This window comes from Glycomyces harbinensis (assembly GCF_900101745.1).
Taxonomy (GTDB): Bacteria; Actinomycetota; Actinomycetes; order Mycobacteriales; family Micromonosporaceae; genus Glycomyces; species Glycomyces harbinensis.
In genome coordinates, this window is record NZ_FNAD01000003.1 from 338960 (window position 1) to 452670 (window position 113711).

The 113711-nt window shown below is 71.1% G+C and carries 105 protein-coding genes, 1 tRNA gene, 1 other RNA gene and 4 pseudogenes (2 of these 111 running past the window's edge); 80 read left to right on the forward strand and 31 right to left on the reverse strand.

Annotated elements, in window-relative coordinates:
• A protein-coding gene (miaA, locus tag BLQ63_RS07660) for a tRNA (adenosine(37)-N6)-dimethylallyltransferase MiaA (RefSeq protein ID WP_091031181.1) crosses the window boundary here: on the forward strand, positions 1-339 show its final stretch. 630 nt of this gene lie to the left of the window's left edge; the window shows 339 of its 969 coding nt (coding positions 631-969); its start codon lies beyond the left edge, outside the window; the stop codon is at positions 337-339.
• Here the strand turns inward: miaA and BLQ63_RS07665 are convergent.
• The 5 genes from BLQ63_RS07665 to nadA form a co-directional block, all read right to left on the reverse strand.
• Positions 296-1291 carry an aldo/keto reductase family protein gene (locus tag BLQ63_RS07665; RefSeq protein WP_091031183.1) on the reverse strand — a complete coding sequence of 332 codons (996 nt, stop codon included), beginning with the start codon at positions 1289-1291 and terminating at the stop codon, positions 296-298. The genes miaA and BLQ63_RS07665 overlap by 44 nt on opposite strands.
• A gap of 98 nt (positions 1292-1389) precedes the next feature.
• Positions 1390-2469, reverse strand: coding sequence for a WG repeat-containing protein (locus BLQ63_RS07670; protein ID WP_091031185.1), 1080 nt, complete (start codon positions 2467-2469; stop codon positions 1390-1392).
• A 131-nt stretch (positions 2470-2600) separates the two neighbouring features.
• Entirely contained in the window at positions 2601-3218 is a 618-nt protein-coding gene (locus tag BLQ63_RS07675) for a DUF3043 domain-containing protein (protein WP_177154825.1), read from the reverse strand.
• A 102-nt stretch (positions 3219-3320) separates the two neighbouring features.
• Entirely contained in the window at positions 3321-4697 is a 1377-nt protein-coding gene (gene murA / locus BLQ63_RS07680) for a UDP-N-acetylglucosamine 1-carboxyvinyltransferase (RefSeq protein WP_091031189.1), read from the reverse strand.
• Between the two features lie 289 nt (positions 4698-4986).
• Positions 4987-6153, reverse strand: coding sequence for a quinolinate synthase NadA (nadA, locus tag BLQ63_RS07685; protein WP_218125122.1), 1167 nt, complete (start codon positions 6151-6153; stop codon positions 4987-4989).
• Between the two features lie 196 nt (positions 6154-6349).
• Here nadA and BLQ63_RS07690 point away from each other — a divergent pair, with 196 nt between their 5' ends.
• From BLQ63_RS07690 to BLQ63_RS07730, 9 genes are all read left to right on the forward strand, one after another.
• Positions 6350-7453, forward strand: a complete 1104-nt coding sequence (locus BLQ63_RS07690) for a glycerate kinase family protein (protein WP_091031192.1) — start codon at positions 6350-6352, stop codon at positions 7451-7453.
• Positions 7454-7656: 203 nt separating this feature from the next.
• Positions 7657-8025 (forward strand): iron-sulfur cluster insertion protein ErpA, encoded by a 369-nt coding sequence (gene erpA, locus BLQ63_RS07695; RefSeq protein WP_091031194.1) that lies wholly within the window; start codon positions 7657-7659, stop codon positions 8023-8025.
• A 245-nt stretch (positions 8026-8270) separates the two neighbouring features.
• Positions 8271-8975 carry a PfkB family carbohydrate kinase gene (locus BLQ63_RS07700; RefSeq protein WP_143014802.1) on the forward strand — a complete coding sequence of 235 codons (705 nt, stop codon included), beginning with the start codon at positions 8271-8273 and terminating at the stop codon, positions 8973-8975.
• Between the two features lie 229 nt (positions 8976-9204).
• A complete protein-coding gene (locus BLQ63_RS07705) occupies positions 9205-10857 on the forward strand; it encodes a peptide ABC transporter substrate-binding protein (protein ID WP_177154826.1) in 1653 nt (550 codons plus the stop codon).
• Between the two features lie 97 nt (positions 10858-10954).
• Positions 10955-11965, forward strand: a complete 1011-nt coding sequence (locus tag BLQ63_RS07710; RefSeq protein WP_091031200.1) for an ABC transporter permease — start codon at positions 10955-10957, stop codon at positions 11963-11965.
• Positions 11958-12878: an ABC transporter permease gene (locus BLQ63_RS07715; RefSeq protein WP_091031202.1), complete on the forward strand. Its 921-nt coding sequence runs from the start codon at positions 11958-11960 to the stop codon at positions 12876-12878. The genes BLQ63_RS07710 and BLQ63_RS07715 overlap by 8 nt, the downstream gene beginning before the upstream one ends.
• 5 nt (positions 12879-12883) lie before the next feature.
• Positions 12884-13921 (forward strand): ABC transporter ATP-binding protein, encoded by a 1038-nt coding sequence (locus tag BLQ63_RS07720; protein ID WP_245680889.1) that lies wholly within the window; start codon positions 12884-12886, stop codon positions 13919-13921.
• Positions 13911-14948 (forward strand): ABC transporter ATP-binding protein, encoded by a 1038-nt coding sequence (locus BLQ63_RS07725; protein WP_091031204.1) that lies wholly within the window; start codon positions 13911-13913, stop codon positions 14946-14948. The genes BLQ63_RS07720 and BLQ63_RS07725 overlap by 11 nt, the downstream gene beginning before the upstream one ends.
• Before the next feature lie 323 nt (positions 14949-15271).
• Positions 15272-16900 carry a hypothetical protein gene (locus BLQ63_RS07730; protein WP_091031206.1) on the forward strand — a complete coding sequence of 543 codons (1629 nt, stop codon included), beginning with the start codon at positions 15272-15274 and terminating at the stop codon, positions 16898-16900.
• Between the two features lie 48 nt (positions 16901-16948).
• Here BLQ63_RS07730 and BLQ63_RS07735 read toward each other — a convergent pair whose 3' ends face one another.
• From BLQ63_RS07735 to BLQ63_RS29790, 3 genes and pseudogenes are all read right to left on the reverse strand, one after another.
• Positions 16949-17374, reverse strand: a complete 426-nt coding sequence (locus BLQ63_RS07735) for a toxin-antitoxin system YwqK family antitoxin (RefSeq protein ID WP_218125123.1) — start codon at positions 17372-17374, stop codon at positions 16949-16951.
• An 85-nt stretch (positions 17375-17459) separates the two neighbouring features.
• Positions 17460-17993 (reverse strand): hypothetical protein, encoded by a 534-nt coding sequence (locus tag BLQ63_RS07740; RefSeq protein ID WP_091031207.1) that lies wholly within the window; start codon positions 17991-17993, stop codon positions 17460-17462.
• 42 nt (positions 17994-18035) lie between these two features.
• Positions 18036-18513: pseudogene (locus tag BLQ63_RS29790) on the reverse strand (GNAT family N-acetyltransferase).
• 82 nt (positions 18514-18595) lie between these two features.
• Between BLQ63_RS29790 and BLQ63_RS07750 the strand changes: the two are divergent.
• From BLQ63_RS07750 to BLQ63_RS07760, 3 genes are all read left to right on the forward strand, one after another.
• On the forward strand, positions 18596-19183 hold the full coding sequence (locus BLQ63_RS07750; RefSeq protein ID WP_091031610.1) for a TetR/AcrR family transcriptional regulator: 588 nt from the start codon (positions 18596-18598) through the stop codon (positions 19181-19183).
• Between the two features lie 89 nt (positions 19184-19272).
• Positions 19273-19860 carry a hypothetical protein gene (locus BLQ63_RS07755; RefSeq protein WP_091031210.1) on the forward strand — a complete coding sequence of 196 codons (588 nt, stop codon included), beginning with the start codon at positions 19273-19275 and terminating at the stop codon, positions 19858-19860.
• Between the two features lie 70 nt (positions 19861-19930).
• Entirely contained in the window at positions 19931-20587 is a 657-nt protein-coding gene (locus tag BLQ63_RS07760) for a CatB-related O-acetyltransferase (RefSeq protein WP_091031212.1), read from the forward strand.
• A 140-nt stretch (positions 20588-20727) separates the two neighbouring features.
• Here the strand turns inward: BLQ63_RS07760 and BLQ63_RS07765 are convergent, their stop codons facing one another.
• Both BLQ63_RS07765 and BLQ63_RS07770 read right to left on the reverse strand, forming a co-directional pair.
• A complete protein-coding gene (locus BLQ63_RS07765; protein WP_091031214.1) occupies positions 20728-21330 on the reverse strand; it encodes a superoxide dismutase in 603 nt (200 codons plus the stop codon).
• Positions 21331-21491: 161 nt separating this feature from the next.
• Positions 21492-22628: a cysteine desulfurase family protein gene (locus BLQ63_RS07770; protein WP_419774932.1), complete on the reverse strand. Its 1137-nt coding sequence runs from the start codon at positions 22626-22628 to the stop codon at positions 21492-21494.
• 132 nt (positions 22629-22760) lie between these two features.
• On the opposite strand from BLQ63_RS07770, the gene ctaC reads away from it, so the two are divergent.
• The 3 genes from ctaC (at position 22761) to BLQ63_RS07785 (ending at position 24816) form a co-directional block, all read left to right on the forward strand.
• Entirely contained in the window at positions 22761-23681 is a 921-nt protein-coding gene (gene ctaC / locus BLQ63_RS07775) for an aa3-type cytochrome oxidase subunit II (protein WP_091031218.1), read from the forward strand.
• A gap of 9 nt (positions 23682-23690) precedes the next feature.
• A complete protein-coding gene (locus BLQ63_RS07780) occupies positions 23691-24137 on the forward strand; it encodes a cytochrome c oxidase subunit 4 (RefSeq protein WP_091031219.1) in 447 nt (148 codons plus the stop codon).
• Between the two features lie 139 nt (positions 24138-24276).
• Complete coding sequence (locus BLQ63_RS07785; protein ID WP_218125128.1) at positions 24277-24816, forward strand: NUDIX hydrolase; 540 nt, start codon at positions 24277-24279, stop codon at positions 24814-24816.
• An 85-nt stretch (positions 24817-24901) separates the two neighbouring features.
• Here the strand turns inward: BLQ63_RS07785 and rnpB are convergent.
• An RNA gene (rnpB, locus tag BLQ63_RS07790) (RNase P RNA component class A) lies at positions 24902-25286 on the reverse strand.
• Positions 25287-25317: 31 nt separating this feature from the next.
• Here rnpB and BLQ63_RS07795 point away from each other — a divergent pair.
• From BLQ63_RS07795 to BLQ63_RS07810, 4 genes are all read left to right on the forward strand, one after another.
• Positions 25318-26076: a sulfite exporter TauE/SafE family protein gene (locus tag BLQ63_RS07795; RefSeq protein WP_091031221.1), complete on the forward strand. Its 759-nt coding sequence runs from the start codon at positions 25318-25320 to the stop codon at positions 26074-26076.
• Between the two features lie 131 nt (positions 26077-26207).
• Complete coding sequence (locus tag BLQ63_RS07800; protein ID WP_091031223.1) at positions 26208-27959, forward strand: NAD+ synthase; 1752 nt, start codon at positions 26208-26210, stop codon at positions 27957-27959.
• 179 nt (positions 27960-28138) lie between these two features.
• Positions 28139-29029 carry a 3-methyl-2-oxobutanoate hydroxymethyltransferase gene (gene panB / locus BLQ63_RS07805; RefSeq protein ID WP_091031225.1) on the forward strand — a complete coding sequence of 297 codons (891 nt, stop codon included), beginning with the start codon at positions 28139-28141 and terminating at the stop codon, positions 29027-29029.
• 76 nt (positions 29030-29105) lie between these two features.
• Positions 29106-29792 (forward strand): HAD family hydrolase, encoded by a 687-nt coding sequence (locus tag BLQ63_RS07810; protein ID WP_091031226.1) that lies wholly within the window; start codon positions 29106-29108, stop codon positions 29790-29792.
• Positions 29793-29893: 101 nt separating this feature from the next.
• On the opposite strand, the gene BLQ63_RS07815 is transcribed toward BLQ63_RS07810, so the two are convergent.
• A complete protein-coding gene (locus tag BLQ63_RS07815) occupies positions 29894-30598 on the reverse strand; it encodes an MOSC domain-containing protein (protein ID WP_091031229.1) in 705 nt (234 codons plus the stop codon).
• 182 nt (positions 30599-30780) lie between these two features.
• Here BLQ63_RS07815 and glnA point away from each other — a divergent pair, with 182 nt between their 5' ends.
• From glnA to BLQ63_RS07840, 5 genes and pseudogenes are all read left to right on the forward strand, one after another.
• A complete protein-coding gene (glnA, locus tag BLQ63_RS07820; protein ID WP_091031230.1) occupies positions 30781-32133 on the forward strand; it encodes a type I glutamate--ammonia ligase in 1353 nt (450 codons plus the stop codon).
• A 17-nt stretch (positions 32134-32150) separates the two neighbouring features.
• Positions 32151-32837 carry a type 1 glutamine amidotransferase gene (locus tag BLQ63_RS07825; protein WP_091031233.1) on the forward strand — a complete coding sequence of 229 codons (687 nt, stop codon included), beginning with the start codon at positions 32151-32153 and terminating at the stop codon, positions 32835-32837.
• Between the two features lie 170 nt (positions 32838-33007).
• Positions 33008-35458, forward strand: a pseudogene (locus tag BLQ63_RS07830) (bifunctional [glutamine synthetase] adenylyltransferase/[glutamine synthetase]-adenylyl-L-tyrosine phosphorylase); the annotation flags it as partial.
• Between the two features lie 279 nt (positions 35459-35737).
• Positions 35738-36805 carry a magnesium and cobalt transport protein CorA gene (locus BLQ63_RS07835; RefSeq protein ID WP_091031240.1) on the forward strand — a complete coding sequence of 356 codons (1068 nt, stop codon included), beginning with the start codon at positions 35738-35740 and terminating at the stop codon, positions 36803-36805.
• A 230-nt stretch (positions 36806-37035) separates the two neighbouring features.
• Positions 37036-38457, forward strand: a complete 1422-nt coding sequence (locus BLQ63_RS07840; protein WP_218125129.1) for a glycosyl hydrolase family 18 protein — start codon at positions 37036-37038, stop codon at positions 38455-38457.
• 86 nt (positions 38458-38543) lie between these two features.
• On the opposite strand, the gene BLQ63_RS07845 is transcribed toward BLQ63_RS07840, so the two are convergent.
• Positions 38544-38891, reverse strand: a complete 348-nt coding sequence (locus BLQ63_RS07845; protein WP_091031248.1) for a DoxX family protein — start codon at positions 38889-38891, stop codon at positions 38544-38546.
• A gap of 98 nt (positions 38892-38989) precedes the next feature.
• On the opposite strand from BLQ63_RS07845, the gene BLQ63_RS07850 reads away from it, so the two are divergent.
• From BLQ63_RS07850 to BLQ63_RS07945, 20 genes are all read left to right on the forward strand, one after another.
• The gene (locus tag BLQ63_RS07850) at positions 38990-39886 is read left to right on the forward strand and encodes a LysR family transcriptional regulator (RefSeq protein WP_091031253.1); all 897 of its coding nucleotides are present in this window, start codon (positions 38990-38992) and stop codon (positions 39884-39886) included.
• A gap of 215 nt (positions 39887-40101) precedes the next feature.
• Complete coding sequence (locus BLQ63_RS07855) at positions 40102-40590, forward strand: pyridoxamine 5'-phosphate oxidase family protein (RefSeq protein ID WP_177154827.1); 489 nt, start codon at positions 40102-40104, stop codon at positions 40588-40590.
• A gap of 359 nt (positions 40591-40949) precedes the next feature.
• Positions 40950-42635 (forward strand): ABC transporter substrate-binding protein, encoded by a 1686-nt coding sequence (locus BLQ63_RS07860; protein WP_091031262.1) that lies wholly within the window; start codon positions 40950-40952, stop codon positions 42633-42635.
• 5 nt (positions 42636-42640) lie between these two features.
• A complete protein-coding gene (locus BLQ63_RS07865; RefSeq protein ID WP_091031265.1) occupies positions 42641-43615 on the forward strand; it encodes an ABC transporter permease in 975 nt (324 codons plus the stop codon).
• A complete protein-coding gene (locus BLQ63_RS07870; protein WP_177154828.1) occupies positions 43612-44610 on the forward strand; it encodes an ABC transporter permease in 999 nt (332 codons plus the stop codon). Before BLQ63_RS07865 ends, BLQ63_RS07870 begins: the two co-directional genes overlap by 4 nt.
• Positions 44607-45473 (forward strand): ABC transporter ATP-binding protein, encoded by an 867-nt coding sequence (locus BLQ63_RS07875; RefSeq protein ID WP_091031270.1) that lies wholly within the window; start codon positions 44607-44609, stop codon positions 45471-45473. The genes BLQ63_RS07870 and BLQ63_RS07875 overlap by 4 nt, the downstream gene beginning before the upstream one ends.
• Entirely contained in the window at positions 45470-46324 is an 855-nt protein-coding gene (locus BLQ63_RS29600; RefSeq protein WP_091031274.1) for an ATP-binding cassette domain-containing protein, read from the forward strand. Before BLQ63_RS07875 ends, BLQ63_RS29600 begins: the two co-directional genes overlap by 4 nt.
• A 2-nt stretch (positions 46325-46326) precedes the next feature.
• Positions 46327-47604, forward strand: coding sequence for an alpha/beta fold hydrolase (locus tag BLQ63_RS07885; protein WP_091031278.1), 1278 nt, complete (start codon positions 46327-46329; stop codon positions 47602-47604).
• Positions 47601-49028, forward strand: coding sequence for an aminopeptidase P family protein (locus BLQ63_RS07890; protein ID WP_091031282.1), 1428 nt, complete (start codon positions 47601-47603; stop codon positions 49026-49028). The genes BLQ63_RS07885 and BLQ63_RS07890 overlap by 4 nt, the downstream gene beginning before the upstream one ends.
• Positions 49025-51844 (forward strand): beta-L-arabinofuranosidase domain-containing protein, encoded by a 2820-nt coding sequence (locus tag BLQ63_RS07895; RefSeq protein WP_091031285.1) that lies wholly within the window; start codon positions 49025-49027, stop codon positions 51842-51844. Before BLQ63_RS07890 ends, BLQ63_RS07895 begins: the two co-directional genes overlap by 4 nt.
• Before the next feature lie 106 nt (positions 51845-51950).
• A complete protein-coding gene (locus tag BLQ63_RS07900) occupies positions 51951-52631 on the forward strand; it encodes a GntR family transcriptional regulator (RefSeq protein ID WP_091031291.1) in 681 nt (226 codons plus the stop codon).
• Between the two features lie 80 nt (positions 52632-52711).
• A complete protein-coding gene (locus tag BLQ63_RS07905; RefSeq protein ID WP_091031294.1) occupies positions 52712-53893 on the forward strand; it encodes an NAD(P)/FAD-dependent oxidoreductase in 1182 nt (393 codons plus the stop codon).
• The gene (locus BLQ63_RS28785; RefSeq protein WP_091031297.1) at positions 53890-54213 is read left to right on the forward strand and encodes a (2Fe-2S)-binding protein; all 324 of its coding nucleotides are present in this window, start codon (positions 53890-53892) and stop codon (positions 54211-54213) included. Before BLQ63_RS07905 ends, BLQ63_RS28785 begins: the two co-directional genes overlap by 4 nt.
• Positions 54210-55610 (forward strand): FAD-dependent oxidoreductase, encoded by a 1401-nt coding sequence (locus BLQ63_RS07915; RefSeq protein WP_091031301.1) that lies wholly within the window; start codon positions 54210-54212, stop codon positions 55608-55610. The genes BLQ63_RS28785 and BLQ63_RS07915 overlap by 4 nt, the downstream gene beginning before the upstream one ends.
• Positions 55611-55622: 12 nt before the next feature.
• The gene (locus tag BLQ63_RS07920; RefSeq protein WP_091031304.1) at positions 55623-56540 is read left to right on the forward strand and encodes a dihydrodipicolinate synthase family protein; all 918 of its coding nucleotides are present in this window, start codon (positions 55623-55625) and stop codon (positions 56538-56540) included.
• A gap of 65 nt (positions 56541-56605) precedes the next feature.
• A complete protein-coding gene (locus tag BLQ63_RS07925) occupies positions 56606-57607 on the forward strand; it encodes a proline racemase family protein (protein ID WP_091031307.1) in 1002 nt (333 codons plus the stop codon).
• A gap of 8 nt (positions 57608-57615) precedes the next feature.
• Entirely contained in the window at positions 57616-59103 is a 1488-nt protein-coding gene (locus tag BLQ63_RS07930; RefSeq protein ID WP_091031310.1) for an aldehyde dehydrogenase family protein, read from the forward strand.
• A 141-nt stretch (positions 59104-59244) separates the two neighbouring features.
• The gene (locus BLQ63_RS07935; RefSeq protein ID WP_091031313.1) at positions 59245-60006 is read left to right on the forward strand and encodes a hypothetical protein; all 762 of its coding nucleotides are present in this window, start codon (positions 59245-59247) and stop codon (positions 60004-60006) included.
• A gap of 81 nt (positions 60007-60087) precedes the next feature.
• Entirely contained in the window at positions 60088-60735 is a 648-nt protein-coding gene (locus BLQ63_RS07940; RefSeq protein ID WP_177154830.1) for a HEAT repeat domain-containing protein, read from the forward strand.
• A gap of 2 nt (positions 60736-60737) precedes the next feature.
• On the forward strand, positions 60738-61748 hold the full coding sequence (locus tag BLQ63_RS07945) for a HEAT repeat domain-containing protein (RefSeq protein WP_091031318.1): 1011 nt from the start codon (positions 60738-60740) through the stop codon (positions 61746-61748).
• Between the two features lie 43 nt (positions 61749-61791).
• Here BLQ63_RS07945 and BLQ63_RS07950 read toward each other — a convergent pair whose 3' ends face one another.
• Positions 61792-62289 carry a helix-turn-helix domain-containing protein gene (locus tag BLQ63_RS07950; protein ID WP_218125130.1) on the reverse strand — a complete coding sequence of 166 codons (498 nt, stop codon included), beginning with the start codon at positions 62287-62289 and terminating at the stop codon, positions 61792-61794.
• A 77-nt stretch (positions 62290-62366) separates the two neighbouring features.
• Here BLQ63_RS07950 and BLQ63_RS07955 point away from each other — a divergent pair, with 77 nt between their 5' ends.
• Entirely contained in the window at positions 62367-63335 is a 969-nt protein-coding gene (locus tag BLQ63_RS07955) for a S41 family peptidase (RefSeq protein ID WP_091031321.1), read from the forward strand.
• Between the two features lie 10 nt (positions 63336-63345).
• Here BLQ63_RS07955 and BLQ63_RS07960 read toward each other — a convergent pair whose 3' ends face one another.
• Positions 63346-64233, reverse strand: a complete 888-nt coding sequence (locus tag BLQ63_RS07960) for an aminoglycoside phosphotransferase family protein (RefSeq protein ID WP_218125131.1) — start codon at positions 64231-64233, stop codon at positions 63346-63348.
• A 441-nt stretch (positions 64234-64674) separates the two neighbouring features.
• Between BLQ63_RS07960 and BLQ63_RS07965 the strand changes: the two genes are divergently transcribed.
• Positions 64675-65355: an AfsR/SARP family transcriptional regulator gene (locus BLQ63_RS07965; protein ID WP_177154831.1), complete on the forward strand. Its 681-nt coding sequence runs from the start codon at positions 64675-64677 to the stop codon at positions 65353-65355.
• An 88-nt stretch (positions 65356-65443) separates the two neighbouring features.
• Here the strand turns inward: BLQ63_RS07965 and BLQ63_RS07970 are convergent, their stop codons facing one another.
• Positions 65444-65839, reverse strand: coding sequence for an SH3 domain-containing protein (locus BLQ63_RS07970; protein WP_091031332.1), 396 nt, complete (start codon positions 65837-65839; stop codon positions 65444-65446).
• Between the two features lie 292 nt (positions 65840-66131).
• On the opposite strand from BLQ63_RS07970, the gene BLQ63_RS07975 reads away from it, so the two are divergent.
• A complete protein-coding gene (locus BLQ63_RS07975; RefSeq protein WP_091031335.1) occupies positions 66132-67064 on the forward strand; it encodes a phosphotransferase family protein in 933 nt (310 codons plus the stop codon).
• 10 nt (positions 67065-67074) lie between these two features.
• Here BLQ63_RS07975 and BLQ63_RS07980 read toward each other — a convergent pair whose 3' ends face one another.
• Positions 67075-67995, reverse strand: coding sequence for a LysR family transcriptional regulator (locus tag BLQ63_RS07980; RefSeq protein WP_218125132.1), 921 nt, complete (start codon positions 67993-67995; stop codon positions 67075-67077).
• Positions 67996-68134: 139 nt separating this feature from the next.
• Between BLQ63_RS07980 and BLQ63_RS07985 the strand changes: the two genes are divergently transcribed.
• Positions 68135-68995 (forward strand): aldo/keto reductase, encoded by an 861-nt coding sequence (locus tag BLQ63_RS07985; RefSeq protein ID WP_091031338.1) that lies wholly within the window; start codon positions 68135-68137, stop codon positions 68993-68995.
• Between the two features lie 17 nt (positions 68996-69012).
• Positions 69013-69945 (forward strand): aldo/keto reductase, encoded by a 933-nt coding sequence (locus BLQ63_RS07990; RefSeq protein WP_091031341.1) that lies wholly within the window; start codon positions 69013-69015, stop codon positions 69943-69945.
• A 75-nt stretch (positions 69946-70020) separates the two neighbouring features.
• On the opposite strand, the gene BLQ63_RS07995 is transcribed toward BLQ63_RS07990, so the two are convergent.
• The gene (locus BLQ63_RS07995) at positions 70021-70686 is read right to left on the reverse strand and encodes a DUF4386 family protein (protein WP_091031344.1); all 666 of its coding nucleotides are present in this window, start codon (positions 70684-70686) and stop codon (positions 70021-70023) included.
• A 35-nt stretch (positions 70687-70721) separates the two neighbouring features.
• On the opposite strand from BLQ63_RS07995, the pseudogene BLQ63_RS29795 reads away from it, so the two are divergent.
• A pseudogene (locus tag BLQ63_RS29795) lies at positions 70722-70925 on the forward strand (helix-turn-helix domain-containing protein); the annotation flags it as partial.
• A gap of 288 nt (positions 70926-71213) precedes the next feature.
• Here the strand turns inward: BLQ63_RS29795 and BLQ63_RS08005 are convergent.
• On the reverse strand, positions 71214-72167 hold the full coding sequence (locus BLQ63_RS08005; protein ID WP_091031348.1) for a helix-turn-helix domain-containing protein: 954 nt from the start codon (positions 72165-72167) through the stop codon (positions 71214-71216).
• A 138-nt stretch (positions 72168-72305) separates the two neighbouring features.
• Here BLQ63_RS08005 and BLQ63_RS08010 point away from each other — a divergent pair, with 138 nt between their 5' ends.
• The gene (locus BLQ63_RS08010) at positions 72306-72992 is read left to right on the forward strand and encodes an SDR family NAD(P)-dependent oxidoreductase (RefSeq protein ID WP_091031352.1); all 687 of its coding nucleotides are present in this window, start codon (positions 72306-72308) and stop codon (positions 72990-72992) included.
• A 271-nt stretch (positions 72993-73263) separates the two neighbouring features.
• Positions 73264-73340, forward strand: a tRNA-Pro gene (locus BLQ63_RS08015).
• Between the two features lie 477 nt (positions 73341-73817).
• Here BLQ63_RS08015 and BLQ63_RS08020 read toward each other — a convergent pair.
• On the reverse strand, positions 73818-74417 hold the full coding sequence (locus BLQ63_RS08020) for a GOLPH3/VPS74 family protein (protein WP_091031355.1): 600 nt from the start codon (positions 74415-74417) through the stop codon (positions 73818-73820).
• A gap of 272 nt (positions 74418-74689) precedes the next feature.
• On the opposite strand from BLQ63_RS08020, the gene BLQ63_RS08025 reads away from it, so the two are divergent.
• From BLQ63_RS08025 to BLQ63_RS08085, 13 genes are all read left to right on the forward strand, one after another.
• A complete protein-coding gene (locus tag BLQ63_RS08025) occupies positions 74690-75220 on the forward strand; it encodes a hypothetical protein (RefSeq protein ID WP_091031359.1) in 531 nt (176 codons plus the stop codon).
• A 602-nt stretch (positions 75221-75822) separates the two neighbouring features.
• Entirely contained in the window at positions 75823-77064 is a 1242-nt protein-coding gene (locus BLQ63_RS08030; protein WP_177154832.1) for an ABC transporter substrate-binding protein, read from the forward strand.
• A 71-nt stretch (positions 77065-77135) separates the two neighbouring features.
• Entirely contained in the window at positions 77136-78098 is a 963-nt protein-coding gene (locus tag BLQ63_RS08035; protein WP_218125133.1) for a carbohydrate ABC transporter permease, read from the forward strand.
• Complete coding sequence (locus tag BLQ63_RS08040) at positions 78095-78928, forward strand: carbohydrate ABC transporter permease (protein ID WP_218125134.1); 834 nt, start codon at positions 78095-78097, stop codon at positions 78926-78928. The genes BLQ63_RS08035 and BLQ63_RS08040 overlap by 4 nt, the downstream gene beginning before the upstream one ends.
• A 4-nt stretch (positions 78929-78932) precedes the next feature.
• Complete coding sequence (locus tag BLQ63_RS08045) at positions 78933-80120, forward strand: ABC transporter ATP-binding protein (RefSeq protein ID WP_091031367.1); 1188 nt, start codon at positions 78933-78935, stop codon at positions 80118-80120.
• Complete coding sequence (locus BLQ63_RS08050) at positions 80117-80995, forward strand: NADP-dependent phosphogluconate dehydrogenase (RefSeq protein ID WP_091031371.1); 879 nt, start codon at positions 80117-80119, stop codon at positions 80993-80995. The genes BLQ63_RS08045 and BLQ63_RS08050 overlap by 4 nt, the downstream gene beginning before the upstream one ends.
• A complete protein-coding gene (locus BLQ63_RS08055; protein ID WP_091031375.1) occupies positions 80992-81540 on the forward strand; it encodes an SIS domain-containing protein in 549 nt (182 codons plus the stop codon). Before BLQ63_RS08050 ends, BLQ63_RS08055 begins: the two co-directional genes overlap by 4 nt.
• Before the next feature lie 118 nt (positions 81541-81658).
• Entirely contained in the window at positions 81659-83077 is a 1419-nt protein-coding gene (locus BLQ63_RS08060) for an aminotransferase-like domain-containing protein (protein WP_177154833.1), read from the forward strand.
• Entirely contained in the window at positions 83074-84105 is a 1032-nt protein-coding gene (locus BLQ63_RS08065) for a zinc-dependent alcohol dehydrogenase family protein (RefSeq protein WP_091031381.1), read from the forward strand. The genes BLQ63_RS08060 and BLQ63_RS08065 overlap by 4 nt, the downstream gene beginning before the upstream one ends.
• On the forward strand, positions 84102-85499 hold the full coding sequence (locus tag BLQ63_RS27715; RefSeq protein ID WP_177154834.1) for an FGGY-family carbohydrate kinase: 1398 nt from the start codon (positions 84102-84104) through the stop codon (positions 85497-85499). Before BLQ63_RS08065 ends, BLQ63_RS27715 begins: the two co-directional genes overlap by 4 nt.
• 331 nt (positions 85500-85830) lie before the next feature.
• Complete coding sequence (locus BLQ63_RS08075) at positions 85831-87141, forward strand: MFS transporter (RefSeq protein ID WP_177154835.1); 1311 nt, start codon at positions 85831-85833, stop codon at positions 87139-87141.
• 348 nt (positions 87142-87489) lie between these two features.
• Positions 87490-87849, forward strand: coding sequence for an RNHCP domain-containing protein (locus BLQ63_RS08080; RefSeq protein WP_091031388.1), 360 nt, complete (start codon positions 87490-87492; stop codon positions 87847-87849).
• Between the two features lie 11 nt (positions 87850-87860).
• The gene (locus BLQ63_RS08085; RefSeq protein ID WP_091031391.1) at positions 87861-88283 is read left to right on the forward strand and encodes an RNHCP domain-containing protein; all 423 of its coding nucleotides are present in this window, start codon (positions 87861-87863) and stop codon (positions 88281-88283) included.
• 40 nt (positions 88284-88323) lie between these two features.
• Here BLQ63_RS08085 and BLQ63_RS08090 read toward each other — a convergent pair whose 3' ends face one another.
• The 3 genes from BLQ63_RS08090 to BLQ63_RS08100 all read right to left on the reverse strand — a co-directional run bounded on the left by BLQ63_RS08090 (position 88324) and on the right by BLQ63_RS08100 (position 90204).
• Complete coding sequence (locus BLQ63_RS08090) at positions 88324-88542, reverse strand: hypothetical protein (protein WP_091031395.1); 219 nt, start codon at positions 88540-88542, stop codon at positions 88324-88326.
• Between the two features lie 8 nt (positions 88543-88550).
• Entirely contained in the window at positions 88551-89372 is an 822-nt protein-coding gene (locus tag BLQ63_RS08095) for a DUF1206 domain-containing protein (RefSeq protein WP_091031399.1), read from the reverse strand.
• A gap of 118 nt (positions 89373-89490) precedes the next feature.
• Complete coding sequence (locus BLQ63_RS08100; RefSeq protein ID WP_091031401.1) at positions 89491-90204, reverse strand: SDR family oxidoreductase; 714 nt, start codon at positions 90202-90204, stop codon at positions 89491-89493.
• 208 nt (positions 90205-90412) lie between these two features.
• Between BLQ63_RS08100 and BLQ63_RS29800 the strand changes: the two genes are divergently transcribed.
• Positions 90413-91012, forward strand: coding sequence for a TetR family transcriptional regulator (locus tag BLQ63_RS29800; protein WP_091031639.1), 600 nt, complete (start codon positions 90413-90415; stop codon positions 91010-91012).
• 498 nt (positions 91013-91510) lie between these two features.
• Here the strand turns inward: BLQ63_RS29800 and BLQ63_RS29805 are convergent.
• The 3 genes and pseudogenes from BLQ63_RS29805 to BLQ63_RS08120 form a co-directional block, all read right to left on the reverse strand.
• Positions 91511-91894, reverse strand: a pseudogene (locus BLQ63_RS29805) (SDR family NAD(P)-dependent oxidoreductase); the annotation flags it as partial.
• A gap of 8 nt (positions 91895-91902) precedes the next feature.
• Positions 91903-92088, reverse strand: coding sequence for a hypothetical protein (locus BLQ63_RS08115; protein ID WP_091031402.1), 186 nt, complete (start codon positions 92086-92088; stop codon positions 91903-91905).
• Positions 92089-92182: 94 nt separating this feature from the next.
• Positions 92183-92626, reverse strand: coding sequence for an Rrf2 family transcriptional regulator (locus BLQ63_RS08120; RefSeq protein ID WP_091031405.1), 444 nt, complete (start codon positions 92624-92626; stop codon positions 92183-92185).
• Between the two features lie 215 nt (positions 92627-92841).
• On the opposite strand from BLQ63_RS08120, the gene BLQ63_RS08125 reads away from it, so the two are divergent.
• A complete protein-coding gene (locus BLQ63_RS08125) occupies positions 92842-94224 on the forward strand; it encodes a serine/threonine-protein kinase (RefSeq protein ID WP_091031407.1) in 1383 nt (460 codons plus the stop codon).
• Between the two features lie 31 nt (positions 94225-94255).
• Here BLQ63_RS08125 and BLQ63_RS08130 read toward each other — a convergent pair whose 3' ends face one another.
• Positions 94256-95047 (reverse strand): RICIN domain-containing protein, encoded by a 792-nt coding sequence (locus BLQ63_RS08130; protein ID WP_177154836.1) that lies wholly within the window; start codon positions 95045-95047, stop codon positions 94256-94258.
• Positions 95048-95206: 159 nt separating this feature from the next.
• On the opposite strand from BLQ63_RS08130, the gene BLQ63_RS08135 reads away from it, so the two are divergent.
• From BLQ63_RS08135 to BLQ63_RS08145, 3 genes are all read left to right on the forward strand, one after another.
• On the forward strand, positions 95207-96046 hold the full coding sequence (locus tag BLQ63_RS08135) for an FHA domain-containing protein (RefSeq protein ID WP_143014806.1): 840 nt from the start codon (positions 95207-95209) through the stop codon (positions 96044-96046).
• A gap of 123 nt (positions 96047-96169) precedes the next feature.
• A complete protein-coding gene (locus BLQ63_RS08140; RefSeq protein ID WP_091031417.1) occupies positions 96170-96571 on the forward strand; it encodes a hypothetical protein in 402 nt (133 codons plus the stop codon).
• A gap of 92 nt (positions 96572-96663) precedes the next feature.
• The gene (locus tag BLQ63_RS08145) at positions 96664-96975 is read left to right on the forward strand and encodes a DUF6766 family protein (RefSeq protein WP_091031421.1); all 312 of its coding nucleotides are present in this window, start codon (positions 96664-96666) and stop codon (positions 96973-96975) included.
• Between the two features lie 48 nt (positions 96976-97023).
• Here the strand turns inward: BLQ63_RS08145 and BLQ63_RS08150 are convergent, their stop codons facing one another.
• Positions 97024-99129 carry a catalase gene (locus tag BLQ63_RS08150; protein ID WP_091031424.1) on the reverse strand — a complete coding sequence of 702 codons (2106 nt, stop codon included), beginning with the start codon at positions 99127-99129 and terminating at the stop codon, positions 97024-97026.
• A gap of 109 nt (positions 99130-99238) precedes the next feature.
• Complete coding sequence (gene ku / locus BLQ63_RS08155) at positions 99239-100189, reverse strand: non-homologous end joining protein Ku (protein ID WP_308204473.1); 951 nt, start codon at positions 100187-100189, stop codon at positions 99239-99241.
• A 156-nt stretch (positions 100190-100345) separates the two neighbouring features.
• Between ku and ligD (BLQ63_RS08160) the strand changes: the two genes are divergently transcribed.
• From ligD (BLQ63_RS08160) to BLQ63_RS08170, 3 genes are all read left to right on the forward strand, one after another.
• On the forward strand, positions 100346-101266 hold the full coding sequence (gene ligD, locus BLQ63_RS08160) for a non-homologous end-joining DNA ligase (protein ID WP_091031427.1): 921 nt from the start codon (positions 100346-100348) through the stop codon (positions 101264-101266).
• Position 101267: 1 nt separating this feature from the next.
• On the forward strand, positions 101268-102176 hold the full coding sequence (ligD, locus tag BLQ63_RS08165) for a non-homologous end-joining DNA ligase (RefSeq protein ID WP_218125138.1): 909 nt from the start codon (positions 101268-101270) through the stop codon (positions 102174-102176).
• A gap of 151 nt (positions 102177-102327) precedes the next feature.
• Positions 102328-103992, forward strand: a complete 1665-nt coding sequence (locus BLQ63_RS08170) for a serine/threonine-protein kinase (protein WP_177154837.1) — start codon at positions 102328-102330, stop codon at positions 103990-103992.
• 54 nt (positions 103993-104046) lie between these two features.
• On the opposite strand, the gene BLQ63_RS08175 is transcribed toward BLQ63_RS08170, so the two are convergent.
• Positions 104047-104679, reverse strand: a complete 633-nt coding sequence (locus tag BLQ63_RS08175) for an FMN-dependent NADH-azoreductase (RefSeq protein WP_091031434.1) — start codon at positions 104677-104679, stop codon at positions 104047-104049.
• A 147-nt stretch (positions 104680-104826) separates the two neighbouring features.
• Here BLQ63_RS08175 and BLQ63_RS08180 point away from each other — a divergent pair, with 147 nt between their 5' ends.
• From BLQ63_RS08180 to BLQ63_RS08200, 5 genes are all read left to right on the forward strand, one after another.
• Complete coding sequence (locus tag BLQ63_RS08180) at positions 104827-105480, forward strand: TetR/AcrR family transcriptional regulator (protein WP_091031437.1); 654 nt, start codon at positions 104827-104829, stop codon at positions 105478-105480.
• Between the two features lie 132 nt (positions 105481-105612).
• Positions 105613-108990, forward strand: coding sequence for a DUF4132 domain-containing protein (locus BLQ63_RS08185; RefSeq protein WP_143014807.1), 3378 nt, complete (start codon positions 105613-105615; stop codon positions 108988-108990).
• 268 nt (positions 108991-109258) lie between these two features.
• Entirely contained in the window at positions 109259-109420 is a 162-nt protein-coding gene (locus tag BLQ63_RS08190; protein WP_091031443.1) for a ribbon-helix-helix protein, CopG family, read from the forward strand.
• The gene (locus BLQ63_RS08195; protein ID WP_091031446.1) at positions 109417-109764 is read left to right on the forward strand and encodes a VOC family protein; all 348 of its coding nucleotides are present in this window, start codon (positions 109417-109419) and stop codon (positions 109762-109764) included. The genes BLQ63_RS08190 and BLQ63_RS08195 overlap by 4 nt, the downstream gene beginning before the upstream one ends.
• A complete protein-coding gene (locus BLQ63_RS08200) occupies positions 109761-111065 on the forward strand; it encodes an MFS transporter (protein WP_091031450.1) in 1305 nt (434 codons plus the stop codon). The genes BLQ63_RS08195 and BLQ63_RS08200 overlap by 4 nt, the downstream gene beginning before the upstream one ends.
• Before the next feature lie 289 nt (positions 111066-111354).
• On the opposite strand, the gene BLQ63_RS08205 is transcribed toward BLQ63_RS08200, so the two are convergent.
• Positions 111355-112350, reverse strand: coding sequence for a LacI family DNA-binding transcriptional regulator (locus BLQ63_RS08205; RefSeq protein ID WP_091031453.1), 996 nt, complete (start codon positions 112348-112350; stop codon positions 111355-111357).
• Between the two features lie 150 nt (positions 112351-112500).
• Between BLQ63_RS08205 and BLQ63_RS08210 the strand changes: the two genes are divergently transcribed.
• Positions 112501-113711 carry the 5' portion of a sugar ABC transporter substrate-binding protein gene (locus BLQ63_RS08210; RefSeq protein WP_218125139.1) on the forward strand. It continues 46 nt past the right edge of the window, so only the first 1211 of its 1257 coding nucleotides appear in the window; the start codon lies at positions 112501-112503; the stop codon falls past the right edge of the window.

Consider the following 113711-nt stretch of genomic DNA (forward strand, 5'->3'; position numbering starts at 1 on the left):
GCGGTCCTGGACGAGCGCATCGAGCGGCGCGTGCGGGCCATGTGGGACGCCGGGCTCCTCGACGAGGTCCGCGCCCTCGAGGCCCGCGGCCTGCGCGAGGGCCGCACCGCCTCCCGCGCCCTCGGCTACAAGCAGGTCCTCGACCACTTCGCGGGGGAATACGACGAGGACGAGGCCTTCCGGCTCACCGTCCAGGGCACCCGCCGCTTCGTGCGACGCCAGCGCTCCTGGTTCAAAAGGGACGGCCGCATCGAATGGTTCGATGCGGCCGATCCGGAACTCTTCGCCAAAGCGCTTACGCGCGCGGGTTGGGAGCCGTCGTCTCCTTCGGGTCGGTGACCGCGACCGGCGCGAGCAGGTCGTTCACCTTGCCGTAGACCTCGTCCGAGAGCTTCACGCCCACGGCCTTGACGTTCTCCTCGACCTGCTCGGGACGGGTCGCGCCGATGATCGCGGCGGACACGTTGGAGTTCTGCAGGACCCACGCCAGGCTCAGCTGCGCGATGGTCAGGCCCAGCTCCTCCGCGATCGGGCCGAGCTGCTGGACGCGCTCGAGCACGTCGTCCTTGAGCCAGCTCTCGACGAAGCGGCCGAACTTGGGGTCGGCGCCGCGCGAGCCCGCGGGCGCGCCCTGGCCCGGCTTGTACTTGCCGGAGAGCACGCCGCCCGCCAGCGGGGACCACACGATCTGGCCGATGCCCAGCTCCTCGGAGGCCGGGACGACCTCGGCCTCGATGACCCGCCACAGGGCCGAGTACTGCGGCTGGCTGGAGACCAGCTGGATCTTCAGGTCCTTCGCGAGCTCGGCGCCGGCGCGGATCTGGTCGGCGGTCCACTCCGAGACGCCGATGTACTGGGCCTTGCCGGAGCGGACCACGTCGGCGAACGCCTGCATGGTCTCCTCCAGCGGCGTCTCCACGTCCCAGCGGTGGGCCTGGTACAGCTCCACGCGGTCGGTCTGGAGGCGGCGCAGGGAGTTGTCGATGGACTCCCTGATGTGCTTGGCCGAGAGTCCGCGGTCGTTCTTGCCCGGGCCCATCGGCCAGTAGACCTTGGTGAAGATCTCGATGCCGTCGCGGCGCTGCTCCTTGAGCGCGCGGCCCAGGACCTCTTCAGCGGCGCCCTGCGCGTAGACGTCGGCGGTGTCGAAGGTGGTGATGCCCGCGTCGAGGGCGGCGTTCACGCACGCGACGGCGGCGTCTTCCTCCACCTGCCCGCCGTGGGTGATCCAGTTGCCGTAGACCAGTTCGGAAATGACGAGGCCAGAGCGGCCGAGATGACGAAACTCCATGCCATGAGATTACCTGCCGAGCGGCTAGCGTCAACGAAACCAAGATCACAGGTGTGCACGTGACGACGGCCTTCCGCCGCGGGCGATCGAAGCCTCGACTAGAGCGGCCCGTCGTCGATGGAGACGGCCGCCTCCAGGGTCCGCAGCGCCTCGGCCCGCTCGGCCCGGGCCGGCACCACCTCGTTGCCGTCCAGACCGAGCGCGCCCCACGAGTACCCGTCGGTGACCAGGAATCCGGCCGGGTGGACCTCGACGCGCTGGTAGCGCGGAGGTACGACGACCCGACCGGTCTTGTGCACCACCAGCACCCTCCCGCGCTGGCCGGCGACGGCGACGCCGTTGACGAATCCGGTCACCGTGCGCCCGTCGGTGGTCGGGGTCTCCATGGCGCCGTAGAGCATCGGGACGACGACGGTGCCGTTGCGGTCGATCGCGCCCCAGTCGGCCTGGCACACGGCGGCGACGCCGCCGCGGAAGTCCCCGGCCTGGCTGAACGCGGCCTGCACGACCGGGCGCCCGTCGGCGCCGAGGTACCCGAAGCGCCCGGTCTGCGGGTCCTGGAACCGGTCGGGCGCGGGGTGTCCGGCCCGCTCGGGCCAGCCGCGCGGCGGCGGCCCGAACCCGGCCTTGGCGGCGCGCTCCTCGATGAGCCCCAGGGCGGTCTCGACGATCTGCATGACGAACCCGTGCGGGTTCTGCTCGGAGGCGCGCTGGACGTGGATGAGCGATTCGGTGATGCGTCCCTGGGCGATGCACGAGAGCCCGGCGTAGGCGCGGACGGCGCCGGTCAGGGTGCGGGGGAGCTCGCCGGCCTCGGCGAGGGCGAAGAGCTGGTCGGCCTCCTCGTAGCGGCCGCGCACGCGCAGGACCTGGCCGAGGCGGGCCCGCGCGGGGGCGAGGAGGAGGTCGGCGCCGACGGCCTCGGCGTACTTGACCGCGGCGGCGGCGTCCACTTCGGCCCCGTCGAAGTCGCCGAGGACGCGCAGGATGACCGCGCGCACGCCCAGCAGCCGGGACTGGTCGGCCTCGGCGGCGTGCCGGGCCAGGCGGAGCGTCGCCTCTTCGCGGATCTGCTGGAGGGCGACGGTGTCGGCGATCGCGTGACGCATGGTGGCGCGATCGAGTGGGCCGAGGGCGCGGAACAGCCCCGCCCGCAAGTCCGCCGCGACATCCACCACGTTGACTACTTTCCGGGGTCAGAGAGGATTACGACAATTCGAGGGTAAGCCATTGGTGACCCGGAGGATACGGCAGAACGATCGCGGGCCTGACTCGTGAGAGAGCGGGCGGGGCGGGCGGCCCCGCCCGCCTACTTGACGACCTTGCCGAGGTCGTCTTCCTTCGCCTTGTAGCTCATGCGGGCGCGCGGGTTGCGCATCGAGCGGGGCATGATGCTCCGCTGGATCGCGTACCAGTACAGGCCGCCCTTGCGCTGCTCAGTGCGCGGGAAGCGCGCGAAGACCAGCCGCTTGACGCGCCGCGTGAGGCAGATCGACTCGACGACGATGACCGCGGTGAGGACCAGCAGCGCGATGAACAGGTAGCTCTGGAGCTGGACCGAGCCGGAGGTGGAGAAGATGAGGATCGCGAACGCGCCGAACATGTAGTACTGGCCGATCGACCAGCGGGAGTCCACGATGTCGCGCACGAGCAGTCGCTCGGGCCCGCGGTCGCGCGCGAGGTGGTACTTGTCGAAGAGCGGGTCGCCCTTCCACTGGCCTTCGGCGATCCGGGCGCGCTCGGCGCGGACGTCCTCCTTGGCCTGGCGCTTCTGCTCCTTGGTCAGCGGTCCGGACTTCTTGACCGCTTCCCGCTTCTCCTTGTTCGACAGGGGCGGGTTGACCGGAGGCCTCGCCTTGGACTGGTTGGGCCGCTTGGGAGTGGCCTTCCCCTTCTTGTCGGTCGCGGCGACGGGCTTGGGCTCCACCGTGCCATTCGGTTCTGTGGCAGGGGCTGCCTGGGCGGACTTCTTCGCCACGGACGATCGGCCTTCCTCAACTCGCTACGGTCTGCTGTCCTCCAAGCATACCTACGCGATCTTCGTGCTCGGCCGCTCGATCTTGGCACCGAGCCCGAGGAGCTTCGCCTCGAAGTTCTCGTACCCGCGCGTGATGTACCGGTCGACGCCGTAGACGCGCGAGGTGCCCTCGGCGGCCATGGCGGCGATGAGGTGGCTGAACCCGGCCCGCAGGTCGGGGATCTGGAGGTCGGCGGCGTGCAGCTTCGAGGGCCCGGCGATGACGGCCGAGTGCAGGAAGTTGCGCCGGCCCCAGCGGCACGGCGTGCCCCCGAGGCAGTCCGAGTACAGCTCGATGTTGGCGCCCATGCGGCGCAGCTCGGAGGTGTAGCCGAAGCGGTTCTCGTACACCGTCTCGTGCATGATCGACAGGCCGTCGGCCTGCGTCAGCGCCACCACGAGCGGCTGCTGCCAGTCGGTCATGAGGCCCGGGTGGACGTCGGTCTCGATCGCGACGGGCTTGAGCGCGGTGCCCGGGTGCCAGAAGCGGATGCCGCCCTCGGTCGGGTCGTCGTCGACCTCGTAGGCCCCGCCGATGGAGCGGAACACGTTGAGGAAGGTCATCATGTCGGTCTGCTGGGCGCCGCGCACGAACACGCTGCCCTCGGTCGCCAGCGCCGCCGAGGCCCACGACGCGGCCTCGATGCGGTCGGGCAGCGCCCGGTGCCGGTAGCCCTTGAGCTCGTCCACGCCCACGATCTCGATCACGCGGTTGGTGTGGACCTTGATGATCGCGCCCATCTTCTGCAGGATGCAGATGAGGTCGATGATCTCCGGTTCGATGGCGGCGTTGCGCAGCTCGGTGGTGCCCTTGGCCATGACGGCGGTGAGCAGGACCTGCTCGGTCGCGCCGACCGAGGGGAACTCGAGCTCGTAGCGGATGCCGTGGAGGCCGTTGGGCGCCGAGAGGTGCGTGCCGTCGGCGTCCTTGTCGACGACCGCTCCGAACTTGCGGAGCGCGTCGAGGTGGAAGTCGATGGGGCGGCCGCCGATGTTGCATCCGCCGAGGTCGGGGATGAAGGCGCGGCCGAGGCGGTGCAGCAGCGGGCCGCACAGCAGGATCGGGATGCGGCTGGTCCCGGCGTGGACGTTGATCTCCTCGACGCCGGCGGACTCCACCGAGGTCGGGTCCATGTAGAGGGTGTCCCCGTCGAGCTCGACGTCGACGCCGTGCACGCGCAGGAGGCCGGTGACGACCTCCACGTCGCGGATGGCGGGGACGGAGCGCAGGACCGACGGGGAGGTGCCGAGCAGTGCCGCCACCATCGCCTTGGAGACGAGGTTCTTCGCGCCGCGGACGGTGACCTCGCCTTCGAGGGGGGTGCCGCCGTGGATGATCAGCACGTCGTCAGAGGTGCCGGTTTCGGGGGTGGCGTCGGTGCTGCTCAACAGGTCTCCTCGATGGGTGGAGTTCTGGGACTGAAGCCGGGAACTTCGAGCGGAACGCGCGGTGTCCGGCCGGGGCCGCACAGGGCGTGAATTCGCTCGGCGGACCAACGATAACGGAATAGCCACAAGGAATACGCCCAGGTAGCGACATAACCCACGGTGATCATGCGCACCTGAACAGGTCGCAACGCACCGTGGTGCCAATGCGTGGAGTGCGCCGTCCGCCGGCCGCGGCGCGTCCCACAGGGAACACGCCGCAACCGGCGGTGGCGGTTGCACTACGGCGCCGTCAGGGAAGTGCGAGCATCCGGTCGAGGGCCTCGCGCGCGTACGCGGCGGTCGCCGCGTCCACGGTGATCGTGTTCGGGACCCGCCCGGCCACCAGCTCCTCGAGCGCCCACACCAGGTGCGGCAGGTCGATCCGGTTCATCGTCGAGCAGTAGCAGACCGTCTTGTCCAGGAACGAGATCTTCTTGTCCGGGAAGCGGTTCGCCAGGCGCCGCACCAGGTTCAGCTCGGTGCCCACGGCCCACGAGGAGCCGGCCGGAGCCGCCTCCAGCTGCCTGATGATGTACTCGGTCGAGCCCACGTAGTCGGCCGCGGCGACCACCTCGTGCTTGCACTCGGGGTGGACCATGATGTTGACCTCGGGGTCGACGCGCCGCATCTCCTCGACGCATTCGAGCGTGAAGCGCCCGTGGACCGAGCAGTGGCCCTTCCACAGGATGATCTTCGCGTTCCGCAGCTCCTCGTCGGTGAGGCCGCCGTTCGGCTTGTGCGGGTTGTAGAGCACGCAGTCCTCGAGCGAGTAGCCCAGCTCGCGGACCATGGTGTTGCGGCCCAGGTGCTGGTCGGGCAGGAACAGGACCTTCTCGCCCTGGTCGTAGGCCCACCGCAGCGCCCGCTCGGCGTTCGAGGAGGTGCACACGATGCCGCCCTCGCGCCCGACGAAGCCCTTGATCGCGGCCGTCGAGTTCATGTACGTGACCGGGACCGTCACGTCGGCGATCCCGACGCGCTGGAGGTCCTCCCAGCACTGCTCGACCTGCGAGGCCGTGGCCATGTCGGCCATGGAGCAGCCCGCGGCCAGGTCCGGCAGGATCACCTGCTGGTGGGGGCCGGTGAGGATGTCGGCGCTCTCGGCCATGAAGTGCACGCCGCAGAAGAGGATGTACTCCGCGTCGGGGCGCGCCGCGGCCTGCTGGGCGAGCTTGAACGAGTCGCCGGTGACGTCGGCGAACTGGATCACCTCGTCGCGCTGGTAGTGGTGCCCGAGGATGAACACGTTGCCGCCCAAGGCCTCCTTGGCGGCGCGGGCGCGCTCGACCAGGTCGGGGTCGGAGGGCGCGGGCAGCTCGCCGGGACAGTCGACGCCGCGTTCGGAGCCCGCGTCGGTGCCGCGCCCGAGGAGCAGCAGAGCGGTCTGGGTGCTACCAGGTTCATTGAAGCCCGTCATACGCGCCATCCTAATCCGTTCCGAGCCCTCCTCAGACCCGAGAAATCCGCCATGCGGACACCCGCCGCGCCGTCCCCCGCCCCCGAAACCCGAACCGATCTCGACGTCACACCTGCCAGGCACGCTTGTGAACGGGGGCGACTCCATTCCGGCAAGCGATTACCTCCCTTCTGCGGCCATCCTCTACCCTCTAGGTGTGCGCATCCTCATAGCTCCCGACAAGTTCGCCGGAACCATGAGCGCCGGCGAAGCCGCCGACGCCGTAGCCGCAGGCTGGCTGCGCGCCCGCCCCGGCGACACCATCGCGACGCTCCCGCTCGCCGACGGCGGCCCCGGCTTCGTCGAAGTCCTCGCCCGCGCCAAGCCCGCGGCGCAGCTGCGCACGGTCGACGTCGTCGACCCGCTCGGGCGCCCCGTCAAGGCCGACTACCTCCTCGACGGCGACACCGCCTACATCGAGTCCGCCGCCGCCTGCGGCCTCCACCTCCTCGCCCCCGAGGAGCGCGACCCCGTCCGCACCACCAGCTACGGCGTCGGCCTCCTCATCGGGCACGCCGTTGAGAGCGGCGCCCGCCGCGTCGTCATCGGCCTGGGCGGCTCCTCCACCAACGACGCCGGCGCCGGCATGCTCACCGCCCTCGGCTGCGTCTTCCGCGACATCGCCGGCGAACCCGTCCCCTACGGCGGCGGCGGCCTCACCTCGGTCCACACCGTCGAAGGCCAGCCCCGCACCCGCGGCGTCATCTTCACCGCCGCCACCGACGTCGACTCCCCGCTGCTGGGCCCCCACGGCGCCAGCCACGTCTTCGGCCCCCAGAAGGGCGCCGACCCCCGCACCGTCGAGCACCTCGAACGGGCCGTCGGCCACTTCGCCCGCACCCTCGAAGACGCCCTCGGCCTCCACGGCGCGGCCGACAACCCCGGCGCCGGCGCCGCCGGCGGCCTCGGCTTCGCGCTCTTCCTCCTCGGCGGCCACCGCGAATCCGGCGCCCGCCTCACCTGCGAGGCCGTCGGCCTCGACGCCGAGATCGCCGAAGCCGACCTCGTCATCTCCGGCGAGGGCTCCTTCGACGCCCAGAGCCTGCGCGGCAAGCTCGCCGCCGAGGTCGCCTCCGGCGCCGCGGCCCACGGCAGGCCGTGCATCGTCATGGCCGGCCGCTCCGAGCTCGCCTCCCACCCCGACCTCGCCGGTGTCTACTCCGTCACCGAACTGGTCGGCAGCGCCGAGGCCGCCATGGCCGCGCCCGTCGAAGGTTTGAGCGCGCTGGCGGAGAAGGTGGCGAAGGAGTGGCATGAGTAGCTACCGTCGGACATCGGACCGGATCGTGCGGCACGCCCCCTGGGGCCTGAGCTCGGACCGTGTCCCAGATGACGACCGGACCGTGTTTTAGATCCCGATCGCAAGCGACCGGGAATAGCTACGCACATGATCCGGTTGGGTACTGTTGACGGGTCGAAGAGACCCGGTCGACCTGGATCTCGCATTTATCAGAGGAGTTGCTAGTGAGCGCCACTCAGCAGACCGAGGACGTCAAGGACACCGCCAAAGTCGGCGTCGTGCTCACGGACGCTGCGGCCGTCAAGGTCAAAGCCCTGATCGAGCAGGAAGGCGAGGAAGGCCTCCGCCTGCGCGTCGAGGTCAGCCCCGGCGGCTGCTCCGGCCTGCGGTACGGCCTGTACTTCGACACCGACGTGCGCGACGGCGACGTCGTCCAGGACTACGAGGGCTTCGGCGTCGTGGTCGACAAGATGAGCGTCCCCTACCTCATCGGCGCCAACATCGACTTCGCCGACCGCATCGACGCCCAGGGCTTCACCATCGACAACCCGAACGCCCAGGGCAGCTGCGCCTGCGGCGACTCGTTCCACTAGGTCCGTCCACGCGGGCCCACCGGGTTCGCGAACGACCTGCGCCGACCCGGCCGGGCGGCCCGCCGTGGCTGCCCTGCCGGGTCGAGTCATGCCCGGGAATGTCCGTTCGTGCTAGGGTTACCGCTCGCCCGGCTCCCACCGCCGGGCCGATCCCGACTTCCGCAGCGCATCGCTGCTTCATTGCGGGCCAACGGCGATCGCCGTTCCCGATCCATCACGTCCCCGACTGAACGAGGACCTTTGCTGTGGCACTTGTAGTGCAAGGCATGAAGACCGCCGTCACCGGCACCACCGCCGACCTCGTCGGCCACGGCCTCGGCCGCCTCGGCCAGGCCCCGGTGGTGATCGACGGCGACGAGCTCGACCTCATCGAGATCATGGAGCGCGGCGGCACCCTCGGTCTGATCCACATCGGTCCCGGCGAGGCGAAGGCCATGCACGCCTACGCCGACCAGTGCCGCGACCTCGGCCTCGAGTTCAGTGCCGACCCCGGCGACCTGGAGGGCGAGGAGGCCGTCGAGTTCTTCACCGGGGCGAAGTTCCTCGTCACCAGCCAGGACCGGTACCAGCTGCTCCAGGCCACCACGGGCCTGAGCGACGACGAGATCCTCGAACGGGTCCGCGTCCGCGTGACCACTTTGGACCAGGACGGCGTCGAGATCGCCGGCCACGACATGGACCGCGTCCGGGTGCCCTTCGCGCGCGCCCGTGAGATCATCGACCCCGCCGGCGGCGGCGAGGCCTTCACCGCCGGTCTCCTGGCCGGACTCGGGTGGGGCATGAGCCTGCGCCGCGCCGCCGAGGTCGGCAGCCAGCTGACCGCGTTGGCGCTGGAGACGGTCGGCCCGCAGGGGTACGCGGTCAACCAGGTCGAGTTCGTGCACCGGCTGGAGCAGTCCTACGGCCCCGCCGCGGCGGCCGAGGCCTCCGCGTACCTGCTGCCCGATTGAACCCGCTGACGGGCTTGACCCGTAATGGAAATCCTTGTCCCACATTCTGGTCTTACGACGGCAATACCGCCGAAATATTCGTCCGCGAAGGTCTCCGCTTACCGTCCGACAGGTAACGATTTCACAACGCACTCTTTCTTTTAGCTGTGTTGTGCGACATGGTGTGAGTCATCCCACGACCCACTCACTCACACCCTGGAGCGTCCCAGTGCGACGAATGCGAATGACGGTGGCAGCGCTTGCCGCCGCCGGGATGGTGGTAACCACCGCCGCCTGTTCCGGAGATGAAGGCGATGTCGACGGCGAGGGCGGCGCCGGCGGCGGCACCGTCAACATGCAGATCGGCGAGATTCGCAGTCTGATCCCCGGTGGCTCCGGCGAGTCCGAGGGCTATCGGATCATCAAGAACGTCTACGACGGCCTGGTCTACTACGACCGCGAGACGGGCGAACCCAAGAACCTCGTAGCCGAGGAGATCACCTCCCCGGACAACCAGGTCTGGACGATCAAGATCAAGGACGGGCTCACCTTCCACAACGGCGAGCCGGTGAACGCCGACGCGTTCATCCGCTCCTGGGACCGCACCGCATACGCGTCCAACTCGCTCCCGCTGAACTACTTCTTCGGGACCTTCGAGGGCTACGCCGAGATGAACCCCGAGCCGCTCCCCGAGGACCAGTGGGCCGACCCGGAGGTCCCCGAGTGGGCCCCGATCGACGTCACCCACCTCTCGGGCGTGACCGCGGTCGACGACCTCACCATCGAGGTCAAGCTGTCCGCGCCGTTCATCGGCTTCCCGACCATGCTCGGCTACGAGGCGTTCTACCCGGTCGCCGAGGAATGCCTGGCCGACACCGAGGCCTGCGAGGCGAAGCCGATCGGCAACGGCCCCTTCATGTTCGAAGAGGCCTACGACATCGAGAGCGGCGGCACCGCCGTCCGCTGGGAGGACTACGCGGGCGACATGCCGGCGCAGATCGACGCCGTCAACTGGAAGGTCTACCTCGAGGGCGACGACTGCTGGGCGGACTTCCTGACCGGCGACATCGACGTCTGCCGCCCGACCGCGGCCGACTACACGACGGCCATGAACGACCCCGACCTGGAGTCGCGCCACATCCAGCAGGACGACCCGAGCATCCTGATGCTCGCCTTCCCGCTCTACGACCCGCAGTACCAGGACGTCAACCTGCGCCGCGCCATCTCGATGGCGATCGACCGAGAGGGCGTCGCGAACGTGGTCGGCCCCGAGCGCTTCTACGCGCTCGACCAGTGGGTCCCCGACTCGATCCTCGGCGGCGGCACGCACTCCTGCGGTGAGTACTGCACCTACGACCCCGAAGCGGCGGCGGCACTCCTGGCGGACGCCGGCGGCTGGCCCGAGGGCGAGAAGATGCAGATCTGGGTGAACGACGCGGCCGACAACGTCGACATCTTCCGCGCCATCGGCGACTCCATCAGCCAGAGCCTGGGGATCGAGTACGAACTCGTCACCCTGGACTTCCCCGAGTTCCTCGCCACCCGCGAGGAGCACAACCTCGACGGTCCGTTCCGCTCCGGCTGGGGCCCCGACTACAACCTGAACGAGAACTACCTGGAGCCGATCTACGGCGGCGGCGCCGCGGTCAACGACCAGGGCTGGGAGAACGCCGCTTACGACGCGAAGATCCTCGAGGCGGGCGCCGCGGCGACCCTCGACGAGGCCGTGGCCCTGTACGCGGAGGCCGAGGCCATCCTCGCCGCGGACATGCCCAGCGTCCCGGTGTTCGGCGAGCGGTTCAACTACTTCTACACCGACCGGCTCGAGAACGTCTTCGTCCACCCGATCTACAGCGGCCCGGGCGGCGACTGCGAGCTCCGCGAAGTCACGGTCATCGAGTAGCGCCGACAACTGAAGACCGCCGGGCCGGACCGGCCGCAGCCGCGCGAGCGGACCTGCGGCCGGTCCGACCCGGGGACTCTGGAATTGGAAAGAAACCATGGGACGCTACGTCATCCGCCGGTTGCTGCAAACGCTCCTCACGCTCGGGATCGTGCTCTTCCTGCTCCACTACCTGACCACCCTGTCCGTCCAGATCAGGGGCAACCCGGCCCTGCTGTTCTTCGGCGGTGACCGCACGCCCGACCCGGGCATGCTGGCACAGGTCGAACGGCTCTACGGGCTCGACAACAAGTGCTACGAGCGCACCGGCGACCCGTGCCTGACGCCGTTCGTCGACCGCCTCCAGAACTACCTCCAGGGCGACTTCGGGACCACGCTCAACGGCAACCGCGACGTCGGGCAGCTCCTCGCGATCTACATCCCGAACACCTTGCGGCTGTTCATCTTCGCGACGATCACGCTCGTGGTCGTCTCGATGGTGCTCGGCACCTGGGCCGCCCGCCACCGCGGCAGGTTCATCGACCACACCGTGCGCGGCACCACGATCCTCGCCGACTCGGTCCCGGTCTTCCTCATCCTGCTGTCCTACGTGTACATCGTCGCCGTCCCGCTCACCCGCTGGGCCAGGGACATCTGGGGCACCGAGTCGTTCATGGGCCAGGTGTTCAGACCCAACTACAACCCCGACTATCCATGGACCACGATCATCATCCCGGGCATCATCGTCGGCACGGTCGGACTCGCGACCATGACCCGACTGATCCGGGCGAGCCAGCTGGAGAACATGGGCTCCGACTTCGTGCGCACCGCCAAGGCCAAGGGCCTAAAGCCGATGCGCATCACGATCGTCCACATCATCCGCAACTCGATGATCCCGATCATCACCGGCATCGGCTTCCTGTTCGCGTTCATGCTCTCCGGCGCCGTCCTGACCGAAGGCGTCATGGGCATCCCGGGCATGGGCCGCATGATCTTCCAGGCGGTGCAGCGCCAGGAGGGCAACCTCGTCATCGTCGGCCTCACAGTCTCGGCCTTCGTCGTGGTGTTCGTGTCCCTGGTCGTCGACCTCCTCTACGCCGCACTCGACCCGAGGATCCGCTATGAGTGAGCTGATCGCGCCCTCCCCGTCCGCCGAGCGACAGGCCTCGCTGTGGTCGGACGCGTTCCGCGCCATGCGCAAGCGCCCCGACGTCATCATCGCGACGCTCGTGCTCCTGATCGTCTTCGCGATGGCGGCCTTCCCGCGCCTGTTCACCGACAAGGACCCGACCGTGTGCCTGGGCCGCGAGGCCCGGCTGCGGCCCGACACCTGGTTCACCGGAGACCATCCACTGGGGACCGACGCGTTCGGCTGCGACTTCGCCGCCACGCTCGTCCACGGCACCCGGCCCACGATCACGCTGGCGCTCAGCGTCATCGTCGTCTCGGTCGTGGTCGGCCTCGTCCTGGGCATCTACGCGGGCTACTACGGCCGCTGGGTCGACGGCCTCATCTCGCGGGCGCTGGACGTCTTCATCGTCATCCCGATGCTCATGGGCGCCGTCCTCATCCTGAGCCTGTTCCGCGGGCGCGTCTCCGCCGACAGCCTCATGGAGACGATCGCCGCGCCGGCGATCGCCCTGGCGCTCTTCGGATGGATGGAGTTCTGCCGCTACACCAGGGCCGCGACCCTGGAGACCAAGAACCTCGACTACGTGGTCGCCGCGAAGTGCCTCGGCGCCTCCGACCGGCGGATCATGTTCAAGCACATCCTGCCCAACGCGATCGTCCCGGTCACGGCCGTCATCCCCACCACCATCGGCGGCATCATCGTCACCGAGTCGGCCCTGGCCGTCCTCGGCATCGGCGTGCAGCCGCCGGCGACCAGCTGGGGCGTGCTCCTGTCCAAGGGCACCGAATGGGCCGGCGGCGGGTACGTCTACCTGTTCGCCTGGCCGCTGGCCATGCTCATCCTGACCGTGTTCGCGTTCGCGACCTTCGGCGACGCCCTGCGCGACGCCCTCGACCCGAAACTGAGGTGAACCCGGTGTCAGAGACCATCCGCGTCATCGGCGACACCCTCCCCGGCGCCGACATGAACGCGCCGCTGCTCGAAGTGGACGACCTCCGCATCGACTTCAAGGTGCGAGGCAAGCGGGTCCCGGCCGTTCGGGGCGCGAGCTTCACGCTGGAGCAGGGGCGCACGCTCGCCGTGGTCGGCGAGTCCGGCTCCGGCAAGTCCGTGACCTCCCAGGCGATCATGGGCATCCTCGACACCCCGCCGGGGCACGTCACCGGCGGGGCCGTGCGCCTGCACGGCGTCGACCTCCTCGGACTGGACGAGGAGACCCGCAGGACCATCCGCGGCAACCACATCGCGATCGTGTTCCAGGACGCCCTCTCGGCGCTCAACCCCCTGTGGTCGGTCGGCTTCCAGATCGGCGAGCTCTTCCGCGTCCACCGCGGCACCAGCCGCAAGGCCGCGAAGCTGAAGGCGATCGAACTGCTCGACCTCGTCGGCATCCCGGACGCCGCCAACCGGATCGGGCACTACCCGCACCAGTTCTCCGGCGGCATGCGCCAGCGCGTGATGATCGCGATGGCGCTGGCGCTGGACCCCGAGGTCCTCATTGCCGACGAGCCCACCACCGCGCTGGACGTGACGGTACAGGCCCAGATCATGCGCCTGCTCAAGAAGATCCAGGCCGAGCGGAACATGGGGCTGATCCTCATCACGCACGACCTCGGGGTGGTCGCGGACGTCGCCGACGACGTCGCGGTCATGTACGCCGGGGAGGTGGTCGAGCGCGCGGGCATCCGCGACACGTTCAAGCGCCCGGCACACCCTTACACGAAGGCGCTGCTGCGGGCGATCCCGCGCGTGGACGCCATCGGCCAGGAGCTGGAGGTCATCCGCGGGCTGCCGCCGAACCCGGCCTCGCTGCCGGGCGGGTGCCCGTTCCACCCGCGCTGCTTCGCCGCCGAGGACCGGTGCGCGACGGAGGTGCCGCCGTGGGTGGAGCCGGCCGAGAACCACGGCAGCCGCTGCCACTTCGCCGAGGAGGTCTACACCGATGAACGCTGAACCGGGCCGCGCGAGCGCGGCAGAGCCGGTGCTGGAGGCGAAGAGCCTCGTCAAGCACTTCCCGATCCAGCGCGGCGTCGTCATGAAGCGCACGGTCGGCCACGTGCAGGCGGTCGACGGGGTGGACCTGGAGCTCCACGCGGGCAAGACCTTGGGCGTCGTGGGGGAGTCGGGGTGCGGCAAGTCGACCCTGGCGAAGCTCCTCGTCGGCCTGGAGACCCCCACTTCGGGTTCGATCAAGTTGCAGGGCAAGGAGATCGGGAACCTGTCGCAGCGCCGGATCCGGCCGTTCCGCCGGGACATCCAGCTGGTGTTCCAGGACCCGTACACCTCGCTGAACCCGCGCCTGACCGTCGGCGACATCGTCGGTGAGCCCTTCGAGATCCACTCCGACGTGGTGCCGAAGGCCAAGCGGGCCGACGAGGTCAAGGAGCTGCTCGACATGGTCGGGCTCAGCCCGGACCACGTGAACCGGTATCCGCACCAGTTCTCGGGCGGCCAGCGCCAGCGCATCGGGATCGCCCGGGCCCTGGCGCTGCGGCCGAAGGTGCTGGTGTGCGACGAGCCGGTGAGCGCCCTGGACGTGTCGATCCAGGGGCAGGTGATCAACCTGCTGGAGCGGTTGCAGAACGAGCTGGGGCTGGCGTACGTGTTCATCGCGCACGACCTGTCGGTGGTGCGGCACATCGCGGACGAGGTCGCGGTGATGTACCTGGGGAAGGTCGTGGAGCGGGGCACGGGCCCGGAGATCTACGACCATCCGCGGCACCCGTACACGCAGGCGCTGCTGTCGGCGGTGCCGGTCCCGGACCCGGACCTGCGGGGGCAGCGGGACGAGATCATGCTGCAGGGCGACGTGCCGTCCCCGATCAACCCCCCGTCGGGCTGCAGGTTCAGGACGCGGTGCTGGAAGGCGACCGACCACTGCGCCGAAGAGGTCCCGACCCTCGAGGTGGGGGACGAGGGCACCCACCCGACGGCCTGCTTCTACGCCGAGGAGAGGGACGTCACACACGCGGTGAAGTAGCGAACGACCGAAGTCAAGGGGCGCCCTCTTTGTCCGAAGAGGGCGCTCTTTGTTTCGTTACCCGCGAACGCGCTCTCTCGGCTTGACAAGGTTTCATGATCACCTTAATGTCGAGCATCCCTCGAATAATTGTAGCTTCGACAAATACGAAACGGTAACTTCACCGCGCGTATCGGTCGGCGTCACCGGTTCGAGTTCCCTCCGCTCTGCATTCGAACTCTCCACACAGGAGTGACCTGATGACCATGAACCGCAAGACGACAGACGGGGTCGAGGGCTTCTCGGCGCCGCAGCTGCGAGGCCGGTAGCCGGGCTTCGCCGACATGACCGACCCCAGCGCGGCCCCGCCGCAGTTCAGGCGGGCGGAACCCGACGCCGACCGCTCCAACACCGCCACCTGGCACCTGTGCGCACGTGTCTACATGGACCCGGCCTTCCGGGACCACGTCCTCAACGACTACTACGAGCGAGAGGACCGGGCGCTCGCCCCGGACCCGGGCATCGACCGCGGCCTCGTGGTGCGCCACGCCCTCCATGCGCGCACCGTCAACGCCGGCGCGATGCTCGCGATCTTCGGGCTCGGCCTCGTGCTGATGGCGTCCCAGCCCTGGGCCGACCGGCTCGTGCTGGCCGCGGTCTGCCTCTGCTGGCTGGCGGCGGCCTGCGTCGTGCAGCAGGCCGCCGCGAACTGGCGGCTGCGCATGGAGACCTACTCGGTGGGGGCGCTGTTCTACGGACTCCCGATCCGGTTCGTCGTCGGCGCCGGAGCGGCGCTCCTCGCGATCGGATGGCTGGTCGGCTGGGACCGCCGCCCGTGGCACCTGGCGGCCCAGCTCGGGGGACTGGCGCTCATCAGCGCGCTCGCCGGCCTCTACCGCGGGTACCGCGTCGCGCGGATTCCGAACGGCAGGAACCCTCCCGGAGTGCCGAACCCCTGGCTCGCCAGGATCGAGCGGACCCGCGGCGCGGAGGTCGTCACGCACCGGCCCGAGCTCGCGATCGTCGGCTTCGGCATCCGCGGCGCGGTCGCGCAGGTCGTGCTGCCGCTGCGCACGCCGAACCGGGCGCCCGCACCGGAGCTGGTGGACCTGGAGCTCATCGTCAAGGAGGTGCGCGCGCACATCGAGTCGCTCGCGACCGAGGCGTGCGCCGAGAGCGACCTGCCGCGGCTGGAGCTGTTCGAGCACGTCTTCGTGGCCGACTCCGAGGTTCGCCGGCCGGTGTACTGGGTGAAGGACCTGCACGTCGGCGGACGGACCTTCGAGTCGATCGCCGACATCCGCTCGGCGCCGTTGCCGATGGTCCAGCCGTTCCTGCGCATCCAGGTGTCGCAGTCCGGCGGGGAGCTGGTCACGAACCTGTTCGTGCGCTTCGTGTTGGAGGTCGACACCCTGACGATCGACTTCGCGCCCTACCACCTGCTCCCGACGCAGGCCCGGTTCAGGTTGTTCCGCGACGGCGAGGCGGAGGCCGCGCCGCTCCTGGTGTGCAGTGCGGGCTTCGGGTTCATGGCGGTGCCGCTGATCGTCCTGCAGGCGCCCGTCAGCGCCGCCAAGACGCTCTGGCGGTGGACCGCGCGCGGCACGCGGCCGTTCATTCGCTGGATCGACTGGACGCCTGGGGAATGCGGTGCGGGCAACGGCATCCGTGAGGCCAGCGTCGACGAGAGCGTGAGCCATTCGGCGGCGGCGGAGGCGACCGAGCGGATGGCGGCCCTGCTGGTGCGCCAGTGCAAGGCCGGGCTCCGCCAGCACCTGCGGGACCGGATCGACGTCAGCCGGCTCGAAGTCGACAAGGGCGAGCCGGTCCACCACCACCAGTACAACTTCCACAGCGACGGCGGCGAGATCTCGATCGCTTCGGTCGGCCCGCGGTCGCGTGCGGTCGTGGGGGCGATGGGCCGCCGCAGCCGCGGCGCGGTGAACCGGCTGCTCGACCTGTTCAGGCCGTGAACGGCGGGAGGGCTCCGCAATCGCGGAGCCCTCCCGTTCGCCTGGCGTTCAGGCCCTGCGGTGGCGGTGCTTCGTGGTCTTCTCGACCGAGCCGTCGGGGTTGTACACGGTCCACTCGCCGACCTTCTTGCCGTGGTCGTACTCGCCCCGGTCGATCAGCACGCCCTCGGCGGTCCAGCGTTCCCACAGGCCGTGCTTCTCCTCGCGGTCGAAACCGCCGCTCTGGAGCCGCTCGCCGTTGGCCCGCCACCAGTTCCAGTGCCCGTGGACCGCTCCCGCCTCGAACGGGCCGACCGATCGCAGCCGCCCGTCGTCGGCGAAATGCCTCCAGACGCCTTCGCGAACGCCTTCGACGTACTCGCCGGTCATGAAGCCGCCGTGCGCGTCCCGTTCGGCCCACGGCCCGGTCTTGCGGCCCCGGTCGTCGAGCGCGTTCGGCATCGTCTCAGGGTCGGGCGCGTCCTGCGCGTCCATGCGTCACCTCCGGTCGGGGCCGCTCGGGCGGCCCTTCAGCCGAGCCTAGGCGCGATGCCGGTGCGGCGCAGGCGGTTGACAGAGGTCAGCGGGTCAACGCGTCGGCCAGGGCCAGCAGCGCCGAGACGAGCAGGACCGGGCCGGTCGTCGCGCCGACCACCGCGCTCACCGTCAGCGCCCTCGCTCTCGCGACGAACACCGACGCCACCGCGGCGACGGTGATCAGCGCGGCCGTGACGTGCACGGCGGGGATCTCCAGGATCACCGCGACCGGGAAGAGGTGCACGCCCACCACGAACGCGATCCACGCCGGGATGAGCTCCGTGCGCCTGCGCCACGCCAGGAGGCCCGCGCCGAGTCCGGCCAGGGCGAACTCGATGCCGACCGTGATGCCGAACAGCTCCCCGGTGCGGTCGCCGAAGACCGTGCCGTCGGACCAGTGCCGCCACAGCAGCAGTCCGCCGCCGATCGCGGTGAGGCCGCTGAGGATCGAGCCGATCCGCAAGGGCCACAGCCATGACGCCGGAGGCTTCTCCTGGGCCCAGCCGAACCAGGCCATGGCGAAGAAGCCGAAGACGGCCGCGAGTCCGGCGGCGTCGCGAAGGTGTTCGGGGCTCAAGGCGGGCCTTTGCTTTCGGGGCGGGAGGGCGTGCGCGCCAGCCTATCCGGCCGCGGCGAGCGGCTTCTCGTAGCAGAGCGAGATGGCCGAGCCCGCGTAGTGGCCGAACAGCGGTATCCGCCGGTAGCCCTCGCGCTCGTAGAAGCGGATCGCCTCCGGCTGCGCGTCGCCGGTCTCGAGCCTGACGGTGGTCCAGCCCCGTTCGCGGGCGGCGTCCTCCAGCGCGGCCAGGATCGCGGCGGCCACGCCCGAACCGCGCGACTGCGGGATGACGTACATGCTTGATCTCGGCCGAGGCGGCGTCGAGGGCGCGGAGGGCGCCGCAGCCCAGCGCGCCGCCGTCGGCGTCGAACGCCATGACGAACACGTCGACGTCCTCGGCGGAGGGCGCCGGGCCGGGCTCGTGGTCGTCGCAGCCGTAGACGGCGTCGAGCTCGGCCCGCTGGCTCAGGCGCAGCGCGATCCCCTGCGGGTCTTCCCAGTCGCGCAGTTCGATGGTCCAGGTGGCGGTGGTCGGCATGGCGTGGTCCTGTCGCAGCGAGTGTCGTAACAGATGTTACCGTAACACTTGTTACGAAGAAATCGACCGAGGGGAGCGGGCCATCGCACGCAGGGCGGATCACGGGGCGCAGCAGGAGCGCATCTCCGAGGCGGTGTGGACCCTCCTGGCGGGCAAGGGCATCGAGCACCTCACCATCCGCGCGGTCGCCCAGGCGGCCGGATGCACGACCGGTTTGGTGATGCACCGCTTCCCGGGGCGCCGCGCGCTCCTCGTGCACGCCCGCGACCTGCTCCACGCCCGCACCCGCGTCCGCGTCGAACGGATCGAGGCCGAAGCGCCCACCCCGCGCGCGGCCCTGCGAGCGGTACTCGCGCAGGGCATGGCGCTCACCGAGGACTCCGCCCAGGAAGCCCTGGTCTGGATGGGGTTCCTCGCCGCCTCGGTCGGCGACGAAGAACTGATCGCCTTGCACCGCAAGAACAACCGCGCCTGGAGGGACCGCGTGGCCCGCCTGGTCGCCGCATCCGCCCCGGACTGGCCCGCCGAGCGCGCCGACGCGGCCGTGTTCGCCCTGGTCGCGGCCTCCGAAGGCGCGGCCCAACTCGCGTGCTTCGACCCCGAGGTCTACGACGCCCGCGCACAGGAGTCCATGCTCGACGCGACCCTGGAGGCCCTCGGCCTGTCCTGACTCGACGGTGGGGCCCGGCGGCCGGGAGTGGATTCGCACCGCGGCATCTCGTAGTATTGACGGTTCGCAGCCGATGATCGGAGCCTCTCTTGATCCGACCGACGACCGGACTCCCCGACCCCGCCCCGCGCAGGTCCCTTGCGGCGACCTGGCTGGCGCTCATGGTCGCCGGGGTCTCCCTGGTGTGCGCCGCCGCGGCGTGGGCCGCCGCCTCCCCCGCCCAGGCCGACGCCGCCGCGAGGCTGCTCGACCGCGACGACGAGTTCGCCCGGCACTACCTCCTGCAGCTCGACCAGATCGTGCAGTTCCGGTTCCTCGACCTCGCGATCGCCTACCTCGCCGGCGCCGTGCTCTTCACCGCCCTCGCCGTCGCCGTCCGCATCGGCCCCCGCTGGTCGGTCGTGGCCACCGGATCGCTCAGCGCCGCAGGGGTGCTCATCATCGCGTGGTTCGCCATCGGCCGCGTCCTGGCCGGGCTTCCCCCGGTCGGCGACTGGGGCTACGACGAGATCGCGCCGATGCTCATGGAAGGCGCCCCGGCCTGGTTCGGCACCGCCGAGCAGCTGCCCCTGCTGGCCGCGTTCGCGGGGCTGCCGCTCATCCTCGTGCTCCTGTTCATCGGCCACATCCGGGCCCGGGCCCCGCACGGGGCGGACGGCCCCGAACTCGGCTGGTGAACCGATAAACCCGTGCGCCCCACGGCGCGCACGGGTATCGTGCGTTCCGCCTCCGACGAAAGGAACGCGCATGATCCCCGACCCGGCAGTGCTGCACCCGATGACCGGGCAGCCGCGAGTGGTCTTCCTCAAGCCGCTCGTCGAGTCCGAGAAGATCGACGTCGGCGACTACACGTACTACGACGACCCGGACGACGCGACCGCGTTCGAGGAGAAGAACGTCCTCTACTCCTACGGCCCCGAGAAGCTCGTGATCGGCCGCTACTGCGCGATCGCCACCGGCACCAGGTTCCTCATGGCCGGCGCCGACCACCCCATGCAGGGCGTCTCTACGTTCCCCTTCGCGATCTTCGGCGGCGAGTGGACCGAGAAGACCCTCGACATCGTCATGGCCGGCGGCAGCCGCGGCGACACCGTCGTCGGCAACGACGTCTGGTTCGGCTACCAGGCCCTGATCATGCCCGGCGTGACCATCGGCGACGGCGCGATCATCGCCTCCGGCGCCGTGGTCACCGGCGACGTCGCGCCTTACACGATCGTCGGCGGCAACCCCGCCAAGCCGATCCGCCGCCGCTACGACGACGCCGAGGTCGAGCTGCTGCTGCGCGCCGCCTGGTGGGACTGGCCGGTCGAACTGGTCACCGAGCACGCCCGCACGATCATGTCCGGCACTCCGGCCGACATCGCGGCCATCGCCGCCGCGAACGGACGGGAGCGGGCCCTTTGAGCGCCTCCGACCCCACCGCGGTCCGCGCCTCCGGACCGTACGCGATCACCGCCGGCGGGGCCGCCCCGGAGACCGGCTCGCTCGCGCCGCGCCGAACGCTGAAGAGGGCCGGTCGCGCGACCGGCCCTCTCACCACGCCTTCAGGACGCGGTCGCCGCCGCGTACCGCGCGGCCACGTCCTGCCAGTTCACGACCTCCCACATCGCCTTCACGAAGTCGGGGCGGACGTTCTTGTACTGCAGGTAGTACGCGTGCTCCCACGCGTCGAACGCCAGCAGCGGCACCGAGCTCTGCGCGACGTTCCCGTGGTGGTCGTAGACCTGCTCCACGATGAGCCGCTTCGAGGTCGGCTCGAACGAGAGCACGCCCCAGCCCGAGCCCTGCACCAGCGTGGTCGCCGCCGACAGCTGCCCGTGGAAGCCCTCGAACGAGCCGAAGTACTCGTCGATCGCCTCGGCCAGGTCGCCCTCGGGACGGCCGCCGCCGTCCGGGCTCATGTTCTCCCAGTAGAGGGAGTGCAGGACGTGCCCCGAGACGTTGAACGCGAGGGTCTTCTCCAGGCCCACGATGCCCGAGAAGTCGCCCTTGTCGCGCGCCTCGTCGATGCGCTCGATCATGTCGTTGGCGCCCTTGACGTACGCCGCGTGGTGCTTGTCGTGGTGCAGTTCGAGGATGTGCCCGTTGATGTGCGGCTCCAGCGAGCCGTAGTCGTAGGGCAGGTCGGGAAGCGTGTAGACGGTCATCGTCGCCTCTCTGTTCCGTGGCAGTACGAATGTTGCCGCCACTCTCGCACAGTTGCAAAACTGTTGCAATAGCAACAGGCCTGCATGAAGCGTGATCCCCGTCGTCTTAGGACCTGCGGACGAGGCGCCCGGGATGCCTGGGCGCGCAACGCCATCGCGCCTCAGCGCGACAGCCGCCTGATCCCCTCCACGATCCCCGGCAGCACCTCCAGGAACCGCTCGACCTCCTCCTCGGTCGTCTCCCGGTGCAGCGACACCCGCACGTTCCCGTGGCTGAGCACCCCCATCGCCTGGAGCACGTGCGAGGGCCGCAGCCGCGTCGACGCGCACGCCGACCCCGACGACACCGCGAAGCCCGCCCGGTTCAACTCCGTCAGCAGCACCTCGCCGTCCACCCCCAGGCAGGAGAACGTCACGATGTGCGGCAGCCGGTCCACCGGATCGCCCGGCAGCTCCACCTCCGGGATCGTCTCGGCGATGTGCTCGCGGATCTGCTCGGTCAGCGCCCGCGCCCGCTTCGACAACTCCTCGCGCTCGGACACGACCGCGCGCAGCGACGCCGCCGCGGCCACCGCCGCCGGAACGTCGACCTCCCCGATCGCCTCACGGATCGAGGAGTCCTCGCCAGGGAACGGATTGCGCCACCGCGTGCCCTTGCGCACCACCAGGATCCCCGCCCCGGACAGCCCGCCCCACTTGCGCGCGCTGGCCGCCAGCACCGACCAGCCCTCGGGCACCGGCTCCCACGGCAGGCTCGCCGCCGCGTCGCACACCAGCGGCACGCCGCCGAGGTTCGCCGCGATCGCCGCGATCGGCTGCCGGGTCCCCACCTCGTGGTTCGCACTCTGGATCGCCAGCACCGAGGCGTCCTCGACCCCCGCGAGCGGATCGGCGTCCACCCGCCCGAACCGGTCCACCGGCACGCTCGCCGACCCGCCGCGCGCCGCGCGCCCCCGGCTGTCGAACCACTGTGCCGCGTGCAGCACCGACGAGTGTTCGACCGCGCCGTACACGAGCGGACCCGGCTCGCTCCGACCCGCGATCACGCCCAGTATCCCGGCGTGCACCGCCTGTGTCCCGCTCGATGTGAAAGTGACCTCATCAGGGCTGACGCCCAGGGACGCGGCCGCCGACTGCCGGGCGGCGTCGAGCAGCATCCGCGACCGCCTGCCCAATGTGTACAGTCGGCCCGGGCCCGCCCAGCCCTCCGACAAAGCCGCAGCATAGGCGTCGCGCGCCGCCGGATGGGGCGGCTGCGCGGTCGCGCCGTCGAAGTAGGTCTCGGTCACCCTTCCAATCTAGAAGACTCAGGGCGCCGAACCCAACCCCTTGCACCCGGGGCCCCGGACCAAGCAGTAGGCTCTTGCCGTCAAGATCTGCGCCCTGCCGCCCGCCCGGCGGCGGACGCGGAGCCGAGCGCTGAGAAAGGCATGAGACAGGTGGTCGGAAAACCGTCCCGAGAACGTCGCGGCCGAGCCCGCCGCGCGATAGGTCTCACCGGGATCGCCGCGATGCTCCCAATCGTGCTCGCGGGGTGCAGCCTTGACGACGCCTTTTACCTGGGTTGGCCGCGCACGCGCCCCACGACGCAGTCCGAGCAGATGTTCGACCTGTGGATCGGCTCGACGATCGCGGCCCTCGCGGTCGGCGTCATCGTCTGGGGCCTGACGTTCTGGTGCATCGCCGCCTACAAGAAGAAGGACAGCGACACCGAGCTGCCCCGGCAGACCAAGTACAACCTGCCCGCCGAGCTCACCTTCACGGCGCTGCCGTTCGTGCTCATCGGCATCCTGTTCTACTACACCGTGGTCGTGCAGGACAACGTCACCGAGATGAGCGACGAGCCCTCCTCCTGCACCGAGATCACCGCGTTCAAGTGGAACTGGCAGTTCACCTACACCGATGAGAACTGCGACCCCCTCACCGGCGCCGACGGCCAGCCCGTCGTCGAGACCGGCGACTCGGACTACATCCCGATCATCGTGGTCCCCAACCAGGACGACGTCCGCTTCGAGGCCACCGCCGAGGACGTCATCCACTCGTTCTGGGTCCCCGACATGCTCTTCAAGCGCGACGTGATCCCGGGCGGCGAGGCGCAGACCACCCGCTGGGAGGTCGACTTCAACTCCGAGGGCACCTTCGTCGGCAGGTGCGCCGAACTCTGCGGCGCCTACCACGCCTTCATGAACTTCGAGATGCGCGTGGTCTCCCCGGAGGACTACGAGACCTTCGTGAACGCCCGCATCGAGGGCGCCTCGACGCCCGAGGCGCTGGAGCTGATCGGCCAGGACGCGTACGCCACGACCACGCACCCGTTCGACACCGCCCCGGCCTCGGGCGAAGCGAGCTAGGAGAGCGACATGAAAACCGAGCACCGCCTCTTCGCCATCGTCATGGTCTTCATGTTCCTGTTCGCCGCCGGCTACGGGTACTGGACCTACATCAACGACAACCCGGCCTACGGCAGGCCGAACCACGTCGAATGGGTCGGCACCATCGGCCTGATCTTCTCGGGACTGCTCACCGGCATGGTGTGGCTGGTCTTCTGGGTGATCTCGCGCCGCATCGACCCGCGCCCGGAGGACCGCCCCGACGGCGAGATCTCCGACGTCTCCGGCGAGGTCGGCTTCTTCAGCCCCGGCTCGTACTGGCCGCTGGGCCTGGCCCTGACCGCCGTCATCACCGGCGTGGGCGTCGTCTTCTGGCTGCCGTGGCTCATCACGGCGGGCGGCGTGGCGCTCCTGTTCGCCGTCGGCGGCCTGACGTTCGAGTACTACACGGGCACCCGCAAGCTCGGCCCGCAGTAACGCAGCCGAAAGGCCCGGAGCTCAACCGATTTACGGCTCGCAAGCATCGCCGCGGTTCGCTCCGGGCCTTTCGCCTTGCCCCTTCCGGCGGCCCAGCGCGCCGCAGAAGCCCGTTCGGCCCCTTAGGTAGGGTGTGGCGGTGACTCCCTCTGTGCAGCGCCGCAAGGCGCCGCTGCTGCGGCGCGTGATCGGCACGGTCTTCTACAACCTGCCGCACCCGATGCGCCGGCGGATCGTCCGGATCGTGACGCCCACTTACACGCTCGGCTCCGTCGTCCTCGTCATGGACGAGGACCGCGAGCACCTGCTGATGCTGCGCCAGCCGCCGGGGCGACGCTGGACCCTCCCGGCGGGCCTGCTCAACCGCAACGAGACGCCGCTCCAAGGAGCCCGCAGGGAGCTCAACGAGGAGACCGGCATCGAAGCCGACTTCGACGAACTCGTCCCAGCCGATCCGTGCGCCGTGGTCCACACCCACGGCAGATGGGTCGACAACGTCTTCCGCCTCGTCCGCGACCCGTCCCAGACGCAGGTCATCGTGGACGGCCACGAAGTCTGGGACGCCGCCTGGCAGAGGGCCGACGACCTCCCCGAAATGACCCGGGCGACGGCGAAACTCCTGTCCCACTACGGCCTGGGCCCCCTCGCCGCCGAAGCGGACGACCCGACCACAGCCTGAGGTCCCTCCAGGGTGCCGACGCCGAACGCGAAGAGGCGGCCGCCCGCGACTTCGCAGGCGAACGCCTCCGCCGAAGACGATCGAGGGAACGAGTCGGCCGGTACGCCGGATTCTGTCGTTGAGCGGCCATCCATCTAGGCGCGCCGTCGCCGGCGTGCTCGAGCGGTCTACCCGCGAAGGCACCCCTGCGGGTTCGGGCGGGCCGCCCTCAAGCCTTCGCGCAGAGCCTCGCGGCTCCTCTTGACCTTGCTCCGGGTGGGGTTTACCTAGCCGCCGCCGTCACCGGCGGCGCTGGTGGTCTCTTACACCACCGTTTCACCCTTACCGGCCGAAGCCGGCGGTCTGATTTCTGTGGCACTGTCCCGCGGGTCGCCCCGGGTTGCCGTTAACAACCACCCTGCCCTGTGGAGTCCGGACGTTCCTCGACACTGACGGTCTCCCGTCACTGTCGCGACCGCCTGGCCGACTCGTCCCAGCGGTAAAGCGTACGCTGCCGGAGCCATGAACTTGCTCCAGGTCTCCGCGCTGCTCCTCGCGGGCCTCCTCGGCGGCGGCCTCAACGCCGTGGCCGGCGGCGGCTCCCTCATCACGTACCCGACGCTGATGGCCGTCGGCGTCCCGCCGCTCTATGCCAACGCCACCAACGGCATCGCCGTCGCCCCCGCCTACGCGGCGGCCGCGTTCGGCTCCCGCGAGAACCTCCGCGGCCAGCGCCGCAGGGCCCTCTCGCTGATCCCCACGGCCATGGTCGCCTCGGTCTGCGGCGCCCTGCTGCTGCTCAACACCCCGCACTCGGTCTTCGAGGCGATCGTGCCGTTCCTGGTGCTCGCCGCCACGCTGCTCATGGCCGTCGGCCCCTGGATCAACCGCAAGGTCACCGGCCGCAACGGCGGCCGGGCGCTCCACCCGGCGGCGCTGCACGTCGGCGTCTTCGCGGGCTGCCTCTACGGCTCCTACTTCAACGCGGCGCTCGGCCTCATCCTCATGGCCGTCATCGCCATGAGCGTCAGCGAGAAGCTCGTCCGCATCGGGGCCCTCAAGAACTTCTGCACGATGCTCGTCGGCGTCGTCACCTGCGTCGTCTACGGCATCTGGGCCGAGGTCGACTGGCTCGCCATCGGCGTCCTGGTGCCCGCCACGTTCATCGGCGGCTACCTCGGCGCCCGCGTGTTCCAGAAGATCCCCGAGCGCCCCCTGCGGATCGCGATCGTCGTCTACGGCCTGATCCTGTCGGCGATCCTGCTGGTCCGGTCCTTCTAGAGGGACTTCGCTCCTGGGCTTCCTGTTCGGCTTCGCCCCCGAGCTTTCTGTTCGGCTTCGCCCCCGAGCTTTCTGTTCGGCTTCGCCGAAGTCACATGACGCGGCGCGCCCGGACGCGGAAGAATAGGGCCATGCCGACGCTCCGTATCGCACTCGCCCAGGACAACCCGGTGGTAGGCGACCTCGACCGCAACGCCGACCTCATCAGGCGGGCCGCCACCGCCGCGACCGCCGCGGGGGCCCACCTGCTGGCCACCGGGGAGCAGTCGCTCACCGGCTACCCCGTCGAAGACCTCGCCCTGCGCCACTCCTTCGTGGAGGCCAGCCGCGAGCGCCTCGTCCGCCTCGCCGCCGAACTCGCCGAGGACGGGAACGGCGCCCTCCCGGTGGCCGTGGGCTACCTCGACGCGGACGGGCCCATCCCCGCGAGCATCGGATCGGTGGGCGGGCGCGGCATTCGCAATGCGCTGGCGCTCATTCAGGACGGCAAGATCCTGTTCCGCTACTACAAGCGCCACTTTCCGAACTACGGCGTCTTCGACGAGGAGCGTTATTTCGTTCCCGGGCACGAATTGCACCTCGCCCGCATCGGCGGGGTCGACGTGGCCTTCACCATCTGCGAGGACATCTGGGGCGGCGTCCCGTTCACCGCCGCGGCCGAGGCCGGGGCCGGCCTGGTGGTCAATGTGAACGCCTCGCCGTACGAGCAGGGCAAGCAGGAGCGCCGCCTCGCGGTCGTGCGCGAGCGCGCCGCCGAGGTCGACGCGCCCATCGCGTACCTCAACATCGTCGGCGGCCAGGACGACCTGGTCTTCGACGGCGGCTCGGTCATCGTCGGCGCCGACGGGAAGGTCCTCGCCTCGGCCCGCCGGTTCGCCTCCGAACTCCTGATCACCGACGTGGAGGTCGCCGCCGCGGCCGGCGGCGACGTCGCGAACCACTCCTCGACCACGATGAGCACGTCGCTGCACGTGGTCTCGGAGGGGCCCGCGGCGGTCGAGACGCGCATCGAGCCCTCGTACGCGCCGGAGCTGGACCGCCTGGAGGAGATCTGGGAGGCCCTGCGCCTGGGCCTGGGCGACTATGTGGAGAAGAACGGCTTCGCGTCGGTCATCTTCGGGCTCTCGGGCGGCATCGACTCGGCCCTGACGGCCGTGCTCGCGCGCGACGCGATCGGCGCCGACCGCGTCCACGTGGTCTCGATGCCCAGCCAGTACTCGTCCTCGCACTCGATCGACGACGCCGCCGACCTCGCGCAGCGCTGCGGCCTGCACTACTCGGTGGAGACGATCCAGCCGATCGTGGACTCCTACCTCGCCGAGATCGCGATCTCGGGGCTCGCGGTGGAGAACCTCCAGGCGCGCGTGCGCGGGAGCCTGCTCATGGCCCTGTCGAACCAGCACGGGCACCTGGTGCTCGCGCCGGGCAACAAGAGCGAGTACGCCGTGGGCTACTCGACGATCTACGGCGACGCGGTCGGCGGTTTCGCGCCGATCAAGGACGTGCTGAAGACCCTCGTCTACGAGCTCGCGACCTGGCGCAACGAGAAGGCCCGGAGCCTGGGCGAGACCGAGCCGATCCCGGAGAACACGATCCTCAAGCCCCCGAGCGCCGAGCTGCGACCGGACCAGAAGGACTCCGACTCGCTGCCCGACTACGAGGTGCTGGACGGCATCCTCACCGGTTACGTCGACGGCGACGCGGGGCGCGAGGACCTGGTCGAGCAGGGCTACCCGGCCGACGTGGTGGACCGGATCGCCGGCCTGGTGGACCGCGCCGAGTACAAGCGCCGCCAGTCGGCGCCCGGCACGAAGATCACCGTCAAGTCCTTCGGCCGCGACCGCCGCCTGCCGATCACGAACCACTTCCGAGGGAAGCAGTAGCCGTTTCGCTCCCCCCGGCCCGAGGCCGGGGGGAATATGTCACATCCATGTTGCGGAAGCGTGACATACATATCGATGAGCGTTAGTTTTGTCTTGGCGAAGCTTGCAAGCCGCCAGTGTGCAGAGCGATTACCCGGGGACCGGCGAGCCGGCCACGAGGAGATTCTGGAGCTACGACGATGACGCACTCATCCAACGACACGGCACCGAGCCCGACCGCATCGAACTCCGCGAGCGGCGACGAGATCCCGAGCCTGTACGGGCCGGGCAAGAACGTCAAACGGGTCCGCACCCGCCACCTCATCGAAGCCAAAGAGCGCGGCGAGAAGTGGGCGATGCTGACCTCCTACGACATGTACACCGCCGCCCTGTTCGACGAGGCGGGCATCCCCGCCCTCCTCATCGGCGACTCGGCCGCCAACAACGTCTACGGCTACGAGACCACCCTCCAGGTCTCGGTCGAGGAGCTCGTACCGCTCGTCGCGGCCGTCGCCCGCTCGACCGAGCGGGCGCTCATCGTCGCCGACCTCCCCTTCGGATCCTACGAGGCCGGTCCGACCCAGGCCCTGGAGACCGCCGTCCGCTTCATGAAGGCCGGCGCGCACGCCGTCAAGCTCGAAGGCGGGCGCCGCATGTCCGCGCAGATCCGGGCGCTCACCGACGCGGGCATCCCGGTCATGGGCCACATCGGCTTCACGCCCCAGAGCGAGCACGCCGTCGGCGGCTACCGGGTGCAGGGCCGCGACGCCCAGGCCACCGAGGTCGAGGCCGACGCGCACGCCGTCGCCGAGGCCGGGGCCTTCGCCGTGGTCCTGGAGATGGTGACCGCCTCGGTCGCCGCCGAGATCACCAAGCAGCTCGCCATCCCCACGGTCGGCATCGGCGCGGGACCGGACACGGACGCGCAGGTCCTCGTCTGGCAGGACATGGCCGGCCTGCGCCGGGGCCGACCGCAGCGGTTCGTCAAGCGCTACGCCGAACTCGCCGACGTCCTCCAGGGCGCCGCGAAGGCCTACGCCGACGAGGTGCGCGCGGGGGAGTTCCCGACCAAGGCGCACTCTTTCGAGTAGTCCGAACCGAATTCATCGGTGAGTCTGGTCGCCTTCCCCTATGGGGGAGGCGGCCTTTCGCGTAGCGTCTCACTACGTGAAAGACGCCATCCTGCTTTTCGACTACGACGGCACCGTGCGGCTCGGCTCCGAGCACGCGACCCATTACGCGCGGCTGGTCGCGGGCCGTCTCGACCCCGAGGACGAGCGCGCGTTCCTGAGCGCCCACGCCGCCTTCGTCGCCGGCAAGCCCACCACCGCCTCGACTTTCGACGCCTACGACGCCGACAACGCGGTGCGCCGCCTCGCGGGGGAGTTCGGCGTCCCCGAATCCGACCGCCACGACGCCTACATCGAGACCCGCGAGCTCATGGCCGCGGGCAAGTTCCAGATCTGGGCGCCCAAGGGGTTCCGCGAGTTCATCTGGAGCCTGCCGCGCTCGGTCGAGGTCGCCCTCGTGACCAACGCGCCCGGCGCGTCCCTCGGCCCGGCGCTGGAGCGCCTGGAGCTGGACGGCCTGTTCGACCACGTGATCGGCGACGCGGGCAAGCCCGAAGGCCTGGACGCGATCATCGACGAGCTGCTCGAAGAGCGCCCGCCCGCACAACTGCTGAGCATCGGCGACATCCCCCGCAACGACCTGGCGCCCGCCGTCGAGCGCGGCTGCGCGACCGCGTACATCGACCACTACGGGCGGCCCTGGCCGGACGCGACCGTCACCGGCGCGTCCCTTGAGGAGCTGTACCCGTTCATCCACCGCTGGGTGACCGAGCAGACGGCGTAGCGCCAGGCCCGCGCACGACGTGAACCCAGCTTGTCGCACCTCCGGATTATGCTGAGAGAGCGCCCTGAGCCGACCGATCCCCGGCTCAGGGCGTCCTACGTTCAGCCCGCGACCGGATCGCCGACGGCGACCCGCGCGCTCTCGCCGATGCCCACGTAGACGCCGAAGTGGTTGCCGAGCTCCTTGATGACGTGCTTGTGCAGCTCCATGTCGCGCTCGTTCGACCCGCTCGGGTCCCAGCTCGGCAGGACGCACCGCTCGCACGGCATCAGGAGCGTGAACTCGTGCTCGCCCAGCCGGATCGGCGTGCCCGGCGCGAGCGCGGTCTCCGCGTACGGCTCCAGGTCGGCCTCCACGATCACGTTCGGCCGGAAGCGCGCGGCCGCGATCTCGCGGCCCAGCTCCTCACCGAGGCGGCGCACGCTGGCCTCGAAGATCACCAGCATCCGGTCGCCGGCGCCGGCGGTCCTGCGAATCTCGGCGCCCTTGCCGGCGTCGATGGTCTCGGCCAGGCGCGCGGGCAGGCCCGCCTCGTCGGCCGACCACGCGGCCCCGCCGGGCTCGTACAGCACCGGGGAGCCGGAGACGGCGTCGGCGCAGCCGCACTGCGCGGGCCAGGCGGCCTCCCAGCCCATCATCTTCGGGTGGCTGCCGCCCCACACCGCCTTGCCGGTGCCCGGCTCGAACACGCCGAGCACGCGGTCACCGGCCATCCCGTCGGCGTCGACCGCCGCCGAGCGCAGCGACTCGCCCCGGAGGCCCTTCACGGGGTAGCGCCACAACTGCTTGATCTCACCTGCGAACACGCTCCCAATGTACCGGGCTCACGTTCGCGCAGCCATCCGCCCGATTCGGCCGCAGTGACCGGTTTCCCCCCGCGCGACCAGGCAAGTAGACCCGGCTCACGTTTTGGCTGCGGTTCGACCTGGTTAACGTCGGGGACACAAACAGGTGAGACAATTGCCGCCCCAGGACCAAGGAGGACACCATGGAACGGCAGAAGGAGTTCGTGCTTCGCACGCTCGAAGAACGCGACATCCGGTTCGTCCGGCTGTGGTTCACCGACGTTCTCGGCACCCTCAAGTCCGTGAGCGTCGCGCCCGCCGAACTCGAATCCGCGTTCGAGGAGGGCATCGGCTTCGACGGCTCCGCCATCGAGGGCTTCGCGCGCGTCTACGAGTCCGACATGGTCGCCATGCCCGACCCGACCACGTTCCAGGTCTTCCCCTTCGAAGGACGCGGCATCGGCGAGTCCGCCCGCATGTTCTGCGACATCCTCACCCCCGAGGGCGCCCCCTCCTGGGCCGACCCGCGCCACGTCCTGCGCCGGGCCCTCTCCAAGGCCGCCGACCGCGGCTTCACGTTCTACGTGCACCCCGAGATCGAGTTCTTCCTGCTCTCCGACATCGACCCCGAGGGCCGCACCAAGCCGACCCCCGTCGACGACGGCGGCTACTTCGACCACACCACGCACTCCACGGCCCGCGACTTCCGCCGCCAGGCGATCCTCGCGCTCGAGCGCGTCGGCATCTCCGTCGAGTTCTCCCACCACGAGGTCGCCCCCGGCCAGCAGGAGATCGACCTGCGCTACGCCGACGCCCTCACCACGGCCGACAACATCATGACCTTCCGGCACATCGTCAAGGAGGTCGCGCTGACCAACGGCGTCACCGCGTCCTTCATGCCCAAGCCCTACACCGCGCAGCCGGGCTCGGGCATGCACAGCCACCTGTCGCTCTTCGAAGGCGAGGACAACGCCTTCCACGACCCGGGCGACGAGCAGCGGCTCTCCAAGACCGCCAAGGCCTTCATCGCCGGGCTCCTGCGCCACGCGCCCGAGTTCACCGCGATCACCAACCAGTGGGTCAACTCGTACAAGCGCCTGTTCTCCAGCCCGCAGCCGGGCCAGATCTCCGAGGCGCCCTCGTATGTCTCCTGGGGCAAGGCCAACCGCTCCGCGCTGGTGCGCGTCCCGGTGTACGGCAAGCCGAACTCGGCCCGCGTCGAGATCCGCTCCCTGGACTCCGCCCTCAACCCGTACCTCGCCTACGCCGTGCTCCTGGGCGCCGGGCTCAAGGGCATCGAAGAGGGCTACGAGCTGGCCCCGGGCACCGAGGACGACGTCTCGGCGCTCACCAACGCCGAGCGGGTCGCCGCCGGCTACCAGCCGCTCCCGGCCAACCTCGCCGAAGCCCTGGACGCCATGGAGTCCTCCGAGCTCGTGCCCGAGGTCCTCGGCGAGCACGTCTTCGACTACTTCCTGAAGAACAAGCGCCAGGAGTGGGAGGACTACCGCACTCAGGTGACGGCCTTCGAGCGGAAGCGCTACATCAATCTGTGACCGATTAGCATGGTGGAGTGACCACCGCACTCGTCATCGAGAACGACCCCGCGCAAGGGCTGGGGCGGGCCGCCGCATGGCTCGCCGAAGCCGGCATGGAACTGGACACGGTACGGCCCCACCTCGGTGAGGCCGTACCGATCTCCGCCGGAGGCCACGAGGCCCTCATCGCCCTCGGCGGCGGCCGGGGCAAGGACTGGAGCGACGACCTCTCCGGCCTCATGCAGACCGCCGTCGCCGACACCACGCCGACCTTCGCGATCTGCTCCTCCTCGCGGATGCTCGCCACCGCCTTCGGCGGCGCCGTAGAGGACAGCGACGCGCCCTTCGGCCCCCGGATGCTCGCCAAGCGCGACGCCGCCGGACGCGACCTGGTCTTCGGCCCCGCGCCGATGACCATCGACGTGATCCGCTGGCGCCGCCAGGAACTCGTCGAGCTCCCGCCGGACGCCACGCTGCTGGCGGCCTCTCCCCAAGGGGCCCTTGAGATCTTCCGCATCCGCGACAACGCCTGGGGCATCCAGTCCCACTTCGAGTTCACCCCCGAGCAGCTGGCCGGATTCGGCGGCTTCGACGAGCACGCCCTCGCCAAGGCCGCCCAGGTCGACGAGCACATCGTCGCGACCTGGAAGCCGATCCTCCAGCGGTTCGCGCGCGTCGCCGCGGGCGAGCGCAGGGCCCTGCCCATCATCGACGCCTCCTAGCGCCGATGGCCGACGAAGTCGAGAGCGCCGACGCCGACAGGGCCCGACTCGCCGTCGTCGCGGCCAGCAACGCCCTGGGCGACTTCCTGCGCGCCCACCCCGAGTTCGAGCCCGCGCTCACCGAGGACGAGGACGCCGGGCACGCGCGCGTCCGCGAAGCCTCCCCGTTCGAGCTGAACGCCGCCTGGAAGGCCAACCTGCTGCGCATCGCCGCGGCCGACCTCACCGGCGCGACCGACCTCAAGGACACCTCCGCGGCGCTGTCGCGCCTGGCCGACGCCGTCCTCGTCCGCGGCCTGGAACTCGCCCGCGCCGACTGCCCCGGCGAGACCCGCCTCGCGGTGATCGCCATGGGCAAGACCGGCGCCGAAGAGCTCAACTACGTCTCCGACGTGGACGTCGTGTTCGTCGCCGAAGGCAACCTCGACCTGGCCACCCGCCAGGCCGCCCGCATGATCCAGATCCTCGGGCCCGCCACCTGGCCGGTCGACGCGGGCCTGCGGCCCGAAGGCCGCCACGGCGCCCTGGTGCGCACCATCGAGTCCTACGAGGCCTACCTCAAGGACTGGGCCCGCACCTGGGAGTTCCAGGCGCTCCTCAAGGCCCGGCCCGCCGCCGGGGACCTCCAGCTCGGACTCGACTGGCTCGCTTCGGTGCAGCCGTTCATCTGGGGCGCGGCCGACCGGCCCGGCGTGGTCGCCGACATCCGCGACATGCGCCGCAAGGTCGCCGAATCGGTGCCGGCCGCCGAGCGCCGCTTCGAGATCAAACTCGGGCCCGGCGGCCTGCGGGACATCGAGTTCGCCGTCCAGCTCCTCCAGCTCGTGCACGGCAGGGGCGACGCCGCCCTGCGCGTGCGCTCGACCCTGGAGGCCCTCGACGTGCTCGTCGCGGGCGGCTACCTGGCCCGCCGCGACGGCGAAGACCTCGCCGACACCTACGTCTTCCTGCGCACCGTCGAACACCGCGTCCAACTGCAGCGGCTCCTGCGCACCCACCGCGTCCCCGACGGCGGCGAACCGCTCCACCACCTCGCCCGGACCCTCGGGTACACCACCGACGAGGGCTTCCTCGCGGCCTGGCGCGCCCACGCCACGACCGCGCGGCGCCTCCACGAGAAACTGCTCTACAAGCCGCTCCTCGACGCCGTCACGCGCGTGCCCACGAACGAACTGCGTCTGACCGAGACCGAGGCCGCCTCGCGCCTGGCCGTGCTCGGCTTCGCCGACCCCGCGAGCGCCCTGACGCACATGAAGAAGCTCACCGAAGGCGTCTCGCGGACCGCGACCGTGCAGCGGGCGCTGCTGCCGGTCGTCCTCCACGAACTGGCCGACTCGCCCGAGCCCGACCGCGGCCTGCTCGCCTACCGCCAGGTCTCCGACAAGCTCGGCTCGACCCCCTGGTACCTGCGGCTCCTGCGCGACGGCGGTCCCGCGGCCGTCCGCCTCGCCCGGCTCCTGGGCACCTCCCGGTACTTCACGAGCCTGCTCCTGCACGTGCCCCAGTCGCTGCGGTACCTCTCCGACAACGCCGACCTCAAGCCGCGCCCGCGCGAGACCCTCGCCATGGGGATGCTCCAGGCCGCCGCCCGCCACGGCGAGGCCACCGCGGCGATCGGCGCGGTGCGGGCGATCCGCCGCCGCGAACTCATCCGCATCGCCGCCGCCGACCTGCTCGAACTCCTCGACGACCAGGGCGTCGGCCTCGCCCTCTCCGACCTCACCGACGCCGTGCTCCAAGCGGCCCTCGACATCGCCTCGCGCGGCATCGCCGACGCGCCGCCCATCAGCGTGATCGGCATGGGCCGCTTGGGAGGCCGCGAGACCGGCTTCGGCTCCGACGCCGACGTCGTGTTCCTCCACGCGGGCGAGACCGACGCGGAGCGCACCGCCGCGCGCAAGATCGTCGAAGCCGTGCGGACCCTGCTCGGCGCCCCGACCGCCGACCCGCCCCTCGTGCTCGACCTCGACCTGCGCCCCGAAGGCAAGGGCGGCGCGATCGCCCCGAGCCTCGCGGCGTACCGGCGCTACTACGCCGACCGGGCGCGGCTGTGGGAGCGCCAGGCGCTGCTGCGGGCGCGGCCCGTCGCCGGGGACGCGGCGCTGAGCGAGGCGTGGCGGATGATCGCCGACGAGGTGCGCTACCGGCCCGGCGGGCTGAGCGAGCCCGAGCGGGTCGAGTTCCGCCGGGTGAAGGCCCGCGTGGACTCCGAGCGCCTGCCGCGGGGCGCGGACCCCAACGGCCACACCAAGCTCGGGCGCGGCGGCCTGGTCGACATCGAGTGGGCGGCCCAGCTGCTCCAGCTCGAGCACGGCGAGGACGCTTCGCTGCACACGACGCGGACGGTTCCGGCGCTGGCGGCCGCGACCGCGGCCGGGTACCTGGACCGCGCGGATTTCGAGGCGCTGCGGGACGCGTGGGAGTTCGTGTCGCGGGTGCGCAACGACATGACGCTGGCGCGCGGGGTGCCGCGCGACGACCTGCCGCGGTCGGGGCCGGAGCTGGCCGCGCTGGCGCAGACGCTGGGCTTCGGCGAGGACACCGAGCGGTTCCTCAACCAGTACCGGCGCTTGACGAGGCTCGCTCACGATGCGGCGCATCGGATCGTGTACGGCGACTGACGCGGTCGGATCGTCTGCGGCGATCGAAGCGCGCGGGTTCACCCGATCCGGTGAACTCCCGCGGCGGCGGGCCCGCGGGAGGCGATTCCTGTCGGTGCCTCGCGCGAAGCTGGCCCCAGACTTCGGTCCCCGGGTGGGTGGGGGTTAGGGAAGGTATACGGCCTTCAGCTGTACGGGGAACCCGGGCGACGGGGCGATGGGGACCCGGGCAGCGGTCATTGGGAGACTGCGGCAACGCGCGGCGCATAGACTCTGGTCGAGCGCCGACGGGAGGCCCGGATGTTCGACTACATGGTCGTCGGCCCCGCGGGGGTCGAGCACCGCAGGGGCGAGGGCGCCGACCTGCCCGCGGCGGCGGGCGCCGACTCGTTCGTGTGGGCCGCGTTCGACGAGCCCGGGCTCCCCGACCTGGTCGCCGCCCTCGAAGCCCTCGGCCTGGACCACCTCGGCGTCGACCCCGGCCGCACCGTCCACCGCCGCCCCAAAGTGGAGCTCACCGAGGACGCGGTCATGCTGCTGGTCAAGACCGTCTGGTACCTCGAGGACACCCGCCAGGTCGAGACCGGCGACCTCGCCCTCTACACCGACGGCCGCGCCCTCGTGACCGTCCGGCGCGGCGTCGTGGACCCCGCCGAAGGCGTCCGCAAGCGCCTCGGCGAGGCCGACTTCCGCTCCGAAGGCGTCCCCGGGATCGTCCAGGCGCTGTTCGACGCCGTGGTCGAGGAGTACGACGGCGCGATCGAAGACCTCGCCGACGACGTCTCCGACCTGGAGCAGGCCGTCTTCTCGGGGCTGCGGGTCGACCGCAACGAGGACATCTACTTCCTCATCCGCGAGACCCTGGAGTTCCAGAACGCGGTGCAGCCGCTGGTGCCGCTGGCGCACATGATCAAGGAGCGCCGCACCGGCCAGGCCGCCCTGCAGGGCGGGCGGATGCAGGACGTCGCGGGCCACCTCATCCGCATCGACGGCGCGATCGAGACCTGCATGAGCCTGCTGACCACGGTGCTCACCGCCCACCAGGGACAGATCGGGACCTGGCAGAACGACGACATGAGGAGGATCTCGGCCTGGGCCGCGATCGCGGTGGTGCCCACGGCCGTCGCGGGCATCTACGGCATGAACTTCACGCACATGCCCGAGCTTCATTGGAGGGTCGGCTATCCGGCCGTCATGCTCTTCATCGGCGTCGTCTGCTTCCTTCTCTATCGGGGTTTCAAGCGCAACGGCTGGCTGTTACATATCGATGACGATGAGTCCCAATGGGAAATGCGCGAAAGAAGCGAGGGCCGGAACCGCGATGCGGTTCCGGCCCTCTGGCCCTGCCTGCCTTCCCGAACACCATAGCGTTGCCGCGCAAAGCGAAAGTGTCGAGGCCGCGCTTGCGCTCCGTGTCCGCGTGCGTCGCGCTCCCATAACCGCCTACTGTGCCACAAACCGTGAGCATTGAAATTTTTCGATGCGAATGCTTGACTTCAGAAGGCGCGACCGCAAAAATAAAGACACCTATCAGTTAAGTCTCTTTACTTTTGGGAGGAACGTTGAGGCGACTGAAATCAAGACGGATGATCGCCATCATGTTCACGGCTCTGGCCGTGCTCGCGAGCGGTCTGATCTACACCGTCGCCAACCCCTTCAGTGCTTCGGCCCAGACGGTCTGCTCAGACGCCTGGTCCGCCTCGAAGGTCTACGTCGGCGGCGACAAGGCCAGCCACGAGGGCGTGGAGTACCGCGCCAAGTGGTGGACCACCAACGAGAAGCCCGGCACGACCGGCGAATGGGGCGTGTGGGAGTCCCTCGGCGCGTGCGGCGGCGGCACCGACCCGACCGATCCGCCCACCACCGAGGAGCCCACCGAGGACCCGACCGGCAACCCCGGCCAGGGCGGGGACATCAACGCCGCCTACTTCACCGAGTGGGGCGTCTACGGGCGCAACTACCACGTCAAGAACATCGTCTCCTCCGGCTCCGCCGAGGACCTCACCCACATCAACTACGCATTCGGCAACGTCAAGAACGGCCAGTGCACGATGGACGACTCCTACGCCGCCATCGACAAGGCCTACACCGCCGACCAGTCGGTCGACGGCGTCGCCGACAACTGGGACCAGCCCCTGCGCGGCAACTTCAACCAGCTGCTCAAGCTCAAAGAGGCCTACCCGGACATCAAGATCCTCTGGTCCTTCGGCGGCTGGACCTACTCCGGCGGCTTCGGCCAGGCGGCGCAGAACCCGGCCGCGTTCGCCGAGTCCTGCTACAACCTGCTCCACGACCCCCGCTGGGACGGCCTGTTCGACGGCATCGACATCGACTGGGAGTACCCCAACGCCTGCGGCCTGACCTGCGACACCAGCGGCACCAACGCGTTCCCCAACCTCATGAGCGCCCTGCGCACCAAGTTCGGGGACGACGAGCTGGTCACCGCGGCGATCACCGCGGACGGCACCTCGGGAGGCAAGATCGACCTCGGCGGCTACGGCGCCGCGGCACAGTACGTCGACTACTACCAGGTCATGACGTACGACTACTTCGGCGCCTGGGACGCCGACGGACCGACCGCCCCGCACTCCCCGCTCAACAGCTTCTCGGGCCAGCCGATCGCCGGCTTCGACGGGGCCACGGCCATCGCCAAGCTCAAGTCGCTCGGCGTCCCGTCCTCGAAGCTGCTGCTCGGCTTCGGCTTCTACGGCAGAGGCTGGACCGGCGTCACCCAGTCGGCACCGGGCGGATCCGCGACCGGCGCCGCGCCGGGAACCTATGAGGCCGGGATCGAGGACTACAAGGTCCTCGTGAACGAATGCCCGGCCACCGGCACCGTCGGCGGCACCGCCTACGCCTACTGCAACGGCGAATGGTGGAGCTACGACACGCCCGCGACCATCGCGAGCAAGACGACGTGGCTCGACTCGCAGGGCCTGGGCGGCGCGTTCTCCTGGGAACTCTCGGGCGACACCAGCGGCGGCGCGCTCGTGAACGCCATCGCCAACGGCCTCAACTGATCCGGAAAGGCTGACCCATCCGGTCGGCGGGCTCCACAGCGCTGCTGGAGCCCGCCGGCCTCAGCCCTGCGGGCGGCCCCGTGCGGCTACGCCGCGATCATGAGCCACAGCGTCGCGACGCTCAACGCCAGGAACAGGACCGGCCCGGCGATGTTGCCGAACACGCGGGCCCTGACGTGCGCGACCATCGCCAGCACGAAGAACACCACCAGCCCGACCGCCGCCGCGATACCCAGCGGCCGCCAGAACAGCCCGACCGCGAGGCCCGCGGCCGCCGCGCCCTTGACGAACCCCAGGAACGGCAGCCACGAGTCGGGCACCCCGACCGCCCGCGAGTTGCGCTTGACCCACTCGGCCCCCATGAAGTTGGCGACCGACTCGACCGCATTGCACGCGATGGTGACCGCGGTGACGACGACGAACGCGACGAACACGGCTCCTCCGTTCCCCACGGCGGACCCTCCGCCGCACGGCTCCAGTCTCATCCCGCCCTGTCCCCGCGGTCCAATACCAGTATCGATAACCTCCGGTTATGGATGTTGACACGCGGCTCCTGCGCTCCTTCGCCACCGTCGCCGAGGAAGGCAACCTCACCCGCGCCGCCGAGCGCCTCTTCATCTCACAGCCCGCGCTCACCAAGCAGATCAAGCAGCTGGAGCAGACCCTCGGGGCGCGCCTGTTCGAGCGCTCCAAGTCAGGCATGGCCCTGACCGGGCCCGGTGCGGCGCTGGCGCGGACCGCCGCCGACGTCCTCGGCGCCTGGGACAGGGCCGAGCAGGCCGTGCGGGCCGCCGAATCCGCGGCGTCCAAAGTGCTCCGCATCGGCTTCCTCGCCAGCGCCGCCAACGAGAAGACCCAGGAGATCCTCGCGGCCTTCCGCGAGCGCCGGCCCGACTGGCGGGTCGAACTCCGCCAGGCGAGCTGGGGCGACCCGGCCGGGGCGCTGGCCTCGGGCGAGGTCGAGGCGGCGTTCATGCGCCTGCCGTTCCCCGACCAGGACCGGTACGGGCTGACGGTGCTGCTGACCGAGCCGCGGTGCGTCGCGATGGCGGTGGGCCATCGGCTCGCCGCACGCGATTCGCTGCGTTTCGAGGACCTGCTGGACGAGCCGTTCGTGGCGGCGCCGAACGCGACAGGCGCGTTCCGCGACCACTGGATCGAGGCGGACGCCCGGGGGGACCGGCCGGTGCGCGTCGGCGCGGTGACCGAGCATCCGGACGACTGGTTGAGCGCGATCGCGAACGGCGACGGCATCGCCCTGGCACCGCTGAGTGCGTCACGGTATTACGCGCGTCCCGACGTGGTCTACCGCGAGGTCGCCGGGGTCGGCCCCAGCACGGTGGCCCTGGCCTGGCCGAAGGCCCCGCCGAGCGACGGGACGCTGGCCGACTTCATCAGAGCCGCAATGGAAGCGGCCGATCCGGTCTGAGGTGTGTTCCGCGAACACGGCTTTGAACTGTGATGATGCGTCGCGGAGAAACAATCTTGGGGCGCCGCGATGAATCCGCGGTGCGGGCCTCGTCAGCATTTGCAGGACGGCGTTTCGCCGTGCCTTCCGCAGTGTGTCTGACAGGGAGCGCCCATGGGCCGAGCCGTACCGGGAACCTCGAGAGCGGTCGCGTCCGTGCGACCGGGGAGCGCGCGGTGAACGCCCCGGCCCCGCTGGAGCGCCTGGCCTCCACGGCGCGCGGGATCATCGACGCCAACAAGTACATGACCCTCGCGACGGCCGGCGCCGACGGCGCCCCCTGGGCCTCGCCGGTGTTCTTCACGCCCGACGGCTACCGGGACCTGTACTGGGTCTCGTCGCCGACGGCCAAGCACTCGCGCAACATCTTCGATCACGCGGCGGTCGCGATCGTCGTGTTCGACTCGCAGGCGCCGATCGGGGAGGCGGGGGCGGTCTACATGCGCGCCGAGGCGGGCGAGGTCCCCGCCGACGAGATCGAGGCGAGCGCCCGCCGCTACGCGTCGCGCTTCCCCGAGCTGAAGTACTTCGCGCCCGAGGAACTGCGGGCCCCGGCCCCCTACCGGCTCTTCCGCGCCAGGGTCTCGGAGCACTCGGTGCTGATCCGGGGGAGCGACCCGGACTTCGGGACCGGCGTGGACTCCCGCCTGAAGGTCGACCTCTAGGACGGGCCCCGATCGATCGCCGGGCTGCGCGATTTCATTTTTTCTTCGCCCGGTCGACTTGACGCGTCCTGCCAGAATCAGTAATGTGTGATATGTTACTGCGTTTCGAAAGTGAACGGTAACCTCATCGACCTGGGGATTCGTTCACGTCCGACCCCGCGGGCCTCCGGATGATCCCGGCTCCCGAGCCACTCCGCAGCGGCGCTGCCGCGGAGGAACTTGCGCAACGCAGTGATATATCACATGTCACATACCAGACTCCCGGAGGCGCGGATGGACGACCGACGAAGCGGGACGACCGTTCCCCCCGGATCCCCGACACCGCTGAACTGCGCGAAGAACCGATAAGGAACTCCCTCATGGCCAAACGAACCACCCGGGCGGCGGTAGCCGTCGCGGCGGCGGCACTGCTCCTCACCGCCTGTTCCAACGGCGGCTCCGACTCCGGGGGCAGTGCCGGCGACGAGCCGACCACCGGCGGCACCATCCACATGCTCCAGAACGCCGACTTCTCCTACCTCGACCCCGCGCGGGGCTTCGACGGCGGCGTCAACGCGTTCTACCGCCTGATCTACCGCGGCCTCACCATGCAGGCCGCCGGCGACGCCGAGGACCCGAACGCGATCGTCCCCGACATGGCCGAAAGCCTCGGCACCGCCTCCGAAGACGGCCTCACCTGGACCTACACCCTCAAAGACGGCCTGGCGTTCGACAACGGCGACCCCATCACCTCCGCCGAGGTCGCCTTCGGCATCTCCCGCGCCTGGGACCCCGAGATCGGCATCGGCTCGCCGTGGCTCAAGAACACGATCGAGGCCCCCGCGGACTACCTCGGGCCGTACCAGTCCGGCGAGCACCCCGGCATCGAGACCCCCGACGAGCACACCATCGTCTTCCACCTCACCGAGCCCTTCCCCGAGTTCGACAACGTCCTCGCGCAGCCGAACGCGGTGGCCTTCCCGGTCGGGACCGGCGCCGGCGACGAGTTCATCAACGACGTCATCGCCTCCGGCCCTTACACGGTCGAGACCTACACCCCCGGCAGCCTCATCCGGCTGGAGCGCAACGACCACTGGGACGCCGACACCGACGACGTCCGCAAGGCCTACCCGGACGCGTGGGAGTTCGAGATCGGCCTCGACGGGGCCACGATCGACGAACGGCTCATGGCCGGGCAGGGCGCCGACGCCAACGCCATCTCCGGGCGCATCCAGCCGGCCACCCTGGCCCGCATCCAGGCCCCGGACCTGGCCGACCGGGTCGAGACCGCCGACGCCTACTGCACCACCTACATGGGCATGAACACCACCAAGGCGCCCTTCGACCAGGTCGAGGTCCGCCAGGCGATCAACTACGCCATCGACCGCGCCTCCCTCCAGACGGCCTCGGGCGGCAACCAGCTCGCCGACCCCGCGACCACGATCACGCCTCCGGCGGTCAGCGGCCACAAGGACTTCGACCTCTACCCGAGCGACGACTACACCGGCGACCCCGAGAAGGCCCGGGAGCTCCTGGCCTCGGTCGGCCTCGAGGACGGCTTCTCCTTCACCCTCGACATCCGCTCGCAGCCGATCATGCAGGCGCAGGCCGAGTCCATCCAGCAGGCGCTCGCGGGGATCGACGTCGACGTCGAGCTGAACGTCATCGACACCTCGACGTACTACGAGACGATCGGCACGCCCTCGCAGCAGTCCGACGCGGCCATCACCGGCTGGTGCCCCGACTGGGCCTCCAGCGCGAGCACGATGGTCCCGCCGCTGGTCGACGGCCGGCTCATCACCGACAAGGGCAACAGCAACCTCGCGCAGATCAACGACGAGGGGATCAACGCCCGCATCGACGAGATCAAGGCCATGACCGACCTCGAGGCCGCGAACGTCGAGTGGGGCGAGTTCGACGAGGAGGTCATGGCGCTGGCGCCGATGGCCCCGCTCCTGTGGGAGAAGGGCGTCTTCCTCCCCGGTGGGAACATCGCGAACTACATCCCCAACACCAGCATGACCGACCTGACGATCATCGGGCTCAAGGACCCGTCCGTGGGCTGATACCGATGACCTTCACTCCGACAGAACTCGAAGCTGAAGGTGCGGCGGGCGGTGAGGCGATCGGCGAACCCGCGTCGTCCTCGCCGCCCGCGTCAGGACGGCGACTCGTCCGCACCTTCCTGCGCGACCGCGTCGCGGTCGCCTGCAGCGCCTACATCCTCATCGTCATCCTCATGGCGGTCTTCGCCCCGCTCCTGGTCAAGCTCAGCGGCTACGGCCCCCTGGAGTTCGACCAGAGCGCCGTCGACTCCAACCTCGGCGGGCTCCCGCTCGGGTGGGGCGGCGGGATCGGCGCCGACCACTGGTTCGGCGTCGAACCGGGCAACGGCCGCGACATCTTCGCCCGGATCGTCTACGGCGCCAGGGTGTCGATGACGATCGCGCTCCTGGCGACCGCCCTGACGAGCGTCCTCGGCGTCGTCTTCGGGCTCGTCGCCGGCTACTTCGGCGGGCGCATCGACATGGTCGTCTCGCGCGTCATGGAGTTCCTGATGGCCTTCCCGGCCCTCATCTTCATGATCGCGGTCCTCTCGGCCCTGCCGGCCGAGAACCGCCAGGCGCTGCTGGTCGTCGTGATCTCCTTCTTCGGCTGGCCGTACCTGGCACGGATCGTGCGGGGCCAGACGATGTCGCTCAAGCAGCGCGAGTTCGTCGAGTCCGCGAAGGCCTCGGGCGCCTCCAGCGCCCAGATCATCTTCAAGGAGATCCTCCCGAACCTCTCCTCCACGATCATCGTGATGACGACCCTCGCGGTGCCCGGCTACGTCGGCACCGAGGCGGGCCTGTCGTTCCTGGGCGTCGGCGTCGTACCGCCGACCCCCTCGTGGGGCCAGATGATCGCGAGTTCCGTGCCCTGGTACGCGGTCGACCCCGCCTACTTCCTGTTCCCGGGCGCGTTCCTGTTCCTGCTCGTGCTGTCGTTCACCGTCCTGGGCGACCGCATCAAGAAGATCGCCGAGTCCGGGGAGGCCCGCTCTTGATCCGCTTCCTCGTGAACCGCCTGCTGGGCATGGCCGTCGTGCTGTTCCTGGTGTGCGTGTTCACCTACGTGATCTTCTTCGTCCTCTCGCCCGACCCGGCCGTGCAGATCTGCGGCAAGAACTGCACGCCCGAGGCGATCGACCGGATCCGCGCGAACCTCGGCCTCGACCAGCCGTTCTGGTCGCAGTTCTGGACCTTCCTCACCGGACTGTTCGCCGGGCGCACCTACGGGACCGGCGCGAACCTCATCGACTGCGCCGCACCGTGCCTGGGCTACTCGTTCCAGTCGAGCCAGCCGGTCACCGAGATGATCCTCCAGCGCCTGCCCGTCTCCGCCACGGTCGCCATCGGCGCCGCCGTGCTGTGGCTGCTCGCCGGCGTCTCGGCCGGACTCGTCAGCGCCGTGCGCGAAGGCAGGTTCACCGACCGGTTCATCACCGGGCTCACGCTCACGGGCATGTCCATCCCCAACTACGTCCTCGGGCTCTCGCTCCAGTTCCTGCTGGTGGTCACGCTCGGATGGCTCCCGTTCCCGCACGCGGTCGCGTTCGGCGACGACCCGGTGCAGTGGTTCGCGAACTTCCTCATGCCCTGGATCGTGCTCTCGATCGGCGCCGCCGCCGTCTACACGCGGCTCACCCGCGCCAACGTCATCGAGACACTCCAGGAGAACTACGTGCGCACCGCGCGGGCGAAGGGCCTGCGCCCCGGCCTGGTCTGGCGTCGGCACGCCCTGCGCCCGGCCCTCACCCCGATCGTCACCATCTTCGGGATGGACTTCGCCGGACTGCTCGGCGGCGCCCTCATCACCGAGACCGTGTTCGGCCTCAACGGCGTCGGCAAGCTCGCCGCCGACTCCATCACCAAGAACGACCAGCCGGTCATCATGGGCGTCACCTTGCTTGCGGCCTTCCTGGTCGTCGTCGGCAACATGATCGTCGACCTGCTCTATACGACCATCGACCCGCGGGTGCGGGTGGGGAGCGCGACATGACGTCCACATCGGATGAACGACCGCTGCTGCGCGTGCGCGGCCTCACGGTCGGCTTCCCCACCGCCGCGGGCACCGTGGACGTCGTCAAGTCGCTCGACTTCGACCTCGCCCGCGGCGGCGCCCTCGGCATCGTCGGCGAGTCCGGCTCGGGAAAGTCCATGACCAGCCTCGCGATCATGGGCCTGCTGCCCAAGGGCGCCAAGCGCACCGGCTCCATCGAGTTCGACGGCACCGAGCTCTCCGAACTCCGCGAACGCGAGATGCAGGCCGTCCGCGGCGACCGCATCGCCATGGTCTTCCAGGACCCGCTCTCCTCCCTCAACCCCTACTACACCGTGGGGACGCAGATCAGCGAGGCGTACCTCTCGCACCGCACCGGCGTGACCCGCCGCCAGGCCAGGAAGGTCGCCATCGAGGCGATGGAACGCGTCCACATCCGCAACGCCCCCCGCAGGGTCGACCACTACCCGCACCAGTTCTCCGGCGGGATGCGCCAGCGGGTCATGATCGCGATGACCCTCAGCATGGAGCCCGACCTCATCATCGCCGACGAGCCGACCACCGCCCTCGACGTCACGGTGCAGGCCCAGATCCTCGACCTCCTGGCCGAGATCCGCCGCGACACCGGCGCCGGGCTCATCCTCATCACCCACGACCTCGCCGTGGTCAGCGAGGTCGCCGACCACCTCATCGTCATGCGCGAGGGCGACCTCGTCGAGCAGGGCGCGGCCGAGCGGATCTTCTGCGACCCGCAGGAGGACTACACCCGCATGCTCCTCGACGCGGTGCCGCGCATCGACGACGAGATCGGCCTGCTGCGCACCGCGGCCGTAGAGACCGGCACCGCCGAGGAGGACCGATGAGCACCGAACCCCTGCTGCGGGCGAGGAACCTCGTCAAGGAGTTCACCGTGCACGGCGGCGGCCTGCTCGGCAGGTCCGCGAAATTCCGCGCGGTCGACGACGTCTCGCTCGACGTCCGCTCCGGAGAGACCCTGGCGCTCGTGGGCGAGTCCGGCTCGGGCAAGTCCACGACCGCCCGGCTCATCGCCCGGCTCATCGACACCACCAGCGGCTCCGTCGAGTTCGCCGGCCGCGAGGTCCACGCCCTCACCGGGAAGGCCCTGCACGCGTACCGCGGCGAAGTCCAGGTCGTCTTCCAGGACCCGTACTCCTCCTTGAACCCCAAGCACACCGTGGAGCGGATCGTGACCGCGCCGCTGGTCTACCAGAAGCGGCCCGTCCCCGGCGGCGCGCGGGCGTTCACCAGGGAGCTCATGGAGCGGGTGGGCCTCGACCCCGACCACTCGGCGCGCTTCCCGGCCCAGTTCTCGGGCGGGCAGGCCCAGCGCATCGGCATCGCCCGGGCGCTGGCCGTGTCCCCGAAGCTCATCATCGCCGACGAGGCCGTCTCGGCGCTCGACGTCTCGGTGCAGGCGCAGGTCATCAACCTGCTTCGGCGCCTTCAGGACGAGGAGGGCTTCAGCTACCTGTTCATCGCGCACGACCTGGCCGTGGTGCGCCAGATCGCGACGCGGGTCGCGGTGATGAACGAGGGCCGCATCGTCGAGACCGGCGACCGCGACCAGGTCTTCGGCGCACCGCGCGACCCGTACACGAGGAAGCTCCTGGCCGCCGTCCCGCGCATTCGGCCAGAATGGGACGCCGCGCGGCGCCGCAACGAGGCGGCCCGCCGGAAACGACAGGAGGCCTGAGGATGACGCAGTATTCGATGCCCGGCATGTGGGTGCGCGAGCACGCCGTCGACGTCCCGCTGGACTGGGACGACCACGGCCGGGGCGAGATCGAGGTGTTCGTCCGCGAAATCGTCGACCCCGACCGCCGCGGCGACGACCTCCCGCTCATCACGTACCTCCAGGGCGGCCCCGGCGGCGCGAACCCGCGCCCGCTGGAGCCGAACGGCTGGATCGAGGAGGCGCTCAAGCACTACCGGGTCGTGCTGGTCGACCAGCGCGGCACCGGGCGCAGCACGCCGCTCGACGCGCAGGCCGTCGCCGAACTCGGCGACGCCGGCGCCGACCACCTCGCCCGCTTCCGCGCCGACTCGATCGTGCGCGACCTCGAGCACGTGCGCCACCGCCTCTACAACGGCCGGAAGTGGGCGACGCTCGCGCAGAGCTACGGCGGCTGGCTGACCCTCGCGTACCTCTCGCACGCTCCGGAAGCGATCGCCGCGGCCTACGTGTGCGGCGGCATCCCCGGGAACCCGATGAGCGCCGACGAGGTCTACCGGCGCACGTTCGACCGCGTCGCGGCCAAGACCGCCGAGTACTACCGGCGCTACCCGCAGGACGCCGAGCGGGTCGGGGCGATCGCCGACCGGCTCGCGGCCGAGCCGGTGCACCTGGCCGACGGCGACGTGCTGACCGTGCACCGCTTCCAGACCCTCGGCATCGACTTCGGCATGAAGCCGGGCTTCGAGCGGATGCACTGGCTGGTGGAGAACGCGTTCATCCGGCCGGGGCGCCTCTCCGAGGGCTTCCTCGCCGACGTGCTCGCCCGCACCTCCTCGGCCGCCAACCCGCTGTTCTGGACGCTCCAGGAGTCGATCTACGGCGACGGCGCGAACGGGCCGACCGCCTGGGCGGCGCAGCGCGAGCGCGACCGGCGCCCCGAGTTCTCCGGGGACCTGCGCCCGCTGCCGTTCACCGGCGAGATGGCGTTCCCGTGGATGTTCGAGGAGGTCCGGCTGCTGCGCGGCTTCGCGCCCGCCGTGAACGCCCTCGCCGAGCGCCGCGAATGGAGCCCGATCCTCGATCCCGACCGCTTGGCGGCCAACGAGGTCCCGGTGGCCGCGGCGGTCTACTTCGACGACATGTTCGTCGACTCCGGTCTGCAACTGGACACGCTCAAGGGCCTCGGCGGCGCCCAGGCCTGGGTGACCAACGAGTTCGAACACGACGGGATCGGCTCGGGCCGGGTGCTCACGCGCCTGCGCGAGCTGGTCCGCGACCGAGGAGGAGAACGGCGATGACCGACACGACACGACCCCCGTACGCGGGCACCCGCTACCCGAAGCTGGCCGAGGTCCCGGCGTTCACCGAGTTCATCGCCCGGGGCTGGGGCGCCGAACCGGTCCCGGCGCCCATGGTGGACGGCGCCGCCGAAGCGGCCGCCTCGCACCGGCGCCGCCTCTCCGAGCGCCTGCCCGGCGCCGTCATCGTGGTCGCCGCCGGGACCGCCCGGGTCCGCAACGACGACTGCGACTACCTCTTCCGCGCCGACAGCGACTTCGTGTGGCTCACCGGATGCCAGACCGAGGGCGCCGTCCTCGTGATGACCCCCGTGCCCGGCGGGCACGACGCGCAGCTGTACGCGCCGCCGCCGTTCCGCCCCGGCGACACCGGGTTCTTCGCGAACGCCGCCCACGGGGAACTGTGGGTCGGCGCCTCGCCGGGCCTGCGCGAGTGGGCCGAGGCGCTCCAGATCGGCGTCGAACCCCTTCCGGCGCTGGACGACCGCAAGGACCTCGGCGGCGCCCTCGCCGCCGGCGCCGTGAGCGAAGCGCTCGTCGCCGAGCACGGACTCGAAGTGTCCCCGCAGCTGGGCCGGAACCTCTCCCAGCTGCGGATGGTCAAGGACGCCTGGGAGATCGCCCAGATGCGCCTCGCGATCGACGCCACCGTGGCCGGTTTCGCCGAGACCGTCCGCGAGATCCCGCGCGCCGTCGAGGACGGCCTGGGCGAGCGCTGGCTCCAGGGCACGTTCGACCGCCACGCCCGCACCCACGGCAACGGCCCCGGGTACGCGACGATCGTCGGCTCGGGCGCGCACGCCCCCGTCCTGCACTGGGTCCGGTGCGACGGCCCGATCGTCCCCGACGCCGCGCTGCTGCTCGACATGGGCGTGGAGGCGAACAGCCTCTACACGGCCGACGTGACCCGCACGATCCCCGCGAGCGGTACGTTCAGCCCGCGCCAGCGCGAGGTCCACGACCTCGTGGAGCGGGCCCACCGCGCCGGTCTCGCGCAGATCCGACCCGGCACGGTGTACCTCGACTTCCATTTCGCCGCAATGGAGGTCATCGCGCAGGGCCTGCACGACTGGGGCCTGCTGCCGGTGTCGGTGGACGAGGCGCTGTCCCCGTCGGGCCAGTTCCACCGCCGCTACCTCGCCTGCGGGATCGGCCACCACCTGGGCCTGGACGTGCACGACTGCTCCAAGGCCGAGTACGAGGACTACATGGGCGCCGAACTCGAGGCGGGCGTGGTGATGACCGTGGAACCGGGGCTGTACTTCCACGCGAACGACCTCACCGTGCCGCCGGAGCTGCGCGGCATCGGCGTGCGCCTCGAAGACGACGTGCTCGTCACCGAGACCGGCTCGGAAGTGCTGTCGGCGGGCCTGCCGATCGACGCCGTCGGCGTCGAGGACTGGACGAAGGCGCTGCTGGCATGACCGTGACACCCCTGGTGCGCCCCTTCGCGCTCGACGCGGTGCGGCTGGGCGACGCGAGCGCCTTCGCCCGCGCCCGTTCAGCACTGCTCCACCTCGCCCGCGTGTACCCGGTCGACCGCCTGCTCGCGGTCTTCCGCCGCAACGCCGGGCTCGACGACCGCGGCGCGGTCCCGCCCGGCAACTGGGAGGGCTTCGGCCACCCCAACGAGGACGCCTGGGGCGAGGGCGACTACCCGGGCCGCGAGAGCGCCCAGACGGCGAACCTGCTGCGCGGCCATTACGCCGGGCACTTCCTGTCGATGCTCGCCCTGGCCGCCGCGGGCGAACGCGACGCCGCACTCAAGTCGAAAGTGGACGATTTCGTCGCCGGGCTCGGCGAGGTCCAGGCCGCCCTCGCGGCCACCGGCCGCTACTCCCACCCGGGCTTCCTCGCCGCCTACGGCGAATGGCAGTTCTCCCGGCTGGAGGACTACGCGCCCTACGGCGAGATCTGGGCGCCCTACTACACCTGCCACAAGATCATGGCCGGGCTCCTGGACGCGCACGAACTCACCGGCTCCGCCCGGGCCATCGAGGTCGCCGCGGCGATGGGCCACTGGGTGCAGGGGCGCCTCTCGCGCCTCGAACCCGAACGGCGCCAACGCATGTGGTCGCTCTACATCGCGGGCGAGTTCGGCGGCATGAACGAGACCATGGCCCGCCTGAGCACCGCCGCGAGCGAACCGCTGTTCCTGGAGACGGCGGCCTACTTCGACCAGGAGAAGCTGCTCGACGCGGGCGCCTCGCGCACCGACGTCCTCACCGACATGCACGCCAACCAGCATCTGCCCCAGCTCGTCGGCTACGTCGAGCAGTACGAGCGGACGGGCTCGCGGCACTATCTCGACGCCGCGATCGGCCTGTGGGACCAGATCGTCCCCGGCCGCACCTATGCGCACGGCGGCACCGGCGAGAGCGAGCTGTGGGGCCCGCCCGACACGGTCGCCGGCGACATCGGGCACCGCAACGCCGAGACCTGCGCGAGCTACAACCTGCTCAAGCTCGCCCGCAAGCTCTTCGCGCACACCCTCGACGCGCGCTACATGGACTACTACGAGCGGACCGTGCTCAACCACGTCCTCGGCTCGCGCAAGGCCGCCCGCTCGGACACGAGCCCCGAGGTCACCTACATGTTCCCGGTCCACCCGGGGGCGCTGCGCGAGTACGACAACGTCGGCACCTGCTGCGGCGGCACCGGACTGGAGAACCACCTCAAGTACCAGGACACCGTCTACTTCGGATCCGACGACGGACTCTATGTGAACCTGCCCGTGGACGCCGCACTCGACTGGGCCGACGCCGGGCTGCGCGTGACGCAGCGGTCGGGCTTCCCGCTCGGCGAGTCGACCGCGCTCGTCTTCACCGCACTCGACGGCGGCCGGCCCGACCGCACCGAGCGCACCGTCCGCCTGCGCGTACCGACCTGGGCCGCAGGCGATCTGGAGCTGCGCCTCAACGGTTCCCCCGTCGACGCCGCACTCGTCCCCGGCGAGTACGCGGCGCTGAAGCGCGCCTGGCGCGCCGGCGACGTGATTGCCCTCAGCGCGCCCGTGTCGCTCCGGGCCGAACCCGCGATCGACGACCCCCGCCAGTGCACACTGTTCCTCGGCGCGACGCTCCTGCTGGCGCAGTCGGAGGCCACCACCGGGCTCACCTTCGGCCTCAACGGCCGGCGGGCCTTCGACGGCGGCCTCATCACCGGCCGCACCGGCGCCGAGCTGCTCGCCGAACTCGCCCGCGAGGGCACGGTCGAACTCGACGGCACCAGGTTCGAACCGTGCTGGTCGGGCCAGGACGGCAGGTACCACATGTACGTGCGCTCGGCGGACGACGAGATCGCCTTCGGCGGCAACGGCACCGGCGTGCCGAACCGGGTCCGCTCCGACGGCGGCACGTTCCTCGACGAACTGTGGGCGCCGGGCGCCTTCGCCGACCGGGCGGCCTTCCTCGACCGCGTCGCGCTCGTCGCCGCGCGCGTGCGGTCCGAAGGCCTCCTCGGCCGCGACGAACTCGCGGCCGTCCTCGAAGGCGCCGCGGCCTTCGACGGCGGTGGCACCGGTGCCACCCGTCGCGCGCTGGTGGTCGCACCCGGGACGCCGCTCGCCCCGGCCCTCGCCGCCCAAGGGCTCGCCGCCGACGCGGCGCCCGAGACCGCTCCCGGCAGCGGGCGCGTCGAGTTCGACGCCGCCGCACCGCAGGGCCGGACCGCGGTGACCGTGTGGGTCCTGCCCGCCGACCCCGGCCCCGTGCCTCCCGCCGTCGCCATCGAGATCCTGGAGGACCCGGCGCCCTCGGGCTGGTTCACCACCGCCCCGCGCGTCCGCCTGCGCGGCTTCGACGTCGACAACCCCGGAAGTCGGTCCGGGCTCCGACTGGAGCTGCGCGTCGCGGGCGGCGACTGGCTCCCGTACACCGAACCGGTCGCGATCGAAGCCGAAGGCGTGCAACGCATCGAGGCCCGCGTCACCGACGGCGCCGGGCGCACCGGCGCCACCAGCCGCGAGGTCGGCATCGACACGCGCCCGCCCGTCTCGAGAGCCGTCGTGAAGGATCTCGGGTCGAGCGTCGAGATCACCCTGCACGCCGACGACGAGGTCTCCGGCGTCGAGCGCGTCCAATGGGAGGGCCCCGGCACGTTCTGGGGGACCTTCCAGGAGGCGTTCGTGCGTACCCTCGACACGGAACCGCAGGTGATCGAGTACGCCGCGACCGACCGGGCCGGCAACGTGGAGCCGCGTCGGCGCCTCGTCATCCCCGGAACCGGAGGTGCGCGGTGACACCCCGATCCGAAGGCCGTGCGGACGGTGAGGTGTACGCTGCGATGCGACGGCGTCGGCCATGGCCTTGCCCTCACAACTGCGTTATCGAAGGGCGAGCGGGAGAGTGACGTTGCCATCCATCCAGCGACTGGAACCGGGTCAGAGTCTGCGGGCGCGGGTCGAGCGCACGCTCGCCACCGCGATCATCTCCGGTGAGCTCGCCCCCGGGACGCTGCTGACCGTGCCCACGCTCGCCGAGCGGTTCGCCGTGTCGGCCACGCCCGTGCGCGAGGCGATGCTCGACCTGGAGAAGCGCGGCTTCGTGGAGCCGGTGCGCAACAAGGGCTTCCGCGTCACGGCCGTGAGCGACGACCTGCTCCAGGACATCGTCGAGATCCGGCTGCTGCTCGAACCCGACGCCATGGCGCGCCTCGCACCGGTCTTCCCCGCAGGCCGCCTGGAGGAGTTCCGCGCCCAGGCCGACGCGATCGTCAAGGGCGCCCGCGCGGGGGACCTCACCGCCTACCTGCTCGCCGACCAGAAGTTCCACCTCGACCTGACCGCGCTGCTCGGCAACGCGGTGCTGGTCGAGACGATCGCCGAGCTGCGCGCGCGCACCCGCCTCGTCGGACTCGTCTCACTGCTGGAGACCAGCATGCTCGACGTCTCGGCCGCCGAGCACCACGAGCTCCTCGACTTCCTGGCCGCGGGGGACGCGGCCGCGGCCGAGGACCTCATGCGCCAGCACATCAGGCACGCCGTCGGATGGTGGGCCGGCAAACCCGAAGCGGCCGAGGGGGAGTAACCCGCGACTCAAGCGGGGGCCGCGCCCCCGTCAGCCCTATTAATATGTGACATATTACTGTTCGGGAAAGGAGGGACCACATGCGAGCGGACGTCGTCGTCATCGGCGCAGGGATCATCGGCGCCGCGTGCGCGCGCGCCCTCGCGCGCGAGGGCCGCCGCGTCGTCGTGGTCGACCGCGGGGCCCCGGCCGGCGCGACCACCGCGCGCGGCGAAGGCAACCTCCTGGTCTCCGACAAGGCCCCCGGGCCCGAACTCGACCTCGCGCTGGAGGCCGCCGCGACATGGCCCGGCCTCGCCGCCGAACTCGCCGCCGAACTGGGCGACGCGTTCCCCTCCATCGAGTACGAACGCAAGGGCGGCATCGTCGTCGCCCTCACCGAGGCGGGCGCCGCACCGCTGCGCGCCTTCGCCCGGAGCCAGGCCGCCGTCGGCGTGGAGGCCGCCGACCTCAGCGCCGCCGAGGCGCTGGCGCTGGAGCCCCACCTCAACCCCGACCTCACCGCGGCCGTCCACTACCCGCAGGACGCCCAGGTCCAGCCCGTCGTCGCCGCCGAGGCCCTGCTCGCCTCCGCGAGGCGCGCGGGCGCGCGCGTAGTCCAAGGCGACGCGGTCCTCGGCGCCCTGCGCGACGACGCCGGCCGCATCAGCGGCGTCCGCACCGCCGCGGGCCGGATCACCGCCGACCACGTCGTGGTCGCCGCCGGGCCGTGGTCGGGCTCGGTGGCCGCATCGCTCGGCGCCGACATCCCCGTGCGCCCCAGGCGCGGCACCGTCCTGGTGACCGCCCGCATGCGCCAAAGGGTGTTCCACAAGGTCTACGACGGCGACTACTTCGGCGCGACCCAGTCGGCCGACGCCGCGCTCCAGACCTCCAGCGTCGTGGAGTCGACCCCCGGCGGCACCGTCCTCATCGGATCGAGCCGCCAGCAGATCGGCTTCGACGACCGCCTCGACGTCGCCGTCCTCGCCGAGGTCGCCCGAAAGGCCCTGCGGCTCTTCCCGTTCCTGGAGACCACGCCGGTGATCCGCTCCTACGGCGGCTTCCGGCCCTACATGCCCGACCACCTGCCCGTCATCGGCGAGGACCACCGCCACCCCGGCCTGTGGTACGCCACGGGACACGAAGGCGCCGGGATCGGCCTCGCCGGGGTGACGGGCGCGCTCCTGTGCGCGCAGCTCGCCGGCACCGCCCCGGCGCTCGACCCGGCCCCGTTCCGGCTCTCGCGGCCCAGCCTCGCCCCGCACCTGGAGGCGCCATGAGCGACATCGTCCCCTGGGGCGCCGACCCGATCCGGCCCGCCGAGCCCCGGCCGCTGCGCCTCACCGTCGACGGCGAGACCGTCGAAGGGCTCCAAGGCCAGTCGATCGCGGGCGTCCTCCTCGCACAGGGCCGGACCGCCTGGCGCTCCACCACCGCGGGCCGCCCCCGCGGCGTCTTCTGCGGGATCGGCGTCTGCTTCGACTGCGTCGCCACCGTCAACGGCGAGAGCGATGTGCGCCTGTGCCTCAGGCGGGCCGCCGACGGCGACGCCGTCGAGACCCAGGACGACCACGACTCCGCGGAAGGAGCACGCCCATGACCCGCGTCCTCGTCATCGGCGCCGGGCCCGCCGGGCTCGCCGCCGCCGCGGCCGCCGCCGACGCCGGCGCGCGCGTGACCCTCCTGGACTCCGGCGACGGCCTCGGCGGGCAGTACTGGCGGCACCTGCCGCCGCAGCGCCCGAGCCGCCGCGAAGCCCGACTCCACCACGGCTGGAAGCACTTCCAGCACCTCCAGGCCCGCGTCCGCGACCGCGTCGAAGTGATCACCGAGGCCCAGGTCTGGGCGATCGAGACCGCGGGCGGCACCACCGCGAGAGTCCTCATCGGACCGAGCGACGCCGCGGGCCGCGAGTCCCGCCGCCTGACCGCCGACGCGGTCGTCCTCGCCCCCGGCGCCCACGACCGCACCCTGCCCTTCCCCGGCTGGCACCTCCCCGGCGTCTACTCCGCCGGGGCCGCCCAGGCCCTCGCCAAAGGCGAGCGGATCCGCGTGGGCCGCAAGGTCGTCGTCGCCGGCGCCGGGCCGTTCCTGCTGCCGGTGGCCCAGTCGCTCACCGGCGCGGGCGCCACCGTCCTCGGCGTGTACGAGGCCGCCCGGCTCCCGGCCATCGCCAGAGGCTGGCTGCCCCGACCGCAGCGCCTCCTCAGGACCGCCCACAAGGGACGCGAACTCGCCGGGTACGCCTTCCACCACCTCTCCCGCCGCGTGCCCTACCGCCTCGGCCGCGCCGTGGTCGAAGCGCGCGGCGACGGACGCGTCGAGGAGGCCGTCATCGCCCGCCTCGACGCCGACTGGGCCCCGATCCCGGGCACCGAGCGCACCGTCGCCGCCGACGCCGTCTGCGTCAGCCACGGCTTCACGCCCCGCCTGGAACTGCCCATCGCCGCCGGGTGCGCGATCGGCCCCGACCGGTTCGTCCAGGTCGACGCCGACCAGCGCACCAGCGTCCCGGGCGTCTACGCCGCCGGGGAGATCACCGGCATCGGCGGGGTCGACGCGGCCCTCGTCGAAGGCCGCATCGCCGGGCACCGCGCGGCGGGCGGCGACCCGGCCGCACTCGCCGGGGACCGGCGCCTGCGCCGCGCCACCACCGACCTCGCCCGGCGCATCGAAGCCGCCCACGGCATCCGCCCCGGCTGGACCTCCTGGCTGCGCGACGACACCGTCGTCTGCCGCTGCGAGGAGGTCCCCTACGGGCGGCTGCGCGACACGGCCGCCGCCACCGGGCAGTCCGCGCTGCGCTCGGTGAAACTCACGACCCGTGCGGGCCTGGGCATCTGCCAGGCGCGCATGTGCGGGCGCACCGTCGAGGAGCTCACCGGCGCTTCGACCGGCGACCCCTGCGACACCTCCGACCGGCGGCCACTGGCCGCGCCCATCCGACTCGGCGACCTCGCCGAGCTCGCCACCGCGCCCAACGGCGACAGTGCGTAGAAAGGCACTTCCATGAGTGACAAGAAGTTCGACCTCGGCGGCGTCATCGTCGCGACCACCCTGGCGTTCAAGGAGGACCCGAAGGCGCCGGGCGGACTCGCGGTCGACTACGACAAGTTCGCCGAGCACTGCGACTTCCTCGTCGGCAACGGCTGCCGCGGCGTCGGCCCCAACGGCTCCCTCGGCGAGTACTCCTCCCTCACCGACGAGGAGCGCCGCAAGGTCATCCAGGTCGCCGTCGAAGCGGTCGCGGGCCGCGGGCTCGTCGTCGCCGGCGTCCACGGCGTCGGCTGGCACCAGGCCGTCAAGTGGGCCGAGTACGCGAAGGAGGACGGCGCCGACGGCGTCCTGCTCCTGCCCCCCACGATCTACCGCGCCAACCGCGGCGAAGTGCTCGAGCACTACGCCAAGGTCGACGAGGTCGGCCTGCCGATCATGATGTACAACAACCCGATCGACACCAAGGTCGACCTCACCCCCGACCTGGTCGCCGAACTCTTCGAACTCGAGAACGTCGTCGCGATCAAGGAGTTCTCCACCGACATCCGCCGCGTCACCGAGATCAGGGAGCGGTGCGGCATCGACGTCATCGCCGGCGCCGACGACCTCCTGTTCGAATCGCTCGTCATGGGCGCGACCGGATGGTTCGCCGGCTACCCGAACGCCTTCCCGCGCGAAGCCGTCGAGATCTACGACCTCGTCGTGGCCGGGAAGCTCGAAGCGGCCCGCGAGCTGTACACCGGCCTCGTCCCCGTCTTCCGCTGGGACACGAAGACCGAGTTCGTGCAGGCCATCAAACTCTCGATGGACATCGCCGGCAACAGCTACGGTGGACCGACCCGCCCGCCGCGCGGGCCGCTCACGCCCGAGCACCACGCCCAGGTCGTCCGCGACACCCGCCGCGCGCTCGACTTCGCCGCCGCACGATGAGGCATCGGTCGGGAACACCGCTCCGTGTTCCCGACCGCCTCGCGACCACCACCGATTGGACCGACATGAGAACGACACGGCTCATCAGCGCCGTCGACTCGCACACCGAGGGCATGCCGACCCGGGTCGTCACCGGCGGCGTCGGCACCATCCCCGGCGAGACCATGAACGAGCGCCGCCTCCACGTCATCGAGCACATGGACGACCTGCGGCGGTTCCTCATGAACGAGCCACGCGGCCACGCCGCGATGAGCGGCGCCCTCCTCCAGCCGTCCACGCGCCCCGACTGCGACTGGGGCGTCGTCTATATCGAAGTCTCCGGGTGCCTGCCCATGTGCGGGCACGGCACCATCGGCGTCGCCACGGTGCTCGTGGAGACCGGCATGGTCCCCGTGGTCGAGCCCGTCACCGAGATCCGCCTCGACACGCCCGCCGGGCCCGTCACCGCCCGCGTCGACGTCGTCGACGGGCACGCCGAGTCGGTCACGATCGAGAACGTCCCCAGCTACGTCGACGTCCTCGACACCACGGTCGAAGTCCCCGGCCTGGGCACGGTGCCGTACTCGATGGCCTTCGGCGGCAACTTCTACGCCATGGTCGACCTCGACGCCGTCGGCCTGCCCTTCGACCGCTCGCACCAGCAGGAGATCATCGCCGCCGGCCTCGCGATCATGAACGCGATCAACGAGACCGCGCCGCCCGTGCACCCCGAGATCGCCGGACTCGACCACTGCCACCACGTCGAGTTCATCGCCCCCGGCTCGGACGCGAAGCACTCGCGCCACGCCATGGCGATCTACCCCGGCTGGTTCGACCGCTCCCCTTGCGGCACCGGCACTTCCGCCCGGATGGCCGAACTGTGGGCTCGCGGCGAACTCCCGCTCGACGCCGACTTCGTCAACGAGTCCTTCATCGGCACCCGCTTCATCGGGCGCCTCGTCGCCGAGACGACCGTCGGGGACCGCCCGGCCGTGATCCCCCGGATCACCGGCCGCGCCTGGGTGACCGGCACGGCCCAGTACACGCTCGATCCGACCGACCCGTTCCCGTCGGGATTCCAGTTCTAGGAGAACCAATGACCGACACGCCGACCGAAGCGCTCGACGCGATCGCGCGCACCGCCGACGACGCCGCGCACGCGCTGGCGCTCAGCGCTCCCGCCGCCCGCGCCGCCGCGCTCAACGCCGCCGCGGACGCGCTCACCGCGAACGCCGACGAGCTGGTGGCGCTCGCGATGGACGAGACCGGACTGGCGGAGGCGCGGCTGCGCGGCGAATTGAAGCGCACCGCCGTCCAGCTGCGGCTCTTCGCCGACACGGTCGTCGACGGGACCTACCTCGACGCCCGGATCGACCGGCCCGACCCCGAGTTCGCGCTCGGCCCGCGCCCCGACCTGCGCCGCGTCAACGAACCGGTGGGCCCGGTGCTGAACTTCGCCGCGAGCAACTTCCCGTTCGCGTTCTCCGTCGCGGGCGGCGACACCGCGGCCGCACTCGCCGCGGGCAACCCCGTGATCGTGAAGGCCCACCCCGGCCATCCGCGCCTGTCCGAGCGCACCGCGGCCCTCGTCGCCGCCGCGCTCGAAGGCGCCGGACTGCCGACGGGCACCTTGCAGCTCATCGAGGGCCAGGACGCGGGCACCGCGATGCTGAAGCACCCGCTCGTCAAGGCCGCGGCCTTCACCGGCTCGACCGGTGCGGGCCGCATGCTCGCCGACATCGCGGCCGCGCGTCCGGCGCCGATCCCGTTCTACGGCGAACTCGGCAGCGTCAACCCGGTCTTCGTCACCGCCGGAGCGATCGAGGAGCGCGGCTCGGCGATCGCGGCCGGACTCGTCACGAGCGTCGGCGGGTCCGCCGGGCAGCTGTGCACGAAACCGGGCCTGGTGTTCCTGCCCGAGGGCCACGGCCTCGCCGAGGCGGTCGCCGCCGCCTCCGCCGCCATCGCCGAGCACCGGATGCTCAACCCGCGCATCGCCGCGGGCTACGCGCAGCGGCGCGAAGCAGTCCTGGGCGCCAAGGGCGTTCGCGTCCTCGCCCCCGGCGAGGTCCGCACCGACGAGGACGGCCAGGCCTGGGTGACGCCCACGATCGCGGCCGTCGCGCTCGACGACCTCCGCGCGGGCGGCGACACGCTCCTTCCAGAGTGCTTCGGCCCGCTCGCGATCCTGGTCGACGTCCCGGACGGCGAGCGGTACGCGGACCTCTTGGAGGAGCTCTTCGAAGGCAACCTCACGGTCACCGTGCACCGCGCCGAGGGCGACGACGTCGCGCGGCTCGTGCGCGCCGCCGCGCGCCGGGCCGGCCGGGTCCTGTTCGACGGCTGGCCCACGGGCGTCGCGGTGACCCCCGCGATGCAGCACGGAGGGCCTTGGCCCGCAACGACCTCCGGCGGTACGAGCGTCGGCACGGCGGCCATCGGCCGCTTCGTGCAGGCGGTGGCGTACCAGAACGCACCGGAGGCTCTCCTCCCGCCGCCGCTGCGCGACGACAACCCCTGGGGCGTGCCGCAGCGCATCGCCGAGGCCGGCGAATCCGCCCGCTGGGGCGGTGCGGGGAACTGAACCGGGCGTCGAACGGGCGGTCATCGACTCGGTGGCCGCCCGTCGGCGTGGGGCCTGGCGCCTCCGCTCCGACCCTGCTAAATTAGGGCAGCCTAAATTGATTTAGCATCGGCTAACTCACGGGGCGATCGGAGGACTGCAATGCGCCCATCCGCGGCTGAAGTCGCCCGCACGCTGGCCCGCGGCCGCCTGAAGGGGGCCCTGCGGTTCGCCGACGGCATCCCGGTGACCGGCTTCCACCACGCCACCGACCGCACCGGCAGGCCGCTGCTGCTCGCCGCCCCCGGCGACGAGATCACCGGGCGCCTCCGCGAGAGCGGCGCCGCCCCCGACGTCTCGCTGACCGTCGACGACGTGCCGCCGCTGCGCGGCGCCCCGAGCCTGGGCCGCATCCGCCTCACCGGCACGCTGAGCCGCGTGCCCGAAACCGCGACCCGCGCGGCCGTGCTCGAATACGCGCGGTCCAACCCGATCCCCGAACTCTTCGACGTCGGCGACCGGATCACGATGCACCGCATCGAACTGCGCCGCGTGTCCCTCAACCGGCCCGGCTCGACCGAGGAGATCGACCCCCTCGACTACGCGGCCGCGGAGCCCGATCCGCTCCACGAATGCGAAGGCGACCTCCTCCAGGACCTGGCCCACCACCACTCCGCGCAGCTCGACCACCACCTCCGGCACCTCCTCGAGGCCAAAGGGGCCGCCTACGCCGGCGTGCCGCGCGCGATGCGGCTCGACCGGTACGGCTTCGTCATCGACCTGGGCGACGACACCGCCGGCCCCGCGCACGGCCGGTGGCTGCGCCTGGAGTTCGCGCGCCCGGTGTGCAGCCAGCACGACCTCGCGCACCTGATGCACCCCATCCTGTTCCACCATCACACCGCCGACGGCTGCGAACATTAGGGCCCGTCCCGAACCGTTTTCGCCGAACGCTTGACATTGACACGATGTCAAGGTCTTGACTGGGTGTCGGAGGTGGTTCCGATGAACCCACGGCACACGAAAGCGGCCGACGCCCTGGCCGGCCCCGACTCGTCGACGCGGCTCAAGGCCGCGCTCACGATCGGCACCGACCCCGACCCGGCCTCGGCCGAGGCCCTCATCGCGCGGTGCGCGGTCGAGAGCGACTTCTACGTGCGCGACATGCTCACCTGGGCGCTGACCCGGCTCCCGCCGGACGTCACCGTGCCGAGGCTGCTCGCCGAACTGGACTCGCCGAACACCCAGGCCCGCAGCCAGGCCCTGCACACGCTCTCGAAGATCGGCGACGCCCGCGCCTGGCCCGCGATCACGCGGTCCCACCTGCGCGACCCCGACGACGAGGTCGCCCGCAGCGCCTGGCGCGCCGCCGCCGCCCTCGTCCCCGACGGGGAGGAGCGGCACCTCGCCGAGGAACTGGCCGCGCAGCTCGGTCGCGGCGACCGGGACGTGCAGCTCAGCCTGAGCCGCGCCCTCATCGAACTCGGCGCGGTGGTCGAACCGGTGCTCAAGGCCGCCATGGAAAGCCGCGACCCGGTCGTCTACGCGCACGCGAAGGCCACCGAACGACTCCTGGGCGACCCCGACGCCGCCTTCGAGCTCGCGATCCACGAGGCCAAGCGTGTCGTAGCGCTCGGCGACAAGGAGGCCTGACCGTGCTCATCGGCGAGGTCGCGCGCCGTTCGGGCGTCAGCACCAGGATGCTCAGGCACTACGACGCGCTCGGACTGGTGCGGCCCACCGGCCGCACCACCGGCGGCTACCGCGAATACGCCGACGAGGACATCCGCCGGATCTTCCACGTGGAGAGCCTGCGGACCCTGGGCCTGTCGCTGCGCCAGATCGGGCAGATCCTGGACGACCCCGGGTTCGACCCGTCCGCGCTCATCGGCGACCTCATCCGCGGCACCGAAGCGCGGCTGAGCCGGGAGCAGGAGCTGCTCAAGCGGCTCCGCGCGGTCGACTCCTCGGAGCCCTCCGGCTGGGAGGACGTCCTGCGCCTCGTCCAACTGCTGCACGGGCTCGGGTCGCCGAACGCCGCGCGGCGGCAGCAGGCCGCGCTCGCACCGGAGGCGGAGATGCCCGCCCCGCTGCTGGCCGAGGCGGTCCTGGCCGAATCCGATCCGCACGTCGCCGGGGCGCTGCGGTGGGCGCTCGCCCGGGCCGACCGCGACGTGGTCGCCAGCCTGGCGCCCGGCCTCCGATCGGAGCGGGTCGAGGTGCGGCGCCGCGCGGTGCTCGCGCTCGCCGAGATGCCCGGCGACGAGGCGGCCGCGGTGCTCGCGGAGGCCCTCGACGACGCGGACGCGACGGTCCGCCGGCACGCCGCCCTGGCGCTGGGCGCCCGGGGGGCCGCCGCGGCGGTCCCGGTGCTCGTCGCCATGGTGGTCGACGGCGCGAACGACGTCGAGGCCGCCGAGGTCCTGGGGGATCTCGCATCCGATCCGGAACGGGCGGAACGGATCAGGGACGCCCTGGCCGACGCGCTCGACGCGCCGCCGATGGACGCCGCGGTGCGGATGCGTCTCGTCCAGGCGCTCGCCGAGATGCCCGCCGCCCTCGCGCTGGAGGTGCTGCACGGCCTGGCCGGGGACGACGACCGGACCGTGGCCCGAACCGCGACGGCTTTGGCGGCCGTGATCGAGGGCCGGGCGGGCGGCGCCTGAGGGGCCGGCCGCCCGGCCCGCTCCACAGGACGGGCCCCAGCCCTCACGTCTCCGACCGGGGCCGGTATACGCCCACCAGCACGCCGTGCCGCGCTTCACCGTCCTCATCGGGCAGTTCGTGGACCATGTCCTCCAACGTCTTCCGCAACCGCTGCGCCTGCGCCTCGCTCAATCGGACGTTGCGCAGCAGCACCAGCGGATCGCCCTCGTCGGTGAGGATCTCCTCGGCCACGGCCGCGAGGACCACCTTGGTCGTCTCGCCGGTGTCGTACCGGATCCGCTCGGCGGTCCGCTTGAAGTACTGCTCCGTCCCGCCCCTGACCTGCCGCGTGTGGTCGAGCCGCACCAGGCCGGCCTCCCGCAGGATCTTCAGGTGGTGACTCGCGCTGCCCTTGCTGATCTCCAGGTCGGCGGCGAGACGGCTCAGCGTCGCGGGCTCCTTCCCGAGGGCGAAGAGCATCCGGTGGCGCACCGGATGCCCCAGCGCGCGGTACTGCCGCGTCGTGGCGATCGTCATCGATTCGGGGTCGGCGGCTGTCATGAATCAAGTGTCCAGAATACTGGACGCTTTGTCAAATCGGTGGTTCACTACTAGGGACCCGCCCTCAGGAGGACTCCATGCCGCCATCCGCCGCCACCGTCGTTCCGGACGTCGTCCGGCTGCTCCGCGAGCACTACGTGTTCCCCGACGTCGCCGACGAACTCGGGAAGACCCTCACCGCGCACGCGGCCGACGGCCGCTACACCGACGCCGACCAGGCCCGCCTCGCCGAGCTCGTCACCGCCGACCTGCAATCGGTCAACGGCGACCTCCACCTGCGGCTCAAGCACAGCGCGGCCGAGTTGAGCGACACCCACGACGACGAGGCGACCCAGCTGCGGCAGATGGCCGAGTGGAGCGACCTGACCTGCGGCGGCGTCGCGCACGCGCAGCGCCTGCCCGGCAACGTCGGACTGCTGAAGATCGCGCCGCTGCTGTTCCCGCCCGCCGTCGCAGGGGAGAAGGTCACCGCCGCGATGAACCTCCTCGCCGCCACCGACGCGCTGATCCTCGACCTGCGCGAATGCCTCGGCGGCGACCCGAACACGGTCGCCCTCGCCTACAGTTACCTCACCGACTTCGAGCCCGTGCAGCTCTCGGGCATGGCGAAGCGCGATCCCGCGGACTTCGAGCAGCTGTGGACCTTCCACGTCCCCGGCGCCAAGTTCGGCGGCGCGAAACCCGTCTGGGTCCTCATCAGCGCCACGACCTTCTCCGGCGGCGAGGCGCTGAGCTTCGACCTCCAAGAGCGCGGCCGGGCCGTGGTGATCGGCGAGCGGACCAGGGGCGGCGCGCATCCGCGCCAGGGCTTCCGCGTGGACACCCACCTGGAGGTCACCATCCCGACGGCCCGCTCGGTCAGCCCGATCTCCGGCGGCAACTGGGAAGGCGTCGGCGTCACCCCGGACGTGCCGACCACTGCGGACGACGCCCTGCCCGAGGCCCACCGCCGCGCCCTCGAAGCGGTCCTGGCGCTCGGCGCGGAGGGCTTGCGCGCACCGGTCGCCGACGAAGCGGCCCAAGCACTTCGCGCCCTTGCCGAGTGACGCGAGGGCTTCAGCGGCCGGCGAGGAGCCGATCGATCGTGGCCCTGCCGCCGGCCGTCCAGGTGGGCTTGCCTCCGGTCTGGCCCAGTTCCCCGGCGCGGCCGACCTGCATGAGGCCGAAGGCCCGCATGAGCGCCCAGCCGCGCGCACGGCGCACCGTCGCCGCGTCGGCCAGCGGATGGGCGTCGAGGAACGCCGCGATCGCGTTCTCGGGCAGCAGCATCCAGGCCGCGCAGAGGTCGGCGGCCGGGTCCGCGGCGCACATGTCGCCGAAGTCGATGACGCCGGCGAGCGTCCCTCCGGCGGTGAGCACGTTGGCCGGGTGGAGGTCGGCGTGGATCCAGACCGGCGGCCGGTGCCACGGCTCGGCGGCGACCGCGTCGTCCCAGATCGCCTGCAGCGCAGGGATCTGCTCGGCGGAGAGGAACCCGCCGGAGTGAAGGTCCATATCGGGGTGCTGATGGATCGGCATGCTGCGGTGCGGATTGCGCGGGGCGTCCGCGGGCGCCTCCCGGTGGAGCGCGGTGAGGAACGCCGCGAGGGCCGCCGCCGATCGCGGGCCGTCCTCGACCGGGGCCGAATCGGCCGGACTGCCCGGGACCCAGGAGGTCACCAGCCACGGCTTGGGGAACGCCCCGGTGGGCTCGCCGAGGCGGACCGGGGCGGGCACGGGGAGCGGCAGCCGCGGGGCCAGCACCGGGAGCCAGCGGTGCTCCTGTTCCAGCAGAAGGGGAGCGCGCGGGGTCATAGGGAAGCGGACGGCGAGTTCGTCGCCCAGGCGCCACATCTGGTTGTCCCAGCCGCCCTGGAAGCGCTCGAGCGGCAGGTCGGCCAGGTGGGGGAGCTGCTCCTTGAGGAGCGTGCGGATCATCGCCTCGTCGATCATCGGGTCGCTCAAGCGGGCGCCTCTCTGTTCGCGGATCGCGTCCCAAGGTAGCAATCCGCGATCCGGCGGCGGTGCGCCCGCGTCCGTTCGCATACGCGTGTATCGGCTCCCGAGCGCGCGAATGGACGCGATAGGTCCCGTGACAGGACAATGGAATTGTGATGGCTTTCATATCTCTTGGACATCGATGGCGGTGCCGGAATTCGCATCGGAATACCACTGGAGAACCATGCACATCGCTGAGGAACCGGCCCGCTGAGGGGGTGGTCGAAGCGCGGTTTTCGGAACCACATTGATCACTGGTTTCGTCTAGAATTCGAGTCCAGAGTCAGAAGAGATCCAATCTGAACAACGCTGGGAGCATAGGTGGAGTTTAGGTTGCTAGGCCCGTTCGAGACACGCCATCAGGGAAAACTCATCGAACTCCGCGGTGGGACCTATCCGAAGATACTGGTGTTGCTGCTGCTCGGCGACGGGTCGGCGGTCTCCATCGTCCGCATCGTCGATGCGCTGTGGGACGACGCCCCTCCGTCGACCGCGTGGCGGCAGGTCCGCAACCGCGTGGCCTCGCTCCGCAGGGTGCTGAGGGCCCACGGCCATGATCCCGTTCAGACGGTGCCACAGGGCTATCGGATTCACACGGGCGAGGTCGACTGCGACAGCTCCCATTTCGCCGCGTTCACGGACCGGGCGAGGGCGATCGCGCAGGACGGCCGGCTCCGGGAGGCCGTGCAGATCATGGACGACGCCCTCGCGCTGTGGACCGGACCGGCATTGATGGGCCTGTCGGGAAAGGTCTTCGAGGCCTCTTCGCTGCGGCTCGAGGAATCGCGGCTGAGCGCGATCGAATCGCGCGCGTCATGGCAGCTGCGACTCGGACTCTCCGCCCGGGTGATCGGCGAGTTGTCGGAACTCATCGTCGCCAAACCGTACCGGCAGCAATTGGTGTACCTGTACATGTGCGCATTGCAGCACGACGGGAGGGCCGCCGACGCATTGAAGGCGTACGAGATGTACCGCTCGCGGTTGAACGACGAGCTCGGCATCAATCCGGGCCAGCAGTTGCAGCAGTTGTACGTCTCCATATTGCGCGATGAAATGCCTTATATGGACAATCGGTCGCTGCAGTTCTGACGCCCCGGAACGAGAGCGCCCGGGCCCCTGAGGGTCCGGGCGCTCGATGATGTCGGTTCGCCGGCAAGGCGTGCCGCCGGCGGACCCGCTAGCAGTGGACGCTCGCCCCGTTGCCGATCAGGAGGCTGTCCTTGATCCAGCCCTGCACGCCGGTGTTGACGTCGTAGATGTGCGACCACGTGCCGCCGGTGCCGGAGTCCCAGCAGTCGTACTGGAGCGTGTGCGAGGCCTGGGCCTGGCCCACGATCGTGCAGGCGGGGCTGGAGTTGTGGGGACCGGTGCGGATGTTCACGCCGTTGCCGGTGGTGCCGCCGTAGCTGCCGTCGTAGATGCCCCACGAGTGGTTGCAGTTGGACTGGACGCCGACGTCTCCGGCGGGCCGGACGGTCTCGGCGCCGGCCTGGGCGGCGGAGAAGCCGACGGTCGCGAGGACCAGCATGGTGCCGCCGGCGATGGCGGCGATCTTGCGGGCGAAGGGTTTCACTTCTTGTCTCCTCCTTGATGTCGGACCGTTCGGCGGGAAGTAGAGGCTTCTCGTCGTCCGGCCCTGCCAAGTCGCTGAGCGACGCTCAATCGACATATGAATGGTCGCGTCGTCGCACACAGTCACGGCATCGATGGGGAACAACCCGTGCACATCCGCTGCACAATCCGTAGTGGAGCCGCGCGACTGAGGGCCTTTGCGTCACTCCTGCGCCGCCGGCAGGGATTCCGCGTCGGTGGTGGCGGCCGGTAATGCGGTTGCGCGTGCGGCGGCGGGCGGCTGTACTTCCCCCATGGTCGACTTCCGGCAAGGGCACACCGCCGCCTGGGCCCAGTACTTCGCGCGCCGGGGATTCCCCGTCGCCGAACCGATCGCCGCCGGCGTCGAAGGCGCCGTGTACCGGCTCGAAGCCGGCACGGTCGCCAAGGTGTGGAGCGGACGGCCCCCGGCCGACTTCGCGCTCACGCGCGAGGTGTACGCGGACATCGCGCACCACCGCCCGCCCTTCGCCACGCCGGAGATCCTGAAGACCGAGGAGGTCGACGGGGTCCTCGTCAGCTATGAGCGCGAACTCCCGGGGACGCCGCTCGCCCCCGACTCCGGGGTTCGGGACCCGGGCCGTGCGATACCGCCCGGACAGGCCGACGCCCTCCTCGCCGTCCTGCGCGGCCTGGCCGCCGTCCCCGGCACCGATGCCATGCGGCGCTTGACGGTCCAAGGCGACGACCGCCCGCTCTGGCAGGACCGCGCGCGCTTCCCGGACGCCCTCGCCGACCTCGTCGAACGCGCGGTCGGCCGCCACCGCGACCTGCTCGCCGCCCACGTCCCCGACCTCGCCGTCACCGTCGAGCGGACCGTGCGCGCGCTCAGGGCACTGCCCGATACTCCCGTCACCGTCGTCCACGGGGACCTGGTGCCGCCCAACGTGCACGTCGACGCCACCGGCCTCCCGGTCGCCGTCCTCGACTTCGGGTTCTTCACCACCGCAGGCGATCCCGCGTTCGAGGCCGCCGTCACCGCCGCCGTCTGGGACATGTACGGGCCCTATGCCGAGGAGCACGTCGCGACCCTCACCGGCCGCTTCGCCGCCGAACTGCGCCACCCGCCGCAGACCCTCGCGCTCTACCAGACCGCCTACGCGCTGGCGACGTACGACCTGTTCTCCACCGACGGCACCGACGGCCACTTCCGCTGGTGCGCCGCACTGGTCGACCGCTCGGCTTGACGACCCGGCTTCAGACGGGCAGTCGCACCGGTTCGGCCGGGGACGGCGCGGCGTCGGCGCCGGGGAGCAGTTCGAGGAGATGCGCGGCGGGGGAGTCGGCCTGGTCCCAGGCGGTGGAGACGACCGACACCGTCCACTGAGGCGTGTCCTCTTCGGTCAACGGCAGGACGCGCAGCGCGGCCGCCTGCGGCTTCGCGGCGACGTGCCTGGGGACCACGGCGATCCCCAGGCCCCGGGCGACCAGGTCGAGCAGCGTGTGGACGTCGTTGACGGTGCAGCGCACGCGCCTGCGCAGGCCGCGCGCGGCGAACACCGACTCGTTCAGCGCCCGCACGCCCCAGGCCGCGCCGAAGTCCACGAAGTCCTGGCCGCCGAGGGCGTCCCACTGCACGGAGGAGCGCGCGGCGAGCGGATGGTCGGGCAGCGTCACGACCACCAGCGGCTCGCGGCCGATCTCGCGGTGCGGCAGGGTGCTCAGGCGCTTGTCGGTGGCGACGAACGCGACGTCGAGCTCGCCGGCGCGGACCATGCCGAGCAGGTCGTGCGAGCCGCACTGGGTGAACATCGTCTCGACCAGCGGGTGGCGGCGGTGGAAGCGGTCGAGCAGGGAGTTGACGTCGACCAGGCCGAGGCACTGCTCGGCCCCGATGCTGAGCGAACCGGAGACGGCGCGGCTCGCCTTGACCACGGCGTCGCGGGCGCCCGCGGCCTGCTCGAGCATCATCCGCGCGTACGGCAGCAGCGCGAACCCCGCCTCGGTGGGCTCGACCCGGCGCGTGGTCCGGGTGAACAGGGCGGTGCCCAGCTCGTCCTCGAGGCTGCGGATCGCCGCCGACAGGCCCGACTGGGAGATCCCGATCAGCTCCGCCGCACGTGTGAAGTGCCTCTCATCCGCGAGCGCGACCAGGTACTCCATCTGCCGCAGGTCCATGAATCATTCCCTCGGATTCTCAATTCCAGAAACACCAGTTGTTGGACTTCTAGATTAGCCGTATCTAGCATCAACCTGGTAATCCGCCAGCCGACGGGAGCGCGGCAGCGCCTCCCGCCCAGCCGCAAGGAGTGCACCAATGCAGCAGCGCACCATCGGGGACCGGCAGGTCTCGGCGATCGGACTCGGCGGGATGCCGATGTCGATCGAGGGCCGGCCCGGCGAAGAGCGGTCGATCGCGACCGTCCACGCCGCGCTGGACGCCGGCGTCACGCTCATCGACACCGCGGACGCCTATCACCGCGACGCGAACGAGGTCGGCCACAACGAGTCCCTGATCGCCAAGGCGCTCAAGGAGTACGGCTCGGGCGCCGACGACGTCCTGGTCGCGACCAAGGGTGGCCACCTGCGCCCCGGGGACGGCAGCTGGACCAAGGACGGCCGCCCCGAGTACCTGAAGGAGGCCGCGAAGGCCTCCGCGCAGCGCCTCGGCGTCGAGGCGATCGGCCTCTACCAGTTCCACCGCCCCGACCCGCAGGTCCCGTACGCCGACTCGATCGGCGCGATCCGCGACCTGCTCGACGAGGGCGTCATCCGCCTGGCCGGCATCTCCAACGCGAGCGTCGCCCAGATCGACGAGGCCAACGAGATCCTGGGCGGCCGGCTCGCGTCGGTGCAGAACCAGTTCTCGCCGCGGTTCCGCTCCAGCGAAGGCGAACTCGAGCACTGCGCGAAGATCGGCGTCGCGTTCCTGCCCTGGAGCCCCTTGGGCGGCATCAAGAGCGCCCCCGAACTCGGCAGCCGTCACGAGGTCTTCAACGAGGTCGCGAACGAGCTCGGCGTCAGCGTCTACCAGGTCACCCTGGCGTGGCACCTCGCGCTCGCGCCCGTGGTCGTCCCGATTCCGGGCGCCTCGCGTCCCGAGAGCATCCGCGACTCGGCCGGCGCGGCCGAGCTGAAGCTCACCGGCGACCTGGTCGCCCGCCTGTCCGCAGCCTAGAGAATGAGGATTCACCGATGAAGAGGTTCAAGCTGCCCGGCACGGAGATCGAGGCGCCGAACGTGGTGCTCGGGCTCATGCGCATCCCCGACAAGACCGACGAGGAGGTGCGCACGCTCGTCAAGACCGCCACCGACGCGGGGATCGACTTCCTCGACCTCGCCGACGTCTACGGCCACGAGGTCCACGGCTGCGAGCGCCGCTTCGGGGAGGCCATGCGGCTCAGCGCGTCCGAGCGCGAGCGCCTGGTGATCCAGACCAAGGCCGGGATCGTGGGCCCGGGCCCGTACTTCGACTTCTCCTACGAGCACCTCATCGAGGCCGTGAACGGCTCGCTCGAAGCGCTGAACACCGACTACATCGACATCCTGCTGCTGCACCGGCCCGACGCGCTCGTCGAGCCCGAGGAGGTCGCCCGCGCGTTCGACGAGCTCGCCGCCGCCGGGAAGGTCCGCGCGTTCGGCGTCTCGAACCACACGCCGCGCCAGATCGACCTGCTGCGCAAGCACGTGACGCAGCCGCTGGTCGCGAACCAGGTCCAGCTCTCGATCACGCACTCGCCGCTCGTCGCGCAGGGCATCGCGGCGAACATGCAGGGCCTCGACCAGTCGATCAGCCGCGACGACGGGCTGCTGGACTACTGCCGGCTCAACGACATCACGGTGCAGGCGTGGTCGCCGTTCCAGGCGGGCTTCTTCGACGGGCCGTTCCTGGACTCGCCGAAGTACCCCGAGCTGAACGCCTCGATCGACCGACTCGCCGCCAAGTACGGCGTCCCGCCGATCGCGATCGCGGTCGCCTGGATCACGCGCCACCCGGCGAACATGCAGGTCGTCATCGGCACCACCACGCCCGAGCGCGTGGCCGCCTCGGCACAGGGCTCGGAGGTCCCGCTGACGCGCGCCGAATGGTACGAACTGGTCCGCGGCGCCGGATACACCGTCCCTTAGGGACACCGACTTCAATTCCACTGAGGGGGGCGGCGGCGTCCCGGGTCTGAGGGGACCCGGGACGCCGCCGCCGTGCTACCTCCTGCCGCGGATGAGGAAGGCCCCGTAGAGGACCAGCCACGCCACCCAGATCAGCCAGCCCGTCAGGCCGAGGAGCCCCAGCGCGTTGCCGCCGTCCATCACCTGCGGGGTGAGGACCGCCGAAGCGAACTGGAGCGCGGCCGCGCCGAACCCCATGGCCGCCAACCAGGTCGGGATGACCCCGCCGCGCCGCCCCGCCGTCGACAGGCCGACCAGCGCGAGCGCCAGGAAGGTCCCGTTCAGGCCGAACAGGGCCTCGTGCAGCGCCCACAGCGCGGTCGCGCTCTCCTCGGCCTGCGTGTGCGCCAAGGCGAGCCGGACCGCGCTGACCGTCGTCATGTTCAGGTTCTGCAGCAGGATCCCGGCGAAGCCGACCAGCGCCCAGGCCTCGCCCCGCTCGCGCTCCCCGTCGCGGACGGCCGCGACCGCACCGGCCCCGAACACGGTCGCGACCACCCAGACGAAGGGCAGGAACACGGTCCCCAGGCGCATCGCGCCCGCCTCGGCGCCGAAGAACGCGACCGCGTCCTCGGGCTCCGAACCCGGGGTCGGGAGCCCGGCCGGGACCAGGACGAGGACGTTCAGCAATAGGATCAGGGCCGCGAAGCCGATGCCCGCGATCCCGCCGATCCGGGCGAACGCATTGATTTTATGGTTCATATATTCAATATATGCTGCGAAAGATTCGAGGGGACATGGGGACACCCGCGGGCCGCCGCGCCTACGACTCGCTGCGCCGTACCGACCAGGCGCACCGCACCAAGGCCGAGATCGCGCAGGCCGCCCGGCGGCTGTTCACCGCCAACGGCTGGGCCGCCACGACCATCCGCGAGGTCGCCCGCGAAGCCGGGGTCGCCGTGCCGACCGTCTACGCGGCCTACGGGAACAAGACCGGCCTCGCGCTGGCCCTGTCCGACGCCGCCCACGACGAGTCCGACCTGCCGGCCGAGATCGCCGCCCTCGAAGCGGCCCAAGGCGATCCGGCCGCGCAGCTCGCCGCGATGGCGGGCTTCGACCGGCGCCTGTTCGAACGCTCCGGCGACCTCATCCTCATGCTGCGCGAAGCCGGCCGCGCCGAACCCGAACTCGCCCCGGTCTACCGAGACGGCCGCCGCCGCGCCGACGCCTTTCGCGCCGAGGTGTTCGGCTCCTGGCCCGAAGGCACACTGCAAGCGGGCGTAGCGGAGTCAGTGGACGTCTACGCGGCCCTGTGCAACATCGACGCCTTCCGGACCCTCACCGCGGAGCGGTCCTGGAGCCCCGACCGGATCGAGGCCTGGTGGGCGGGACTGCTGGCGAGGGAACTGCTCGCCCCGGCCCTCGGGTAGGGCCGCGGAGGCCAGGAGCGCCAGCTTGTCCGCGTCGCCGGTCCCGGCGTCGGGGTGGAACACCACGAGGTTCAGGCCCTCGGCCCCGCCCACGGCCAACCGCTCCCGGTTGAGGGTCAGCTCCCCGACCTGCGGGTGGTCGAACCGCAGCGGCGTCCCGCGCTGCCCCCGCACCTCGTGCCGCGCCCAGAGCTTGCGAAACCGCGGACTGGCCAGCGAGAGCTCCCCGGCGAGCTCGATGAAGCGGGGGTCGTCGACGTCGTTGCCCACCGACTGCCGCAGGTTCGCGATGAAGCACTCCGTGACGTTCTCCCACTCCGGGTACAGCGCCTGCTCGGCCGGGTCCAAGAACAGGTTCCGCAGCTGGTTGCCGCCCACGACGAGGCGGGGATCGAGCGCGCGGGCCAGCGCGTTCGACGCCAGGACGTCGAAGTACCGGCCCTCGATGAACGCGGGCTGCACGAGGGCGTCCAGGAGCTTGAGCGCGCCGTCCGGCACGGTCTCCTTTTTCGGCCGGCGCCTGCGCTGGCGGTGCACGTCCGAAGCGAGCGCGAGCAGGTGCGCCACGTGGTCGTCGTCGAGCCGCAGCACCCGGGCGATCGCCTTCAGCACCTGCACCGACGGGTTGCGGTCGCGGCCCCGCTCCAGCCGCAGGTAGTAGTCGAAGCTGATGCCGGCGAGCATGGCGACCTCCTCCCGCCGCAGGCCCGGTACGCGCCGCACCCCGATGTCGGGGATGCCGGCCTGCTCCGGCGTCACCAGCTCGCGCCGCGCTCGCAGGAACGCGCCCAGGGCATTCGATTTCTCGCTCACCCCTCCAGCGTAAGACCGCCCGCCGCGAGCAGAGGGGGTCCTGTGACACCCCCGGCACGACAGGACTCAGGGTCCGCCGTCCGGCCGCGCATAGCGTGGCGAGGGCCCGCTCAGGGCGCACTTTCCAGGAGGAGACCCATGACCGTCACACTGATCACCGGGGCCAACAAGGGCATCGGCTTCGAGACCGCCAGGCAGCTGCTGGCACTGGGACACACCGTCTACATCGGCGCACGCGACCCCGAACGGGGCGGGAAGGCCGCGGCGGCGCTCGGCGCGCGATTCGTGCAACTCGACGTGACCGACGACGATTCGGTGAACGCCGCGCTGGCGACGATCGCCGCCGACGAGGACCGACTCGACGTCCTGGTGCACAACGCGGGCGTTCTCGGGGCCGGGGCCGTCGACGGGCCCACGGCCCTGCGCGTCTTCGACACCAACGCCGTCGGCATCGTGCGCGTCACGGAGGCGGCGCTGCCGCTCCTGCGCAAGTCCGCGAACCCCGCCGTCGTCACCGTTTCGAGCAGCGCGGGCTCGTTCTGGGCGGTGAACAACCCCGAACGCCCCGAGTTCCACCTGCCGACGACGCTCTACTCCGCGTCGAAGGCGGCGGCGACCATGCTGACGGTCCAGTACGCCAAGTCCCAGCCGGGCATCAAGTTCAACGCCCTCGAACCGGGCTTCACCGCCACCGACATGACCGCGGGTTTCGAGGGCGGGAGGTCGCCGGAGGAGAGCGCCCGCACGGTCGTGCGCCTGGCGACCCTGGGCCCGGACGGGCCCACCGGGACCTTCCAGGACGAATCCGGGCCGCTGCCCTGGTAAGCGGCGCAGGCGATGCCGCCTCACGGGCCCCGTGAGGCGGCCGGTGCGGAAGGCCGCTCCGCAAGCCGTCGCCGGCGACGCGCACGCCGAGATCGCCTAGCAGCCCTACCCGCTCCAGGCCGGCGTATGTCGGCCCTCTTCCGGGCGAGGCTCTGACTGCCGGGCCGTTCGCGCAGTTCAGGCAACGGACGCACCCACGGCGCCGGCGAATACCTGGCGGCGTTTTGAGGCGGTGGTGCTGTACCCTGGCTGAGGCCGCTTTCGCGGCCATCGGGACGTGGCGCAGCTTGGTAGCGCACCTCGTTTGGGACGAGGGGGTCGCAGGTTCAAATCCTGTCGTCCCGACCAAAACTCCCAGGTCAGGGACTTGCTCCATGGCTTGGGAGCTTTCCTTTTTTGCGATTGCTCGTCTCTCGCTGGTCTAGACGTTCCAGGATGCCCTGGGATACCCAGGGGCGACAGCCTTCTTTTGGGTTAACTAAGTCCCAGTCTTCGGTGAACTCGAGCCTGGTTGCGTGCCTTAGGGTGTCGCCAGCAAACATCGGAAAGTTCGAGGGCGCCAGGTGAGAGGCGTTCAAGGTGCACATGTCGGGTGACCCGTCAGCATCACACCGCTGATGTGGGGGCACCTGTAGTAGGGCATCGCTGGTGCCTCCAGGTCTGGTCAGTTTCGAGAGACTCCCGGAGAAGGTCGTCTGTGCCCCGGGCCTCGATGAAGGCGATGTTCCTAATGATGATCTGGGTATCCGGGTCGAGGAGCCCGCTACGCGAAATGTGCGGCCGTCTACCGCGCGGTCCTGGTCATGACCGTGCACAGGGCAAGCCCTAGAGTCTGTCGCGGTTGGCGATCGCCCTGCGTATCGCGGTGCCGATCCAGTGGGCCTCCGCGAGCGCCCTGATCTCCTTGCGGGACGGTCGGGTCCGGCGGTCGGGGAAGAGCGAGTTCTCGAGTCGGATGGCGGCGACGAGCGACAGGAGCGCCTGCGTGCGCTCGTCGAACGCGCGGCCGTTCCGGGCGGCGGAGGCGAGGCGGGTGCGGGCGTCGGCCGTCGCGTTTCGATCGCTTGATCGGTATCGGATGTCGGTGAAGATCCCCAGAGACTTCGTGCTTTCGTGGAGCAATGCGCCGGAGGCGACGAGGCCGTCGCGCACGGTCGGCAGGAGGCCCTTCTTGGTCTCTTTGACCAGGGCGTGCGGTGAGCAGGGCTTGTCCGCGGCGATGGCGGCGAGGCGCGAATCGAGGAGGGGATCGCCCGTGGGCGTCGGGTCGAGGACGCGGACCTTCTTGCCGTCTAGGCCGATGCGTCCGGCGAGCACGAGTTCGTAGAGGACCGCGCCGCCGAGGCCCAGGTCGAGGTGCGTGCTGGCCCGGCCGTTCGTGCTTTCGTGCGAGATCAGCGCCAGCTCTTCGAGCAGTGTGGGCATGGCTTCAGCCTAGGGCCTGGAAGATCTGGTCCCAGATGCCGTCCGCAGTCCAGCGGTCTGAGTTGGGCATACTGCCTCCACGACCGCCCGCCCGATTATGAGGATGTCCCGATCGTCGAGAAGGAAGATCTCGGGATACTGAGGCTGCATCCTTCGCTTGCCGAGATGGGGCATTGCGGCGACCGGCGTCCCGCGCACGCGCGTCGGTATGTTGGCGGCGGAGGGCCATACTCGTCGGCGAGGCACGACGAATCGACGACGAGGCAGGGAACATGACACGGCAGCGGCCCCGGACCTACCAGTGGCACCTCGCCGCGGACGGCACCGCGATCAAGGCGTACCCGAAGGCGCTGGACCACTCGAACCCGCAGCAGGAGGCGCCGAAAGGCCTGAAGTACCTCCGCTACGCCACCGTGCGGCGCCTGGCGCTCGCGGACTTGTACGCCGTCGAGGACGCCCTCGACGAGTCCGCCGCGCGCTACGAGCGCGTGGCGCGGGCGGTGACCCTCACGGGCGTGTTCGGGCTGGCCGCAATGATCGTCGGCTGGCTCGTCCTCCCCGCGATCGGCCTCGACGATGCCTGGACGCCGATCCTGCGCGTCGCCTCGATCCCGGTCCTGGCGGTCGGCGTCGCGGGCGTGATGTTCACGCCTCTGTCGATGCGCCGCAGCATCGACCGCATCCGCACCGAAGGGGGCCTCGACGTCTCGGCGCCCAAGGTCCTCAAGGAGGACGAAGCGCTGGCCCTGCTTCACGCCCCGGGGACGGTCTCCGGCCCGGCTATTGAAGCAGGCACCCTCTGAGGGGCCCTCACTCCTGCGGTGGCAGGGTGGGGTGCACGGTCCGGCGTCGCAGCGGTTTTGCCACAGGTGTCAGCGGTCGGCGACCTGGATCGCTCTGGCTGGGCCGCGGTGATGGCGGCGCCGTAGGCGCCGGCCCGCAGACGCGGCTCCGCTCGATCCCCAGCATGCCGGCCCTCCGGGCGACGCCGACCTCGGCGGCACCGGACTCTCCCACGTTGAGGAGATCGTCGACATCGACGGCTACACCGCCGAGGTACTCGACGTAGAACGCCGCGCCATCTCCAGCATCGGCCTCCGCCCCAACCCCTCGACGAGCGAGCAGGACACCGCCCCGCTCGAACAGTCGATCCACCAGTCTCGGCCCGGCACGTCATCGCCGTGCCCCGATCCGTGCCGGCATTCCGAGGCGCCGCGGTTTCGGTGATGGCGACTTCGGTCGTGCAGTGGATTGCCGTGAGGCGGCCGAAACCATGTGAATTGGCCTCGTTTCACCATGGGAGCAGGCCAATTATTCGCGATTGGCACTGGTTCGGGTGCCAATCGGCCCAGAGTATTGGTCTCACGAAGTGCGCGATGGCGCACCCCTCGAGAGGAGATCAATGATGATCAGCTGTAGCGCGCGACGCGCGTCCCTGGCGGTGATGGCCGCCGGCGCGCTCGCCCTCACCGCGTGCTCAGGTGGCGGCGACGACGGCGACGGGACCGGGTCGATCACGTTCGGCAACTGGCAGTGGCTCGAAACGGGCCGCGGCGAGGCCATGTGGGACGCCGCCACCGCGTTCGAGGACGCCGAGCCGGACATCCGGCTGGAGAAGTCCGAGACCCCCTTCGCCCAGTACGCGGACAAGCTCAACACCGAGCTCGGCGCCGGCGCCGGACCCGATGTCTTCGTCGTCCTCGACCGGCAGTTCGCCACCCTCGCGGAGGCGGGCCTGCTCGAACCCCTCGACGACGCGGTCGCCGACGCGGACCTCAACGCCACCAACGACAACCTCAACATCGACGGCGAGCAGCTCGCCGTCACCTGGGAGCAGGTCAGCTACGCCCTACTCGGCAACGCGAACGTCCTCGAAGAGGCCGGGATCGAGCAGATGCCCACCACCGTCGAGGAGCTCATCGCCGCGGGCGAGCAGGCCGAGGCCGCCGGGTTCGACGGCTTCGCCGTGCGCCACCAGATGAACGAGTACAACGGCTGGGCCTACGACTTCCCCAGTTGGACCTACGGCTACGGCGGCTCCTGGTCAGACGGCGAGAACCTGACGGTCGACTCCGCGGAGAACATCGCCGGCGTCAGCGCCTACAAGGAGGTCTTCGACGCCGGGATCGTCCCGGTCGGCGACGACGCCTCGACCTTCCGCTCCAAGTTCAAGGAGAACCAGCTGGCGATGATCATCGACAACAGCGGCACCGCGCTGTCGCTGACCTCGGACAGCCAGCTCACCGGTCAGGACCTCGTCTCGGCGCCGCTGCCGTTCCCCGACCCGGGCGCGCACCAGAAGCTCGTCCTGGCCGTCAACGCCAACAGCGACAACAAGGAGGCCGCGAAGCAGTTCGTCTCGTGGGCGGTCTCCGAAGAGGGCCAGGCCACGCTCCGCCCGTCGCTCGGCGCCAGCGTCCTGGCGACCGACGTCCCGATCGACGCCGAATTCGCCGCGGCCAACCCCTGGGCCGAGACGTTCGTCGAACTCGGCGCGACCAACCGCAGCGGCCTGCCCGCCGGCTTCGAGACCGAGGCCGACCCGATCATGCGGGCCGTACTCGAACAGGTCGAACGCGTCATCACCGAGGACCTGGACCCCGCCGAGGCGATGCGCAACGCCCAAGCCGCCCTGGAAGCGGACTGACCCCGAACGCCGGGCGGGCCCGACCCGCCCGGCACCCGCTCACCGAGACGAACCCACAGACGGAGGCAACGGTGTCCAACGGCACGGTCGACGGCGCTCCCCCCGAGGCGGCGAGCGCGTCCAAGGGCGCCCGCCGCCCCGGCGCCCGAAGGCGGCGGCCCGGCGAACTGCTCGGCTACGTGTTCATCGCGCCCGCAGTGCTCTACCTCGCGGTGTTCCTGCTCGTCCCCCTCGTGCAGGGGATCGCGATGAGCTTCACCGACACGCGGCTCATCAACCCCGCCGGCGGCGAACCGGTCGGCTTCGACAACTACGCCCAGGCGCTCGGCGCCGACCGGTTCTGGAACTCGCTGCTGGCGACGCTGCTCTACACCGCCGCGACCGTCGCCGGGACACTCGCCCTCGGCACGGCCGCCGCCGTCCTGGTCAACCGGGCCTTCCGCGGCAGGGCGCTCGTACGAGGGCTCCTGACCTTCCCCTACGCGATGCCGACCGTGGCCGTGGCACTGGTCTTCGCATGGATGTACAACCAGTCCAACGGGGTCTTCAACCGCGGACTCGGCGTCCTCGGCGTCGGCGAGACCGGCTGGCTCACCGACCCGAACTGGGGCATGGCCTCCGTCGTCGCCGCGACGGTCTGGAAGGTCTTCCCGTTCGTCATGCTCGTCGTCCTCGCCGCGCTCCAGTCGGTGAGCGCGGAACTGTACGAGGCCGCCCGCATCGACGGCGCCGACGCGCTCAGCACCTTCCGGTCGGTCGTGGTGCCGCACCTGGCCCCGACCCTGCGGATCGTCGCGCTGCTCATGACCATCTGGTCCATCAGACGCTTCGAGATCATCTTCCTGCTCACCGGCGGCGGCCCGGTCGAGAAGACGAACACCCTGGTCATCAACGTCTACCGCACGGCCTTCAGCGACCAGGACCTCGGCCTCGCCGCCGCGATCGGGGCCCTCGGACTCATCGTCTCGCTGGCCGTGACCTGTGTCTTCCTCCTGGTCGAACGCCGCGAGAGCCAACGAGAGGAGGCATCGTGAAACTCAAGCGCACCGTCGCGCGCCTGCTCGTGTCCACCGCACTGCTCGCCTTCGTCCTGTTCGCCGGATTCCCGGTCTACTGGATGCTCAACACCGCGCTCACCAGCGACACCGAGCTGTACAAGTCCGGACAGGACTGGTGGCCGCACGCCGAACGGCTGCCCGGCGTCCCCGACGCGCTCGCCGACGTCCCGATCGGCGACTGGCTGCTCAACTCCGGTTTCATCGCCTTCGGCACCACGATGCTGAGCCTGCTGCTGGCCGTCCTCGGCGCCTACGCGCTGAGCCGCTACCGCTTCCACGGCAAGGGCGCGGCCGCGTTCTTGCTGTTCTCGACCCAGATGCTCCCCGAAGCGCTGCTGGTGGTGCCCCTGTTCGCCCTGTTCGGGATGCTCGGGCTCCTCAACGGCCTCGGCGGACTCGTGCTCGCCAACACCGCGTTCGCGATGCCGGTGGCGCTGTTCATCGTCAAAAGCGCGATCGACAAGATCCCCTACGAGATCGAGGAGTCGGCCCGCGTCGACGGCTGTCCGCGCTACGGCCAGCTCACCCAGATCGTGCTGCCGCTGGTGACCCCGAGCATCGCCGCCGCGGCCGTCGTGACGTTCTTCGACGGCTGGAACGAGTTCCTGTTCGCCAACACGTTCCTGACCGACTCCGAGAAGTGGCCCGCCTCGGTCGGGCTCGCGACCTTCGTCGGCCAGTACACGACGCCGCTGAGCAGCGTCATGGCCGCGGCGTTCCTGTTCTCGCTGCCGGCGATCGTGTTCTTCGTCCTCATGCAACGACGCATCGTCAGCGGTCTGACCGCCGGCGCAGTGAAAGGGTGATCCGATGCCGCGCATGGTGTTCGACCACGTGACCAAGTCCTTCGGCTCCGATCCGGTCATCGACGGCTTCTCCGCCGAGATCGCCGACCGCGAGTTCCTGGTGCTGCTGGGGCCCTCGGGCTGCGGCAAGTCCACGATGCTGCGCATGATCGCGGGCCTCGCGGACGTCTCCGGCGGCACGATCAGCTTCGACGGCCGCGTCGTCAACGGCCTGGAGCCGCGCGAGCGCGACATCGCGTTCGTCTTCCAGTCCTACGCGCTCTACCCGCACATGACCGTCGCCCAGAACATCGCGTTCCCGCTCGTGATGGGGCATTTCCGGCCCTGGTACCACCTGCCGGTCCTCTCCTCGGTCATGAAGCGGGCCATCGCGAGGCGGCCCGAGGTCGCCGACAAGGTGGCCGAGGTCGCGCGCGTCCTGGAACTGACCGAGTACCTCGACCGCCGGCCCAAGTCCCTGTCCGGCGGCCAGCGCCAGCGCGTCGCCCTGGCCCGCAGCCTCGTGCGCGACCCGTCGGTGTACCTGCTCGACGAGCCTCTGTCCAATCTAGACGCGAAGTTGCGGACGCAGATGCGCTCGGAGATCACCGGCCTCCACCGCCGGGTCCGCAAGAGCTTCGTGTACGTCACGCACGACCAGGTCGAGGCCATGACCATGGCCACGCGCATCATCGTGCTCGACCGGGGCCGCATCCAGCAGATCGGCACCCCCGAGGAGATCTACACGCGGCCCGCCAACGCGTTCGTCGCCCGGTTCATCGGCTCACCGGGCATGAACCTCGTCCCGGCCACCGCCGCGGGCGGCCTCGTTCACGACCGGCGCAGCGGCCAGGTGCTCGACACCGGCACCGGCCTCGACGACGGCGAGTACCGGTTCGGGCTGCGCCCCGAGGCGATCAGGATCGCCGCCGACGGCGAGGACGGCCTCGCGGCCACCCTCACGACCGTCGAGCACCTCGGCGGGGAGATCGTCGCCGGATTCAGGCTCGGCCACCACGACGCCGACGACGGCGTCACGGTCGACCTGGGCGACACCGTGTTCGCGCGTCTCGCCCCCGACCCGTCGCTGCGAGCCGGCGCCCGGCGTCGCCTCGTGTTCGACCGCGACGCCGTCGGCTACTTCAGCGCCGCGACCGGACTACGGGTGCCCGCCACCCGGGGCACCACCCAACCGCAAGGGAGCAACCGATGAACATCGCACTGGTAGGACTCGGCGCCATGGGCTCGGGCATGGCCGGACGGCTCGTCGACGCGGGCCTGCGCGTCGACGGATTCGACTCCGACGCCGAGGCCCGCGCCCGCGCCCGCGGCCGCGGGGCATCCGTCCACGAGACGCTCGAGCAGACCCTGGCGGCGTCCCCGGGCCCGCGGGTCGTCTGGCTCATGCTCCCGGCCGGCGTGGTCACCCGCTCGGTCACGGCGACCGTGCTCGACGCCGTCGGCCACGGCGACATCGTGGTCGACGGCGGCAACAGCCACTTCGCCGACGCCGCGGGCCACAGCGAGCGGGCTGTCGGACGCGGCGCCGCCTTCGCCGACGTCGGCGTCAGCGGCGGCCAGTGGGGCGCCGAGCACGGCTACGGCCTCATGGTCGGCGCCGACGAGGACACCTACCGCGCGCTCACCCCGGTCCTGGACGCGCTGTCGGCCGACGGCGGCCACCGCCGCGTCGGAGGCCCCGGATCGGGACACCTGGTCAAGGCCCTCCACAACGGCGTCCAGTACGGGATCCTCCAGGCGTACGCCGAGGGCTTCGCCCTGCTGCGCGCCCACCCGGAAGTGGACGCGGCGGCCGCGCTCGGCGCCTGGCAGGCCGGCAGTTCGGTCCGGTCGTGGCTGCTCGAGCAGATCATCGCCGCCGTCGAGGCCGATCCGGGCCTGGACGACGTCGAACCGGTCGTCCCCGACTCCGGTATGGGCCGGTGGACCTCGGAGGAGGCGATCCGGCTCGGCGTCCCCACCCCGGTGATCGCCGCGGCGCTCCACGCCCGGTTCCGCTCCCGGTCGGACGGGAGCGCCGAGCGGATGCTCCGCGCGGCCCGCACCCGGATCGGAGGCCAGCGGTGACCGGTCACGACGGCGCCGGCATCGTCGCCTCGGCGAAGCGGGCCCTCAGCGAGATCGAAGCGGTCCTCGCCGCCGCCGACACGACCGGTCTGGCGCTCCTGGCCGCCGCGGTCGACGGCGCACCGCGCGTGTTCGTCGCGGGCGGCGGGCGCTCGCTGCTGATGATGCGCGCGGTGGCGATGCGGCTGATGCACATCGGACTCGACGTCCACGTCGTCGGCGACACCACCGCCCCGGCGGTCCGCAGCGGCGACCTCGTCGTCGTCGCCAGCGCCCGCGGCGGCCGCAGCGCCCTGGCCGTGGCCGAGGCGGCGCGTGCCTCCGGGGCCAAGGTGGCCGCCGTGACCGCCTCCGACGAGGCGTTCGGCGACGCCGCCGACCTCCTCGTGCGTCTGCCCGCCCGCACGCAGGTGCCCTCGTCGCAGCACGCCGGGAGCCTGTTCGAGCAGTCCCTGCTCGTCGTCGGCGACGCGCTCACCCGCAGCGTCCAGGTCTCCCGCCAGGTGCCCTCCGCCGCCCTCGACGCCCGCCACGCGAACCTGTGAGGCCCCGATGGAAGCGACCGGACGCCCGTGGCCGAACGGCGAGACGCCGCTGATCGGCCGCGAGCACACTACACTCGGGATCATCCGGCGCCCCCCGACCGTCGCGAAGGGGGCAGTGGTGGACGTCGTGTCGACCCTCGGCGACTGGTACGCCGACAGCGGACCGCTCTACCAGCGGCTGGCCGGGGCCGTGCGACGCGCCGTCGCCGACGGCCGGCTTCAACCCGGCACCCTGCTGCCCGCCGAGCGCCGGCTCGCCGAGCGTCTCTCGATCGGGCGCAGCACCGTGATCCGCGCCTACGACCTGCTTCGCGACGAGGCCGTGCTCGAAAGCCGCCGCGGCTCGGGCACGTGGGTCGCCGGGGCCGAACCCGGGGACGGCGGCGTCCGGCACGACGGCCTGCAGCGGGTCGCCCCCAGCATCGGCGACGACGTGGTCGACCTCGCCACGGCCTCGCTCCCGGCACCGGCCGAACTCGCCGCCGCGCTCCGCGCCCTCGGCGACGGCCCGCTGGGCGACGCGCTGCTGCGACCGGGCTACTCGCACGCGGGCGTCGCGGAACTGCGCGAGGCGATCGCCGCCCAGTTCACCGCCGACGGACTGCCCACCGTCCCACGCGAAATCCTCATCACGACCGGCGCGCAGCAGGCGATGGACCTCATCGTCCGCCACTTCACCTCCCGCGGCGACGCCGTCGTCATGGAGGACCCCAGTTCGGCCGGAGCGCTCGACCTGCTCAGCGAGGCCGGATGCGTCGTCCACACCGCCCCCTCGGTGGCCTCGGGCGGCGCCGAACCGATCACCGAGGTGCTGCGCCGCCGCGCCCCGCAGCTCGTCTACCTCCAGGTGCCGCTCGGACCCGAAGGGACCATGGCCCGCGGCGGCGACGTCGTGACGCTCGCCCGGCGCCTCCCCGAGGAGGCGATCGTCGTCGAGGACGCCAGCCTCCGCGACCTCGCCTTCGACCGCGACCCGCCCCCGTACCTGGCCGCCAGGGCCCCCGCCGACCGCGTCCTGACCGTCGGCTCCATGAGCAAGGTGTACTGGGGCGGGCTCAGGGTCGGCTGGATCAGGGGCGCGGAGAAGATCATCGAACGCCTGGCGCGCACCAAGGCGCGCGCCGACCTCGGCACGCCCGTGCTCAGCCAGCACGTGTCCGCCTGGATGCTCAGGCGCCGCGACGGCGTCCTGGCCGCCCGCCTCGACCAGATCCGCACCTCCCGCGACGCGCTCGCGGCGGCCCTGACCGAGCTGCTGCCCGACTTCGCCTGGACGCCGCCCGACGGCGGCCTGACCATCTGGGCGCTCATGCCGCACGGCACCTCCGAGCCGTTCGCCGAGCTCGCCCACGCCCACGGCGTCCTCGTCGCCACCGGCGAATCCCTCTCACCCTCGGGCCGCAACAGCGACCGGCTGCGCCTGTCCTACGCGCCGCCGCCCGAAGTGATCCGTGAAGGCGTCATCCGCCTGGCCCGAGCCTGGGCCGACTTCGACCGGCGCACCCGCACCGCCGCCATGAAAGGACCCGCCCCATGAGAGCCGTCTCCTACCCCGCCCCCGGGCAGTTCACCGTCGCCGACCTCGCCGACCGGCCGCTGGCCGCCGCCGAGGTGCGGATCGCGAACCTCGTCGTCGGCCTGTGCGGCACCGACCTGCACCTGCACCAGGGCCACAACTACCCGGCCTACCCGCTGACGCCCGGCCACGAGATCGTCGCCCGCGTGGTCGAGACCGGTCCCGGCGTCGACACGGTCGCGGTCGGCGAAGTCGTGGCCGTCGACAACGTCGTGTACTGCCGCGACTGCCGCCGGTGCAAGAAGGGCGAGTTCAACTTCTGCGAACGGCGCCGGTCGATGGGCACGAAACTGCCCGGCGGCTTCGCCGAGCACGCCGTCACGCTCGCGGAGAAGTGCTACCCCATCGGCGACCTGCCCCTGGAGGCCGCCGTCCTGACCGAGCCGACCGCATGCGCCCTGCACGGCCTGCAGCTCCTCGACGTCCCGGTCGGAGCCAGCGCCCTGATCACCGGGGCCGGTCCGACCGGCCTGATCCTCGCGCAGCTGCTCCGGCACTCCGGCGCCGCGAAGGTGGTCGTGGCCGCGCCGACGCGCGCGAAGCTCGACCTGGCGCTGCGGCGCGGTGCCGACGCGGTCGTGCAGGTGGACCGGCACGACTTCGCCGCGACGGCCCCGGTCGTGGCCGAGCACGCCCCCGGCGGCTTCGACGTCGTCGTCGACGCCACCGGCGTCCCGGCCGTCATCGAGGGACTCGTCCCGCTGACGGCCTCCGGCGGCACCCTCATGGTCTACGGCATGGCCGGACCCGACGAGCGGATCAGCCTGTCCCCGTTCGAGATCTTCCGCCGGCAGCTGACCGTCGTCGGCTCCTTCGCGCAGACCTTCGACTTCGCTCGCGCGATCGACTTCCTCGCCACCGGGAAGGTCACGGCCGAAGGCATGATCACCCACCGGTTCGGGCTCGACGACTACCGCAGGGCGCTCGACACCCTCGCCGACCCCGCCTGCGTCAAGGCCGTCGTCGAACCGAACGGGCCGGTACTGTGACGCCGACCCGCACCGAGACCCTCGCGATCGACCTCGGTTCGACCGGGGTGCGGGCCGCGCGCTTCGGACCGGACGGGCGGCGCATCGGGCCGGTCGCGGCGCGGCGGCACCGCGGCGGCGGCTCGGCACCCGGCAGGGTCCGCCCGGAATCGCTCCTCGCGGCGGTCCTCGACACCATCGGCAAGGTCGACCTCGCCGGCGTGGGGGCGGTGGCCGTCAGCGCCCTGTGGCATTCGGCCCTCGCGCTCGACGCCGAGTCCGAACCCGTCGGCGAGGCCGTGACGTGGGAGGCGGCGATGCCCGAACGGGTGCGCGCGACCGTCGAAGCGGCCGCCGCGGACTGGTCGCTCGACGTCTCCGGGGCCTACCCGCACTCCAGCTACGCCGTCGCGGCGTTCCCGCTGCTCTACGACGAGCGCGTCGACCGCTTCGCCGACCTCGGATCCTGGATCACCGAGCGGCTCACCGGGCGCCGCCTCGGATGGTCGCCGACGATGGCGGCCGCCTCCGGGCTGTGGCGCCAGGACGACCGGGCTTGGAACCGGCCCCTGTTCGCGGCACTCGGCCTCCCCGAGCACCTGATACCGCCATTGTGGACAGATCCGGTCGAAGGCGACGGGACCGTGCCCGGACTCGCGGGCGCGATCTGGCTCCCGACCGCCGGAGACGGCCTGTGCCACAACATAGGCCACGCCGCCGTCGGCCCCGGGACCATCGCGGTCACCGTCGGCACCTCCGGCAGCGTCCGCGCCCTCCTGCCCGGGGCCGCGCGGGCCGTACCCGGACTGTGGCGATACCGGTGCGCCGACGACCTCGACGCCGTCGGCGGCGCGGTGACCTCTGCCGGCAACGCCCTCGAATGGGTGCGGCGCTTCACCGGAACCGGCGTCGACTGGGGCCGCTACTCGGGCGACCCGGTCCTTCCGCCGGTGCGGGCCGACCCCGCGGTCTACGGCCGCCGAGGCCCGGACTACCCCTGGGACGCCACCGCCTCGATCAGCGGACTCGGCCCCTCCTCGACGCTCGACGACGTGCGGGACGCGTTCGCGATCGACCTGTGGCGCGACTTCCGCGCGCACTTCACGAGCATGCGACCCCTGCTCGACCCCGAACCGGTCGTGCGCGCGGCCGGAGGCGTCATCAACGGTCACCACGCCGGTGCCCAGCTTCTGGCCGACGCGCTCGCGACGCCCGTCGAGCTCGTCGACGTGGACGAGGCCTCTTTGGCGGGCGCGGGTGTGGTCGGCGCGCAGTTCCTGCGCGACGGGCTCCACGACCTGCCCGCCGCCGCCGCCGCTGCCGAGCGCGGCGAACTCGGCGCATGCCGGACCGTGCGACTGCTGGAGCCCCGAGCCGCATGGACCGAGCGGCTGGAGGCCCGCTGGCGGCCCTGAACGGCCGCAACCGAACCCGGGCAATATCCTCTTCGGACACCTCCCTGTGCGCGCGGAGGCATGCCCGATGAGCAGGCGAAACAAGTTCGAATTCTGATACCTGAGGGGTCGGATTCGGACAGCGCTGACAAGATCCGGGGCAAGCCTGCGCCCCGACGGGCGAGGAACAGGACCGGCCGGGTGAGCCGAAGCGCTCTCCTCGCGGCGGGCCCGACCGCGTGCCGTGCCGCTCGGACACGGGCGAAGGGATTCCTCGCCGGACCGCCCCTGATTGTCAAGAATCGATAACGAACCCTACCGATCACTCGGTATGGACGCCATACTTCCCTCAGTGGACTTCACCCCGCCCCTCAGCGAACAGGAGAGCGCCGTGGCGCTAGAGACGAATGGGCGCACCGCCCCTCCGGGCAACGATCCCCGCACCGCTCCCGCCAACGCGCCCAAGGGTTTCATCGTCCGCGCAGCCCTGTCGAACTACGGACTGTGGACCGCGCTGCTCACCCCCGGGATCATCACGCTCGCCATCCGCGTCGAGCAGGTCGCCGGCGCGGACTTCGAGGCCGTCTACGCCGCGGTCCTGTCCGTCGGCGCGACCATCGGCATGTTCGGGAACCCGGTCTGGGGCCGGTTGTCGGACCGCACGCGCTCGCGCTTCGGCAGGCGCCGACCGTGGATCGCGCTCGGCGCCGCCGCAGGCGTTGGCGGCGTCGCGGTGGTCGCGTTCGTCCCGCAGGTGTGGGCGCTGGTCCTCGGCTGGGCAATCGCCCAGGCCGGATTCAACGCAGCGCTCGCCGCGATGATGGCCTCGGTGCCCGATCAAGTCCCGGTGAAGGATCAAGGCCGTGTCTCCGGCGCGTTCGGCGCGGCCGTCACCGGCGGCATCCTCACCGGATCGATGATCGCCGCGATCACCCAGAACACGACCCTGATGTTCATGGTCCCGTGCGCCCTCTGCCTCGCGCTGGCCGCGCAGTTTGCGCTCACGTTCAAGGACCCGCAGGTCGACGCGCGCGGAGAGCGGTTCTCGCTCAAGGAGATCGGCACGACCTTCGTGTTCAACCCGCGACGGCACCCCGACTTCGGCTGGGCCTGGCTCACGAAGTTCCTGCTCGTCTCCGGATCGCTCGCGCCGATGGCCTACATGGTGTACTTCCTCGCCGACCGTCTCGACTTGAGCGCCACCGAGGCCGGCGGCATCGTCGGCCTGCTCTTCACGGCCAGCTACGCCCTGCAGACCGCCGTCGCCCTCGCCGGAGGCTGGTTCTCGGACCGGATCGGGCGCCGCAAGCCCTTGTTCACCGCCTCCGGGCTCCTGGCCGTGACCGGGCTGCTGCTCATGGCCTTCGCTCCGAACCTGCCCGCGATCATCACGGCCCAACTCGTGCTCACGGTCGCCGGGGGCCTGTTCGCCGCGGTCGACGGCGCGCTCGTCTTCCAGACGCTGCCGAATCCCGCGGAGCCCGCGAAGGACCTCGGCATCGCCAACCTCGCCAACGGGCTACCGCAGACGATCCTGCCCATGGTCGCCACGGCGATCCTCGCTGTCGGCACGGGCTCGAACTACACACTGCTGTTCTGCGTCTCGGCCGTCTTCTCCCTCCTGGGCGCGGCGACCGTGCTGCAAGTCAGGAGCGTCCGATGAGGGCTCGGCTCACGCGCTGGCGTCAGGTCACTGATATTTCGTTGACAGGTCTCCGCTCGGGTTCCTACCCTGATCGGGTCCGCATATCGCGGACGGTGAACCGGGCCCCGACGCCCTAGAAAGTGGTCTTGATGTCCCCCTATGCGCCGAGCGCGCCTCGCAGCATCGCTTAAGCGTCCGATGATCTCGCCGCACCTCGGGTGCGGCGGCCGGACGACCCGATGCCGATGAATCGCCTCGCTCCGTGACGCCTCGTGCAGAGGCGGCGGACGCGTGCGCCCGTTCGACCGAGACCGCTCGGCCTGCTCTTGCTGTCAGCGAAGACCATCTCCAGCAAGGAGCCCACGGGTGTCCAACACCGACAACACACTCAAGACCAGCATCTTCACCTGCGCTTGGTGCGGACTCACCACCACCAAGTACATCGCTGAGGGTGCGGTGCGCAACCACTGCCCCTCCTGCATGCACTCCAAGCACGTCACCGACCACGTCGAGGGCGGGTCGAGCACGTGCGAAGGGCGGATGAGCCCGATCGCCATCGCGGTGCTGCGCACCGGAGACTGGATGCTCATCCACCGCTGCCGGCGCTGCGACGAGCTCACCTCGAACCCGGTGTGCGCGGACGACAACCAGCTCATCCTCATGCGCATGGCGGTCCGCCCGCTGGCGCAACCGCCGTTCCCGCTCGAAACCCTCGGCAGTCTGTAGGAGGTGCGGCCATGCCTCGACGCACCCGACCGCGCGGACAGACCGGCCACCGGCGACAGCGGCACAAGGACGTCCTGCACGCCGGAGACGGGCATCGGGCGAACGGCTTCCGCTGCGTCGGTTGCCGTCTCGACGTCCCTCCGGACGCGCCGGGAACCGCGCACCGCAACCACTGCCCCAACTGCCTGACCAGTCGGCATGTCGATCGCCGCATCCCCGGCGACCGGGACACCGACTGCCGGGGGCGGATGGAGGCGGTGGCCGTCTCCACCCGGCCCGACGGGGAGTGGATGATCGTCCACCAGTGCCTGCACTGCGGCGAGCTCAGCACGAACCGCATCGCGGGCGATGACAACGCCATCGCCTTGATGCGTTTGGCGCTCAAGCCGCTTCAGGACACCAACAGAGCGAGCCGAACGCTGCTCAACCTCTGAGAGCGCAGGGCGCCGGTGCGACACACCGGCGCCCTGCGGTTCACGCGTCGGGCCCCGCCGACGGCATGGCCCATGAGGTGAGCTTCTCGGGGTTGCGGACGGCCCGGATGCGGGTGACGTGGTCGCCTGTGATGTCGAAGGCCGCGACGGTGACGGTGGTGCCGTCGAGCTGGGCGACCAGGCCGGGGCGGTCAACGCGGGCTGGTGCCGTCGATCGTGGCGCAGGCGGTGCACCGCGTCGGCACGCGCGCTCTCCCACCCGGCGGGTCAGACCTTTCGGTACTTGGCCTGGAAGAAGCAGTAGACGCCGAAGCACGCGATACCGAGGGTGATCAGGCCGAGGAGCCATGGCCCCCAAGCCGTCCCGGCCAGCGTCTTGAGAGCGGCGTCGAGGCCGCCGGCCTGTTGCGGGTCGTAGTTGACCGCCGCGGAGACGATCAGGGCGCCGGCGATGCCGTACGCGACGCCCTTGCTCGCGTATCCGGCCATGCCGAGCCGCCGCACCGTGCGACGCACCGACGGGCTCATCCGCCCGGTGTTCAGGTGCTTCTGGAACTTCGTCGTGAGCCCGTAGATCACCAGGCCGACGCCCACGGCGGCGACGACGACTCCGGCCAGGCCGACCAGGAAGCGCCCGCCGTCCGAATCCATCATGGACGACGCGGAGGACTGCTGGCTCTGCGACTGCGACGCGTTCGCGCCGCTGACCACCTTGTAGCCGAGGTAGGCGAAGTAGAGGTAGAGGACCGTGCGGCAACCGGAGATGACGCGCTCGAACACCGCGGTCCGGTCCTGCGGGCCGCTCACGCCGATCACCGCTTCAAAGGCCTGCCAGACGGCCATCGCGACCATGCCGATGATGATGCCGATGACCAGGAGCTCGCCGGTCGGCTGCTGGGAGAGGGTCTTCAAGGCGCCGGACTGGTCGGTCTCGCCGGACGAGTCGCCAAGGGCCACCTGCAGCGCCAGCCACGCGAACAGAAGGTGGAGGACGCCGTATCCGATGAAGCCGCCACGGGTGAGGAGTTCCAGCGGTTTGCTGTCGGCCGCGCGCGAGGCGGTGCGGCGGACGTCGGGGGTGGAGGACATGTCGAGATGGATTGCCGCAGGCGACAAGTCCTAAACGCCGCCCCGGGCGTCAACGCCGCCGGACGGGAGACTGACCCCCCGGCCGGCCGGCGTGCCGCTGAAGCTCTTCCGTTGCGGCTCAGGCGCTCGCGTTCTTCAGTTGGGGGTAGACCGCTTCGAGCGGGGCGCTGAGTCCGGCCTTCGCCTGTACGGAGACCTCGTCGGCGAGGACCTCGTACGCGCCCGCCTCGAGCCCGTCGAACACGATCCGCACCAGGTCCGCCGGGTCGGTCTTCGGGTCATCGGTGTGCGCGGCCATCGCGGTGTCGACGTAGCCGACGTGTACTCCGAGGACTTGCACGCCTTGGGGATCGAGCTCCAGGCGCAGCGAGTTCGTCGCCGACCACAGTGCGGCCTTGGTGGCGCTGTACACGCCGCCGATCGCGTACCAGCTCAATGCGGAGTGGACGTCGATGATCGCCGGCTCCTCATTGGCCGTCAGGACCGGCGCGAAGGCGCGGGTGAGGAACAGCGGGCCGAGGAAGTTGGTCTCGACGTTGGCGCGGATCTCCGCATCGGTATGGGTGAGGATGCCCGCGCTGGGGACGCCGATGCCGGCGTTGTTGATCAGCACGGTCACATCGGGGGCGGCCTCGACCGCCGCACGGATGGAGGCGGGATCGGTGACGTCCAGGGCGAGCGGGACGATGCGCTCGTCGTCCCACACGCGGGGGTTGCGGGCGGTGGCGTACACCTTGCTCGCGCCGCGCGCGAGCGCGTCGTGGACGAAGTGCGTGCCGATGCCGCCGTTGGCCCCGGTCACGAGGACTACGGCTCCGTTGAGCGCGGTCATGTTCTTGCCTTTCGGTTGTCGACCCCGCACCGGTCGGTGCGGGTTGGAACGTGAGCGGCGCGGGCGGCCCGCGCAGGTGGTCGGATCATCGGCGCCGTTCGCTTTCGGGCCGGCGTGGGAGAATGAACCGAGGCACTTCCGAGCCCACGCTGTAACGACTACACTCACAACTGAGTGCGGTCAGAGTCTATTCCCGAAGGATGCACCTATGTCAGCCGTCACTCCGCCGGTCGGACGACGTGAGCGGAACAAGCAGGAGAAGCTCGAGCGCATCACGGCCGCGGCCGGTGCGTTGTTCGCCGAGCGCGGGGTCGACGAGGTCACCACGCAGCAGATCGCCGACAGGGCCGATATCGGTGCGGGCACGTTGTTCTTGTACGCCAAGAACAAGGGCGAGCTGCTGCTGCTGGTGCAGAACTCGATGTACGCCGATGCGCTCGCCGAGGGCAGGGCCGCCGCGGAGGCGGTTCCGGAGGCGCTGGGTGCGGTGATGGCGATCGTGGGCCCGGTGGTGGCGTGCAATCGCAAGCAGGTCGACAACGGTCGCACGTATCTGCGGGAGATGGTCTTCGGCGATCCGGAGGAGCCCCACCACCGCGAAGCCCTCGCGCTCACCGTGCAGACCGAGGAGGCGATCGCGGCCGTGCTGCGCCGCGACGAGCGCATGTCCGAGACCGCCGCGACCCTCGCCCGGATCGTCTCCGCGATCATGTTCACCACCATGGCCCCCACGGCCAACATCGGACGCAGCGTCGCGGAGCTCCTCGACGACGTCCGCGGGCAGGTCCAGGTCCTTCTGGAGCGCTGACGCGATCGTCGCCGCGGCCGGACGTTCGGCCGCACCGCCCGCAGGCCTAACAAGGTGCCCGGCTAACTCGGCCCGGGCCCGCAGCAGTTCGCGAGTGAGCGCGTCCAGGCGCGCGGCGTCGCCGGGATCGAAGTTCGGATGCGCCAGGCTGATCCGGCGGTCCACCACGAAGGCGCTCAAGGGTTCCGGCGGTGGTTCGTCCATGATCGCGAGGATCGGGACGATCGCCGCCTCGACCGGTTGCGCGTGCCGCTTCATCTCGGCGATCTGGGCCTCCGCCGCGGCGTCGAACTCGCCCGCGAGCCCGGTGCTCGTGCCGCCGGGGAACTGAAGCACGTACCGGGTGCGGCGCTCGCGCCCGGCGGCGAAGGCGACGGCGAGGAGGTCGTTCAGCCTGCCGCCCTGCGACATCGCGGTCCAACCGTGGTAACCGCGCACGAACTCGAGGTCGTCCCAGTGGACCGTCGGCGGGCCCACGCCGGGCCCGGCGACGTTCATGACGACGGGCTTCTCCGCTCGTTCCATCGGTTCTGCCAGGCCGTGGCCGAGCAGGAACCGGCTCAGGTAGAAGAGCGCGAAATTCCACTCGAAGCCCTCGGCGGTCACCGCGCGGCGGGAGCGGAAGTACCTCGCGCACAGCACGAGGGCGTCGATGACGGGATACTCCGCCTTGAGCGCCGCGATGACCCGGCGGTTCTCGGCGACGAGGCTGAGGTCGGCCTGTACGAAGCGGGCGCGGTCCGCGGCGCCGGCGCTCGCCGCCGCGTCGAGGAAGCGCCGGCCCTTCCGCGGGTCGGGGCCGATGACGACGACCTGCTCGCCGCGGTCGCGGTAGGCGGTGGCGAGGGCCTGGCCGATGCCGGAGGTGCCTCCGGTGATCACGATGGTCTTCAACGGGTTTCTCCTTGCGCGAGAACGGGACGCATGCGGTAGGCCACGAGCGGTGCGAGGACGGCGACTCCGGCCATGACCAGGAACGCGTCGGAGTGCGCGGCGCCGTCCTGCCCGGTGGAGCGGATTGGCCGCCTCCCTGCCGCTCGGCTGCGCAGGGCGGTCGCGGCGGGCGTGACTGCCATGCGTCGCTTCCTCCTTGCGTCATATACCGGAACTATGATGGTTACAGTTTGGTGAAAAAGGCGCGGCGGAGGACGGGCCTCCGCCGCCGGTGGTTCAGCGTTGCAGGTCGAGCTCGCGCTCCCGGTCCAGCACCCGCTGGACCAGGTGGGCGATCGTGGTCCGGCCGAGCCGCTCCTCCATGGCCTGCTCGGCCTCCCGGAACTCGGTCTCGAGCAGCGCCTGGATGTTGCGCCCGACCTCGCACTCGCGGCTCGGCGGGTGGGCGTGCCCGGTGAGCACCGGGCCCGTCTCGACGGCGGCGTAGGCGTCGTGGAGCGTGATCGCGCGAGGGGCGCGGGCGAGCGTCCACCCGCCGCCGCGGCCCTCGGTCGACTCGACCAGGCCCGCGTCGCGAAGGCTCCCGAGGATGCGCCGCACGAGCACCGGATTGCTCTCCAGGCTGTCGGCGATCTCGGCCGAGGTCAGGGTGCGCTCGCTCCAGCGCGCCAGCATGGTGAGCGCATGGATCGCGACCGCGCTCCTGCTGCTGATGGCCATGTCGTCCCTCGCTTCCGTCGTCCGCCGATTAAACTGTAACCATACTAGTTGCAGTAACGCGGATGATCGACCCGGCCCCCGCCGTTCGCGAACGACGGCGGTCCCCGCACCCCAGAACAGGGAGGGACGCCATCTGAGGGCGTTGATCGCCAAGGGCCGCAACTGTGGCACCCTAGTCGGAGCAGAACGCCCCACTTCCTCCTGAACGAAGCACGATGGACGACACCACCGACTGCGACTTCCTCTCCGCCGATGAGCTGAACGCCCTTCTGCCCGGATTCCGGCTCGATCCGGAGCCGCTGCGGTCGACGGCGATGAGCCGGGTGTACCTGGCCGCCGACACGCGGCTGCACGACCGCAAGGTCGCCGTCAAGATCATGGCGGACTACCTCGCCGAGGTCCCCGGGTTCCGCAAGCGGTTCCGGCGCGAGATCAAGCTGATGGCGGACCTGGAGCACCCCAACATCATGTACGTCATCGCCGCGGCCGGGACGGAGGACCGCCTGCTCTACTTCGTCATGCCGCGAGCCGAGGAGGACCTCCGGGCGCGGCTGGCGGACGGCGCGCTCGACCCGGCGGCGACCGCGCGGGTCATCGCCCAGGTCGCGAGCGCGCTCGACTTCGCCCACGCCCGCGGCGTGGTCCACCGCGACGTCAAGCCGGCCAACATCCTCTTCGGAGCCGGGGACCACGTCTACCTGAGCGACTTCGGGGTGGCGAAGCCCGTCGCCGGGGAGGACTTGACCCGGGCCGGGGATTCGATCGGCACCAGCCGGTACACCGCGCCGGAGGTTTACGGCGCCTCCCGATCGGCGGGTTCGGGTACCGACGACCCGCACGACCGGTCCGGCGACGTGTACTCGCTCGGGGCGGTGCTGTTCCACTGCCTGACCGGGGAGCGGCCGTTCCATGAGGTCGACGATTTCACGGTCGCCCGGTTGCAGCGCGACGGCGAGGTGCCCAGGATCGCCGAGCTCCGGCCCGGGCTGCCGCCCGAGTTCGACGCGATCGCGGCCAAGGCCATGAGCTTGGACCCGGCCCGGAGGTACCGGACCTGCGGGGAGCTGGCGGCGGCGTTCTCGCAGGCGGTCGACCGCATCGAAAGCGAGGACGGTTCGCCGGACGGCGGCGAGGCCCCGAGCCGGCGCCGCAACCCGGTCCTCGCGGTCGCGGGACTGGTGGCGGGGCTCGTGCTCGGCGGCGTCCTGTCGTATCAGGCCCTCGGCACCGATGCGGGAGCGGACGCCTTGTACGCCGTCACCGAAGGATCGGTCGAACCGGCGACGCCGGATCCCGTGACCGGCGAGGACCAGGTCGAACGCGCACCGGCGGCGGGGGAGTGCCTCACCTCGGACGAGCACTACGTGGTCGTCGCCTGCGAATCCTCCGCCGCGGTGAAGCGGGTCTACCGGATCGTCACCGATCCCGAGGACCCGAACCCGCAGCAGCCGCAGCACGAGGACGCCGCGTGGGCGGCGTGCGGGTCCGAATCGGTCGAGTTCGACTACCACTGGGCCGATTCGGCGGTCCGGGAAGAGCGGGAATGGAACCCCGAGACCGACCGGATCTACTACTTCATCTGCTACCAGGAGCTGTGAGAGAACGACCGTCCGATAGGGACGAGCCTGGTCACAGGAGCGTCCACAGCTGCTTCTCGTCGCCGGAGTCGCAGTCCTGGACGGCCACGGCGTCACCGGACTCGGCCGACGAGCTCTTGAGGACGCTCAGGCACAGGTCGCCGCTCGCGGCGGTCAGGAGCTGGTAGGCGTCGCCGACCGGCGCGAGCTCCCAGGTCTGGGCGTCGAGGCCGTCGCAGCCGTCGAAGCCCACGAGCATGCCGTCCTCGGTGCCGCCGTCGTCGACGGTCATGCACGGCGTCCACTCGTCGAAGGCCATCTCGACCTCGTACCGGTCGCCGTCCTCGACCCACGTCAGTTCCGGGTCGGTGTCGCCGCACTCGCCCAGCACCATCACGCTGCGGTCGCCGTCCGGCTCCTCGCCCCAGGTCATGCACAGGCCGCTGGCCTCCTGGCGGGCCCGGTAGACGCCCGTCCCCGGCAGCGCCGAGTCCGGCTCCGCCGCTTCCGATGCCGACTCCTCCGACGACGTCTCGCCGGACGATTCCCCCTCGGTCGCCGACTCGCTCTCCCGCGCGGGGTCCGTCGACTCGGTCGGCTCGGTCGACGGGCTCGAACCGGAAGCCGAATCGGAGTCGAAGTCGGCGTGCGCGGCCGAATCGGCGTCGACCGCGGGCGGGTCCTCGGACATCGACGCCCAGACGACGGCGGCGGCGAGGGCGAGGACCACCGCCGCGGCGGACGCGATGGACTTGCCGTTCAGCAGCTGGTTCTCCGGCGGATCCCAAGGCTCGTCGAGTCGGGCGTCCGCGCTCCGTGACGGCTCGGAGTTCTCAGTCTCCACTGTGGCTTCCTCGGGGGTGGTCTCGTCGCAATGAGCGTGGTCGATCCTACCGGGGCGGGCGCCCGGCGCTCGGCGACGGCCCGGCGGGCGAGAGGGGTCCCGCGCGGGGGCGGACATAATCGGGTCCTCGAAGACCGCCGCCAGAGAGGACCGCTCGAGATGAGTACGAAAGCCTTTCCCCCGCAGATCCTTCCGCCGTGGGTGCGCAGCCTCGCCGCCGGCGTCCCCGAGGCGCCCGAAGGCGCCGACCCGCTGCCGCCGGCCCCGCCGGGCACCATGTTCGTGCTCGGCGAGGAGGTCGGGTGGGCGGTGCCGCCGCGCCCGTTCGAGATCCTCTTCGGACGCGACGAGGACAGCGTCAACATCCCGCTCGGCGTCAAGGACAAGCACATCAGCCGGGTCCACGGGCGCCTCGTCTGCCACGGCAGGGAGTGGACGATGCGCAACGAGGGCAGGCTGCCGATGCTCTTCCCCGGCGACGCCATGCTGCTCACCGGACAGGAGCGCCTGGTCCAGGACGCCTACACACCCGTGTACATCGGCGACCTCTCCGAGGCGGTGCACTGCCTGGAGATCCGGCTCGTCGGCGGGAGGCGCGCTCCCGGCGACGTCCGCGCCGACGACGAGACGGTGCCGCCGCAGGAGCACCCGCTGAGCCGGGTCGAGCGCCTGGTCCTGGCCTCACTGGCGCAGCGGTACCTCCGCGCGCTCCCTCGCGCGCAGCCGATGGCCTGGCGCCAGGTCGCCGACGACCTGCGCCGCTCGCCGCTCGCGGTCGAGCGGAACTGGAACGAGGGCACCGCCGCGCGCATCGTCGCGGGCGTGCGCGAACGCCTGTCGCACCCGGACTACCGCCCCCGCGTGGAAGGGCTGCTGCGCGACGAGGCCCTCGGCGAACCGCTCGGGAACGCGCTGAACGACAACCTGATCCGGGCACTCCTCCAGAGCACCACACTGGTCCCGCAGGATCTGGAGCCGCTCGGCCTCGGCGAGGAGTGAGGCTCGCGAAGCCGGTCCGGCGAGGACTTCGGGGCCTCTGGACGACCTGGAACACTCCACGGCGTCGCGTCGAGAAGAGCGTTCGAGCCGTTTGGAGGGGTCTTCTCGGGGGACTATATCGGCATGGTGCGGGAAACGACCGGAGTCGCCTTCGGACTGGTGATGCTCTGCGGAGTGTCCGCCGGGTGCGGGGCGGGCCAGCGGGAATCGGAGGCTTCGGCCGTCGCCGAGGACTTCACGGCGGCACTCGACGGAGACGATGCGGCCGCGGCGTGCGCGCTGCTCTCCCCTGAGACCGCGGAGGCCCTGGTCGCCTCCGAGGGGCAGGCGTGCGAAGCCTCGATCGGGTCGCTGGGACTGCCGGGCGGCGCGGTCGCCGAGGTCGAGGTGTGGGGGGACCGCGCGCAGGTCAGCACCGACGCGGACGTCCTTTTCCTGGTCGAACTCGGTGACGGCTGGAAGGTCGCGGCCGCCGGATGCCTCCCTGACGGTGACCGGCCCTATCAGTGCGAGGTGGGCTCATGAGGCGGGCCATGTTCGGGGCGTACCTGGCCTTCACCATGCTGGGACTCGTCTACGCCATCGCCGTCGGGCTGCTGCACCGCTGAGGAGGGGACATGAAGCGCTTCCTACGGGACAACGGCTTGAGCGTGGGCTTCGGCCTGCTGTTCCTCGCCGCGCTGGTCGGCCAGGCCTTCGCCGGGCAGGCCGACTTCAACTACCGCCAGCTCGCCCAGGAGGGCAGGCAGGTCTCGCTGCTGGAGTACGTCGCCTCGAGCGACTTCGCCGTCGACGTCGCGGAGAACTGGCAGTCGGAGTTCCTGGCGATGGGCTCGATCGTCGTCCTCAGCGTCTACCTGCGCCAGCGCGGCTCCCCGGAGTCGAAACCGGTCGGCGCCCCGCACGACGCCACCCAGGAGTCGGGCTGAGCACGACGAAGGCCGCCCGCCGGTGTCGGCGGGCGGCCTTCGCTCGATTCAGGCGGGTATGTCGTCGGTCCGCCGGTCCCAGGCCCGGTGGCCCGCGATCGCCCCGGCGAACGCGTCCAGGAACGCCTCGGGCAGGTCGCCGCCGTTCGCGGCGGTCGTGACCACGCCATGGTCGTCGACCGGTTCGACCCCGTCCGCGCACTCGGCCTCGATGCGCGCCGCGCGCAGCAGCCCCAGGCCCGCGCCGAACGCCGCGACCGCCTTGCCGTGCTTGTACGCCTCGGCCACGAAGTGGACCGCGCGGCCGTCGCGGCTCAACGCGGCGACGCTGTCGGGACCGCAAGGGACGGCGACCGCGTCGTACAGGACCGACGCCATCGTGGGCAGGGCCCGGTCGGCCTGGACGTCCTCGCCCGTGGCGCTGGCGATCATGCCGTCGGTCAGCCCCAGGACCTCCGCGACGGCGCCGCGGCGGTGTAGATCCGCGACCAGCGAGGTGAGCCCGGTCCCGTCGACGCCCTCGGCGGCGAGGACCGCGACCTTGCGGGTCGCGACCGTGGCGACCGGATCGGTCAACTGCGAGAGCGCGGGCGACGTCCGCCCGCGGTCGGCCGCACCCTCGGCCGGTGCCGCCACGCCGATGCCCTCCGCCACCCGCTTCGCCAGTTCGAGGTCCACCTGCCGCAGCTGGTCGACGACGCGGGTGCGGATGTCCTTGTCGGTGACCTTGCCCAGCTCGAAACGGAACGCGGCAACGATGTGCTCGGCCTCGACCTCGCTCATGGAGTGCCAGAACATCGCGGGCTGGCTGTAGAAGTCCTTGAAGCTCTCCGAGCGGCGGCGGATCTTGGCGCCCTCCACCTTCTCGGCGTAGTGCGTGAACGAGCGGTCAGCGCCGGGCGCCGGGTCGTTCCCCGAGATCGTGTTCTTGTTGTAGGACGTCGCCGAAGTGTGGACCCGGTGCTGGCCGTAGCCGTCGCGCTGGTCGTTGTGTACCTCGGCGACGGGCCGGTTGACCGGGATCTGCGCGAAGTTCGAGCCGCCGAGGCGGATCAGCTGCGTGTCCAGGTACGAGAAGTTGCGGGCCTGGAGCAGCGGGTCGTTGGTGAAGTCGATGCCGGGCACGACGTTCGCGGTGTGGAACGCGACCTGCTCGGTCTCGGCGAAGAAGTTGTCCGGGTTGCGGTTGAGCGTGAGCTTCCCGACCGGGCGCACCGGCACCAGCTCCTCGGGGATGAGCTTCGTGGCGTCGAGCAGGTCGAAGTCGAACGCGAACTCGTCCTCTTCGGGCACGAGTTGGACGCCCAGCTCCCATTCGGGGAAGTCCCCGGCCTCGATCGCGTCCCACAGGTCGCGGCGGTTGAAGTCGGCGTCGGCCCCGGCGATCTTCTGGACCTCGTCCCACACCAGTGAGTGCGTGCCGAGCGCCGGCGTCCAGTGGAACTTCACGAACGTGCCGCGCCCGTTCGCGTCGACCAGGCGGAACGTGTGGACGCCGAAGCCCTGCATCATCCGGTAGGAGCGCGGCAGCGCCCGGTCGGACATGAGCCACATGATCGCGTGGAGCGTCTCGGGCTGGAGCGACACGAAGTCCCAGAGGGTGTCGTGCGCGGAGGCGGCCTGCGGGATCTCGTTGCGCGGCTCGGGCTTGACCGCGTGCACGAAGTCGGGGAACTTGGCCCCGTCCTGGATGAAGAAGACCGGGAAGTTGTTGCCGACCAGGTCGTAGTTGCCTTCGCTCGTGTAGAACTTCACGGCGAAGCCGCGCACGTCGCGGACGGTGTCGGCCGAGCCGCGCGAGCCGGCGACGGTGGAGAACCGCAGGAACACCGGCGTGGTCGCGTCAGGATCGGTCAGGAACGCCGCGGTCGTGTAGTCGCGCAGCCAGTCGTCGTAGGGCTGGAAGACGCCGTAGGCGCCGGCGCCGCGCGCGTGGACCACGCGCTCGGGAATGCGCTCGTGGTCGAAGTGGGTGATCTTCTCCCTGACGTGGAAGTCCTCCATCAGGGTCGGGCCGCGCTCGCCCGCGGCGAGCGAATCGTCGGTGTGGTCGACGCGGACTCCCTGCTGGGTGGTCAGCGCCTGGTCGTCATCGGCTACACGGTCGCGGTCGAGCTGTTCGTCCTTGCGATCGCGTGCGGCGTCCTTCGCCATGGTTCGTTCCCCCTTGTTCGGCTGTCCTGAGCCGCACGGTACCCCGCACGAAGGTGGTCAAACGGCGTCTTCGAGCGATCCATGCGACCCTCGGGCCACCACGCGCCGCTCACGCGCTCTTGCGCTTGCGCGCCGTCTTCTTGGCGGTCTTTTTCGCGGGCGACTTGCGCGCCGCGGTCTTCTTCGCCGTCTTCTTCGCGGTTTTCTTGGCCGTCTTCTTCGCCGGCCGCCGCGGGCTCGAGGGCTGCTTGGCCGCGACGCTGCGTTCCAGCGCGTCCATGAGGTCGATGACCTTCGCCTTCGGCCGGGTGTCCTCCGACTTGACGACCGCGCGACCCTCCTTCTTGGCGTCGATGGCCTCCTGCAGCGCCTCCTGGTAGGCGTCGCTGTACTCCTCGGGCCGGAAGTCCTTGGACATGGAGTCGATGAGAGTGCCGGCCATCTGGAGCTCCTGCTTCCTCGCCTCGCCGCCGACCCCGCTGACCTCGGGCTTGCGGATCTCGTCGGGCCACAGCATCGTGTGCACCATGAGCACGTCGTCGCGGGGCCGCAGGGCGGCCAGGCTCTCCCGGCGCCGCAGCGTGATCTTGACGATCGCGATCTTCTCCTTGCCGAGCAGCGCCTCGCGCAGCAGCACGTAGGGCTTGGCCGCGCCCTTGCCCGGTTCGGCGTAGTAGGACCGCTGGTAGTGGATCGGGTCGATCTGCTCGACGGGCACGAACTCGAGCACGTCGATCGTCTTCGACGAGCTGACGGGCAGGTCCGCGAGGTCGTCCTCGTCGAGGAGGACCACCTCGCCCTCGTCGGTCTCCACGCCCTTGACGATGTCCTCGGGCTCCACGGGCTCCTCGTCGATCTCGCAGATCTTCTGGTAGCGGATCCGTCCCGCGTCGGCCGCGTGGTACTGGTGCAGCGAGAGATCGTGGCTGCCCGTGGCGGAGCGCAGGCTGACCGGGATGCTCACCAGCCCGAATGCGATCACACCGTTCCATAGCGCAGGCATGACCACAGCATGGCACTCGGAGTGATCATTCATGCGCAATACGTAATCTTCCTTCATCTCTCGACGGTTTGCGGCCGTCGCGGCCGGGTATCTCCGGCCCATGGCACGGGGGACAACGCCTGATCGATACCGGGAGAGACGGGACTTCTCGAAGTCCCGTGCGACCCGGCGCGCCCGAATGCCGGCGGCACCGTGACCGGCTTTCGACCGCTCATGCTCGCGACGCTCACCGAGCGCCGCTTCTCCCACGCGGACTGGCTCTTCGAGCGGAAACTCGACGGCATGCGCGCGCTGGCGGTCCGGGACGGGAACGGGCCCCAGCTGTGGTCGCGCAACGAGCGGCGCATCGACGAGAGCTTCCCCGAACTCGTCGACGCGCTCGGCGAGCTGGGCGGCCCCCGGTTCGCGGCCGACGGCGAGATCGTCGCGTTCGACGGCAGGCTGATGAGCTTCGCGCGGCTCCAGGGCCGCATGCACCTCACCGGCGCCGACCGCATCGCCGCGACCGGCGTCGACGTCTTCTACTACCTGTTCGACCTCCTGTCCTACGACGGGGACGACCTGACCCGCCTGCCGCTGCGCGAGCGCAAGCGGATCCTTAAGGGCGCCTTCGACTTCCACGACCCGCTGCGGTACTCCGCCCACCGCAACGCCGACGGCGAGGACTACTACCGGCTGGCCTGCGAGCGCGGCTGGGAAGGGCTGATCGCCAAGCGCGCCGCGTCGCGCTACCGCCCGGGCCGCTCGAAGGACTGGCTCAAGTTCAAGTGCGTGCGCCACCAGGAGTTCGTGGTCGGCGGCTTCACCGACCCGCAGGGTTCGCGCGCCGGCTTCGGCGCGCTCCTGGTGGGCTACCACGACGGCCGCGCCGGGCTGCGGTACGCGGGCAAGGTCGGCACCGGATACGACGAACGCACCCTGCGGGCGCTGCGCGGGCGGATGGACGCGCTCGCCCGGGACGAGAGCCCGTTCGCCGATCCGGTCCGCGAACGGGGCGCCCACTGGATCCGCCCGGAACTGGTGGTGCAGGTGGGTTTCAGCGAGTGGACCACCGACGGCATGCTGCGCCACCCGCGGTACCAGGGGGAACGCGCGGACAAGCCGGCCGCGGACGTGGTGAGGGAGACGGTCTGACATGGCGACGCTGCACGTGGCCGGGCACGACATCAAGGTGTCCACACTCGACAAGGAGCTGTTCCCCGAGGACCGCTTCCGCAAGGGCGACGTGCTCCTGCACTACCTCGCGGTCGCCGAGGCGATGCTCCCGCACCTGGCCGGGCGCCCGCTCACCATGCGCCGCTTCCCGCACGGCATCGGGGCCGAGGGGTTCTTCCAGAAGGAGGCGTCCGAGTACTTCCCCGACTGGATCAGGTCCGTCGAGGTGGCGCACCGGCACGGCGAGGGCTCGACCCGGTACGTGGTCTGCGACGACACCGCGACCCTGATCTACCTGGCGAACCACGCCACGATCGAGTTCCACGTCTGGCCCGCGACCGCGGACCGGCTCGACCGCCCCGACCGCCTGGTGATCGACCTGGACCCGCCCGACGGGGTCGCGGTGTCCACCCTCCGCTCGGTCGCGCGGCGGGCGCGGGACCTCTTCCTCGAGCTCGGGTTGACGCCGTACGTGCAGGCCACGGGCGGGCGCGGCTACCACGTGGTCGCGCCGCTCGACCGCTCGGCCGACTTCAAGTTCGTCCGCGACCTGGCCGGCGCCATGGCCGAGCGCCTCGCCGCGGACGACCCCGAAGGACTGACGACCGCGCTGCGCAAGAACCGCCGCGGCGACCGGATCTTCCTGGACGTCAACCGCAACGGCCGCGCGCAGACGTTCGTCGCCCCGTATTCGCTGCGCGCCCGGCCGGGCGTCTCGGTCGCGACCCCGCTGGACTGGAGCGAACTGGGCCGGTCCGCGCCGAACAGCTTCACCGCGGCGTCCATCGGCAGGCGCCTCGCGCGCAAGGCCGACCCGTGGGCGGACATGGACGAGTACGCCGCCGCCCCGGCCGCCGCCCGCAGGCGCCTGGACGCCTTGAACGGCTGACCCGATCGGGTCCCGGGCCCCGTCGCGCCCGGCGGTTCTCGCCGGGACGATTTCGTGATGCGATGTGATGGAGTGGGCTGAACGCGGCGCAGCCCGGCGACCCCAGAGCCGGACCTGGCTGCGGCCCAGTCCTTCTACGCGAGGAGTCCCCTTGAAGCCCTTGTCCTCCAACGACCCCGAACAGATCGGCCCCTACCGAACCATCGCCGAGCTGGGGCGCGGCGCGATGGGGCGCGTACTGCTCGGCGCCGGCCCGGACGGGCGGCTGGTCGCCGTCAAGATGATCCGCGAATGGCTGGTCGAGGACGAGGAGTTCAAGGCCCGCTTCCGCGAGGAGGTGCGCAAGTCCCGGCAGGTGTCGGGTCACTACACCGCCGCCGTGGTCAAGGCCGGCCCCGAGGACCCGCTCCCGTGGCTCGCCTCCGAGTTCCTCCGCGGCCCCACGCTGGGCATGGCGATCGAGGCGGGAGGCCCGCTCCCCGAACCGGCGGTGCTCCGCCTGGCGGCCGGGCTCGCCTCGGCCCTGGAATCCATCCACGAGGCCGGGGTGATCCACCGGGACCTCAAGCCGGGCAACATCCTCCTGGAGGCGAGCGGCCCCCGTGTCATCGACTTCGGCATCGCCCGCGCGATCGAGGGCTCCGACCTCACGCGTACCGGCGCCGTCATCGGCACGCCGGGTTTCATGTCGCCCGAACAGGTCCGGTCGCAGCCGATCACCGCCGCCTCCGACGTGTTCTCGCTCGGCTCGGTGCTCGTCCTGGCCTGCACGGGAGACAGCCCGTTCGCGGCCGCGTCCACCCTGGACATCATGAACAGCGTGGTCCGGGCCGATCCCGACCTGGACGGCGTGCCCGAACGCGTCCGCGCCATCGCCGCGCGCTGCCTCGTCGTCGACCCCGCGGACCGGCCCGGCCCGGGCGAACTCCTGGAACTCATCGGCCCGGTCGCGCCGACGTCGCGGCCCTGGCCCGACGCCGTCACGGCCCTGGCGGACGAGCAGGAGCGCGAGCTCATGCGCCTGCTCGACAACGCGGGGGAGGACCGCACCCTCGTCGACAACGGTCCGACGATGGTCACCGACCCGAACCGGCCCACCTGGGCCGCCCCGCCCGCGGCTCCCCGATCGGATCCGCCTCGCAAACCCGCCTCCGATCGGCCGCGCGGCAAACCGACGCCACCCGACCCGCCTCGCCGCAAGCCGGCCTCGCCGCCGAAGCCGGGGCCCGAGATCAACGTCCCGCCCGTGGCGCCGCCCGGCTCCGGCGACCAGTCGCAGGTGCGCACCGGCGCCGGAGCGGCCGCGTTCTTCATCTGCATCGCCGTCATCGGGGCCCTGCTGTGGTACGCGAACCGCGACGACGACGAGGACTCCGGAACCCTGTCCGACAGCCATGCGGCGTACGTCCAGGACTGCCAGGACGCCGGATACACCGAGTCGGAGTGCGAGTCCTCCTGGTCGAACGATCCGTCATCCACTTGGGACGGTGAGTTCTTCGCTGAGGAGGAGGACGACGCCTACTACGAGGACGAGGAGTTCGCGGAGACCACCGCATCGGGCCCGTCGGAGTCGGAGGTCTACAAGCAGGAGTGCCAGGACGCCGGGTACTCCCAGTCGGAGTGCGACACGTCCTGGATCAACGACCCCTCATACACCTGGACCGGAGTCCTCTACGACGAGAACGGCTCCACCGGCCTGACGCAGCGCGACCAATACGTCCTGGACTGCCAGGCGGACGGCTACTCGCTGGAGGACTGCGAGTACTCCTGGATCCACGACCCCTCGTACACCTGGACCGGCGAGATCTACTACTGAGCGCGGCGCCGCGCCCGGATCGGGAAGGCCGATCCGGACGCGGCGCCCAGACCGTCAGTTTCCGGCGATCGCCCGGCCGGCCTCCTTGGCCGCCGCCAGCGCCTGCTGGTGCTGCTCGGCGGCAAGGCCGCGGAGGCTTTCCATGGCAGGGTTGGTTCCGGCGAGGGTGAGCTCGCGCTTGACCACCGTCAGGTCGGCGCCCCAGAGGTCGCCGATCACGCGCTCGAGGTACGGCGTGGAGTGGTCCCAGCCGTGGCGGGGCGTGCCGGGGCCGTAGCCGCCGCCGATGGACGTGACGAGGACCGTGGGCGTGCCCTTGAGGACCGGGGTGGTCGCCCCGGCGCCCGAGATGACCAGGTCGGCCCAGGTCTTGAAGTGCTGCGAGACGCCGTAGTTGTAGAGCGGGACGGCCAGGATCGCCGCGTCGGCGGCCTGGATCTCCTCGGCCAGTTCGGCGGCCAGCTCCAGGGCCCGGCGGTGCGACTCGTCGCGCTGGTCCTCGGGGGTGAAGCCGCCGACCGTGGCGTGCACCCATGCTTCGGAGGGCAGGGGGTCGGTGCCCAGGTGGCGACGGGTGACGGTGCCTCCGGCGTGGGTCGCCGACCACTCGGCCTCGGCGAGATCGGCGATCTCGGCGCTGGTCGAGGTGCCGGGCAGGATGCTGGCGTCCAGGCGGAACAGATTCATGCGTGTTGCTCCTTGAGCGGGTGAACCGCGTTCGCGGTTGTCCGGTGGACCGCGTGGGCGGTCGGGTGCGGGACCTCGCCGTTGAGATCCTCGCTCAGTCTAAACGGACTTTACCCCGCTTATATTTCCAGCAGGTAGATTGATCTCGTGGACCGACCTCTCGTGCAACTGGGCAAGCCGCGCGCCGAGCGCGCCGACGCCAGGCGCAACCGCCTGCGCCTCTTGGAGGTCGCCCGCGAGATGATGGCCGAGCACGGCACCGCGAACGTGACGATGGACTCACTCGCCGAGCGGGCCGGACTCGGCAAGGGCACGGTCTTCCGCCGCTTCGGCACCCGCGCCGGGATCTTCAAGGCCCTCCTGGACGAGGAGGCGCACCGGTTCCAGGAGCAGGTCATCTCCGGTCCGCCCCCGCTGGGCCCCGGAGCGGGACCGGTCGAGCGCCTGATCGCCTACGGCCGGGTGCGCATCGAATTCCTCATCGCCAACCTCGCGGTCGCGCAGGCCGCGATGGAGCGCGACATCAGGGCGCCGGCCGTCGAGGTCGACATGACGCAGATGCATCTGCGGATGCTCCTGGGGCAGGCCGACCTCGACGTCCCCGATCTGGACATCCTCGCGACCCAGCTCTCGGCCGCGCTCGAAGGCCCGCTGCTGCTGTACCTCGCCTCGGCCCCGCCCGTCGAAACGCTCGACGCCGAGCCCGCGCGGCGCCTCGCCGACGGCTGGCAGACCCTTGTCGAACGGCTCTTCGGCATCGACGCCCCGCGGGGGACCGAAGGCGATGCGCCCCAGCGGTGACCGTCCCGCTCGGTGGCCGCCCGCCTCCGGACAGTGTCCATTTGAGTGCCTTGAAATGCCAACGCGGCCAACGAAACCGGTGCGCCGCAGGTCGGTGGCGCCATGTCGGTGCCTCCCTTTAAGCTGCGCGACATGACCCAGACCGAGACGTTCCCCGACGAAGACCAACTCCGGCTCCCCGCGCGATGGCGCCGGCACGTGATGCCCCGCCGCGGCCGCGACTTCGCGAACACCGACCTCGACACCGCGGTCGATCCGGCCGCGTCCGAGGCCGTGGCCCTGCGGATCGCCGAATTGCGGCCGCTGATCGAGGAGGAGTTCCTCAAACGGGACGAGAAGGTCTACCGCCCCGCGGTGGCCGCCCGCCTCCGGGGACTGGCGGACCCGGTCGGGGCCGCCGCCCTGATGCACCTGCTGGACAGCACCGAGACGAACAGCCTCGGATACAACCACACGATCACCGCCGCGGCCCGCCTGCGGCACCTCGACGCCTGGATCGCCGACCACGGCCTCGCCTTCGCCGCCGTCGCCGTCCTCGAGTCGGCGATGATCTACCACTCGACGTACTACCGCGACGGCCGCCTCGTCACCATCGGGCGCATCGGCACCCACTCCGAACTGCAGGAAACCGAAGGCTGGCGACTGGCGCAGCCGGCGGTCAACCGCGTCCGCTCGCTCCTGGCCGCGGCGCCCGAAGCCGAGTACCGGGAGGCCGTCGCGGCGGTCGACGCCCGCCGCACCGATCTGCAGCGGCGCATCGGCGCGGCGATCCTCATGCCGGACGAGGCCGACTGGGCCGAGGAGGCCGTGACGGCGTCCATCGGGTACATCGCGAAATACCGCATGGACGATTGGATGCGCTGGTCGATCTTGGCGGACCCGCGGCACCTGCATCTCGTAGAACAGCGCGGCTTCGTCCACGGCGACATCAGCGACCGCACACTCGCACCGTTGGTGGAAGGCCTCGGGACCGCCGTGCTCCCGCTGCTGACCCGCGTCATGGACCACATGTTCGCGCGGATGTCCAAACCCGCCCGCGCCGCCCTCATGACCGCGATCGGCCTGCTCCCCTCCGACGAGGCCGTCGCCTACCTGGTCGACAAGCTGGAACTGCCCGGCGCGCTCAACGCCGTGACCGCGACCGCCGCACGGTTCCCGGTGCGCACGCTCCGCGTCGTCGCCGCCCGCGTCGAGACCGCCGAACCCGCCGCGCGGGAACGACTCGCGGGCCTCGTCAAGTCCTCCCCGGCACTGGCCGACGCGCTGGACCGAACCGACGACGCGACCCGCCGGGCGATCGCGGCGCTCACCGCATCGCCCGACGAGCTGCCCGCCGCACCCGCCGGCGCGCTGCCGCCGCTGCTGGTCGACCCGGTCTGGAAGCGCAAGCGCCGCAAGCAAGAACGGCCCGTGATCGAAGGCCTGGCGCCCGCGCTCGAGACCCGCCTCGTCTGGGACGACCCCGAAGAGGAGCGGCGCTGGGCGACCCTGCGCGACCACGACCCGTACACGAGCTTCGGGGAGAAGCAGGAGGCCCGAGTGCTCGCGCGCCTCGAGGAGCACGGCGACATCCTCGACGCGGCGATCCTCTTCGCCTGGGCGCGTCTCGAGTTCGTCCAGCCGCTGCTGGAGCGGTGGGACGGCACCGCCCGCTACACCGGCATCGCGGAACTCCAGCGGATCCTCGGCCGGTTCGGACCGCCGGTCGCCGACCGCGTCGTCGCCCTTCTCAAAGGCCGCCCCGCGCTCGCCGAAGCGGTCATGCCGATCCAGAGCCTCGCGGCCGCCAGGCTCGCCGCAGACTGGCTCACGCGCTCCAAGTCCGTGGCGCCCATCGCGAAACGCTGGCTGGCCCGGCACACCGCCGCGGCCGCGCACCTGCTCGTCCCCGACGCCCTGGGCCCCGACGCCGCCGCCCGCCGCGCCGCGACCACGACGCTGCGGTACCTGATCCTTACCCACGGCGCCGAACCGGTGGCCCACGCCGCCAAGGAATACGGTGACGCCGCCGCTGCGGCGATCGACGCGCTCATCGCCGCCGACCCGCTCGACCCGCTCGACGCCAAGATCCCCAAACCGCCGGCGTGGGCCGCGCCGAACATGCTGCCGCAGATCCTCCTCGAAGGACGCGAGGCCGCGCTGCCGGCCGAGGCAGTGAGCCACGTGACCACCGTGCTCGCCCTCGACAGCCCCGAGTTCCCCTACGCCGGCGTCGAAGTCGTCGCCGAGGCCTGCGACCGGGCCTCGCTCACGCGGTTCTCCTGGGCGCTGTTCGAACTGTGGACCGCCGTCGGCTCGCCCGCCAAGGACCGGTGGGCCTTCACGCAGCTCGCGCGCTTCGCCGACGACGACACCGTCGCCGAACTCGCCGCGCTGATCCGCCGCTGGCCCGGCGACGGCCAGCACAAGCGGGCCGTCACCGGCCTGGAGGTCCTGGGCGACATCGGCACCGAGACCTCCCTGCGCGCGCTCCACGTGATCTCCAGGAAGGTGCGCTTCAAGGCGCTGAAACTGGAGGCCGGCAAGCAGATCGAGACGGTCGCCGAGCGCCTCGGCCTCACCACCGAACAGCTCGCCGACCGGCTCGTGCCCGACTTCGGGCTCGACGGCGACACGAGCCTCGTCCTCGCCTACGGGCCGCGGCGGTTCACCGTCGCCTTCGACGAGCAGCTGAAGCCGGTCGTGTCCGATGAGGACGGCAAGCCGCTCAGGAGCCTGCCCAGGCCGAACGCGGACGACGACGCCGCGCTCGCCGACGCCGCGTACGAGCGCTTCGCGCAGCTGAAGCGGGACCTGCGCACGGTCGCGAAGGAGCAGGTGCGCCGGCTCGAGCACGCCATGGTCGCGGAACGCTCCTGGACGGTGCCCGAGTTCCAGGAGTTCTTCACCGACCATCCGCTCATGCGCCATCTCGCCCGGCGCCTGGTGTGGCTGGCCGAGTCCGGCGGCGAGCCGTCCGGTTTCCGCATCGCCGAGGACGGGACCTTCACCGACGCCGCCGACGACCGGTTCGACCTGCCCGGCGACGCGCGAGTCCGCCTGGCGCACCCGCTGCGGCTCGGCGACCGGCTCGCCGCCTGGGCCGAGATCTTCGCCGACTACGAACTCCTGCAACCCTTCTCGCAGCTCTCGCGCCCGATCCTGGGCTTCACCGAGGAGGAGCTGCGCACCGGCCGCGTCACCCGCTTCGACGGCGCGACGCTCAAGTCCGGGAGCGTCCTCGGCCTGGCCCAATGGGGTTGGCGCCGCGGTCCCTCCAACAGCTGGTGGGTCGAACCGGGCTTCCACCGCCCGCTCCCGGCGGGAGGGTTCGTCGTGGTCGGCCTCGATCCGGGCATCGACAGCTATGAAGGCAGGGTCGACGGCGCGAAGATCCAGACCGTCAGCTCGGTGCATCTGTCCGAGGACGCGGACTACACCGCGCTCGGCGAAGGCGGGGACCACCCGAGGGACATCGACCCGCTGACCGCCTCCGAAGTCCTCGGCGCGCTCGCCCGCATCACCGCATAGGCGACCGCCAGGGCCTGTTCCCGAACCCCCGGCGAGGCGGTGTCCGAGGCCATCGGGTCGCTCGCCGCGTTCACGGCTCGCGAGCTTCGCCGAAGCCGCGGAAAGGCCTTCGCGCATGGAGGCCCCTCCGCGGCGAGCGGGCCGATGGACCGGACGGCGACCGGCAGCGGTCCGTGAACAGGCCCTGGGCGGTCCGAGACCGACCGCCCGAGCCGGCAGACGGCTCGACGGCTCGACGGCAGTACTCTAGCTTGCTAGCATTCTAGCCATGGAGGCGAAACGCCAGTTCAACATCTACCTGCCCGCCGACCTGGTGCAGCGGGTGAAGCACGCGTCGGTCGACGCCGACCTGTCGCTGTCGGTGTTCGTCGAGCGCGCGCTCGAAGAGCACCTTCGGCGCCTCGCCGATGACAAGGAGGGCTCGTCATGAAGGCGACGCCGATCCGCTACAGCGCCGACGTCGAGGCGACGACACGGTTCTTCACCGCCCTCGGCCTGGACGTCGACGCGGTCTCCCGGCCCGGTTCCTGGGTCGAGCTCGCCGCCGACGCGGGCACGGTCGCGGTCCACCGGGCCGCACCGGGTGACGAGGGCCGGTGCGAACTCGCCTTCGAGGCCGACGAACCGCTGGAGGCGGTCGCCGAGCGGCTGCGCGCCGCCGGATTCGACCCCGGCCCGGTGATCGACGAGAGTCACGGCCGGTCGATCCGCGTGCAGGATCCGGACGGCGTGTGGGTCCAGATCAACCGGAACGACCGCCGGCTCTTCACGTGAGCGCCGCGCCGACCCGGGCACCGAACGCCGGCCTGCTCGCGGTCGGCATCGTCGCCCTGGAGTTCGGCGCCGCCGTCACCAGCTTCGTCGCCGGGACCCTCCTGCCGATCGTCGCCGACGACCTCGACGCCCGCGCCCGGCTCAGCCTGCTCCTGGCCGGACCGACCCTCGGGCTGTTCCTCGCGCTGCCCCTCGCCGGCGGCGTCCTCGCCCGGCTCGGGTCCCGCGCCACCCTCGCCGCCGGATTCACCGCGTACCTCGGCGGACTCGCCATCGCCGCTACCGCGACCACCGCGTGGCAGTTCGGCCTCGGCCAGTTCGCCACCGGCCTCGCGAGCGGTCTGCTCGCCGTCTTCGGCGTCAGCTCGGCAATCCGCCATCTGGACGAGCGCCTGCGGGCGCGCGTCGTGGCCGCCTCGTCGGCCATGTGGGTGCTGCCCGCGCTGGTGGGCCCGGCCGCGACGCTGGCCGTCGAACACGTCGCGGGATGGCGGTGGGCGCTGCTGCTCCCGCTGCCGTTCCTCCTGTTCGGACGGACGCTGATCCTGCGGGCGATACGCGGCGAGGCCCCGCGATTCGACGCCCGGCGGCCGGTCCTGCGCACACTGCTCGTACCGCTCGGCGCGGCGCTGGTGGTCATCGGATCCCAAAGGCCCGCAATGGTGGTCGTCGGCACGCTGCTCGCGGTGGCGGGGATCGCCGCGATCATGCCCGCCGGGACGATGCGGCTGCGACCGGGCGCCCCGGCGGCCCTCGCCGCGCTGATCCTCTTCGGCTTCGGGTACTTCGGCGCCGGAGGCCTGATCACGATCCTGCTGACCGACGGCTACGGGACGAGCGTCGGCCGCGCCGCGGCGGTCCTCAGCGCCGCCGCCGTCGCCTGGGGCCTCACGGGCATCGCGGCCGCGAAGCTGAACGGCCGGGGCGTCGGACGCCGCGCGCTCGCAGCCACGGGCATGAGCCTGGCGGCCCTCGGGCCCGCCGTCCTCGCGGTGCTCCTGGTTTTCCACCCCTCGTTCCCGGCCGCCCTGGTCGTCTGGGCCGCAACCGGTGTCGGTGTCGGCCTCGCCTATCCGGCGCTCTACGTGATCGCGACCGCCGGGTCGAGCGGACTGGGAGCCGCCGAACTCGCGGCGGCCGTGATCACCTCGGAGACGGCCGGAGGGCTCCTTGGCCAGGTGGTCGGCGGCGCGATCGTCTCGACCGGCGACGGCGGCCTCCTCGCGGCATACGTGCTGTTCGCCGCCGCTCTCGGCCTGGCGGTCGTCGCGAGCGCCCGCACAGCGGCGCCCGAGTCCTGAGCGGACGCGGCTGCGCGGGCCGGTCCGACTGCGGTTCAAAGCGATCCGATGCCCCAATGTGTCCGCATCGAGCGCGAATGCCGCGGTGTTAGCGATCGCTACGAGCACCCGAACCCCGGGCCGGTGCGGGCGCGCGGGCCGATGCGCCTGCGGCGCAACACGGTCCGACTCCGCACTGACTGCACGCGCCGCGCGCTCCTCGTCGCGAACCCGCCGCCTGCAGGTCCGTTCACCGCTCGACGCCGTGCGGAAGCACCGGGGCCGAGCTCGTCGCTTCGACCGCCTTGGTTCAGCGCACGATGAGCTGCGGCTCCACCAATAGGCCCACCGGGGCCGGCGGGTGCGAGATCCGGCGCTCCTCGGGGCCCATGAGCATGTCGAGCAGGCCCGCGGCCACGCGCTCGGGCAGCTGCTCGACGCTGGAGATGCCCAGCGCCTCGGCCGCCGCCGTGTTGTCGAACCCGACGATGCGCAGGCCGGGCCTGCCCGCCTCCACCGCTGCCAGGTGCGCGCCGATCGCCAGCGCGTCGCTCGCGCACACGATGCCGTCCACGGCGTCGTCCTTGAGCAGCGTCCGGATCGCCCCTTGCGCCTGGGCCACGCCGTCTTCGCTCGAGATACGCGGCGCCGCTCGGTCGCCCGATCCCGCCGCCATCGCCTCGCGCCAGCCCCGCTCGCGGTCGTCGCCGGTCTCCGAATCCGGCGGCCAGCCCAGGAACGCGACGCGCGGTCCGGCGTCGCCGAGCAGGTACGCGGTCGCGGCGCGCGTGCCGGCGGCGCCGTCGATGTCGACCCACGGGTGGCTCGCCTCCGCGGGATCCTCGGTGCCCCAAGGCCGTCCGAACGCGGCGAACGGCATGTCGCGCTCGCGCAGCCGCTCGGCCCGGCGGTCGTCGCGGGAGGTGCCGGTGAGGATGATCGCGTCGACCTCGCCGCCGTCGGCCAGCTCGTTGATGTGGCGCAGCTCCTCGTCGACGGTCCGCGCGGCGTACAGGAGCACCCGCAGGCCGCGCGTCGCGGCGTGCTCGGTGAGGGCGTGCACGAAGCGGTCGAGGACGACGCCGGAGACGCCGCCGGAGTAGGCGTCGAGCCGGACGCCGATGGTCGAGGTCCGCTGGGTCCGCAGCCGCCGGGCCACCGCGTTCGGCGCGTACCCGAGTGCGGTGATCGCGGCGTCGACCTTCTCGCGGGTGGGTTCGCGGACCTTCGCGGGCGCGTTGATCACGTTGCTGACGGTCTGGCGCGAGACGCCTGCCCGGCGCGCGACGTCCTCGATCGTCACCATTCGGCGATCCTTCACGACGCGGACTCCCTCGGGTACTTGACACGGACGTCCCGGGAATCTTAACGTATGAACGTTCAAATAAAATTTGATCGATCAAAAATTTTGGCGATGCGATCAAATGCAGACGTGCGCGATCAAAGGAGATGCAGCGTGAAACCCACAGCACGCGCCGCGCTGGCGGCCGGGGGCACGGCCCTCGCCGCCGCGCTCGCCCTCACCGGCTGCGGTCAGGGCTTCGACGACACGACCGACGAGGACGCCTCGGGGGAGCTCTCCTCCTCCGACGACCCGCTGACGATCCTCTACGGCGCGAGCGGCGAAGCCGAGACGCAGGCCCTCGAAGCCGCGCTCGCGGCCTGGTCCGAGGAGTCCGGTGTGGAGGCCACCGCCGTGGCCGCGACGAACATGGACCAGGAGCTGTCGCAGGGCTTCGCCTCCGGCTCGCCCGCCGACCTGTTCTACCTCGCCCCCGAGGCCCTCGCGGGTTACGCCGCGAACGGCTCGCTCCGCCCGTACGGCGACGAACTGTCCAACAAGGACGACTTCTATCCGTCGCTGGTCCAGAACTTCACCGTGGACGACGAGTTCTACTGCGCGCCCAAGGACTTCTCGACCCTCGCGCTGGTGATCAACACCGAGATGTGGGCCGAAGCCGGGCTGACCGACGCCGACCTGCCCACCACCTGGGAGCAGCTGGACGCCGCCGCCGAGGCCCTCACGACCGACGACCGCGCCGGCCTGACCTTCGGCGCCGAGTACCAGCGCGTCGGCGCCTTCATGGCGCAGGCCGGCGGCCGCCTCGTCTCCGAGGACGGCGCCACCGCCGTGGCCGACTCGCCCGAGAACCTCGAGGGCCTGTCGTATGTCAAGTCGCACTTGGAGGACGGCACCTTCGCCTACGCCGCCGACCTCGGCGCCGGGTGGGGCGGCGAGGCCTTCGGCAAGGGGCTCGCGGCGATGACCGTCGAGGGCAACTGGGTCACCGGCGCCCTCTCGGCCGACTTCCCCGACGTGCAGTACCAGGTCGTGCCGCTCCCGGCCGGCCCCGCCGGGCCGGGCACCCTCCAGTTCACCAACTGCTGGGGCATGGCCGCCGACAGCCCGAACCAGCAGGCCGCGCTCGACCTCGTCGAGTACCTGACGAGCACCGAGCAGCAGCTCGCGTTCTCCGCGGCGTTCGGCCCGATGCCCTCGATCGAGTCGGCGGCCGACCAGTGGCGGACCGACAACCCCGACCTGGCCGCGTTCCTCGACGGCTCCGACCACGCCACGGGCGTCCCGGTGAACGAGGGCGTCTCCGAGGTCGTCGCGGACATGAACTCGCAGCTGGAGTCGCTGGCGGGCACCGAACCCGAGGAGAT

Excerpts from the sequence above, each read along its gene's own strand:
- BLQ63_RS07665 (WP_091031183.1), bottom strand. The coding sequence starts at position 1,291 with ATGGAGTTTCGTCATCTCGGCCGCTCTGGCCTCGTCATTTCCGAACTG.
- nadA (WP_218125122.1), bottom strand. The coding sequence starts at position 6,153 with ATGACGGGCTTCAATGAACCTGGTAGCACCCAGACCGCTCTGCTGCTC.
- BLQ63_RS07710 (WP_091031200.1), top strand. The coding sequence starts at position 10,955 with ATGGGACGCTACGTCATCCGCCGGTTGCTGCAAACGCTCCTCACGCTC.
- BLQ63_RS07715 (WP_091031202.1), top strand. The coding sequence starts at position 11,958 with ATGAGTGAGCTGATCGCGCCCTCCCCGTCCGCCGAGCGACAGGCCTCG.
- BLQ63_RS07725 (WP_091031204.1), top strand. The coding sequence starts at position 13,911 with ATGAACGCTGAACCGGGCCGCGCGAGCGCGGCAGAGCCGGTGCTGGAG.
- BLQ63_RS07730 (WP_091031206.1), top strand. The coding sequence starts at position 15,272 with ATGACCGACCCCAGCGCGGCCCCGCCGCAGTTCAGGCGGGCGGAACCC.
- BLQ63_RS07735 (WP_218125123.1), bottom strand. The coding sequence starts at position 17,374 with ATGGACGCGCAGGACGCGCCCGACCCTGAGACGATGCCGAACGCGCTC.
- BLQ63_RS07760 (WP_091031212.1), top strand. The coding sequence starts at position 19,931 with ATGATCCCCGACCCGGCAGTGCTGCACCCGATGACCGGGCAGCCGCGA.
- BLQ63_RS07765 (WP_091031214.1), bottom strand. The coding sequence starts at position 21,330 with ATGACCGTCTACACGCTTCCCGACCTGCCCTACGACTACGGCTCGCTG.
- ctaC (WP_091031218.1), top strand. The coding sequence starts at position 22,761 with ATGAGACAGGTGGTCGGAAAACCGTCCCGAGAACGTCGCGGCCGAGCC.
- BLQ63_RS07780 (WP_091031219.1), top strand. The coding sequence starts at position 23,691 with ATGAAAACCGAGCACCGCCTCTTCGCCATCGTCATGGTCTTCATGTTC.
- BLQ63_RS07795 (WP_091031221.1), top strand. The coding sequence starts at position 25,318 with ATGAACTTGCTCCAGGTCTCCGCGCTGCTCCTCGCGGGCCTCCTCGGC.
- BLQ63_RS07800 (WP_091031223.1), top strand. The coding sequence starts at position 26,208 with ATGCCGACGCTCCGTATCGCACTCGCCCAGGACAACCCGGTGGTAGGC.
- panB (WP_091031225.1), top strand. The coding sequence starts at position 28,139 with ATGACGCACTCATCCAACGACACGGCACCGAGCCCGACCGCATCGAAC.
- glnA (WP_091031230.1), top strand. The coding sequence starts at position 30,781 with ATGGAACGGCAGAAGGAGTTCGTGCTTCGCACGCTCGAAGAACGCGAC.
- BLQ63_RS07835 (WP_091031240.1), top strand. The coding sequence starts at position 35,738 with ATGTTCGACTACATGGTCGTCGGCCCCGCGGGGGTCGAGCACCGCAGG.
- BLQ63_RS07840 (WP_218125129.1), top strand. The coding sequence starts at position 37,036 with ATGTTCACGGCTCTGGCCGTGCTCGCGAGCGGTCTGATCTACACCGTC.
- BLQ63_RS07850 (WP_091031253.1), top strand. The coding sequence starts at position 38,990 with ATGGATGTTGACACGCGGCTCCTGCGCTCCTTCGCCACCGTCGCCGAG.
- BLQ63_RS07860 (WP_091031262.1), top strand. The coding sequence starts at position 40,950 with ATGGCCAAACGAACCACCCGGGCGGCGGTAGCCGTCGCGGCGGCGGCA.
- BLQ63_RS07865 (WP_091031265.1), top strand. The coding sequence starts at position 42,641 with ATGACCTTCACTCCGACAGAACTCGAAGCTGAAGGTGCGGCGGGCGGT.
- BLQ63_RS07875 (WP_091031270.1), top strand. The coding sequence starts at position 44,607 with ATGACGTCCACATCGGATGAACGACCGCTGCTGCGCGTGCGCGGCCTC.
- BLQ63_RS29600 (WP_091031274.1), top strand. The coding sequence starts at position 45,470 with ATGAGCACCGAACCCCTGCTGCGGGCGAGGAACCTCGTCAAGGAGTTC.
- BLQ63_RS07885 (WP_091031278.1), top strand. The coding sequence starts at position 46,327 with ATGACGCAGTATTCGATGCCCGGCATGTGGGTGCGCGAGCACGCCGTC.
- BLQ63_RS07890 (WP_091031282.1), top strand. The coding sequence starts at position 47,601 with ATGACCGACACGACACGACCCCCGTACGCGGGCACCCGCTACCCGAAG.
- BLQ63_RS07895 (WP_091031285.1), top strand. The coding sequence starts at position 49,025 with ATGACCGTGACACCCCTGGTGCGCCCCTTCGCGCTCGACGCGGTGCGG.
- BLQ63_RS07905 (WP_091031294.1), top strand. The coding sequence starts at position 52,712 with ATGCGAGCGGACGTCGTCGTCATCGGCGCAGGGATCATCGGCGCCGCG.
- BLQ63_RS28785 (WP_091031297.1), top strand. The coding sequence starts at position 53,890 with ATGAGCGACATCGTCCCCTGGGGCGCCGACCCGATCCGGCCCGCCGAG.
- BLQ63_RS07915 (WP_091031301.1), top strand. The coding sequence starts at position 54,210 with ATGACCCGCGTCCTCGTCATCGGCGCCGGGCCCGCCGGGCTCGCCGCC.
- BLQ63_RS07920 (WP_091031304.1), top strand. The coding sequence starts at position 55,623 with ATGAGTGACAAGAAGTTCGACCTCGGCGGCGTCATCGTCGCGACCACC.
- BLQ63_RS07925 (WP_091031307.1), top strand. The coding sequence starts at position 56,606 with ATGAGAACGACACGGCTCATCAGCGCCGTCGACTCGCACACCGAGGGC.
- BLQ63_RS07930 (WP_091031310.1), top strand. The coding sequence starts at position 57,616 with ATGACCGACACGCCGACCGAAGCGCTCGACGCGATCGCGCGCACCGCC.
- BLQ63_RS07935 (WP_091031313.1), top strand. The coding sequence starts at position 59,245 with ATGCGCCCATCCGCGGCTGAAGTCGCCCGCACGCTGGCCCGCGGCCGC.
- BLQ63_RS07940 (WP_177154830.1), top strand. The coding sequence starts at position 60,088 with ATGAACCCACGGCACACGAAAGCGGCCGACGCCCTGGCCGGCCCCGAC.
- BLQ63_RS07950 (WP_218125130.1), bottom strand. The coding sequence starts at position 62,289 with ATGACAGCCGCCGACCCCGAATCGATGACGATCGCCACGACGCGGCAG.
- BLQ63_RS07955 (WP_091031321.1), top strand. The coding sequence starts at position 62,367 with ATGCCGCCATCCGCCGCCACCGTCGTTCCGGACGTCGTCCGGCTGCTC.
- BLQ63_RS07975 (WP_091031335.1), top strand. The coding sequence starts at position 66,132 with ATGGTCGACTTCCGGCAAGGGCACACCGCCGCCTGGGCCCAGTACTTC.
- BLQ63_RS07980 (WP_218125132.1), bottom strand. The coding sequence starts at position 67,995 with ATGGACCTGCGGCAGATGGAGTACCTGGTCGCGCTCGCGGATGAGAGG.
- BLQ63_RS07985 (WP_091031338.1), top strand. The coding sequence starts at position 68,135 with ATGCAGCAGCGCACCATCGGGGACCGGCAGGTCTCGGCGATCGGACTC.
- BLQ63_RS07990 (WP_091031341.1), top strand. The coding sequence starts at position 69,013 with ATGAAGAGGTTCAAGCTGCCCGGCACGGAGATCGAGGCGCCGAACGTG.
- BLQ63_RS07995 (WP_091031344.1), bottom strand. The coding sequence starts at position 70,686 with ATGAACCATAAAATCAATGCGTTCGCCCGGATCGGCGGGATCGCGGGC.
- BLQ63_RS08010 (WP_091031352.1), top strand. The coding sequence starts at position 72,306 with ATGACCGTCACACTGATCACCGGGGCCAACAAGGGCATCGGCTTCGAG.
- BLQ63_RS08020 (WP_091031355.1), bottom strand. The coding sequence starts at position 74,417 with ATGCCCACACTGCTCGAAGAGCTGGCGCTGATCTCGCACGAAAGCACG.
- BLQ63_RS08025 (WP_091031359.1), top strand. The coding sequence starts at position 74,690 with ATGACACGGCAGCGGCCCCGGACCTACCAGTGGCACCTCGCCGCGGAC.
- BLQ63_RS08030 (WP_177154832.1), top strand. The coding sequence starts at position 75,823 with ATGATCAGCTGTAGCGCGCGACGCGCGTCCCTGGCGGTGATGGCCGCC.
- BLQ63_RS08045 (WP_091031367.1), top strand. The coding sequence starts at position 78,933 with ATGCCGCGCATGGTGTTCGACCACGTGACCAAGTCCTTCGGCTCCGAT.
- BLQ63_RS08050 (WP_091031371.1), top strand. The coding sequence starts at position 80,117 with ATGAACATCGCACTGGTAGGACTCGGCGCCATGGGCTCGGGCATGGCC.
- BLQ63_RS08065 (WP_091031381.1), top strand. The coding sequence starts at position 83,074 with ATGAGAGCCGTCTCCTACCCCGCCCCCGGGCAGTTCACCGTCGCCGAC.
- BLQ63_RS08085 (WP_091031391.1), top strand. The coding sequence starts at position 87,861 with ATGCCTCGACGCACCCGACCGCGCGGACAGACCGGCCACCGGCGACAG.
- BLQ63_RS08095 (WP_091031399.1), bottom strand. The coding sequence starts at position 89,372 with ATGTCCTCCACCCCCGACGTCCGCCGCACCGCCTCGCGCGCGGCCGAC.
- BLQ63_RS08100 (WP_091031401.1), bottom strand. The coding sequence starts at position 90,204 with ATGACCGCGCTCAACGGAGCCGTAGTCCTCGTGACCGGGGCCAACGGC.
- BLQ63_RS29800 (WP_091031639.1), top strand. The coding sequence starts at position 90,413 with ATGTCAGCCGTCACTCCGCCGGTCGGACGACGTGAGCGGAACAAGCAG.
- BLQ63_RS08115 (WP_091031402.1), bottom strand. The coding sequence starts at position 92,088 with ATGGCAGTCACGCCCGCCGCGACCGCCCTGCGCAGCCGAGCGGCAGGG.
- BLQ63_RS08120 (WP_091031405.1), bottom strand. The coding sequence starts at position 92,626 with ATGGCCATCAGCAGCAGGAGCGCGGTCGCGATCCATGCGCTCACCATG.
- BLQ63_RS08125 (WP_091031407.1), top strand. The coding sequence starts at position 92,842 with ATGGACGACACCACCGACTGCGACTTCCTCTCCGCCGATGAGCTGAAC.
- BLQ63_RS08135 (WP_143014806.1), top strand. The coding sequence starts at position 95,207 with ATGAGTACGAAAGCCTTTCCCCCGCAGATCCTTCCGCCGTGGGTGCGC.
- BLQ63_RS08140 (WP_091031417.1), top strand. The coding sequence starts at position 96,170 with ATGGTGCGGGAAACGACCGGAGTCGCCTTCGGACTGGTGATGCTCTGC.
- BLQ63_RS08145 (WP_091031421.1), top strand. The coding sequence starts at position 96,664 with ATGAAGCGCTTCCTACGGGACAACGGCTTGAGCGTGGGCTTCGGCCTG.
- BLQ63_RS08150 (WP_091031424.1), bottom strand. The coding sequence starts at position 99,129 with ATGGCGAAGGACGCCGCACGCGATCGCAAGGACGAACAGCTCGACCGC.
- ku (WP_308204473.1), bottom strand. The coding sequence starts at position 100,189 with ATGAAGGAAGATTACGTATTGCGCATGAATGATCACTCCGAGTGCCAT.
- ligD (WP_091031427.1), top strand. The coding sequence starts at position 100,346 with ATGCTCGCGACGCTCACCGAGCGCCGCTTCTCCCACGCGGACTGGCTC.
- ligD (WP_218125138.1), top strand. The coding sequence starts at position 101,268 with ATGGCGACGCTGCACGTGGCCGGGCACGACATCAAGGTGTCCACACTC.
- BLQ63_RS08175 (WP_091031434.1), bottom strand. The coding sequence starts at position 104,679 with ATGAATCTGTTCCGCCTGGACGCCAGCATCCTGCCCGGCACCTCGACC.
- BLQ63_RS08185 (WP_143014807.1), top strand. The coding sequence starts at position 105,613 with ATGACCCAGACCGAGACGTTCCCCGACGAAGACCAACTCCGGCTCCCC.
- BLQ63_RS08190 (WP_091031443.1), top strand. The coding sequence starts at position 109,259 with ATGGAGGCGAAACGCCAGTTCAACATCTACCTGCCCGCCGACCTGGTG.
- BLQ63_RS08195 (WP_091031446.1), top strand. The coding sequence starts at position 109,417 with ATGAAGGCGACGCCGATCCGCTACAGCGCCGACGTCGAGGCGACGACA.
- BLQ63_RS08205 (WP_091031453.1), bottom strand. The coding sequence starts at position 112,350 with ATGGTGACGATCGAGGACGTCGCGCGCCGGGCAGGCGTCTCGCGCCAG.